This is a genomic window from Nocardia sp. NPDC004718, assembly GCF_053601535.1.
On record NZ_JBSGCA010000016.1, the window covers coordinates 55,902 to 151,266 of the forward strand.

Consider the following 95,365-nt stretch of genomic DNA (forward strand, 5'->3'; position numbering starts at 1 on the left):
CTCGGTCCGCAGCAGCGGCTCACCCACCGCGGTCTCGATCTCGCGGCGCGGGGCGACCACTTCCGCGACGGTCTCCGCGTCGGCGAGTTCCGGGATCACCTGGGTGACGTCGACCGTGCCCGCGGACTCGGCCTGTGGCTCGGCAGCGTAGCCCGCGGCCATGTCCTCGTTGTCGAACAGCGCGTCGCCCGCACCCGGCCCGGTCATCGGCCCGCTCCGATCGGCTCGACGGGGGCCGGTCTGCGCACGGCCTGGTACACCTGCCTGCCGTAGGTGAGCAGCTTCTGCCGCACCGGGAACAGACCCTGCGGACGCAGAATCATCATCACCACCAACGCGATGCCGAAGTACAGATATTTGAGGTCGCCCAGCGACTGCGCGCCGCCCTTGCGGAACAGCAGCACACTGCCGAGCAGCAGCAACGCCAGCACGCCGGTCACCACCATCGCGGTGATCACGCCGCGCCGCGGCCACACGCTCAGCCGGCCCGACCACAGCCGCCACGCGACGATCAGCGCGACGAACACCGCCACATCGATCGCCAGCAGGACGTACCCGGTCGACTCGTTGCTCACCAGGTTCACCGACTGCAACCGGGCGGGCAGATAGGCGATGACGAACGCGCCGAAGATCACCCCGAGCTTGTTGCCCTGCCCGCCGATGACCACCGCGCACAGGAACAGCATCGAGTTGATGATGTTGAACCCGGTGGGATTGATGAACTGCACCTGTCCGGCGTAGATCGCGCCGGACATGCCGCCCACCGCGGCGCCGATCATGAACGCCCACAGCTTGAACTTGAACGTCGGCACGCCCATGATCTCGGCCGCGTCCTCGTCCTCGCGGATGGCGACCCAAGCGCGGCCGACGCGGCTGCGCTCCAGGTTCCCCACCAGCAGCAGCACGATCACCACCAGCACCATGCCGAGCCAGTACCAATAGGTGCCGTAGCCGGCGCGGTCGAGCAGGTCGGCGCTGTCCGGATTGCCGCTGTTGCCGCCGGAGAACACGCCTTCCGGCCTGCTCGCGGACTCGCCGACGTGCGGATACGCGACACCCGACAGGCCGAGGCTGCCATTGGTGATCTCGGTGAGGTTCTCCGCGAGCAACCGGACGATCTCACCGAAGCCCAGCGTCACGATCGCCAGGTAGTCGCCGCGCAGGCGCAGCGTCGGCGAACCGAGGATCAGACCGGACACCGCGGTCACGGCGACCGCGATCGGCAGGCACGCCAGCCAGGCCCATTTCGGATCGAGCCAGCCGCCGTCGGTCTGGTTCCACGGGCTGTTGGGGCTGGTGAGCAGGCCTACGGTGTAGGCGCCGACCGCGTAGAAGCCGACGTAGCCGAGATCGAGCAGGCCCGCCTGCCCGACCACGACATTGAGGCCGATGGCCAGCAGCGCGTACATCGCGACCTGCGCCATCACCAGGCCGAAATTGTAGGAGGGGGTGTTCAGCAGCGGCGGCGGGAACAGCGGGAGCAAGGCGAGCAGGAGCAGGATCGGGACGCCGACGCCCCACTGCGCGGGCCTGCTCAAGCCGTCCCACCAGGTCCGGATCGCGTCCCCGAGGCCGCGGCGCGCGGGGTCCGGCGTGGACGCCGTCGTGGTCGTGTCGGTCATGCGCGCGCCCTTCCGAGACTCTCGCCGAGGATGCCCGTCGGGCGAACCATCAGCACCAGAACGAGCACCACGAACGCGACCACGTCACGCCACTCGGTACCGAACAGCATCTGGCCGTACTGCTCCACCACGCCGAGCACCAGACCGCCCAGCAGCGCGCCGCGCAGGTTGCCGATGCCGCCGAGCACCGCGGCGCTGAACGCCTTGATACCGAGGATGAATCCGCCGGAGTAGATGATCCCGTTCGGGATCTTCAGCGTGTACAGCATCGCCGCCGCGCCCGCGAGCACACCGCCGATGAGGAAGGTCAGCATGATGACCCGCTCCCGCGAAACGCCCATCAGTGTCGCGGTGTCGGGATCCTGCGCCACGGCGCGGATACCGCGCCCGAACTTGGTCCGGTTGATCAGGACTTCGGTGACGATCGCCAGCGCCACGGCCGCGATCACGATGAGCAGCATGATGTTGGTGACCTCCGCGCCGCCGAAACTGAACTGCACGGTGGGCTCGACGAGCCGGATGGCCTGCTGCGCGTTGGTGCCGCCGAGATCGGGGCGGATCTTCGGCAACACGAAGTGCACCAGTTCCTGGAGGACGAACGACATGCCGATCGCGGTGATCAAGAAGGCCAGCGGCTTGGCGCCGCGCTTGCGCAGCGGACGATAGGCCACCCGCTCCAATCCGACGGCCGCGCCGCCGGATACGAGCATGCCCACCACCATCGCCAAACCCAGGTACACGACCGTGAGCGCCACGCCCTGGGTGTAGGCGTCGGGGCCCGCCGTGAATCCGAAGATCATCAATCCGATCAACTGGCCGAACAACCCGAGCATGAAAATTTCCGAATGGGCGAAATTGATCAGCCGCAATACGCCGTACACCAAGGTGTAGCCCACGGCGACCAAGGCATAGATGGCGCCATAGGTCACGCCGTCGACGGTCAGCCGCCAGAAATTATCGATCAGCCCCTCGTAGTTGAAGTCGACCGAGCCGGCCGCGAGTTGTACCCCGGCGGCCAATGCCGTTTGTTTCATTTATTTCTGCCCTCATCCATTCGCCCACCGAACAACGGCACGTACGGGGATTCGTCCGAATCCCCGTACGTGCCGTGCGCCCGGGATCCGGGGCTACTTGACCTCGTACACCCAGATCAGCGCGTTCGACAGTTCACCGTTCGGGTTCCACTTGTACTGACGCGCGAGGCCGGCACCGTCGTACGTCCGCACATAGTCGAGCAGGTCCGGGCGGGTCACCTTCCCGCCGTCGATGCCCTTGGCCAGGATCGTGGTGAGGTCGTAGGCCTCGACCGAGTAGACGCCCGGCGCCTGACCGTTGAGCGCCTCGTAGTCCTTGGCGAACTTCTCCGGGGCGGGACCGCACGGGCACGACAGCTTCGCGCCCTTGGCCGCGCTGCCCGCCTGGGCGACGAACTGCGGGTCGTTGGTGCCGTCGGCGGAGACGAAGACCGCCTTCACGCCACCGGACTTCAACTGCTGGGCCAGCGGCGCGGCCTCGGAGTAGTAGCCGGAGTAGAAGATGGCGTCCGGATTCGCCGCCGCCACCTTGGTGACCGTCGCGGAGAAGTCCTTGTCGCCCTTCTTGATGCTGGCCGCGCACGCCGGGTCGGCAGCGGCGCCAAGGCCGTCGGTGATGGACTTCGCCAGGCCGGTGCCGTAGTCGGTGTTGTCCTGGATGACGCAGACCTTCTTGTAGCCGGCACTGTTGACCAGGTACTTCGCCACCGAGGGGCCCTGCACGTCGTCGTTGGCCAGACCGCGGAAGAAGGTCGTCCAGCCGTTCTCGGTCAGCGTCGCGTTGGTCGCCGACGACGTGACCGAGACCAGGCCCGCGTCGCTGAGGATCTTGCCGGTCGCCTTCGTCTCGCCGGAGAAGGCGGGACCGACCAGGCCGATGATCGAGCGGTCGTTGACGATCTGCGGGATCACCTGGGTGGCCTTCTGCGGATCGCCCTCGGTGTCGAACTGCTTGAGCTCGATCTTGCAGCCGGGGTTGGCCTTGTTGTGCTTGTCCAGGGCCAGCTTGACGCCGTTGACGATGTTGATGCCGAGCGCGGCGTCGGGGCCGGTCAGCGCACCCGCCATCGCGATGGCCGTGCCCGGCGCGCAGGTCGCCTTGCCGTCGCCCGCGGGATCGGCCGCCGTGGCCGCGTCGGCCTTCGGCACTTCCTTGCCCTGCTGGTCGACCTGCAGTACCGGCTGGATGGAGAGGCCGCCCGCCCCGTTGGTACCCGAGGAATCCGAACCGCTGCTGGTGGATTTGTCGCTACAACCCGTCAGCACCAGCGCGGCGGCGGCGCCGACGGCCAGAACAGCTCGCGTCGAGCGCCTGCGCCATGTCGAACTAAGCACGTTTCACCTCATCTAAGTTCTGTGCTCCCCCGGGTTCGCCGAGGAGGCCGACTCACATCAGCCCGGTCAGAACATAGCGTCGGTACGTTAGTTCCGCATCACATTCGGATCATGCGCGCGACATCGTTTCGAATTCTTGTTCACGACTACGTTTCGTTCGCGTAAATTTTCCCGCGAACTGCGCCGTCACTTCGGGGTCAGGTTCTCCAGCACTACCTCGGCGACCGCCTTCATCGTCGTGCGGCGGTCCATTGCGGTGCGCTGAATCCACTTGAACGCCTGCGGCTCCGAAAGGCCCTGCGTCTGCATCAGCACACCCTTGGCACGCTCCACCAGCTTGCGCGTCTCGAGTCGCTCGGCGAGATTCGCGACCTCGCTCTCCAGCGCGGTGATCTCGTGGAAGCGACTGGCGGCCAATTCGATGGCAGGCACCAGATCCGATTTCGTGAACGGCTTCACCAGGTAGGCCATCGCACCCGCGTCACGCGCCCGCTCCACCAGATCGCGCTGACTGAACGCGGTCAGGATGACCACCGGGGCAACGCGTTTCGACGCGATCTCCGCCGCCGCGTCGATCCCGTCACGGCGCGGCATCTTCACGTCCATGATGACCAGATCGGGCCGGTGCTCGACGGCGAGGTCCACCGCCTGCTGGCCGTCACCCGCCTCGCCGACCACCTGATAGCCCTCTTCGGTCAGCATCTCGACCAGATCCATGCGAATGAGCGCCTCGTCCTCGGCGACGACGACCCGCTTCGTCCCGGCGTCCTTCTTGGTGCCGGCGCCCCCAGCTGCTGTGCTCATAGGTAGACCCCTCTGGTTCCGATGCCCTGTACCCGACCCAACCAAAGGAAAGCCGCGCTCGCACGGCGCGAGCTCCGGCCATCCTTCGGGCTGTCGAGTGATGTAAAGAGTACCTTTCACTTCGGCATAGAACGCATATACCCTGCGCAAACCGCGCCTCCGCGCCGCTCGGGCCAACCCATTTCCGTCCACGCCACCCGACCCGCTATAGTTCCACCCGGTGCGCCGAGTTGGCGGAACTGGCAGACGCGACGGTCTCAAAAACCGTTGTCCGAAAGGACGTGTGGGTTCGAGTCCCACACTCGGCACCAAGGTGGAACGCAATTTCTGCGATCGCCGCTCCCTGATCCCGTCACGCGGCCCCCGCCGAGCGCAAGCGCGGTGCCACACCACGTGATGCCACGGCCACGCCTCCGCCTAGACGTCCGGCATCGCCGTCGGCCGTGGTTGCCGCGCTTCGGCGTCTTCGGCGGTTCTGATCACCCCGCGAAGGGTTTCCCTGGCCTGCGCCAGCTCGGTCGCGCGGTGATCGAGCCGAACCAGCTGGGTGCGCAGCTTGTCCAGTACCCCGGGGCAAGGACGCAGGGAGCCCTCGTCCAGAGCGCAGGGCAGCACTTGTCGAACCAAGCGCGTCGACAGGCCCGCGGCCAGTAAGGCCCGGATCTGCCGGACGGTCTGTTCCGCGGTGCGGTCGTAGTCGCGGTAGCCATTGGCCTGCCGCCGCGGTGTGAGCAAGCCGGCATGTTCGTAGTAGCGCAGCTGACGTTCGCTGGCGCCGGTGCGTTCGGCCAGTTCTCCGATCAACATCAGCGACTTCACTCCCGATCTCTTGACCTTGCACTGCGTCAACCTTCAACACTGCACCCGCGGCCCTATTCCTCGAACTCCACGGGAGGCACCCCTTGATCATCGACGCGCACAGCCATGTTCACGACCCGGTGCGGACTCATATCGAACTCATGGACGAAGCCGGAGTGGACCGGGCGGTGCTGTTCGCCACACGTCCGCATCCGGAACGGGCGACCGATCTCGTGTCGCTCCGAAACGAGATGAGCGTTTTGACCGCCGCCCTCGACGGGCGCGGGAAAGACGCCGACAGCTACCGCCTGGCGTGGCAGGAACTCGACGCGGCGCTCGCGGCATATCCCGATCGCTTCATCGGCTTCGGCACGGTGCGGCTCGATCTGCCCGCGTCGGAGATCGCCGAGTACGTGTATCGCGAGGTGGTCGGCCGAGGGCTGCGCGGCATCGGCGAACTGACACCACAGCCCGACAACGCGGCGCGGATCGAACCGGTTCTGCGAGCCGCCGCCGACCACGGGGGTCTGCCGGTGGTGGTCCATGGATTCGCCCCGACCACGGCCCGGGACTTGAGAACTCTGGCGGACCTCGCACGTCGGCATTCGACCGTTCCGCTGATCATCAGCCAGATGGGCGGGCTCAACTGGCTGGCGGCCATCGAATTGGTCCGCGAAATTCCGAACATGTACCTGGAACTGTCCACCGCCAACGTCATATTCGCTGTTCGGCTCGCGATCGACGAGATTCCCGACCGCACTCTGTTCGGCTCGGACGCCCCCTACGGCGACCCCTTCCTGGCCCGCGCTACGGTGGAACGCGTCACCGCTTCGGGCGAAGTGCGGGAACGCGTCCTCGGCGGAACCCTCGCCGGACTACTGGAACTCTGACACCGACCGGTCACTGCGATGGCTACCGCCGACACCCGCCGAAGCCGTGATCGATACGCCCTGGCCACTGTCGCAGCCAACCGTGTACCAGCAGATGGCAACGGGTACTCGACGGCCGGGGCGCTGTCGCGGAAGGCGAGCATGCGTCCTCATCGAACCGATCCGAGTGTCGAATCGTTGTCCCGTATGGCGGCATTCGACATCCGGGGCCAGCGGAGGTATGCAATGCGAGTGAACAGGACCACCGTGGATCTGTCGGAGTATCCGGATCTGGTGGTCATCTATATCGGCATGCGGGTGCGGCGGCCTCGGGGGATGCTGCGGCTGCTCGGGCTGGGGCCGAAACTCTATCGCTCGCACAAGGATCGTCCGGACGGGTTGCTGCTGCACGAAGATCTCGTGTGGGCGCTGTTCCCGCCGCACTGGGGCGCGCGGCAGTACTGGCGCGATCTCGACAGCCTCGAAGCCTGGACGCGGACGGCACCACACCGGGACTGGTGGCAGAAGTTCCTGCGCGACTCCGGCGGCACCGGCTTCTGGCACGAGGCCTACTTCGCCCGCGGCGGCATCGACGCCATGTACGACGACATGGACCCAGCGAGCGGACTCGCGCGCTTCGCACCCGTCGTCGCCTCTCGCGGTCACCGGTTCTCCACCCGCGGACGTGTTCAGGGCAGACCCGCCGATGTCGAGCCCGTGGTGAGCGAAAACGTTTACTACGGCGGCGAATCCGAGTAGTCTGCGCGCGCTGTCATATCACGAAGCAATCACAATGCAGCGTTCGAATGCGTGCGCGCCGGGGTACAGCCATGAGGAGAATCGAACAGCACCACTCGTCGCAGTGACCTACGTCGCAGGCCAGAGGCCGGAAGCGGCGTACTTCGTGTACGGCGCGCTACGAGCAGATGAATTTGTTGTTCCCACATGTGGGACTAACGACTCATGCCCTTCTGATAGCCTCTGCGCCGTTTATCGTTATCGGTATGCACGTCTTGTTCGTCTGCAACGGCAACGTTTGCCGTTCGGTGATCGCCGAGCGGCTCACGCGCGCCCTCGCGGTCGAACACGATCTTCCCTACCTCACCGCCGAAAGCGCGGGAACCCGTGCGCTGGTGGGATTTCCCGTCGAGCCACTGGCCGCGCAGACCATCACCGGGCTCGGCGCCGACGCGAGCAACTTCCGGGCACGTCGCCTGAAGCCGGAGCTGGTCGACAAGGCCGACCTGGTGCTCACGATGACCGAGCAGATCCGCGACCAGGTGGTCGACCTGGCCTTCGGCGCCGGAGCGCGCACCTTCACGCTGCCGGAGGCCCATCGCATCGCGCACGTCACCGGCGCGCGCACGGTCGCCGAATTGCACCGGGCGCGCAACGATCTGTCGCTGGTCGGCCGGGAGAACATCGCCGACCCGATCGGGCTGTCCCCGCAGGCGTTCTGCGAGGTCGGCGACCGCATCGCCGAGGCGCTGGTGCCGCTGCTGCTGGCGCTCGCCCCGCACGAGCAGCCGCGCTGGCCGCACGACGAGCGCCGTGGACTGGTGATCCGCCCCGGCGGCGCACCGGCGCCGCTGGCGACATTCCTCGCCGCCCAACGCACCCGGTGACCACCGGCGAAAACCGTACACGACAGCGCACGGAGCCGTCGCGTATCGAACCTGTTATCAACGGGCTGTGTTCATTTCCGCGTCGGACGCACTAAACTCCCGCCGGACAACACTCTCCGCCGTTGCTGGTTCGACACAGGACAGGAATCAGACATGCCGAAACGCATTTCGGATGTTTCGCTCCATGTTTATGTGACACCGGAAACTCTCGAACGCGTCGTCGACACCGTGCGCGAAGTGGTCGACGACCACCTCACCGACCGGGACGTGTTCGCCTGGCGCTTCACCCTGCCGGTCGACGCGGACGACCCGGCCCACGCGGCCCTCGAGAGCCGCTGCCCCACGGACCCGCCCGGCGACCGCTCGGACCGTCGCGGCACCTACGAGATCGCGCTCAGTCTGGTCGGCGCACCCGACCAGTTGACCGACGATCACATGGCCACACTGGAACGCCAGCTGCTACAGCGCATCTCAGGGCTGGCGCGAACCGAGCCGGGAGCGGATATCCCGGTCTCGATCCGCGCGTCGCAACGCACCGACGTCGATCTCGACATCGATCGCGATCTCGAACTGCTGTAACCCCGGATCTCAGCGCCGCGCGGGGAAGTGGCGGATGAGTCCCTCTTGCACCGTGGTGGCCAGCAGATCGCCGCTGCGGGAGTAGAAGCGGCCGGTCGCCAGGCCACGGGAGCCCGCGGCCACCGGCGATTCGGTGCAGTACAGCGCCCACTCGTCGAAACGGAACGGGCGGTGGAACCAGATCGAATGGTTGACCGTGGCCGCGACGATGCGGTCCAGGCCCCATGACAGCCCATGGGTGGTGATGATCGAGTCCAGCACCGTGGTGTCGGACGAGTAACCCAGCGTCGCCACATGGATCAGCGGATCGTCGGGCAGCCTGCCGTCCGCGCGCATCCACACCCGGTTGTGGTTGAGCCGCTCCCCCGTGCCCTTCAGGATCCACGCCGGATCGTTGGTGTAGCGCATGTCGATCGGATGCGGCGCCTTGACGAACATCTCCAGCTTGTCCTCCAAGCCTTCGAAGCTCTCCTCGACCCGCGGCAGCGTCTCCGGGTCCGGCACCTCCGGCTGGGCGTGCGCGTGCTCGAGTCCCGTGCCCCAGTCCTGGAACGCGGCGAGCATGACGAACAGCTCCTGGCCGTCCTGGCTGGCGGTGACCGTGCGGTTGGCGAACGCCCGGCCGTCGCGATGACGGTCCACCCGGTACTCGATCGGCTTCTTCACATCGCCGCCGCGCACGAAATGCGCGTTGACCGCATGCACCGGCCGGTCGCCGACCGTGCGGCCCACAGCGATGATCGCCTGCGAGACGAGCTGACCGCCGAAGGTACGGCTCCACACCTTCTCCGGGTGCTGGCCGACGAACACGTCCTCGTCCATCTGCTCGAGATCGAGCAGGGCAAGCAGCACATCCAGGTCGGAACGCTGCGTGCCGTCCGCGACGTCGACGGGGCTACTCAGGGAAGCACTCACTAATGGTCCTCCTCACCGATTCGGTGAACGTGGATCAGGTTGGTGGAACCGACGGTACCGGGCGGCGACCCGGCCACGATGACCACCAGGTCACCCTTCTGGTATCGCTCCATCGACAGAAGTGCTACATCCACCTGGTGGATCATCGCGTCGGTGCTGCTCACGGTCGGCACGATGAAGGTCTCGGTGCCCCAGGTCAGCGCCAGCTGGCTGCGGACCTCCGGCAGCGGCGTGAACGCCAGCAGCGGCAGCGGGGTGTGCAGGCGGGCCAGGCGGCGCACCGTGTCGCCCGACTGGGTGAACGCGACCAGCGCCTTGGCGTTGAGCCGCTCGCCGATGTCGCGGGCGGCGTAGGAGATCACGCCGCGCTTGGTGCGAGGCACGTGGGTCAGCGGCGGCACCCGGGTCGACTCGGTCTCCACCGCGTGCACGATGCGCGCCATCGTGCGCACCGTCTCGATCGGGTACTTGCCCACCGAGGTCTCACCCGACAGCATCACCGCGTCGGCGCCGTCGAGCACCGCGTTCGCCACGTCGGAGGCCTCGGCACGGGTGGGGCGGGAGTTCTCGATCATCGATTCCAGCATCTGCGTGGCGACGATGACCGGCTTGGCGTTCTCGCGGGCCATCTGGATGGCGCGCTTCTGCACGATCGGCACCTGCTCCAGCGGCAGCTCTACACCGAGGTCGCCGCGCGCGACCATGACCGCGTCGAAGGCCAGGACGACGGCCTCCAGGTTGTCGATCGCCTCCGGCTTCTCCAGCTTGCCGATCACCGGCACCCGGCGGCCCACCCGGTCCATCACGTCGTGCACGAGCTCGACATCGGACGGGGACCGCACGAACGACAGCGCGATGAAGTCCACGCCGAGCTTCAGCGCGAACTCCAGGTCCTCGATGTCCTTCTCCGAGAGCGCGGGGACCGACACGTCCATGCCCGGCAGTGACACGCCCTTGTTGTTGGAGACCGGCCCACCCTCCGTGACCCGGCAGACCACGTCGTTGCCATCGACGCGGGTGACGATGAGGCCGACCTTGCCGTCGTCGACCAGCAGGCGATCACCGGGCTTGGCGTCCTGCGCGAGTTCCTTGTAGGTGGTGGACACGCGGTCGTGGGTCCCGTCGACGTCGTCGACGGTGATGCGGACCTCTTCACCCGTCGCCCAGACGGTCCTGCCTTCCAGGAAGCGGCCGAGGCGGATCTTGGGCCCCTGCAGGTCGGCGAGAATGCCGACCGCGCGGCCGAGGTGGTCGGAGGCCTGACGCACCTTCTTGTAGTTCTCGGCATGGTCGGCGTGCTCGCCATGGCTGAAGTTCAGCCGAGCCACGTCCATGCCGCTCTCGACGAGTTCGCGGATACGGTCCTCGGTGGCAGTGGCCGGTCCGAGCGTGCACACAATCTTCGTCCGTCGCATCACGGGTAGAGCCTAGTCCCGCTCGGTGGGCAGGTCCCGCCGTGGCCATGGTGAATCCTTGGTGAAAAAAATGAACGACAGCTCCATAGCAGGTACAAACGGATATTCAGCGAGCGACATGACGGGCCAACCTCGTTTCCAGCCGGGTCTGCCCGAACCCGAGGATCAGGCAGATCACCCAGTAGTACAGCGCCGCGACCCCGTAGAGCGCGAAGAAGTCGAAAGTGGGGGCGGCGGCGAGCTGGGCGACGCGCAGCAGCTCGGTCACCAGGATGGTGGAGGCCAGCGAGGTGTCCTTCACCAAGGAGATCAAGGTGTTCGACAGCGGCGGCACGGCGATGCGCGCGGCCTGCGGCAGGATGATCAGCCGCAGCATCATCGGGTACGACATGCCGAGCGCCTGCGCCGCCTCCCACTGTCCCGTGGCGACGCTGAGGATGGCGGCTCGCACCACCTCGGCCGCGTATCCGCCGACGTTGAGGCTGAACGCGATCACCGCGGCGGGGAAGGGGTCGATCACGATGTCGAACTGCGGCAGAGCGTAGAACACGATGAACAGCTGCACCAGCAGCGGTGTCCCGCGAATGATCGAGATGTAGAAACGGGCCGCCGCCGACAGCGGCCGCACCGGCGACATCCTGGCCAGCGCGACGAACAACGCGAGCGCCAGGCCGATGGCGAAGCTGACGGCGGTGAGCGGAAGGGTCTCGGTGACGGTGGCCTGCAGCATCGGCCACAGGTTGTGCCAGATGAGGTCCCGGGTGGCGGCGTCCATGAACGATGTCGGCTACTGGCTGACGTCTGTCCCGAAATACTTCTCGGAGATCTTCGCCAAGGTGCCGTCGGCGCGCAGCTGGTTCAGCGCGTTGTCCACGTCGGTGATCAGCGCCTCGCCCTTGCGCGCGGCGAACGCCTGCTTGCTCACCGATCCGGTCCGGCCCGCGATCTTCACGCTGGTGTCGCCGGTCTTCTTGGTGTATTCGGCGACGGCGAGGTTGTCGTTGACGGTGGCGTCCACGCGGCCGTTCTTCAGCAGCTGGATGGCCTGTACGAAGCCCTCTACGGCCTCGACCTTCGCACCCGCGTCGGTGGCGACCTTGCTCCAGTTGCTGGTGGCCGACTGCGCGCAGGTCTTCCCGTTGAGATCGGCGAGGCCGGTGACGGCATTGTTGTCGGCGCGGGTGACGATCACGCCCGCCGATGTGGTGTAGGGCGCCGACAGCGCGTACTTGACCGCGCGCTCGTCGTTCACGGTCACCTGGTTGGCCACCAGATCGAAGCGCTTGGATTCCAGGCCCGCGAAGATGGCGTCCCACGGGGTCTGCACGAACTCGACTTTCTTGCCGAGTTTGTCGCCGACCGCCCTGATCACCTCCACGTCATAACCGGTGAGTTTGCCGTCGGAGCCTTGGAAGCTGAAGGGAGCGTAGGTGCCCTCGGTGCCGACCTTCAGAACGTTCGGGTCGCTGTCACCGCACCCGCTCAGTCCGGTGGCGGCGACGATGGCGAGCATGGCGGCGGCGAACAGCTTGCGACGCACGGAAATCCTCTCTTCGGTGCGTGGAACTCCACACACGGCACGCGAGTCCGGTCATGCTACGCCCGGACCCGTGCGCGCGACAGTATCGCGATCACCACGCTCGGAAAGGTTGTGCTCATTGATTTCGCCCGAACGACCGGGAAGCGGGTATCCCCGCCTCCCGGCATAGTCGATACCGCGGCGGTCAGTCGCGCAGCGGACGGCCCTGCGAATCGGGAACCTTGCCGACCAAGATCATGACGCCGTCGATGAGACCCCAGATGCCGCCGAGACCACAAGTCAGGATCGTGACCACCAGCTGGGCGATGCCCAAGCCGTTGTATCCGAGATAGAAACGGCCGACGCCGAAACTGCCGAGGAAGATCTGCAGCAGGCCCGCGACCAGTTTCTGCTTGTCCGACAGCGGAACACCGAACGGGTCGCGGCCCCAGGGCGCCTCCGGGTCGTTCGGGTTGTAACCCTGCGGGCCCATCGGGTACGGCGCCTGCGGGTAGCCGCCCGGCTGCTGGCCGTAGCCGCCGACGGGCTGGCCGTACTGCGCCTGCTGGTTGTAGGGGTCCGACGGCGGATTGTACTGCGGCTGGCTCTGCTCCTCCAGCGGCTTGGTCAGGTCAGGGCCGGTGCCCGGCGGGCCGTACTGCGGGCCCCCGGCGCCCGGATTCTGCTGGTAAGGGTCGGTCACTCATGTCCTCCTCATTAGTGCGGGCACCCTCTTGTCGGCCCCCGGCCTCACTGGATCGCCGAACCGCGGCTCGTCACGATCACGAGTCATTGTCACCGGGAACGACCGGGTTGTCGCCCCGGAGCGTTCGGCGCTACCAGTGGTTATCGCGGCGGATCGCACGATCGTTGCCGCGGAGGAGAGTCGATGGCAGCCCGCGACGGATCGGGCCGTCGCGGCGACCGGCGGCGATCAGCCCTTGTCCGACGCGGCCGTGCCGGAATTCGTTTTCTCCGAACCGCTTTCGGAGCCCTCGCGATGCCCGTCCAGCTCGGCAGCGGACGTCCCGGTCTCGGCCGCGTCGGCGGCGGACCCGGCCTTCTCGAATTCGCCGGTACCCGAGGACTTCTCGGTCGGCGCCGCTGCGGCGGCACGCAGCGCGCGGATCTGCCACGGCCACGGCCGGGGGGTCGCGCCGGGTTGCAGCTGCTCGGGCGTCTCGCGCCCCTTGGTGGCGAACACGAAGTAGGCGATCGCGGCCAGGAACACGAGGGCGGAGGTGAACGAGTTGATCCGGATGCCCGCGATCTTCGTCGCCTCGTCGGCGCGCATCAGTTCGACGAAGAACCGTCCGAAGCAGTAGCCGGCGACGTACAGGGCGAACAGCCGTCCGTGACCGATCCGGAAACGTCGGTCCACGTACACCAGCAGCACGACGACCAGCAGGTTCCACAGCAGCTCGTACAGGAAGGTGGGGTGCACGATCTTTTCGACCACGCCGGTGGAGGCGCCGTTCATCATGTCGAGCTGACCGTCGTCGCCCACCCGCCGGTAGATCTCCAGGCCCCACGGCACGTCGGTCTCGCGCCCGTAGAGCTCTTGGTTGAAGTAGTTGCCGAGCCTGCCGATGGCCTGCGCCAGCAGGATCGGCGGCGCGACCGCGTCACCCAGAGCGGGCAACGGGATCTTGTATACCCGGCAGCCGATCCACGCTCCGATACCGCCCAGCAGCACCGCACCCCAGATGCCGAGCCCGCCTTGGTAGATCTTCAGCGCGTCGACCGGGTGCCCGCCCGCACCGAAGTATTTCTGCCAGTCGGTGGCCACGTGGTAGAGCCTGCCGCCGACCAGGCCGAACGGCACCGCGAACATCGCGACGTCCAGGATCGCGCCGGGCTGGCCGCCGCGAGCGCGCCAGCGCCGTTCGCCCCACCAGATCGCGACGATGATGCCGAGAATGATGCACAGGGCATACGCCCGCAGCGGGAACGGACCGAGCTGCCAGACGCCGCGCGCGGGGCTGGGGATGTAGGCCAGCACGGCGCCGCTGACGCCGCCGTCGGCCAGGACACTGTCTGCGAGGACTCGTAACGTCACGGGGCCACCGTAGCGGAGATGCTCGACCGGCCCGCCACCACCGCACCGCCCTCGCCGCGTCGGGGTTCGCCCAAGACGCCCAGAGCGCCCGTGCCGAGCCCGATCGGCCGATCCCGGATCATGGCGATTCGGCCGCTCGCGGGTCGAAGTCCGGAGCCCGTCGAACGGGCTGCGGAACCGTGCGCCGCGCTGGACTCCGACCGGTTGCTAGGACGCGACGGTCGCCGACCGCACGCCTTCGGCCAATTCCGCGGTGAGTGCTCGCACCGCGTCCAGACCTCGGCCCGCCGCGCTCACCAGCGCCGAACCGACGATGACGCCGTCGGAGTAGGACGCGATCTCGGCGGCCTGCACGCCCGAGCGGACGCCGAGGCCGACGCCGATCGGGATGTCGGAGTGGGCCCGGATCCGCGCGCACAGTGCGGGCGCGGCCGAGGACACCACGTCCCGCGCGCCGGTCACGCCCATGGTCGAGGCCGCGTAGACGAAGCCGCGACTGGCCTCGAGCGTCTTCACCAGGCGTTCCTCGGTGGACGACGGCGCGACCAGGAAGATGCGGTCCAAGTTGTGCGTGGACGAGGCGATGAACCAGTCGTCGGCCTCTTCCGGAATCAGGTTCGGGGTGATGATGCCCGCCCCGCCCGCGGCGGCCAGATCCCGCGCGAAGCGATCCACGCCGTACTGGAGCACGGGATTCCAGTAGCTCATCACGACGGCCTTGCCTCCGGCTCCGGTGATCGCCTCGACCACCGAGAACACGTCGCGCACCCGCACTCCGCCGCGCAGCGCCTGTTCGGCGGCGGCCTGGATGGTCGGGCCGTCCATCACGGGATCGGAGTAGGCGACGCCGACCTCGACGATGTCGCATCCGGCTTCGACCATCGCGCGCACGACCTCGATCGAACCGGCCAGGTCGGGGTAGCCCGCGGGCAGGTAGCCGATCAGTGCCGCGCGACCCTCGGCTCGGCAGGCGGCGAAGGTGTTCGCCAAGCGGGACTGCTGGCTCACCGGCCCTCCTCCTTCGGCTCGTCGAACAGCCCGAACCACCGCGCTGCCGTGTCCATGTCCTTGTCGCCCCGGCCGGAGAGGTTCACCAGGATGATCGCGCCCTCGCCGAGTTCCTTGCCCAGTTCCAGGGCGCCTGCCACCGCGTGCGCCGACTCGATCGCGGGGATGATGCCCTCCTTGCGACTGAGCAGCAGCAGGGCGTCCATCGCCTCGGTGTCGGTGATCGGCCGGTATTCGGCGCGGCCGACGTCCTTGAGGTAGGCGTGCTCGGGTCCGACGCCCGGATAGTCCAGGCCCGCCGAGATCGAATGCGACTCGATGGTCTGGCCGTCCTCGTCCTGCAGCAGGTACGAGTAGGCGCCCTGGAACGCTCCCGGCGTCCCGCCGGTGAACGTGGCCGCGTGCCTGCCGGTGTCGACGCCGTCACCGGCCGCTTCGTAACCGATCAGCCGGACGTCGGGGTCGTCGAGGAACGCGTGGAAGATGCCGATGGCGTTGGATCCGCCGCCGACGCAGGCGACGACCGCGTCGGGCAACCGGCCGGTGGTGGCTTGCACCTGGGCGCGGGCCTCCAGGCCGATGATGCGCTGGAAATCGCGCACCAGCATCGGGAACGGGTGCGGGCCCGCGGCCGTGCCGAAGCAGTAGTAGGTGTCGTCGGCGTTGGTCACCCAGTCGCGCAGCGCCTCGTTGATGGCGTCCTTGAGCGTCTGCGAACCGGAGGTCACCGAGATCACCTCGGCGCCGAGCAGGCGCATCCTGGCCACATTGAGCGCCTGGCGCGCGGTGTCGACCGCGCCCATGTAGACGACGCAGTCCAGACCGAGCAGCGCGCAGGTGGTCGCCGTGGCGACGCCGTGCTGGCCCGCGCCGGTCTCCGCGATCACCCTGGTCTTGCCCATCCGCTTGGCGAGCAGCGCCTGGCCGAGCACATTGTTGATCTTGTGCGAGCCGGTGTGGTTGAGGTCTTCGCGCTTGAGCAGGATGCGGGCGCCGCCCGCGTGCTCGGACAGCCGCTTGCACTCGAACACCGGCGACGGGCGGCCGGTGTAGTCGCGCTGCAGCCGATCGAGTTCGTTGAGGAAGGAGTCGTCGAGCCGGGACTTCTCGTACTCGGCGGTGACCTCCTCGATGACGGCCATCAGCGCTTCCGGCACGTGCCTGCCGCCGTAGACGCCGAAGTGGCCGCCCACGTCGGGCTCGTGGCCGCTGCGCTGGGCGACGCCGTCGCTGGCTTGAGGTACCGCCGCCACGCCGGTCACCGACCCCGCCGTGCCGGCTTCGGGCAGGACGGGTGGGTGCCCGCGGTCACCAGCTCGGAGACCGCCGCGCGGGGGTCGCCACTGGTCACCAGCCCCTCGCCGACGAGCACGGCGTCCGCGCCCGCACCGGCGTAGGCCAGCAGATCGGCGGTGCCGCGGATGCCGGACTCGGCGATCCGGATGACCTCGGTGGGCAATCCGGGCGCGATCCGCGCGAACACGTCGCGGTCGACCTCGAGCGTCTTGAGGTTGCGGGCGTTGACGCCGATCACCGACGCGCCCGCCTCCAGCGCGCGGTCGGCCTCCTCCTCGGTGTGCACCTCGACCAGCGCGGTCATGCCCAGCGACTCGGTGCGGTCGATCAGGGAGGACAGCACGTCCTGTTCCAGCGCCGCGACGATCAGCAGGATGACGTCCGCGCCGTGCGCGCGCGCCTCGTGGATCTGGTACGGGCCGACGACGAAGTCCTTGCGCAGGATCGGGATGCTCACCGTGGCGCGGACCGCGTCCAGGTCGTCCAGCGACCCGTTGAAGCGGCGGCCCTCGGTGAGCACGCTGATGATCCGCGCGCCACCGTCCTCGTAGGCCTTGGCCAGACTCGCCGGGTCCGGGATGTCCGCCAGCTCGCCCTTGGACGGACTTGCTCGCTTGACCTCGGCGATCACGCCGATGCCGTCCTCGAGCAGCGCCGCGCGGGCGTCCAGCGGCGCGGGGGCCGCCGCGGCGGCCGCCTTGACCGCCTGGAAGTCCAGCAGGGCTTCCCGAGCGGCCACATCCGCGCGGACCCCGTCGAGAATCGAGTCGAGTACCGTCATCTGGCTCGAATCCTTTCTGGGGAGACGGACTTGCTACCTGAGAATCCCCCCAGGCGCTGTCTCACCGATGCTGTCAAAGAATAAATGGACCTACCGGGCGCGTTCGCGCCGGGGCTGGGGTTGAACCATGCGGAAGGGCTCCGCGCAAGGTGGCACCCGCCACACCTGCCGCGCGGAGACAGCTCAGCGGCCACGTCGGCCCGCCTCGCCCGGGTCGGAATCTTCTGGGGACGCCTGGCCGGCCTGCGGTTCGTCGGTCGGGTCGGTGCCCGCGTCCAGCGCGTCCCACAGCACGCGCTCGGACAGCTGAGGTGCCGACCGGTCGTCCGGGGACTGCGCGCGCCGCTGCGTGACCTCCGCCGTGGCGGCGGCGCGCCGGAAGACCGGGTTGTCGTACTTGCCGGACAGCCGCGCCGTCTCGGCGGGCATGCGGGCCAGCAGCGCGCCCGCGCCGAACGCGGCGACCGCGCCGAGCAGCGCGAGCACGGCGGGGAACGCCGAGGTGGTCGCCGTCTCGACCTGCGCGCGCGCCGGGAGCTCCGCGAGCTTCGCGGCCCGCTCGGCGGTCTTGCCGGAATCGGTCAGCAGCGCGAACGCGGGCACCGCGGCCACCGCGGCGACCAACGCAATCAGCACGCCGACCACGCGACGCAACCAGCCCTTGGTGGCCAGCACGGCCGCGATCGAGGCGAGCAGGACCAGCGCCAGCGGGGTCAGCGCGCCGAACCACACCCCGCCGTTCAGATGATCGGTGCGGGGCTGGGTGAGACCGTCCGACGAGGTGACCGTCACCCAGGTCATCCGGGACGACGCCCACAGCGCGGCGGCGGCGAGGGCGAGCAACGCCACTGGAGCGACGGGGTAGTTGCGGCGCGAATGGCCTTCCGCGCTCGCCGGTCCGGCCGGGCCGTCGGCCGCTGGAACGGCTTGTGGCCCCGCGGTGTCCGGGGTCGGTTCTCGCGCTCGGTCGGGTTCGTCTCCGGAATGGGCAGCCGTCATCGCGTGCCGCCGTCCGCCGCACCGGGTTCCGTACCGTAGGCCCGCACCGTTCCGGCCGCCGCGATCGCCTTGAGCACCGCCATCGCCTTGTTGCGGGACTCCACGTCCTCGTACTCGGGGTCGGAGTCCGCGACGATGCCTGCGCCCGCCTGCACGTAGGCCGTGCCGTCCTTCAGCAGCGCGGTGCGGATGGCGATGGCCGTGTCGGCGTCACCGGCGAAGTCCAGGTACCCGACGACGCCGCCGTAGACGCCACGCCGGGTCGGCTCGAGTTCCTCGATCAACTCCATCGCGCGCACCTTGGGAGCGCCGGACAGGGTGCCCGCCGGGAAGCACGCCCGCACCGCGTCCAGCGCGATCCGTCCGGGCGCCAACCGGCCGGACACCGTCGACACGAGGTGCATGACATGGCTGTAGCGCTCGATGTGGCGGTACTCGGTGACCCGCACGGTGCCCGGCTCGCACACCCGGCCCAGGTCGTTGCGGCCGAGGTCGACGAGCATGAGGTGCTCGGCGTTCTCCTTCTCGTCGGCGAGCAGGCCCTTCTCCAGCAGCAGGTCCTCCTCCTCGGTGACGCCGCGCCAGCGGGTGCCCGCGATCGGATGTGTCGTCGCCACACGGTCTTTCACGGTCACCAGTGATTCCGGGCTGGAGCCGACGATGGAGAACGCGGTGCCGCCCGCGCCGTCCGGGATGTGCAGCAGGTACATGTAGGGGCTCGGATTCGACGCGCGCAGCATCCGGTACAGATCGATCGGCGCACCGTCGTAATCCATCTCGAAACGCTGGGACAGCACCACCTGGAACGCTTCGCCCGCCTCGATCTCCTTGACCAGGCGGCGCACGCCCGCGCCGAACTCCTCGGTGGTGCGCCTGCGCCGGTATCGCGGCTCGGGCCGGTCGAACACCGACACGGTGGAGTCGGCGGGCGCGCCGAGCGCGGCGGTCATCCGGTCCAGCCGGGCCACCGCGTCATCGTAGGCCTCGTCGACGCGCTCGGCGGTGCCGTTCCAGTTCACCGCGTTGGCGATCAGTGTGATCGCGCCCTCGTGGTGGTCGAACGCGGCCAGGTCGGTGGCGAGCAGCAGCACCATCTCCGGCAGTCGCAAATCGTCCAGCGCCAGGGCGGGCAGCCGCTCGATCCGGCGCACCGCGTCGTAGCCGAGGTAGCCGACCATGCCGCCGGTCAGCGGCGGCAGCCCGGGCAGCCGCTCGGTGCGCAGCAGCTCCAGCGTCTCGCGCAGCGCGACCAGCGGATCGCCGCCGGAGGGCGCGTCGGCCGGGACGTTGCCCAGCCAGGCCGCCTCGCCGTCCACGACGGTCAGCGCCGAGGGGCTGCCCGCGCCGATGAACGACCAGCGCGACCACGACCGGCCGTTCTCCGCGGACTCGAACAGGAAGGTGCCCGCCCGGTCGGCCGCGAGTTTGCGGTAGGCCGACAGCGGAGTCTCCGAGTCCGCCAGGACCTTTCGGGTGACCGGGACCACCCGGTGCTCCGCGGCCAGCTGATGGAACTGCTCGCGGGTCGTGGTGGTGGGAGTGGACGCGCCTGCCATGTACTCATCATCCCAGGCCGGACCGGCCGGCGATTGAGCGGTGCCGCCGACGCGGCGACCCGGCGCGACAAACCCGACAAATCAGGTCGACCGTCCGGTTCCCACGCGGTCGCCGAAGGTGTGGCCAGGCTCACTACACTCGCGGCGTTCCACGTCGCATGCGGTATCCATCTCGAGAGGAGACAACTGATGTACCCCTCGCAATCGGTAGCGCCCGAGGGTTCTCGGCACATCCCGAACCACAGCGTCCCGCGCCTGCACGCCCCGCGCACCGGGGGCACGAGTCATCCGGCCTACCAGCAAAGCGCCCCGGCCAACGCGCTCGCGTCCTTCGTCACCTACGTCAAAGCACTGGAGTCCCTCGACAAGAACCGCTTCCCCGACGAATACGCCGTCCACAGCGACCGCATCAAAGAGCTGAGGCCGTTCCTGCGGGCCCACGGCATCCTCGATGTGATGGCGATCAAGAACCCTGAGGTGGCGGCGCTCATCGGCGCGTAGCCGCCCTTCCCCTCGGCTCGTGCCCGATGACCGGCGCCGCGATCGGATCGCGGACAGCGCACGGCGGGCACGAGCACCAGGTCCGGCGCGCACGAAATACCCGATTCGACCGACCGCGCGGTAGTGTTCCCGGGTATGCAGCAAGGACAGCTCGCCCCTGATTTCGAGCTTCCCGATCAATCCGGCACTACCCGCTCGCTCGACGCGCTGCTGGCGGACGGCCCTCTGGTCCTCTTCTTCTATCCCGCGGCGAACACGCCCGTCTGCACGGCCGAGGCTTGTCACTTCCGCGACCTCTCCGCCGAATTCGCCGCACTCGGCGCCACCTGTGTCGGCATCAGCACCGACAACGTGGACACCCAGGCCGGGTTCGCCGAGAAACAACGCCTCGGCTACCCGTTGCTCTCCGACGCCGACGGCGCCGTCGCCGCGAAGTTCGGCGTCAAGCGCGGGCTGCTGGGCAAACTCGCACCGGTGAAGCGGCAAACGTTCGTCATCGACACCGACCGCACCATCCGCAAGATCATCACCGGCGAGCTGCGCGCCGCCGTCCACGCCGACGAAGCACTGAACTACCTGCGCAACCGGTAGACGAGCGCTGTCGGGCAGTCCGTATCAGCCCTTCGCACGGCCACAGCGAACGCGGAGGTACGCACAGATGGCGCCGTCGGACGTAGTCCGTCCTCAATCCGCGCACGGCCGCAGCGAAGGCGGAGGTACGCACAGAGCGCACGGCCGGAGCGAACGCGGAGGTACGCACAGAGCGCACGGCCGCAGCGAACGCGGAGGTACGCATTATCCGCGCGCCGTGGCCGCTTCCCGATGACGGCGCGGCCTAGGCTGGACGCATGACTTCGACCGACGTGCAGCCGGGCGAGCGCAAACCCGCGGCAGCCGTCTGGCGCACGCGGATCATCGTCGGCGCGGCGATTCTCGCGGTGCTGGTCGTCTCCTATTTCGTCCTGTCCGCGTTCGTCCCGCGCTGGTGGGCGCAGCGGGTCGGCTCGATGGTGCACGGAAGCTTCACCAAGGGCATCGGCTGGGGGCTGTTCTACGGTGGATTCTGCACCGTCGTCACGCTTTTCCTGCTGCTGTTCGCCGTGCTGGTGTGGCGGCGTAAGGCGGGCAGGTTCCTGGCCGGAGCGGCCGCGGTGGTCGCGATCCTGTGCGCCATCCCCAACCTGATGACGCTGACCATCGTGCTGGGCAACAGCAGTGCCGCCCACGCAGGTCAGCGGATCTTGGATGTCGACGCGCCCGCCTTCCGTGGCGCCGCGCTCACCGGCGCCGTCATCGCGACGCTGTTGTTCCTCGTCGCCGTGGCGCTGTTGCTGCTGCGCAGGTGGCGGCGCACCCACCCGGCGAAACCGGAGGCCGAGGACACGCAGCCGCGCCACGTGTGAGTGAACTCACGTCATGCGGCATCTTTATGCCGGTCGAGCGAAGTCGTGGCAAACTCAATGTCGCGGGTGACTGTGCACAAGATTTTCGACAATCACTAGGACAACGAACAAAACCACGTCACTTGGCTTGAAAGAAGGCACACAGTGACGAAGTGGCTCGACCCGGTCGAACAACGCGCGTGGCGTGCGATCGTGGCGCTGATGACGCGGCTGCCAGGAGCTCTGGACACCCAGCTGCAGCGCGAGTCCGGCGTGACGCATTTCGAGTACTGGGTATTGACGCTGTTGTCGGAGGAACCGGGCCATCGCCTGCAGATGAGTGAGCTTGCCCACAAGGCAAATGCATCGCTATCGCGGTTGTCGCATGTGGTGTCCAAATTGGAGCGCATGGGCTGGGCGCAGCGTTCGGCGACGGCGGGGCGGCGCGGCGTGCACGCCGTACTCACCGACGACGGGTACCTGAAGGTCGTCGAGGCCGCACCCGGATATCTGGAAGCCGTGCGGCACTTGGTCTTCGACGGCTTGGACGAGGCGCAGAAGGCGCAGGTCGCCGAACTCGGCGAACTGCTGGCCGAGCGGCTGGCCGACGCACTCGACCGGCTCGGCGAACTCGCGCCCGCGAGCCGGGACGACCAGCAACCGAACGGCAGCTGAACGTACCTCCGCCTCCGCTGCGGCCATGCGCGGGCTGAAGACGAACAACGTCGGACAGCGCCCGTTCAGCGCATCCCCGGTTCAGGATCGCGCGGCCAGGAGCACGTCCGAATCGAAGCAGGTGTGCGTGCCGGTGTGGCAGGCCGCTCCTTCTTGGTCGACAATCAACAGTATCGTGTCGCCGTCGCAGTCGAGTCGTACTTCGTGCACGTACTGGGTGTGGCCGGACGTCTCCCCCTTGACCCAGTACTGCCGACGGGAACGCGAATAGTACGTGGCCTTACGGGTTTCCAGCGTGCGCGCCAGCGCTTCGTCGTCCATCCACGCGACCATCAGCACGTCACCGGTGGCGCGTTCCTGCGCGACGGCCGAGACCAATCCGGCGTCGTTGCGCTTGAGACGGGCGGCGATGGCGGGGTCGAGACTCATAGCACCGTTATAACAGGGGCGCCCGCGACCGAGCGCGCCCGGAGTGCACGATCAGCCCACCCGGGAGCGCTGGAGTTCGCCGAGCACCGCCCAGGTGCGCCGCTGGTACTCCGGGGTGGTCAGATCGGTCTGCGAGAACACGACCTCCGTCGCGCCCGCCGCGAAGTACTCCGCGACGCGGGCCGCGATCAGGTCCTCGTCGCCGATCACCACCAGTTCCGCCGCCCGCGAGGCACCGGACAGCTGGATCACCCGCGCATAGGAGGGGATGTCGTCGTAGAACGTCGTCTGGGCCGCGGCGGCCGCACGGGCGGCATCGATGTCGGCGGTGATCACGCCGGGCACCAGGACGGTGATCCGGGGTGCGGGCCGCCCGGCCCGCTCGGCCGCGGCGGTGAGCGGTGCGACGATGTGCTCGGCCAGCGCCTTGGGGCCGACCAGGAAGGGCAGGGTGCCGTCGGCCAGCTCACCCGTGACGCGCAGGGCCTGCGGGCCCATGGCGGCCACCAGGATCGGCACCTGCGGGCGTGCGCCGGCCACCGCGGCGGGCAGCGGCGTGGCGGCGGTGAGCGTTTCGCCGTGGAAATCCACCGTGCCGGTGTGCAACACGGTGCGCAGCGCGGTGAGGAACTCGCGCAGCCGGGTGATCGGCCGGTCGAAGGATCCGCCGAAGACCGGGTCGGCGAGGAATTTCGCGCCCAGGCCGAGCCCGAGGGTGAACCGGCCGCCGGTGGCCGCCTGCGCGGTCTGCGCCTGGCTGGAGATCAGCAGCGGATGACGCGCCGTGATCGGCACCGCGGACGTGCCGACCGTGAGTCCCGGCACGGCGCGACCGACGATCCCGGCCAGCGCGATGGCGTCGTAGCTGAGCGTCTGGCCGAACCACACGGACGACACTCCGGCGGCGAGCGCCGACTCACCCAGCGACACCGCCGTGTCCACGGCGTTGCCGGGGGCGTCGAGGGCGAACGGCGACAGCGCGATTCCGATGGTCATGCCCGATGCAACCGCGCCGCTTCGACCTGCCTTCCTGGTCGGCGAATTTCCGCCAGTCGCTACCGGATGACGATTTTCTCCGCCCGCATCGAATCCTTGACCTGGCCGATGGTCAGATCGCCGAAGTGGAACACGCTGGCGGCGAGCACCGCGTCGGCGCCCGCGTGCACCGCCGGGGCGAAGTGCTCGACCGCGCCCGCGCCGCCGCTGGCGATCACCGGGACGGTGACCGCCGCCCGCACGGCACGGATCATCGACAGGTCGAAACCGGCCTTGGTGCCATCGGCGTCCATCGAATTGAGCAGGATCTCGCCGACACCGAGTTCGGCGCCGCGCACGGCCCATTCGACGGCGTCGATGCCGGTGCCGCGTTTGCCGCCGTGAGTGGTCACCTCCCACCCGGAGGGGGTGTCGGGTTGCCCCTGCGGCACGGTGCGCGCGTCCACCGAAAGCACGATGCACTGGGAGCCGAATCGCTCGGACATCTCGCGCAGCACTTCCGGCCGCGCGATCGCGGCGGTGTTCACCGAGACCTTGTCCGCGCCCGCGCGCAGCAGGCGGTCCACGTCCTCGACCGTGCGCACCCCGCCGCCCACGGTGAGCGGGATGAAGATCTGCTCGGCGGTGCGGGTCACCACGTCGATCATGGTGCCGCGGTCGCCGGTGGAGGCGGTCACGTCGAGGAAGGTCAGCTCGTCGGCGCCCTGCGCGTCGTAGAGCGCGGCCAGTTCGACGGGATCACCCGCGTCGCGCAGGTTCTCGAAGTTGACGCCCTTCACCACGCGTCCCGCGTCGACGTCCAGACACGGGATCACCCGTACGGCCAACGTCATTGCCTCACCCTTTCTCCGCGGCCGCCGGATCGGCGACCGTGCAGATCATGTCGAGCAGTTCTTCGTGCACGCCGGGCGCGGCCGCGAGCACGGAGCCGGAGGCGATGGTCCACGGCTCGCCCACCAGGTCGGTGACCACTCCGCCCGCCGCGCGCACCAGCGCGACGCCCGCCGCGTTGTCCCAGGGATGGTGCCCGAACACGATCGCGCCGCCGAGCACGCCCGAGGCGGTGAACGCCAGATCGATGCCGGTCGAGCCGTGCATGCGCACCCGGGAGGACAGCCTGCTCAGCGGTCCGAGCAGGTCGAAGCGGAACTGGCCGGGGATGCGGCCGTGCGAGTCGACGTTGAACGCGCCGAAACCGATCATCGCCTCGGCCAGTTTGCCGCGCGGCAGCGGTGGCAGCGGCCGCCCGTCCAGCAGCACTGGGCCTCCGGACATGGCGGCGTAGCGGCGGTCGAGCAGCGGTAGCCAGGTCAGACCGAGCACCGGCTCGCCGTCGCGAACCAGCGCGAGCAACATGCCGGAGAGCGGATGCCCGGACGAGTAGTTGAAGGTGCCGTCGATCGGGTCGAGCACCCATGCGGTGCCCGAGGTGAGTTGCGGTCCCCCGAACTCCTCACCGTGCACCTCGATGCCGGTGCGCCTGCGCAGTTCGGCGGAGACGGTGCGTTCCAGTTCCAGGTCCAGCTCGGTGGCGAAGTCGTTGCGGCCCTTGGCGACCGCGCTCGGCGCGCCGATGCCCTCGATGAACCGCGTGCGCACCGAGTCCAGGACCTCGCTCGCCTCCGCGAGCAGTGCCGACAGCTCCTGGGTCATCTCACCGCGGCCAGCGCCTCGGGCAGCGTGAACCGGCCCGCGTAGAGCGCCTTGCCGACGATCGACCCCTCGACGCCTTCCGGCACCAGTTCGGCGATCGCGACCAGGTCCGCGATAGTGGAGACGCCGCCGGAGGCGATCACCGGGGCGTCGGTGGCCGCGCAGACCTCGCGCAGCAGGTCCAGGTTCGGGCCGGTGAGCGTGCCGTCCTTGGTCACGTCGGTCACCACGTAGCGCGAGCAGCCGTCGCGTTCCAGCCGCTCGAGCACCTCCCACAGGTCGCCGCCGTCGCTCACCCAGCCGCGTCCGCGCAGCCGGTGCTCGCCGTCGACGATGCGCACGTCCAGGCCGATGGCGATGCGCTCGCCGTGGCGGGCTATGGCCTTCGCGCACCAGACCGGGTCCTCCAACGCGGCGGTACCGAGATTGACCCGGGCGCAACCGGTGCTCAGGGCCGCTTCCAGGCTCTCGTCGTCGCGGATGCCTCCGGACAGTTCGACCTTGACGTCGAGCTCGCCGACGACGCCCGCGAGCAGTTCCCGGTTCGAGCCGCGCCCGAAGGCCGCGTCCAGGTCGACCAGGTGCACCCATTCCGCGCCGGCTTCCTGCCAGGCCAGCGCCGCCTCACGAGGCGAGCCGTAGCTGGTTTCGCTTCCGGCTTCTCCTTGCACGAGGCGCACGGCCTCTCCGTTGGCGACATCGACGGCGGGTAGCAGCACAAGACTCACGAGAGCAGCCTAGTGGTTACCCGGCCGCGTCCGAGTGCAGGGCCTGGGCGGATGGGAGCTCGATCACGGATTCGGGCCGATCGACGTGAGCCACTGGCCGCCGGTGTGCGACCGGTCGACCGTATCGCTCCAGACGCGACTCGATCGACCAGCCTGGCGGGTGCGCCGCGAACCTTCACCTGCGCGATGTCCACGCGGCCATTCCCCCAAAATTTGTTGGCTGCGCCCACAATCTGTTAAGTTGGTGGAGCCAATGTTGGAATCACCAACGTTATCGGAAAGGTGCGTTCGATGCGCAAAGTCCGGCTCGCCCTCCCCCTGCTGACCCTCCCGCTGGCCGCACTCACCGCCGCCTGCGCCTCGGCCACCGCGACACCGACGGCGGAGGTGCGCGAACTGCTGGACCGCGGGCAGATCACCGCCTTGGTCGACCGGCTCGGTCGCGCTCTGGACGAGGGACGATTCGACGACCTGCGGACGATCTACACCCCCGACGCGACCGCGAAGACCCCCGGCGGCACGGCCGAGGGCCGCGACGCGCTGATCGCCCAGGCGAGCCGCAATCACGGCGAAAATCTGCGCATCCAGCACGTCATCGGCAATGTGCTGATCGACATGCGCGGCGACACGGCGGACGTCCGGGCCAACCTGATCGCCACCTTCGCGCTCGCCGCCTCCGACGGGACACCTCCGCAGCCGGTCTACACCCTCGGCGAGGTCTACCGCTTCGACGCGATCCGCACCGGCGAAGGCTGGCGCTTGTCCCGGGTGGAGACCAACCCGATCTGGTCCACCGGCACGCGCCCGTGAGCACCGCTCGGCTCCGGCGCCACGCCGAGCGGGCGCATGACGCCCGACGACGGTGCTCGGGCGCCGCTCGCTCGGCGAGTTCCAGCGAAGCCGGGATGTCGTGATCCGTCACGAGATCGCCGCGATCCGGGGCGGCGCGGGCGGTATCGTCTCCGCTCGGCGATCACCCCCGGTCGCCGCTTCCATTTCGCACCGAGGAAGTGCATGTCACGATCCAAACTCGCTGCCGCCCTGTCTCTTTCGGCAGTCGCCTGCTCCGCGGCCTTCGTCGCCGCACCCGCCGCCACCGCCGCCCCGCCCGAGGAGGCGCGGCTGGCGGGATGCGAATTCGGTTTCGCCGCGGCGACCTACGACTACGCGCGGTTCGGCGACCACGCGCGGCGGATGCTCGACCTCAGCACCGGGGAATTCCGGACCGAGTTCGAGAACTTCCGCGCCAACATCCAGTCGAGCGCGGAGGCCGCGCACCTTCGCGCCGAGGCCAACTCGGCCGATTGCCGCATCGTCTCCGGTGACGACAACCGGGCCGAGGTGGACGTCGACGTGGTGCGGACGGTGACCAGCGACGAGACCGACGGTCTCCCGCAGACCAGCCGCATGTCGATGACCGTGACGGTGGACCGGGTCGACGGGCGCTGGCTGGTCAGCAAGGTCAGGAAGCACTGACCGGGCGGCCGGTCTCGCGCGCTCCGTGCGCGGGACCGGCCTACAGCGCGTTCACCCAGTTGCGCAACAGGTGTGCACCCGCGTCACCGGACTTCTCCGGGTGGAACTGGGTCGCCGACAGCGCACCGTTCTCCACCGCCGCCAGGAACGGCACTCCGTGCTCGGCCCAGGTCAGCTTGGGTGCGGCGAAGTGCTCGCTGGGCGGCAGATCCCAGGTCTGGGCGGCGTAGGAGTGCACGAAGTAGAACCGGGTGTCGGCGTCGAGACCCGCGAACAGCACGCTGTCGGACGGCGCGGAGACGGTGTTCCACCCCATGTGCGGCAGCACCGGCGCGGACAGCCGTTCGACCGTGCCGGGCCATTCGGCGCACCCGTCGGTCTCCTCGCCGAACTCGACGCCCCGCTCGAACAGGATCTGCATGCCGACGCAGATGCCCAGCACCGGCCGGCCGCCGGCCAGCCGCTGACCGATCAGGCGCTCGCCCCGCACCCCGCGCAGTCCCGCCATGCACGCGGCGAACGCTCCGACGCCGGGCACGACCAGACCGTCGGCGGCCAGCACCGCTTCGGGGTCGGCGGTCACCTCCACCCGCGCGCCCGCCCTCGCCAGCGCCCGTTCGGCGGAGTGCAGGTTTCCGGAGCCGTAGTCGAGCAGGGCCACGGACTTGCTCACAGGGTTCCCTTCGTCGACGGAATCCCGCTCACCCGGGGATCGAGTTCGACCGCGGTGCGCAGCGCACGCGCCACCGCCTTGAACTCGGCCTCGGTGACGTGGTGCTGGTCGCGGCCGTAGAGCACCCGCACATGCAGCGCGATGCGCGCGTTCAGCGCTATCGACTCGAAGACGTGGCGGTTGAGCACCGTGGAGTACGGCGCGCCGGGCCCGGAACCGGGAATCACCGTGTGCAGCAGGTGATCCGGCTCCCCGGTGTGCACGCAGTAGGGGCGGCCGGACACGTCGACCGCGGCGTGCGCCAGCGTCTCGTCCATCGGGATGTAGGCGTCGCCGAACCGGCGGATGCCCGCCTTGTCGCCCAGCGCCTTGCCCAGTGCCTGACCGAACACGATCGCGGTGTCCTCGACCGTGTGATGCGCCTCGATCTCGATGTCGCCCTCCGCGCGCACGGTCAGGTCGAAGCTCGCGTGCGCGCCGAGCGCGGTCAGCATGTGGTCGTAGAAGGGGACGCCGGTGGCGATCTCGGTCTTGCCGGTGCCGTCGAGATCCAGCTCGACCACGATGCTGGATTCCTTGGTGACCCGCTCCACCCGGGCGGTCCTACTCATGCTCACGTCCAATCGAATTGTCGCCTAGGGATATCGGGCGCTGGTTCATCGCGGTGCCAGGTCGGTGCCCGCCAGCAGTCCGCTCACCCGCAACAGTTCGTCGTTCTCGGCGGCGAGGCCGATCGTGGTGCGCAGGTAGCCGGGCAGGCCGACGTCACGGATGAGCACGCCGTGATCGAGGTAGCGCTGCCAACTGCGCGCCGCGTCGGTGAAGCGGCCGAACAGTAGGAAGTTGGCGTCGCTGGGGATCACGTCGTAACCGAGTTCCCGCAGCGCCGCCGCCACCCGGTCGCGCTGCGCGGCCAGTTCGGCGACGCTGCCGAGGGTCTCCTCGGCATGCCGCAGGGCGGCGCGCGCGGCGGCCTGGGTGACCACCGACAGGTGGTAGGGCAGCCGCACCAACAGCATCGCGTCGATCACCGCGGGTGCGGCGACCAGATAGCCCAGACGCCCACCGGCGAACGCGAAGGCCTTGCTCATCGTCCTGGTCACCACGAGCTTCGCGGGGAAACGGTCGATCAGCCCGATGGCGCTCGGCTGCGCGGAGAATTCGCCGTAAGCCTCGTCGACCACCACGATGCCGGGAGCGGCCGCGAGAATGCGCGCGAGGTCGTCCTGCGGAATGCTGTGCCCGGTGGGATTGTTCGGGCTGGTCACGAACACCACATCCGGCCTGCGCTCGGCGATGGCGGCCAGCGCGTGCTCGATGTCGAGGGAGAAGTCGGCGTTGCGCTTGGCCTCGATCCACTCGGTGTCGATGCCCTCGGAGATGATCGGGTGCATCGAGTACGAGGGCACGAAACCCAGTGCGCTGCGGCCCGGCCCGCCGAAGGCCTGCAGCAGCTGCTGCAGGATCTCGTTGGAGCCGTTGGCCGCCCAGACGTTGCCCGTCTGCACCGCGACACCGGTCTGCGCGCTCAGATACCGCGCCAGGTCGGTGCGCAACGCGACGGCGTCGCGGTCCGGGTAGCGGTGCAGGTCCGCGGCGGCCGCCCGGATCGATTCGGCGACATCGTCGATCAGCGCCCGGCTCGGCGGATGCGGATTCTCGTTCGTGTTCAACTGCACGGGTACCGTCAATTGCGGTGCGCCGTAGGGCTTCTTACCACGCAGGTTCTCCCGCAGCGGCAGATCTTCCAGGGTCAGGTCCGCGCCGGGCGCGCTCACCGCGCGCGTCACGACAGGGCCTCGAAACGCGCCTGCACGGCCTGGCCGTGCGCGGGCAGGTCCTCGGCGTTCGCCAGCGCCACCACGTGGCCCGCGACATCCTTCAGCGCCGCTTCGGTGTACTCCACGACGTGGATGCCGCGCAGGAAGGTCTGCACGCTCAGGCCGGAGGAGTGCCGCGCGCAGCCCGCGGTGGGCAGCACGTGGTTGGAGCCCGCGCAGTAGTCACCGAGGCTGACCGGCGCGTACGCGCCGACGAACACCGCGCCCGCGCTGCGCACCCTGGCCGCGACCGCGGGCGCGTCGGCGGTCTGGATCTCCAGGTGCTCGGCGGCGTAGGCGTTCACCACGCGCAGGCCCTGCTCGATGTCGTCGACCAGGACGGTGCCGGATTGCCTGCCGCGCAGCGCCTCGGTCACCCGGTGGGCGTGCTTGACCACGGCCAGCTGCGTGGTGAGCGCGGCGTCCACCGCGTCGGCGAGCTGCTCGCTGTCGGTGACCAGCACGCTCGCGGCGAGGACATCGTGCTCGGCCTGGCTGATCAGGTCGGCGGCGACGTGCGCCGGATCGGCGGTCGCGTCGGCGAGGATGGCGATCTCGGTGGGCCCCGCCTCGGCGTCGATGCCGACCAGGCCGCGGCACAGGCGTTTGGCCGCAGTGACGTAGATGTTGCCCGGCCCGGTGATCAGATCGACCGGTTCCAGCTGCGCGCCGTCGGTGTCGACACCGCCGTAGGACAGCAGCGCGACGCCCTGGGCGCCGCCGACCGCCCACACCTCGTCGACGCCGAGCAGCTGCGCCGCGGCCAGGATGGTGGGGTGCGGCAGCCCGCCGAACTGCGCCTGCGGCGGCGAGGCCACCACCAGCGAGCCGACGCCCGCGGTCTGCGCGGGCACCACGTTCATCACGACGCTGGACGGGTAGACGGCGTTCCCGCCCGGCACGTACAGGCCGACCCGCTCGACGGGCACCCAGCGCTCGGTGACGGTGCCGCCCGGCACCACCTCGGTGGTCTTGTCGGCGCGCCGCTGATCGGCGTGCACCTTGCGCGCCCTGGCGATGGATTCCTCCAGTGCGGCGCGGACCGCCGGATCCAGCCGCTCCAGCGCGGCTTCCAGCTCGGCCGCGGGCACCCGCACCGTCGCCGGGATGACCCCGTCGAAGCGCTCGCTGAACTCCAGCGCCGCCGACACACCGTGATCACGGATCGCCTCGACCACCGGACGCACCTGATGCAGCACCGAGTCCACGTCGACTCCCCCGCGCGGCAGCGCGGCGCGCAGCTCGGCGACGGAGGGAGTACGACCGCGCAGATCGACGCGGGCGAGCTCGATGCGGGTTGTCATGTGGTGTCGGTCCTTGTCTCCAGCTGATTCCGCAACAGGAAAGTTGCCGTTACCAGCCTAATGGGCCGACGCCAGCCGTTATCCGCGTGGTCCGGGCGGCGGGGCCGCAGTGGACCCATGTGCGCAGGTCCGGGCAGCGGGGGCGTTCCCGCGGTGCGCCGAGGTCCGGCACAGCACTCGATCTGTCGCGGGGTACGCCAGGTTCGGATCCGGACGCTCGCGTCAGCGGGTGTCGCTGTCGATGAGCACGGACCCGTTTCCGGGATTGATCAACCGGAGCGTCACCGACTTGTTCTGGCTCCCGTAGGACACGCTGGCCACATTGACGTCCACCGAACCGTCCGCGTTGGCGCCCGAACCGCCACCGGTGTCGACGGTGTTGAACGTCGACACCCGATTCTGCGTCCAATAGTCCTCGAATGCTTGCTGGCTGCCGTATACCTGCTGGGCAGCGGGGGTCAGCTGTTTCCAAGCAGCGGAGAAGCTCAAGTACGTCAGATTGTTGTAGAAATTCACCACCAGATCGATGGACTGCCGCGAGTCGGCCTTGCCGACGCTCTTCGTCTCCCCCACCGAGGCGGCGGCCGACGTGGTGTTCGCGCCTGGGCGCGTCGACGCGACCGCGGAAGACGTGCTCCCCTGGGCCGCGCTGGTGCCCGAACCCGACGAACTCATCATGTTCACCACGATGGCCCCGACGACGGCGACCGCGCCGATCAGTGCGCCGATCAAGATCGCGCGGCGTTTACCGCCCGAGCCCTGCCGGGGCTGCGGCCGCGGCTGGGCCATGGTGCGGGGGTGCGCCGCGGTGTCCGGGTGGGCGGCCGGCGGCGGGGAGACCGGACGGGGGCGCGGCTGGCGCTCGGTCGGCGTGTAAGGCGTCGACGCCATTGCCGAAGGCCGCAGCTCGCGGGTCGCCGATTCCGACTGGCCCGCCCTCGGCCGGGCGAATGCCTCGCTGGCGGGCACGAACCCGGCGGCCACCGGGGCCGGACCCGCGTCGGCGAACGCGGCGAGGTGCTCGCGCGCCGCCCGCATGCTCGGACGCTCGCGCGGCTCTGGACTGAGCAGGTCGAGCAGGAAGTCCGTGGCGGGACCGGCGTTGCGCGGTTCGCTCAGCTGACCGTTCGCGGCCGCGTAGAGCACCGCGAGCGGATTGGAGCCCGCACCGTAGGGCGGTTCGCCCTCGAGCGCGTGGAACAGCGTGGCGCCCAGCGCGAACACATCGGAGGCGGGACTCGGATCGGAGCCACGGGCGACCTCGGGCGCGAGGTAGGCGGCGGTGCCGCAGATCAGCCCGGTCTCGGTGAGCGTGACGTCACCGGTGGCGCGGGAGATGCCGAAGTCGGTGATCTTCACCGTGCCGTGATCATCGAGCAGGATGTTGCCCGGTTTCACGTCACGGTGCACGATGCCCGCCTGATGCGCGGCGATCAGCGCCGAGGCGACCTGCTCGCCGATCCGCGCGACCTGGGTCAGCGGCAAGGTGCCCTGAGCGGCGATCACCGCGGCGAGGCTCTTGGACTTCAAGTACTCCATCACCAGGCAGGGGTCGCCCTCGTGCTCGGTGATGTCGAACACGACGATCGCGTTCGGATGCTGGAAACGAGCGGCGTTGCGGGCCTCCCGGATCGCGCGCTGGCGCACCACGTCGCGTTCGGCCTCGGGCAGGCTCGGCTGGATGTGGATCTGCTTGACGGCCACGGAGCGCTGGAGGCGTTCGTCGACGGCACGCCAGACCACGCCCGTGCCGCCGCTACCAATCCGCTCGACCAGGCGGTAATGCTCCGCGATCAACTGACCGGTATCGATGGCGCCTACTCCGAACCTTCTCGAAATCGTGACATCCCGCATATTGATTACTCACGCGGTCCGGGGATGAGTGTAGCGGGCGTAGGAATGCTCGCACGCGTCAGCCGGGCCTTCACACTGCCTCGAATCGCCCGAAAGGGACTAACCACGAGCGCGCAGCATCCTGCCCGCCGCGTCCACCGCGGGAGCCGAACTGCCCGCGTCGCTGATGAACACGGAAAAGGCCAGGTCGCCGTCGATGCCGACGAACCAGCCGTGGGCGTGGGCGTCATCGATGTACTCCGCGGTGCCCGTTTTGCCGAGCAGGCCGGGAATGTCGCGCAATTGGGTCGCGGTGCCACCGGTGATGGTCTCACGCATCATGGCTTTCAGCTGGTCGTCGACCTGCGGCGGCAGCGCGTCCGAGGTGCGGTCCGGTGTGCCCGGCTTGCCCGCGACCACGGTGGGCGCGGGCACCGAGCCGCGGGCAATGGACGCGGCGACCAGAGCCATGCCGAACGGCGACGCTGTCACCTGCCCTTGACCGATCGCCGACTCCACACGTAACGCGGAGGTATCGGCCGCGGGCACCTTTCCCGTGACCGTGGTCAGGCCCGGTGTGACGTAATCGATGCCGAGCCCGAGTTGTGTTGCCGCTTTCGTCAGCGCGTCGGCGGGCAATCGCACGGCGAGGGCGCCCATCGTGGTGTTGCAAGAGCGGGCGAACGCGGTGTGCAGCGGAACCGCGCCGAGATCGAAATTGTTGTCGTTGGGGATGCGGCGGCCTTCGATATTCGCGGTGCCGGGGCAGGGCAGCACGGTGTCGGGTGTGACCGTTCCCGCCTGCAACGCGGCGGAGACGGTGACCGTCTTGAACGTCGAACCCGGCGGGTAGAGCCCGGTCAGCGCGATCGGGCCCTGCGCGTCGGCCGGGGCGTTCTGCGCGATCGCGACGACCTCGCCGGTCGACGGACGCAGGGCGACGATCGCCGCGGGCTGTGTGATCGGGGCGAGCGCCGCCTCGGCAGCGCGCTGCAAGCCGAGATCGAGCGTGGTCGCGATGTCGGTGGTAGGCGTGGGATCCGTGCCCGCGACCCGCTCGGTGCCCTGCGGCGTCTGGGCGCGCACGGCCCACCCGGCGTGCGCATCGGCGGACTGCTGCCACAACTCGGCCAGTCCGGACAGGGTCGGGGCGGCCAATGCCTTGTCGGTCGTCAGCAGGCGGGTCTGCGGGGCGAGGGTGACACCGGGCAGCGCGGCCAGGCGGTCTCGGATCGGGGCGAGGTCGGAATCGCGCAAGGTGATCGCGGTGATCGGCTTTCCTTGCGCCGCCGCCAGTTCGGTTTGCACCGACCCGGCGGTGAGGCCGGGCGCGAGAGGGCCGAGCAGATCCGCGACCGCGGGGAGGTCGGCGCCGGGGCCGACGTCGACCAGCGTGACGACCTGTTCGGTCATCAGCTCGCCGCCTGCGGAATCGAGGATGCGGGCCGGTTGCGGATAGATCCTGCCGTAACTCAACGGCCCCGCCGCGAGCCCGGGGGCGACCGTGGCGGGATCCCACTTCACCCGCCATCCGTTCCCGTCGTCGTGCGCGGTGCCGTTGGTGGTGTAGGTCCACTCCGACTTGCCGTCCGCGCCCAGCTTCCAGGTGGCGGCCAGGGCGAAGCGGTTGTCGTCGACCGAGCGGACGTCGAAACGCACGTCCTTGCCCAGGCCGTCGTACAGCGCGCCGAGGGTGTCGGCGGCCACGGCCGGATTGTCGGTGAGCGCGGCCGCGGCGGCGATATCGTCACGGTTCAACGCCTCGGCGAACTGCCCTGCCACGGTATCGGGCTGGTCCGGCCCGGACGAGCAGGCGGCGACCACGAGCAGCGGTGCGGCGAACAGGACAAGGGCTTTCCGGTTGGTACGCACCCCGACGACCATAATGGGCGCAGCCGGACATCGTCCGCCGACAGCCCGCGCACAGCCGCGACAAGGCGGGGTACGCCTGACCGACACAGCCGGACATCACCCGTCAACGCCCCCCGCAGGGCACAGAGAAGGCGAAAGTACGCCCAATCGGCACAGCCGTGCATCACCCGCCGACAACCCGCGCACGGCCATAGCGAAGGCGGAGGTACGCATAGAGCGCATGGCCGGAGCGAACGCGGAGGTACGCACAAAGCGCACGGCCGAAGCGAACGCGGAGGTACGCACAAAGCGCACGGCCGAAGCGAACGCGGAGGTACGCACAAAGCGCACGGCCGAAGCGAAGGCGGAGGTACGCCTAGGGGGCCGCGCAGAGGCGGGCGGATCGCGGGATCAGTCGCGTATCCACGGAGTATCCGCGAGTGCGGCGGCATCGGCCTCGGTGAGGTCGATGTCGAACACCTCGGCGAGAACCTTGGGCAGCTCGGTCGGCTCCAGTTCCCTTGTGTTGCCGGTGCCGTCGGGGTACTCGGTGACGAGCGTGGTGCCGTCCAGCACCTGGTGGACCTCCGGGTGGAAACGCTGCACGAACGGCCGGGTGGTGAACGGGGAACGCGGCGAGGTCGACACGAAATGGTTGCCGACGGCGTAGTCGATGCCGTACTGCGGATTCAAGGTGAAACTGTACCGGTCGATCCACCCGTCCCGGCCGAATTGGTGCAGTACCCACAGGTCGGAATCCAGCTCCCCGCGCCTGCTCTCCAGCCGGAACTGCCATTCGCCGCCGGTGAATTCGCCCGCGGACAATTCGAACGGCACCAGCGGTCCGGCGCCGAAGCCGACGTCGCACAGCCGGACGCGGTCGTCGTCGGCGGTGGTCACGCGCAGCAAGGCATGGGTGGCCGGCCGCAGCGCCGTGCCCGCGCCCATGCTCACGCGCCCGCTGAGGCCGGTGACCCCGAACCCGAGCCGTTCCAGCGCGGCCGCGAACAGTCCGACGTTCTCGTAGCAGTAACCGCCGCGGCGGCGCCGCACGAGTTTGTCCTGCAAGGTCGCCAGATCCAGGGGGATCGACCGGCCCAGGATGATCTCCAGGTTCTCGAACGGGATCGCGGTGGTGTGCGTCCGCACCAGCTCGTGCAGCGTCCGGACGGTGGGGGCGCGCTCGCCGTCGAACCCGATTCGGGCCAGGTAGGCGTCCAGATCGAGATCCGCTCCGTTCCAGTGGTAAGCCGGGTCGGCGGGTTTGCTCATCGCGTCCTCACTTCGTCGTCGGTTCTTCCCGGTCAACTGCGCGCAACGGCGATCGTGTTCCCTCACGCCGCGCACTTCGCGCCCGGCGGGGCGGCCGGTGCGGTGACGACGTCGTGCGCGACGTCCACGAGGTAGTCGCGATCCGGGCCGTCGACCGGCTCCGCGCCGAGCAGCAGGCGCTCGACGACGCAACCGCCCTCGAAGAAAGCCGGCCCGACGCTGTGGTCGCCGGGAACCACCCGCCCGTGCAGATCGCGCCCGGTCACGACGGTGTACATCGAGGTGGGTCTGCCCGCGGCGAGCAGCCCCGCGCGCATCTCGACGCTGGTGGCATACGGCACCACGTCGTCGGCGCTGCCGTGGACGAGAAACGCTCGCCGCACGTCCATCCGGGCCGCCAGCAGCGCGGGCGAGCGTTCGGCGTAGGCGAGCGGGCAGGCGGCGGGCGGGCAACCACCCGCGTCGCGCTCGATCTGCGCGGGCAGCGCCGGATCCACGGACGCGGCGCCCGACCACATCGTGAAATCGTCGGCGGGACCGTAATTGTCGACCCAGTAGTCGAACATCCCGCGCGGGCCGTGCGCCACCGCGAGACCGCTGGTGATGCCGCCCTGGCTCCAGCCCCACAGCACCGTGCGGGTGATCGAGCGATGGGTATCCCTGTACCACGTGGTCGCGGCGACGATGTCGCGCCACCCCGCCCACAGATTCCATTCTCCGGTGCGCCACACGCTGCGCGCCGAGCGCAGATCCATCGACAGGATCGGCGTCGCGGTGCGCCGGGCGATCGACTCGAGGTAGCCCGCGAAATCGGCCGACGACCCATCGTGCCCGTGCACCGCGACCACGAGCGCCTGCGCGGTCGCGTCGCCCTCGGCGCACCGATAGGGCTCGTATACCCGGCCGGTCGCCTCCTCCCCGTCCACGGTCAGCGAAACAGGGCGCACCGCCACATCTCCGGCGCAGTCCCCATCCGCCGAAACTCGTGGCGCCACAAGAACTGTCGTCAGGAGCACACCGGCCACCGCGCAGCACGTTACGAGAGATGCCCATCGCATCCCCGGATGATGTCACGCCGTCAGCGCGGCATCGCGGCGCAGGCGCGCCACGACGAGCAGTCCGCCCGCGGCGGCCGCGAGGCCGACCACCACACCGAACGCGATCACACCTGCGCTCAATCCATAAGCGTCGCCGAGAAACCCGGCGGCCAGCGGCAGTACCGCGGCGGGGAGATACCCCCCGACGTTCTGCGCGGCGTTGGCCTCGGCCAGCCGCTCGCCCGGCACGCTCGCGCTGATCGCCGTCAGTCCGCCGAACTGGCCGAGCCCCTGACCGGCGCCGGCGAGCACGGCCGCCGTCACGAACAGCGGAAGCGAGGTCGCGACCAGTGAGAGCACCAGCGCGGCCATGCTCGTCACGGTCGCGATCGTGCCGCCGAGCAGGATGACGCCCACACCGAACCGCCTGGCCGCGAACTGGACTCCGGTCGCGGCCAGGAACATCGCGAACGCCACCGCACCGGCGAGCACCCGGTCGGCGACACCGAGCAGATGCGCCAGCACCGACGGCCCCAGCGACAGCACGAACGACGTCGCGGTGATGCCCGGTCCGAACACCGCGATCCCCAGCAGCACCGCGGTGCGACCTTCCCTTACGACCGACGGGATCCGGATCCACGGTCCGCGCCCGCCGGAACCTGCGGGCAGAGGAAACCGGGCCACCACTGCGAACGCCGTAGTGAGCACGGCGATCTCGACCAGGAAGACCGTGACCGTCGGGCCGGGTAGCGCTTCGGACAGAATGCCTGCCAGCAATGGCCCGCTCCCGGCTCCGAGCACCATCGCCGTGGACGCGGCCAGCGCGGCGACCCGTTTGCGGGCGGACCCGCCCACATCGGTTACCGCCGCCATTCCCGCCGACACCGTCGCGCCGACCGCCAGGCCGGTCAGCAGTCGCGCCAGGGCCAGCAGCGGGACCGACTGCGCGACCGCGAACAACACACAGGCCACCATCGCCGCCGCCACCGCGGGCAGCAGCACCGGTTTGCGGCCCACCCGGTCCGACACCACGCCCGCGACCAGCAGCGCACCCAGCAATCCGGCGATGTAGCAGGCGAACACCGCGGTCAGCGTCCCGGCGGAGAAGCCGATCGCCCGCTGCCACACCACATACAGCGGGGTCGGCGCGTTCGACAACACGAACACCGCGAACACCGGCCACGCCGCCGCCCACACCGAACGTCCGCCCGTACGTGGCGCTTCCGTGCGTGGCACCGTCACCGTCGATCCCATCACCACTCCTTGGTTCGAATTTTCTCGTACTGGTACGACAGTAGTCGAACTTAACACCTAGTACGATAGAACTCGTACAAGTCGTCCGAAATCCGAGGAGAACGCGATGCCAGCGGCCGCCGACACCGCCGATGCCACCTCCGTGCTGCCCGAGCCGGACCGCGCCGACCTGCGACTGGATCACGTCCTGGCCGCGTTGAGCGACCCGCTGCGCCTGACCATGGTCCGCCGGTTGCTACTGGACTCCCCCGACACCGACCGGTCGTGCTCCTGGTTCGGCATCGATCGCCCCAAATCCACGTTGACGCACCACTTCCGGGTCCTGCGCGAGGCGGGCGTCACCCGACAGCGGCGCTACGGACTGGAACGCCGCAGCCAGGTCCGCGTCGACGATCTCGAGGCGCGCTTTCCCGGCTTGCTCGACCTGGTCCGCGCCTGGGAGCCCGCCGACTGATCCAGAACTTCGGGGGCAGGACCCGGCGTCCGAGCCCTGTTACGGTCCCGGTATTCATTCCGAGTCCGGATGGCAACGGCATCCTGATCGGCGGCGCGGCGGGCGCGTGCGGCCCGGCGGCGACCACGGGCGTCCGCGACCCCTGCCGGACGCTGCGCCTGGCTCCGGAGCGCTTCGGCCTCTGCCCCGACGGCGCGAACGCTACGATTCGCCTATGCGTTCGATTGATGTCGCCGAGCGGCGCGCCCGGCTGGCGGTGCGACACCGGCTGGCCACCCCGGAGCGGGCCGGACAGGTCGCGGAGATCGCCCGCTCGCTGGTCGCCCTGCACGCGACCGATCCGGCGACTGTCTTCCTCTCCGTCGCGGCCCGCGCCGAGGGGCTGGCGCCCGCGGATGTCGAACAGGCGCTGTACGACGACCGTTCGCTGCTGCGGATGCTGGCCATGCGCCGCACCATGTTCGTCGTGCCGGTGGAGCTGGTCGCGATCCTCCAGGGTTCGTGCGCGGACGCGCTGGCGCACAAACAGCGGCGCACCTACGGCAAGTACCTGGAACAGGCGGGCATCGGGGACGGCGATGTGCGGCGCTGGTGGGCCGAAGTCGAGACCGAGACGCACAAGGCGCTGCTCGATCGCGGCGCGGCGACCGGCGCGCAGCTGAGCAAGGACGTCCCCCGCTTGCGCACCCAGGTGAACACCGCGCCGGACAAGCCGTACTCGAAGCCGACGAACATCACCACCTGGGTACTGGTGACGCTCGGCTGCGAAGGCCGCATCGTGCGCGGACGGCCGAACGGCAGCTGGACCAGCAGCCAATACACTTGGGCGCCGATCGAATCGTGGCTGCCGGACCCCGTCCCCGTGATTCCCGCCGCCGAAGCCCGCGCCGAGCTGGTCCGCCACTGGTTGCGCGCGTTCGGTCCCGCGCCGGTGTCCGACATCAAGTGGTGGACCGGGTGGACGCTGGGCGAGGTGCGCGCGGCGCTCGGCGCGCTCGAGCTGGTCGAGGTCGACCTCGACGGCGTGACGGGCGTAGTACTGGCCGACGACGTGGAGCCGGTCGCCGCCCCCGAGCCATGGGCGGCATTGCTTCCCGCGCTCGATCCGACGCCCATGGGCTGGCAGGCTCGAGAATGGTTCCTCGGCCCCCACGCACCGAACCTGTTCGATCGCAACGGGAACATCGGGCCCACCGTCTGGTGGGACGGGCGCATCGTGGGCGGCTGGGCGCAGCGCGGTGACGGTGAGATCGTCTACCGCCTGCTCGAAGACGTGGGGACCGACGCCGAGGCGATGATCGCCGCGCAGGCGCAGCGAGTCGCCGAATGGTACGGCGACGTGCGCGCCATTCCCCGTTTCCGGACGCCGCTGGAACGCGAACTCACCGCCTGACCGAGCGCACCGGCTCCCGCCGGGCAGCTCGGGCGACATGGAGATTCGCGCATTCGCCGGGTCCGAACGATCCGCGCCGCGCGCCTTGTTCGTTCGAGCAGGTACCTACATGTCCAGCCCGAGGTCGAGGACGCGGACCGAATGGGTGAGGGCGCCGACGGCGAGGTAGTCGACGCCGGTGCGGGCGTAGTCGGCGGCGACGTCCAGGCTCAGGCCGCCGGAGGACTCCAGTTTCGTCCGCGGGGACGCGGCGTTGCGGCGCTGCACGGCTGCCTGGGTCTGCCAGAGCGGGAAATTGTCCAGCAGTACCAGTTCCACGTTCTCGGCGAGCACGGCGTCGAGCTGTTCGAGGCTGTCGACCTCGACCTCGCAGTCGATGTCCGGGGCGGCGGCGCGGACCGCGCGCAGCGCCTCGACCACCGACCCCGCGGCGACCACGTGGTTGTCCTTGATCAGAGCGGCGTCGCCGAGACCCATCCGGTGGTTGACGCCGCCGCCGACCCGCACGGCGTACTTCTGCAGCGCGCGCAGGCCGGGCAGCGTCTTGCGGCTGTCCCGGATGCGGCAGCGGGTGCCCGCGACGGCGTCCACCCAGGCGGCCGTCGCCGTCGCGATGCCGGACAGATGGCACACCAGGTTGAGCATGGTGCGCTCCGCGGTGAGCAGCCCACGGGTGGGCGCGATCAAGGTCAGCACGGACTGTCCGGGCGACACCCGGGTGCCGTCGGCGACGCGGTCGGTGATCTCGTAGGCGTCCGCGCCGATCACCTCGTCGAGCACCAGCAGCCCGGCGTCCAGCCCGGCCACGGTTCCCGGTTCCCGCGACACCACCGATGCCTTGATCACCGCGTCCGCGGGCACGGTGGCCGTCGTCGTAACGTCCGGGCCGTAGTGCAGGTCCTCGTCCAGCGCGGCGCGGATGACGCGCAGCACCTCGTCGCGATCCAGGGCGTCGTCCAGAGCCATCGAAGCGTTCCTCTCTCACCGAGCGGGTTCTCGCGGTCCACCGGATGCCCCGCTCGGTGCGTATGGTCAGGGAATGGGGGCGTACTCGGGGACGCCGTCGCCGTTGAGCCGGATCGGGAGGCTGTGGCGGAGTTCGGGCAGGGCGTCCGGGTGATCGGATCGGGTGTGACAGCCGCGGCTCTCGGTGCGGGCGAGCGCGGCCAGCAGCAGCGCGCGAGCCGCGAGAGTGAGTGCGGCGTCCTCGATTCCGGCGATCGGGTGGGTGGCGGCGGCGAGCGGGTCGCGGTTGGTGGCCACGTCGTCGAGTCGCTTGAGCGCTTCCGCGAGACCGGCGCGGTCGCGGACCACCGAGGCGTGCGTGGTCATCAGGTGCTGCACTACGTCGCGGTCGACGTATTCGGCTACGCGCGTGGGTATCTCGCTCACCCGGGCCCGCTCACCGAGCCGCTCGGCGGCGGCGGCTCCGGCGCGCTCGCCGACCACCAGCCCCTCCAGCAGACTGTTGGACGCCAACCGGTTCGCCCCGTGCAGTCCGGTGCGCGCGACCTCTCCGGCCGCGTACAGGCCGGGCACTCCGGTACGGCCGTGAGTGTCGGTGACGACTCCCCCGCACTGGTAATGCGCGGCAGGCGCGACCGGGATGAGGTCGGTGCGCGGATCGATACCCACCGCGAGGCACGAGGCGGTGATCGTCGGAAACCGCTGCGGGAAACCGTCGATCGAGCGGGCGTCGAGATAGACGTGCTCGGTGCCCAGCGCCCGCATGCGCGCGGCGATGGCGCGGGAGACGACATCGCGAGGAGCGAGATCGCCCCGTGGATGCACCCCCGCGGTCACCGCGTTGCCTTCGGTGTCGACCAATGTCGCACCTTCGCCGCGCACCGCTTCGCTGATCAGCGGCCTGCGCCCGATACCGCCGGGGGTGTACAGCACCGTCGGGTGGAACTGCACGAATTCGAGGTCGGCGACGGCGGCACCGGCCCACAGCCCGAGCGCGATGCCGTCGGCGGTGGCGCCCGGCGGATTGGTGCTCAGCGCGTACAACTGGCCGAGTCCGCCGGTGGCCAGCAACACAGCGGGCGCGTGCACGACACCGAAACCTCGCTCCGACAGCGCGACCACGCCCCGCACACCGTTCGGCCCCGTGACGATCTCGCCGACGGCCGCGCCGAACAGCACCGGCAAGCCGGCTTCGTTCAGCGCCCGCTGCACCTCGGCGCCGGTGGCGTCGCCCCCGGCGTGGATGATCCGGCGGGTGCTGTGCCCGCCCTCGCGGGTCCGCGAGATCTGGCCGTCACGGCCGAGGTCGAACACCGCGCCCAGGTCGGTCAGCGCGGCCACCGCGTCCTGCCCGCCCTCGACGATGGAGCGCACGGCGTCCACGTCGCACAGGCCGACGCCCGCCTCCACCGTGTCGTGCACGTGTGATTCGACCGAGTCACCGTGCGGCGCCACGACGGCGATGCCGCCCTGGGCGTACTGGGTGGACGTATCCGTCGGCCCGCCCTTGCTGAGCGTGAGCACCCGCAGCCCGCGCAGTGACGCGGTGCGCGCCGCGGTCAGTCCCGCGACGCCACCGCCGATCACGACCAGATCGGCCTCGGCCTCCCAGTCGATGGAAACCCGGGTTGTCATCGCCCCGCGCCTCTCTGTCTTCCGATCCGCGGACGTTCTGCGGCGCGGGCGCTGTGGTCAGCGCGTTGCGCCGGAGAGCGACCCGCCGCCGCGAGGGCAGCGGTCGGACTCATTCACCGCCGCCGGGATTGCCGATCGCGATCATCCGCTGCACCGAGTTGCGGCCCAGTGCGGCGGTTTCCGGATCGACGTGGACCTCGTCACGGCCCTCGACCAGGCAGCGCAGCAGGGCCGCCGGAGTGATCATCTTCATGTACTTGCACGACGCCCGGTCGTTCACGGCCTGGAAGTCGATGCCGGGGGCGGCCTTTCGCAGCTGGTGCAGCATGCCGACCTCGGTGGCCACGAGCACCTGATTCGACTTCGCCGCCTTGGCCGCGTCGATCATGCCTCCGGTGGACAGGATGTGCACCCGATCGGCCGGGAACGCGCCCTCGCCCGCGAGGTACAGCGCCGAGGTGGCGCACCCGCATTCGGGGTGCACGAACAGTTCCGCGTCCGGGTGGGTACGCGCCTGCTCGGTGAGCTCGTCGCCGTTGATGCCCGCGTGCACGTGGCACTCGCCCGCCCAGATGTGCATGTTCGTGCGGCCGGTGACCCGCTTGACGTGCGCGCCGAGGAACTGGTCCGGCAGGAACAGCACCTCGCGGTCCGGGTCGATCGAGGCGACCACGTCCACCGCGTTGGAGGAGGTGCAGCAGATGTCGGTGAGCGCCTTGACCTCGGCCGTGGTGTTCACGTAGGACACGACCACCGCGTTCGGGTGCTCGGCCTTCCAGGCACGCAGTTCGTCGGCGCCGATCGAATCCGCGAGCGAACATCCCGCACGCTGATCGGGAATGAGCACGGTCTTCGCCGGGCTCAGGATCTTGGCGGTCTCGGCCATGAAGTGCACGCCGCAGAACACGATGGTGTCCTCGGGCGCCTCGGCCGCGATCCGCGACAGCGCCAGCGAGTCGCCGACGTGGTCGGCCACGTCCTGGATCTCCGGCAGCTGATAGTTGTGCGCCAGGATCGTCGCGTTGCGCTCCCTGGCCAGACGCTTGACTTCCTGCGCCCACTCCGGCGTCGCCTCGACACCCGCGAACCCGGAGGGTCCGTCGAACACCTGCCCCATCAGCGGGGGCGCCAGTTTCGCACCCGTCGTCGCCATGGATGGCTCCCTTCCTCGTGCGGTCGGCTACACCGCCGATTCGCACCAAACCAGGTTTTCGACTTATAATCGAAAACGTGGCCCATAGTAGCACCATCCACGAATCGCTCACCGCGGTGTTCCAGGTTCGCCGCTTCCCCCGGGACATCGCCGCAGGTCACGCCGCCGCCGACCGGGCAGAAGGCATGCTGCTACGGTGCCCGCCCGACCAGCGGACCGAACTCGCGGTGTTGTTGTGGGAACGCGCACTCGACCCGCAGAAGGGCACCTGGTCGCTCCCCGGCGGACGGCTCGGCGACGACGAGGACCTCGACGCCTCCGCGCGCCGCCAGCTCGCCGAGAAGGTCGACGTGCGCGAGCTGAGCCATCTGGAACAGCTCTCCGTGTTCAGCGCCCCCGACCGAGTGCCGAGCCCACGCCGCATCGCCTCGGCCTACCTCGGGCTGGTCCCGCTGACCGCCGACCCGCAGCTGCCCCCGGACACCGCCTGGCACCCGGTCTCGGCACTGCCGGACATGTCCTTCGACCACCGCACGGTGGTCGACCACGCACGCACCCGGCTGGCGGCGAAATTGTCCTACACCAACATCGCCTTCGCCCTGGCGCCGGACCGGTTCACCATGTCGACACTGCGCGAAATCTATTGCGCCGCACTCGGTTACGACGTGGACACGACGAACCTTCAGCGAGTTCTCTCCCGCCGCAAGGTGATCACCCCCACCGGAGCCACCGCCGCCCCCGGCCGCGCGGGCGGCCGCCCTGCCGCGGTGTACCGCTTCACCGACTCCGGCTTGCGCGTGACAGACGAATTCGCGGCGCTGCGCCCACCCGGCCCTTCATGATTCCCGACGGACCGGGACGCTAACGCTAATCGGCCACGGCTTTGCGATGCTTGTCCCGGCGACGATACTGCCGCTTACTCGGTATGGGACGCGCGGCGTTGCTGCGCCGCAGAGCATCTCGCCGCCGCCACGCCGCCAGATCGGCCCGTTCGCTCTCCGCAGGAGACGCCTCGGCTTCCATCCGACCTACGGTTTCCACTGCCCGGCCCTCCTTCCGACGAGATCCCCTTCCGGCAGCCCACCGTATCCCCGCCCACCCGTCCATCTCCACCCGTTTTCGATCCAGTGGCCCCTCCGTCGTGTGCCGTTGATCATGAAGGCGCGTCGAGGAAGGCGAGGATGGTGGTGAGGCCGGGGCGATAGCCGGAGGTGGTGTCGACCTCGAGCGAGGGCACGTCGAGGGAAACGCGTTCGAAGGCGGTGGGCGCCGGGGCGGGGTGTTCGTGATCGGAGTGGGCGCGGCGGAGCGGATCGGATCGGTGGCGCGAGTGGATTCGCCGCGCCGCGAGAACCGGATCGGTCACGCAGTGCACGACGCGCAGTTGAGCGAGGGCTCGCAGCGGTGTGAGGCCGGGACGCCACAGCCGGTCCTGGAAGGCGGCTTCGGCCACCACCGTAACCCCGGCCCGCAGCAACAGCTCCAGCGTTTGGAAGAACACCGGCAGCGTGCGGAGGTTCAGCTCGTTCGAGCGGTCCGGGGAGTAGTTCTCCGTCGCGTGGACCATGCCCTCTTTGACTTCGTCCCGGCAGATGGCGGGACAGCCGATCGCGCGGGCGAGAGTGTGCGCGAGCGTTGTCTTGCCCGACCCAGGCGGGCCACTGACGACGACGAGGGCGGGGAGCCTGGGCGGTTCGTCGCTCATGTCGGCACCGTAACTCATGCGCCGTTGCGGCGGCCGGAACTCGTCCGCGCCGAGCACGCACCGGGCCCCGAGTTCTCCCCGAGACCGCAGGCGGGACGGTCAGGCGGTCTTCATGTGCGGACCGGGCGGCGGAGCCTCGGTCCGCTGTGTTAGGCGCGACGCGGCCCAGAAGGCCAACTCCACCAGCCAGAACAGCAGGAGGAACATCGTCACCACGGTCGCGGGAACGGCGAGGAAGAACACGGAAGGGACCGCGACGACGACGAACCGGGCGACGTCGCCCGCGCTCGCGCCGCGTAACCGGTGAGCGGCGCGCACGGCCGCCCACATCATCCAGCGGCGCGGCAGCGAGACCCCGAGTTCGTGCAGGCTACGGCGGAAGACGCCGTCGGCGTCGGCCACGCTCACCGCGTTCGAGCTGAGCAGGTAGTCGTGCAGGATCGCGGCTCGGGTGTAGACGCCGTAACGCGGAATCAGCCAGACCAGCGCCCGCGGCACCGAGGCGAAATCGGTACGGAAACCGGCGGGAACCACGAATTCCTCCGTTGCGCCGCGATAGACCAGTGGTTCGGTCACCCGCCAGAACTTGGCGTCGAGCTCTTCGACGACCGGACCGCCACCCACGAAGGCCACGTCGCATTCCTTCCCAGCACGCTACGAATTCCCGACCCCGAAGTGGTTCGGGAAGCCTTCCCCGTCGCGGCGACGTGCCGGACGACGCGTCAGCGGCGCTGGCGATACTCGGGCAGCGAATATCCCTCTGGGGCAGGCTGGTAGCCACCATAGGGCAGCTCTGCGCTGCTCGCAGCGTCGCCATAGGGCATGAAGGCGCCCTGGCCGTCGTAGGAGGCTTCCTCCTCCTTCCGGGCGGCGCGGCGGCCACTGCCGAGGTCCTCCGAGGTACTCAGCGCGGCGAGGAACAGCATGACGAACGACGCGATCAGCGGCTGCACGATCAGCGCGAGGTCGCTGCCCAGTTCGATCGGCAAGGTGACGATCTGGCCCACCGGCGGGTCGTGCGGGCGCGGATGCGACCACTCGGCGACCTGCTCCCCCACACCGGCCATCACCACCGCGCCCACGCCGGAACCGATCAGCAGGCCCAGCTGCAACAGTGGCCCGCGCGCCGAGCGCCAGCGCCACACAGCCAGTGCGCAGAGCAACCCGAGCACCGCCCCCGCGAGGATGAACAACGCCAGCGCGTCGAACTGATGCGCGCTCTCCCCGGTCAGCCCGACACCGCGACCCGGCTCGACCACGAGCAGCCGCTCGGTCGGCGCGAGCAGGCCCCAGCCGACACCGGCGAGCGCGCTCACCACCACCACGGCGACGGCGACCACAGCCACCGCCCGCACCTCACCCCGCAACGGAGACGCCACTAGCGGCGTTCCAGTTCGGCCGAGTCCACAACGCCGTGCCGGGAGCACTTGGCCCACCAGCCGTCCGGGCTCACCTGCACGATCATGCGGCGTCCGCACTGTTCGCAGAAGCGCGGCGGCTCCAGGCCCAGCGCGGCGGCGGCCGGGATCGCGTCGTCGAGGCCCGGCACGATTCGCTTGCCGGTGAACGGGTTGTAGCGCTCGTCCATGTCCATGACAGTACTCATGCTCGCTTGCCTCTTCGTCGCAACCGAGCCGGGTCAGAGCGTTTCGTTGAGCGCCTTGATCGGCATCTTCAGCTCGCCGAGCAGGTCCAGGTCCTGTTCGGCCGGGCGGCCGAGGGTGGTCAGGTAGTTGCCGACGATCACGGCGTTGATGCCGCCCAGGATGCCCTGCTTGGCGCCGAGATCACCGAGGGTGATCTCCCGGCCGCCCGCGAAGCGCAGCATGGTGCGCGGCAGCGCGAGCCGGAACGCGGCCACGGCGCGCAGCGCGTCGGACGCGGGCAGCACCTCCAGGTCGCCGAAGGGCGTGCCAGGACGCGGGTTGAGGAAGTTCAGCGGCACCTCGTCGGGCTCGAGTTCGGCCAGGTTCGCGGCGAACTCGGCACGCTGCTCCAGCGTCTCGCCCATGCCGAGGATGCCGCCGCAGCAGACCTCCATGCCCGCTTCGCGGACCATGCGCAGGGTGTCCCAGCGCTCCTCCCAGGTGTGCGTGGTCACCACGTTCGGGAAGTAGGACCGCGAGGTCTCCAGGTTGTGGTTGTAGCGGTGCACACCCATGGCGGCCAGCTGGTCTACCTGCTCCTGGGTGAGCATGCCCAGCGAGCAGGCGACCTGGATGTCCACCTCGTTGCGGATCGCCTCGACACCGGCGGCCACCTGGGCCATCAGGCGCTCGTCGGGACCGCGCACGGCCGCCACGATGCAGAACTCGGTGGCGCCGGTCTTCGCGGTCTGCTTGGCGGCTTCCACCAGGCTGGGAATGTCCAGCCACGCGGCGCGCACCGGCGACTGGAACAGGCCCGACTGCGAGCAGAAGTGGCAGTCCTCCGGGCAGCCGCCGGTCTTCAGGCTGATGATGCCCTCGACCTCGACCTCGGGGCCGCACCACTTCATGCGCACCTCGTGCGCCAGGGCGAGCAACTCCTCCAGCCGGTCGTCACCGAGCCGTAGCACCTCCAGGGTCTGCTCCTGGTTCAGTCCCACTCCGCGCTCGAGCACCTGCTCGCGGGCGATCGACAAGATCTGCGACGTCCCGACCTCCGTCGGTCCTGGCGCTGCGGTGTCTACAGGTGCCTGGGTCACTGCACGAATCCCTTCGTCCGGCCGAGGTGGCCGTGCAACTTGAACGGTGTTCAGGCTAGGGTAGCGGTAGGAGTGAGTCAAAGCACGACGGGAAGGGCATCGAGTGCAGCTGCACCGGGCGGACGTGGTCGACGGCGCCATCGCGATTCTGGACCGATACGGCCTGGCCGACCTCACCATGCGCAGGTTGGCCGGCTCGCTCCAGGTGCAGCCGGGCGCGTTGTATTGGCACTTTCCGAACAAGCAGGCGCTGCTCGGCGCGGTCGCGGACAAGATCCTCGCGCCCATGGAGGACCCGATCGAAGCCGAGGAATGGTCCGGTCAGATCACCGAGCTGGCGCACCGGCTGCGCGACTGCCTGCTGGCCTATCGCGACGGCGCCGAATTGGTGTCGGCGACCTACGCGTCCCGGCTCACCACGAGCAAAGGGCGAGAACGGCTGGTGAGTGCCGCCATCCGCGCGGGCATGCCGCGCCAGGAGGCCGAACTCGCGGCGTTCACGCTGCTCTACTACGTCCTCGGCGAGACCGTGGACGAGCAGTCCAGGATGCAGATGGACTCGGCGGGCGCCCTGCCCGAGGGCGCGTCGCCGTTGGAGGAGACCACCGACCCCACCGCCCGTTTCGACTTCGGCCTGCAATTGTTCGTCGCGGGTGTGCGGCACTTGCTCGGCACCCGTGTCCGCTGACGCCGGGCGCGTCCACCCGATAACGGTTCCGCAGTAGGTGTGGCGGCCGTTTCCGAAGCAGTCGACAGCCACTGCCCCTCGCGGGGGCGCGCCGAGCGTCAGCGCAGGTGCGTGTTCAGAAATCCCAGCGCATCCGGAAGCGATGCCAGGAACGCGCCGCTGTGGTCCTTGCCGGGGTACTGCTGGACCGTCACTCGTATTCCGGGGTTCAGCTCTTGCAGTTCTTTCCCGTAGTTCTCGGTGTCGGTGGGAGGCACATCGATGTCCGCGGTGCCGTAGCCGATCATGACATCGCTGGTGAACCGATCTTGCGGAAATCCCGTCAAAGCGGCGATGTCCTCGGCGAAGGTGGGCGTCGGCCGGTCGGGGTCGGCGACGAGCGCCGACGGTCGGCGGCCGTCGGCGCGCTCGACCAGATGCGAAAGACATTCGTGGGCGGCTCTTTCCACGAAGTCCTTGCCGAAATCGGACAGGTACGGGGTGACGCTGCCCGGATGCAGTTCCTCCAGCGAAGCCAGGTAGTACGCCGCGTAGGCGATCTGGTTCTTGGAGCCGGTCGAGTCCAGCCGGAACATCTCCGGCAGGCTCTTGCTCGGGTCGGTGCGCAGCCCGGTGGCCACCACTCCGCTCAACCCCGTAGCGGAACCGCCTCGCTCGGCATACAAACTGGCCGCGCTCATCGCCGCGTGCGCTCCCTCGGACTGACCGACCACGACCCATCTGCGTGACAGCGGAATCGGAGTCGTGCGCATCGCCGCGACCGCGTCGATTATCGACATCCCCTCGACGTTCGTGTTGTAGTAGCTGAACTGCCCGCGGGTGCCGAGGCCCTGATAGTCGGGAGCCAGAACCGCGTACCCGTTCTCGAGTATCTGGTCGAAATAGGTGACGTTCCGCTCGGACTGCGGGCGGCGCGACGGCGCGCAGGCATCGCCGATGCCCGCGGTTCCGTGTGCCCACACCACCAGCGGCCATCCTCCCTGCGGCGGCAGGCCAGGGGGCAGATAGAGCGCACCGGATGCCTGCGCTGGTGCGCCGTGCTGATCGGTCGTGGTGTAACTGATCCCGAACGACACCGCGGCTTTGGGGAAAGTCCACGCGGGATCGAGTAGCTCGACCCCGCTCAATTGCCCGGTCGCCGGGCTTTCCGCTGTCGCAGGGGCCACCCCGAGCGTGACCGCGACGCACATGCTTATCGAGGCGGCGACCAGACCGGATCGCCGAAGGAACGATAGGGACATGCCGCATCACCATACCGACGCGCGCCGATGACCAGGCCCTAGCGACACGTGCCACCAGTGGAAATTCTCGAATCCCGCGCCACGGCGGGGCGGCCGAGCGCCTACCCGGTCTCGGCCGACCGCCGCCCCGGCGCCTCGACCACGCCCGGAAACCAGCGATGCATCGTGTAGGCGCCCGCCGCGGCGGTGAGCGCGAGCGCGATGGCCGCTCCGCCGAGCACGGTCACGGCGCTGATCGCGCCGACCGCCACCGGCCCGGCGAACATGCCGATGTCGTGGGTGAGCCGCCAGGCGCCGAGGAACTCCGCCCGCTGCCCATCGGGCGCGACATCCGCACCGACCGTCATGATCAGCCCGTTGCTCATGCCGTTGGCCAGCCCGAGCAGCACCGCGGCGCAACCGAGACCGAGCACCGAGGAAGTGCACGGCAGCACACCGAAACCGGCGGCGAACAGGACCATGGACGGCACGCCGGTCGCCCGCCTGCCGTAGCGATCCAGCCACACGCCCGCCGGATACGACAACAGCACGTCCACCGCGCCCGCCAGGCCGAACACCAAACTGGTGGTCGACGCGCTCACTCCGATGTGCGCGGCCCACAACGGCAGCAGCGCCAGCCGAGCCGCACGCGCGGCCCCGACCAGCAGCGCGGCCAGGCCGAGCGTGCCGAGGGTCCTGCGGTGCTCGACCACGATCGCCGTCAGCGCCTGCCCCGCGCCCGCCTCGCCCGATCCCTCCGGCGATCGGATCGCCGCCATGGCCGCGCCGGACACCACCGTGGTCACCAACTGCAACCACAACGCGCCGTTGGGACCGAGCGAATGCACCACGGCCGCACCGAGGAACGGTCCGCAGAAGAACCCGAGCCGCATCGAACCGGCCAGCGTCGACATCGCGCGGCCGAGGTCGTTCGGGGGCACCACGGCCACCAGATAGGACTGGCGAGCCAGGCCCCACACCGCGCCCGCCGCTCCGTTGAGCAGCATGCCCAGCGCGAGGACGCCGACATTCGGCGCGATGATCGCCGCGAGCACGCCGATCGCACCGAGCACCGAGCCCACCGCCAGCGCACCGCGTTCCCCGATGGTGGCGACGACCCGCCCCGCGGGCAGGTCGGTGAGCACCATGCCCAACCCGGACAGCGCGACGATGATCCCCGCCAGCCCGGCCGACGCGCCCAAGTCCAGCGCGCGCAGCGCGTACATCGGCGCCGCCGCGCCGGACCCGATGCCGTACACCACCATAGGCACGAACACCGTCCAGGTCAGCGACCGCAACCGCACCGCGCCGACGATGTCGCCCGATACGACGGACCGCTCGCTCATCGCATCGCCGATCGATGCCGCGCGGCCGCGCTCCGCCCGATCACATCCAGCCCGAAGCCGCTGCCCGAGGCGAACCGCACAACCTGCGTGGTGGAAGCAACCCGCGACTCGACAGCACGAGACTCGGAACCGGCCGACCACCAGCGCCCGGAGCACACCTGGCGCGCATTGCCCTGGAACCCGACTCGCTTGTTCTGGTCGACCAGCACAGCGTGTGGATCGACGACGCGCACGCTAGCGTGGGCGACCGACTTCGAATGCCCGACCCGTGAGCGGGGCACCGCGTCGGCCGACCCCGCACCGAACGCGCGGGGCCGACCCACCGATGCCGTCCTGTGGCGGACAGCCCCGCGCCCAGGCGGACAGTCGCTTTCGTCGGCGCCGCTCACCGGGCCAGCGCGGGCTGCGGGGCGAAACGGCTGTCGGGGCGGGGCAGGCCGAAGTGGTCGCGCAGGGTGGTGCCGGTGTACTCGGTGCGGAACAGGCCGCGTTCCTGCAGGATCGGCACGACCGTCTCGGCGAAGATCTCCAGTCCGCCCGGGTAGTACGGCGGCATGACGTTGAACCCGTCGGCCGCGCCGTTGCGGAACCATTCCTCGATGGTGTCGGCGACCTGCTCGGGGGTTCCGGCGAACACCCGGTGGCCGCGCGCACCGGCGAGGCGGTGCAGCAGGCCGCGCACGGTCGGCCGTTCGCGCTGCACGATGCCCGCCACGACCTGCAAGCGGCTCTTCCCGTTGTCGGTCACCTCGCCCGCCGCGTCGAACAAATCGACCGGGATCGGCTCGTCCAGCCGCAGGTGCCGCAGGCTGATCCCGACGATGCCCTCCAACTGGGCCAGGCCGTATTCCGGCACGGTGAGCTCGTTGAACTCCTGCTCCAATTTCTTGGCCGCCGCCTCGGTGTCGGCGATGAACGGGCTGATCCCCGGCAGGATCTTGATGTGCTCGGGGTCACGGCCGAAGCCACGGGCCCGCTCCTTGATGTCGGCGTAGAACGCCTGGGCGTCGCTGAGCCGCTGATGCGCGGTGAAGATCGCCTCGGCGTACTTGCCCGCGAACGCCCGCCCGTCGTTCGACGCGCCCGCCTGCACCAGCACCGGGTGGCCCTGCGGCGTGCGCGGCGCGTTGAACGGTCCACGCACCCGCAGGTATTCGCCCGCGAAGTCGATCTGGTGGATTTTCTCCGGGTCGGCGTACACGCCGGATGCCTGGTCCAGGACGATGGCGTCGTCCTCCCAGCTGTCCCACAGCGCCACCACGGCGTCGACGAATTCCCGCGCACGGGCGTACCGTTCGGCGTGGTCGGGATGCTTGTCCAGACCGAAGTTCGCCGCGGCGAGATCGGTACCGGTGGTGACGATGTTCCAGCCCGCCCGGCCGCGGGAGATGTGGTCCAGCGTGGAGAACAGCCTGGCCAGGTTGTAGGGCTCGTAGTACGTGGTCGACGCGGTGGCGATGAGGCCGAGATTCGTCGTCGCGGTGGCGATCGCGGTGAGCAGGGTGATCGGTTCCAGGCCGGAGGTCGCGTTGTGCTTCACGTTGTCGCGCAGTGCGGGTCCGTCGGCGAAGAACACCGCGTCCAGTTTCGCCGCTTCGGCGGTGCGTCCGATCTCCTGGTAGTAGGCGACGTCGTAGATCCGTTCGGGGCTGCTCCACGGATGCCGCCAGGCCGCCTCGTGGTGGCCGGAGGGGTAGATGAAGGCGTTGAGGCTGAGTTGGCGCGGTGCGGTCATGAGGCTTTCTTCTCGTCGGTGGGCGTGTCGACGACGTCGACGCCCAGGCTGGCCAGCAGCAGGGAGCGGTGCCGCAGGAAGGCGGGATCGCCGTGGCGGCGGGGGCGTTCCAGGTCGATGCGCTGGTCCACCGCGATGCGCCCGTCGTCGAGCACCAGGACACGGTCGGCCAGCAGCACCGCCTCGTCCACATCGTGGGTGACCAGCAGCACGGCGGGCCGGTGCTTGGCGCACAGGTCCTGCAGCAGTGCGTGCATCTTGATCCGGGTCAGCGCGTCCAGCGCGCCGAACGGTTCGTCCGCCAGCAGCAGCTCGGGTTCGCGCACCAGCGAACGCGCCAGGGCGACACGCTGTTGCTCACCACCGGAAAGCTCCTTGGGCCATGCCTTCTCCCGGCCCGCGAGCCCGACCTCGGCCAGCGCCGCGCGGCCGCGACCGGCGGCGTCCGTACCGCCGAGACCGAGGGTCACGTTGTCGAGCACCCGCACCCAGGGCAGCAACCGGGAGTCCTGGAACACCACCGAACGCTCGGTGGGCACGCTCAATTCACCGGAACCGGGCACGTCGTAGTCCAATTCGGCGAGCGCTCGTAGCAGCGTGCTCTTGCCCGAACCGCTGCGGCCGAGCAGCGCGACGAACTCGCCGCGCGCGATGTCGATGTCGAGATCGCGCAGCACCACCCGGTCGCCGAAGCCACGGCGCAGCCGCCGGGCGCGGACGACGTTCAGTCCCCGAGTGTCTGCCGCCATGACAGCGCCTTCCTTTCCACCGCGCGCACCAAGAGGTCGCCGAACAGGCCGAGCAGGCCGTAGATCACCAGGCCGACCACGATGATGTCGATCTGGCCGTAGGTGCGGGCCTGGGTCATCAGGTAACCGATGCCGCTGGTGGCGTTGACCTGTTCCACCACGACCAGCGCCAGCCAGGAGATGGTGACGGCCAGCCGCAGGCCGGTGAAGAAGCCGGGCAGCGATCCCGGCAGCGCGATCCGGCGGACGAATCCCCAGCGCGACAGGCCGACGGTCTGGGCGAGTTCCACATACCTGGCGTCGACGCTGCGCAGGTGCGCGTGCGTATTCAGGTAGATCGGGATCGCCACGCTGGTGGTGATCACCACCAGCTTCATTTCCTCGCCGATGCCGAACCACACGATGAACAGCGGGATCAGCGCGAGCGTGGGAATGGCGCGTTTGATCTGGATCGGCCCGTCCACCAAGGCTTCACCGACGCGGCTCAGCCCGGCCAGCAGCGCCAGCACCAGGCCGATCGCGACACCGAGCCCGAGCCCGATCACGGCGCGCCGCACCGAGGTCAGCAGATTGCTCTGTAAGCGGCCGTCGGCGAGCAGGTCACCGGCGGTCTCGGCGACCGTCCACGGCGCGGGCAGGGTCTCCGGATCCAAAGCGCCGGTGGCCGAACCGGCCACCCAGGCGGCGATCAGCAACGCCGGCCCCACCGCGATGCCGAACGGGATGGGGCGGCCCGGGCCGAGGCGCGGCCGGGCCGGTTTGCGTTTCGCCAGTATCGGTTCCGCCGTGGAGCGGCCGAGGCCGAAGCGGCGCAGCACCGCGGCGTCGAGGGTCGCCATCAGCGTGCCTTCGGTTCGAACGACGCGCCGCTCTCGGTGACCGCTTGCGTGATCGCGGCGTCGAAGCGCAGGTCGAAGCCGTCGGACGCCCGCACCTTCTTGGGCAGTTCGCCCGCCTTGGCGATGGCGTCGATGGTGGCCTGCTGCCGGTCGACCAGCTGCTGGTCCAGATGCGGGAAGACGTAGGCGCCCAGCGAGTCCACGATGCGCTTGGCGTCGTCGGCGCTCACCTTCTGGTTGTCCACGTAGTAGCGGCGCGCCCAGTCCTCCGGGTGGGTGTTGGCCCACTGGTAGGCGCGGACGAACGCGCCGACCAGCGCCCGGGTGGCGGCCGCCTTCGCCGGGTCCCGCACGACGGCGCGGCGGGCGTACAGATAGGCGAGACCGCCGTAGAGGCCCGTGGTCTCGGAGTCGGGGACCAGCGAGGTGCCCGGCGTGCGCAGGAACCGGGTGACGTTCGGCTCGATCAGCGGCGCGACGTCGACCTGGCCGGTGCGCACGGCATCGAGGAACTCGGCCAGTTGCAGCCGGACCAGCTGCACGTCGGAGGTGGTGAGCCCGGCCTTGTCGATGGCGCGCAGTACCGCGGCCTGTTGTGCCGTGCCCTCCGCGTAGGCGATCTTCTTGCCCTTCAGATCCGCGAGCTTCGTCACGGACTTGCCCGGCGCCACCGCGAGTTTCAATGCGGTGGTGCTGGTCTGGTAGGACGCGATGATCGGGACGTCCTGCCCAGCCACCAAGGCGTGGATCGGCGGGACGTCGCCGACCTGGGCGACATCGGCGGCGCCCGCCCGGAACGCCTCCAGGATGGCGGGACCGCCGACGAAGTTGGCGAACTCCACCTTGAACGGAAGCTTGTCGAGCTCGCCGGAGATGCGCAGCACCGATTGCAGGCGCTCGGACTGGTCGGCGACCACGAGGGTGGTGCCAGCGGGAACCTCGGTCGGCAGTGGTCCGTCGGCGGTGGGACCGACCGGCTTGTCGTCCTTCGCGCAGCCGGTGAGTCCGAGGGTCGCAACGGTCGCCACGGCGAGCAATGCGGCGGTCGCGCGGCCACGGAGGCCGGACCGGAACGTACTTGGTCGGAACATAAGGCGAATTAGAACAAGACGAAACCGGCGCGAAAACGGTTTGTCTCAGCCTGGTTCGAACCCTCAGCGGGGCGGCGCGGCCACCGTCGTCGACCGGACCTGCTGCTGGTAGCGCTGCACGAACGGCAGAATCTGCTGCTCGATCACCGTGTTGTATTCCCGGGGCCGCTGCATCGGATTCGCGTGCCCGGTGTTTCGCGCCAGCACCACCAGCAGCGTGCCGTCCACCCCGCCGGACCGCTCGATCAGCACCCGGTGGGAGTACTCGACGTCGACCACGCGGTCGGCGCTCGCGTCGCGCGGCCGGATGAAGACGATGGCGGGCCGTGGCTTGTCGGCCACGGGCTGGGCGAGGGCGCGCAGGTCGTCCGTCGCGCCACCGGCCACGATGGCGGTGAACTGGGACTCGATCAGACCGTTGCTCGCCGCGTCGCGGGAGACGATCTTCTCCCGCATCACTTCCGCCAGCACCTGGCCCAGTTGGCCGAACCGGATGCCGGGCAGCCCGTCGCCCCGGTAGACGAAACGGTCCCGGCGAGCGTAGGTCTCCACGACCAGCCGGAGCATGCGGCTTTCCCGCGCACCGGGCAGCCAGCCCATCCACCGCAGCATGTCCTCACCGCGCCCGCGACTCTCCGGACGGACCGCGTCCAGGTCGACCGGCGTGCAGTCCAGGATCACCCCGACCAGTCTGCGGTCGCTGTCACGGTGGATGTGCTCGGCGACCTCCAGTGCGATCACGCCGCCCATGCTGTGGCCGACGAGCACGACGTTGCGCAGGCCCGACAGTTCGGCGGCGCGCACGACGAGGTCGGCGATCACCTTGGTGTCGATACCTTGATTGTCGTAGCGGATCGCCCACACCATGCCCATCCTGCGCAGAGCGGGCAGCGCGGCGGCGGTGTCACTGGCGTCGAGCCCGCCGAGCCCGACCAGATCCACCACGACGGTGTCCCAGTTCTGCGGGTCCACCGGCGGGGCGACGGGCAGGATGGCGGGCTCGGTGCGCGCCAGTCGCGCCTGTTCCGGCGCGACGTCGTACGTCCAGTACTGTGCGAACACCACGAGTCCGGCCAGCAGCAGTGCGGCCACCCGAAGCAGCGTCACCCTGGTGCGGCGCAACGTCTTCCACCCGTGCCCCAGGCTCGTGTCCCGCAGCCGAGCTCGGCGTCGCGCGTCGTCCCAGTCGGAGACGGTGGACGGGTGCCTCTCGTCCATCGGCGACATCCATCCCACTGTAGGCACGGGTGCGGGCGGTCGCCATGAGCCCGCTATCGTTCAGCGTGCCGCCGCGGCCGTGGCCGAGAGTTTGCCCAGCGAACTACACCAGCCGATTTCGTCGTCCTCAGGCGCGTTTCCGCTCGAAATTCCGTGACATACCGGCTAGTAGCCGATAGTTCGCCCGCCGATCACCGCCAGTCGTCGGTCTCGAATTCGATGATCTGCGCCACGTAGCACTTTCGCGTCGCGGAAACGCCATCGATCAGCGGAAAGGCGACCAGGCGGGCTCGAACCACCCCGGGGCGGCGGCGGTGAATCGCGCACGCTCCCAGCCGCCCGCGCCTTGCGGCACCGAGCCAACCAGGTCGACGCCGGTGACGCGGGGCAGGTCGGTGCGATTGCATTCGGCGGCGAGATCCGGTTCGGCGGGCCAGGAGCCGATCACCAGGCCCTGGCACCGCACACCCGCCGATTGCAATGCGCGGGTGGTCAGTTCGCTGTGGTTGAGCGTCCCCAGCCCGGCCGCGGTGACCAGCAGGACGGGCGCGCCGAGTTTTTGGGCGAGGTCGAGCAGGGTGAAATCGCCTAGGCGCACCAGCAATCCGCCCGCGCCTTCGACCAGGACGAGGTCGGCGTCCGTCAGAGAGTCGACGGCGGCGGCGGTTTCGGCGAGCGTCAGCTCCGGCAGCCCGGCTCGGCGGGCGGCGGTGTCGGGCGCGAGCGGGTCCGGGTAGCGGGCGAGTTCGAGCGTGCGGGTGACGCCGGACAACCGCTGGATCTCCGCGAGGTCGCCGGGTTCGCCGACCTCGACACCGGTCTGGCCCGGCTTGCACACCGCCACCGAACGGCCGTTCGCCATCGCCGCAGCGGCGACGGCCGCGGTGACGACGGTCTTGCCGACATCGGTGGATGTTCCGGTGATCAGCAGGACGGTCATGCCGGCACCGCCTCTCGCGCCTGCGCCAGCACCTCGCCGAGCACGGTCGCGATGGAGTCGAGTTCGGCCGGTGTGAGATTCGCCCGCGCGGTCAAGCGCAGTCGCGACGTGCCTTCCGGAACCGTCGGCGGACGGAAGCAGCCCACGTCCAGCCCGCGCGCCCGGCACGCCCGCGCGGCGTCGACGGCGACTTGCGCCGGACCGAGTACGACCGGCACCACCGCCGAAGGCGGCGCGGGCACACCGGCGATCCGGCCGATGTCCGCGGCGCGGGCCAGCACCCGCTCGGCCAGCTCCGGCTGCGCGCGCAGCACCCGCAACGCGGCCCGCGCGGCGCCGACGGCGGCGGGCGCGAGACCGGTGTCGAAGATGAACGTGCGCGCGGCGTCGATCAGGTGGGCGCGTACCCGGCCACTGCTCAGCACCACACCGCCCTGCGCGGCAAGGGATTTCGACAGCGTCGCGGTGATCACCAGATCCGGCGCCCCCGCCAGGCCCGACTCGTGCGCCAACCCGCGCCCGCCCGCCCCGCGCACACCGATGCCGTGTGCCTCGTCCACCACGAGCACCGCCCCGTTTGCCCTGGTCACCCGGTGCAGTTCGGTCAACGGCGCGAGATCGCCGTCGGCGCTGAACACCGAATCCGTGAGCACGAGCGCACGTTCCTCGACGCGCTCCGACAGCAGCCGGTCCACGGCCGCGACGTCGCGATGCGGCGCGATCTCCACCCGGGCGCGGGAGAGCCTGCACGCGTCCACCAGCGAGGCGTGGCTGCCCGCGTCGGAGATCACCAGCGAACCGCGCCCGGCCAGCGCGGTCACCGCGCCGAGGTTGGCCGCGTATCCGGAGGCGAATACGAGTCCCGCTTCGGCGCCGACGAATTCGGCCAACTCGGTCTCCAGCAGTTCGTGCTCGGTGGTGGTGCCGGTGACCAGCCGCGATCCGGTCGACCCCGCACCCCAGCGGCGCACCGCCTCGATCGCGCCTTCGATCACCTCGGGGTGGCGCACCAGGCCGAGATAGTCGTTGGATGCGAGATCGATCGACGGCGCCTGCGGGCCGCGCGGGCGCAGCTCACGGCGCAGTCCCGCGGCCACGCGCGAGGAAGCGCGTTCGTCCAACCAGCTCAACGGATCGGTAGTCACAGCTCCGCAGCATACTTGAACACCGTTCAGGGCACTCGCCCACAGGTCCGCTGGTACCGTTGAGCCCATCGTTGGTGGTGTCACCGGCCCGCGGTGACAAGCTGCACCGGGAGGTACACGGCCGGATGCCGCGGTGGGCGATAGTCGTCGAGGAAACAACGGGCTCGGGCGATCACAAGCGCTGGTCACCCCGAATCCTGACGGAAGTGGTCGGCACGCGCGCACAGGCGCTGGCGAAACTGGCCGGCGTGCTGCCCACCTACACCCCGGAGCATCCCAAGCTGCGCGGTCGCCGCGTCGTGCTCCGCGACGGTGACACCTATCTACTGATGGTGCGCGGCTGGTCGGACGACTACCACTGCATCTTCCGGGTGTGGGAGATGCTGTCCGACAGCGATCGTCCCGAGCTCGCCGACGGCCGCCATAGTTCGTCCGATCGGCTCACGGACCAGTGAACCAGTTCGGCGTATCCAGCCGGAACACCTCGCCGGGCGTCAGCGAGCGCAGATCGCGCTCCAGTTCGGCCAGCCGATCCGCGCCGAGCAGTTCCGCCCAGCGATCGTGGATCCGGTCGAACGTTCGCGCCGATCGGGCCAGCACGTCCTCGGCGCGTTCGGTGAGCGTGTAGACCTTGCGCCGCGCGTCGGACGGATCGTGCCCGCGGCGAAGGTAGCCCAGCCGCTCCAACGCCTCGATGTGCTTGCCCGCGGCCTGTTTCGACACGCCGAGCGCGCGCCCGAGGTCGGCGGCCGTGCAACCGTGCGGCCCGCCCGCGCGGCCGATCGCCTGGAAGACGAAGCCGTGCATCGGCCGCAACTCGGCGTGACCGTGCCCGGCCAGATCCGCGTGCACCTCGTCGATCACGATCCGGAAGCCGAGCAGCATGCGCAGCGGCAACTCGTAACCACCCGCGTCACTTGACATGATGGACAACCTCGTTGACTATATGGACAACCGTGTTGTCTATTCTAGAGGTGGTAACCAGATGACCGTCATCCGGCACTCCGACACCCGCCGCACCGAAACCCCTGGCGGCGTCATGACCACGCTCGCCTCCCCCACCCAGGGCGGCTCCGGACTCGCGTTGTGGCGGGTCGAGGTGCCCGCCGACACCGCGGGACCGCTGCACTTCATCGACGCCGAGCAGATCTGGACCGTCCTCGCCGGACGGCTCGACGTCGCGCTCGACGGCACGGAACTCACCGTGGCCGAGGGGGATACGGTGATCCTCCCGCCGAACGCGCTGCGACAGGTACGCACCGGCGACGGCTTCACCGCCATCGTCACCGCGCCCGCGGGAGCGCGCGCAGGCACACCGGACGGCGACGGCACCATCGTCCCGCCCTGGATCGCCTGACCGGTCACCGACCGATCTGCGCGGCGACCGCGGCGCGCATCCCGGCGGTGATCGTGGCGATGTCGCCGGACGTGCTGATGAACGGCGGCATTGTGTAGACGAGGTTGCGGAACGGACGCAGCCACACGCCGGCCGCCACCGCAGCGTCGGTCGCGGCGCGCATGTCGACCGGGTGGTCCAGCTCGATCACACCGATCGCACCGAGCACACGCGCCTCGACCACGCCCGGCAGCTCGCGCACCGGGGCCAGGCCCGCAGCCAGCTCCGCTTCGATCCGGGTCACCTCGCCGCGCCAGTCGCGTGAGCGCAGCAATTCGATCGACGCCACGGCGACCGCGCAGGCCAGCGGGTTGCCCATGAACGTGGGGCCGTGCATGAGCCCGCCGTGCGCCGCACTGATCGTCTCGGCGATCCGCGTGGTGCACAGCGCGGCGGCCAGGGTGAGGTAACCGCCGGTCAGCGCCTTGCCCACGCACATCACATCCGGGCTCACCCCGGCCAGGTCGGCCGCGAAAAGCGTTCCGGTGCGGCCGAATCCGGTCGCGATCTCGTCGAAGACGAGCAGTACCCCGTGCTCGTCGCACAACCGGCGCAGGTCGGCGAGATAGCCGGGGTGATGCCAGCGCATCCCGCCCGCCCCTTGGACGATCGGCTCCACGATGACCGCCGCGAGTTCGCCCGCGTGCGCGGCGATCATGCGCTCCAGTTCCGCCGCGTATTCCGGGTGGTACTCACTCGGCGGCACCGGCGCGAACAGCTGATTCGCCAGGATGTCGGTCCACAGCGAGTGCATGCCGCCCTCGGGATCGCACACGCTCATCGGCGTGAAGGTGTCGCCGTGGTAGCCGCCGCGCCAGGTGAGCAGCCGCCGCTTCTCCGGCTTGCCCAGCGAACGCCAGTACTGCAGGCACATCTTCACGGCGACCTCGACCGACACCGAGCCCGAGTCGCACAGGAACACCTTGTCCAGCCCGGCCGGTGTCGATTCGACCAGCAACTCGGCCAGCCGGGCCGCCGGCTCGTGGGTGAGCCCGCCGAACATCACATGACTCATCCGCCGCGACTGGTCGACCAGCGCGGCGTCGAGCACCGGGTGCTGGTAACCGTGGATGGCGGCCCACCAGGAACTCATGCCGTCGACCAACTCGCGTCCGTCGGCCAGGGTCAGCCTGGTCCCCGCGGCGGCGGCCACCACCAGCGGTTCGGTCGTCGCGGGGAAGCCGCCGTAGGGATGCCAGACGTGCTCGGCGTCGAGGGCGGTGATCTGGTCGGGGGTCAGTGCCACAGGAATCCTCGCGTCACGGCCCGGGTCTCCCCCGGGCGGCTTGAACACCGTTCAAGTTAGCAGCCGAGCAGGCCGGGCCCGCAAGGGTGGGCCGAGTTCGGCCGTTTCCGTACCCGGTGGCGGCGCGGCGGAATATTCTTTGACAAAGTCAAAGATTGGAGCCGCCGTGACCGCTGCCGCCCCCGCCGACATCGCCGCCGTCCGCGAGTTCAACCGCCACTACACGCGCGTGATCGGCGTGCTGCGCGAGGGACTGCACGACAGCCGCTACTCCCTCACCGAGGCCCGGGTCCTGTTCGAGCTGGCCGCCTCCGACGCCACCGAAGTGGTCGCGCTCCGGCACGCCTTGGACCTCGACGCGGGCTACCTCAGCCGCATTCTGGCCCGGTTCGAACAGTCCGGCCTGGTGCGGCGCAACCGCTCCGGCAGCGACGGCCGCCGCCAAGAGGTCCGGCTGACCGACCGGGGCAGGGAGATCTTCGCGACGCTCGATCGGCGCTCCATTGACGAAGTGGGCGCGCTGCTCGACGCGCAGCCGCAAGCGACCCGTGCGCGCCTGATCACGGCGATGCGAACCATCCAGCAGATTTTGGACCGGCCCGCCGACGCACCTGCTTTCTCGCTGCGACGCCCGGGCTCCGGCGATTACGGCTGGGTGATCCAGCGTCATGCGGAGCTCTACGCGAACGAATACGGTTGGGACGCGACCTACGAGGAACTGATCGTGCGCATCGTGGCCGACTACCTGACTTTCCGCGACGAGCAGCGCGAGCGCGCCTGGATCGCGGAATCCGACGGCCGCCCGGTGGGCAGCGTCTTCTGCGTTCGCGAGGACGACACCACCGCGCGCCTGCGGTTGCTCCTGGTCGAGCCGACCGCCCGCGGTCTCGGCGTCGGCTCGGCGCTGGTGGACGAATGCCTGCGCTTCGCCACGGCGGCGGGCTACCGGGAGATCGTGCTGTGGACCAACGACGTGCTCACCGCCGCGCGGCGCGTCTACCAGCGCGCGGGATTCGAACTCGTCGACCAGCAGCCGCACCACAGCTGGGGTCACGATCTCATCGGCCAGACCTGGCGGCGGTCGCTCACGCCCGCGAAGTGAGCCGCGCGCCCGCTCACGAGCCGCCAGGTCGCGGGCGCCTCCGCTACGTCGAGCACCACACGGCCCGTCGCTGTCGGTGACCCGCATCGACGGCCCGCGAGCCGCAGCGCCTCGGATGCGTCCGGCGCGGGCTCGCGTCATCGCGACCGCCTCTACCGATGAGCTCGCGACCACCGCCCCCTGCTCGGGGCAAGGCCGACGCGGCGGTGGGTCCGTTCGCCCGCGCTGTGCCGCGAGACTGCGCGGCGTTGCCACAGCGGGCCGCGCTCGGTGCTCGCACCATTCCCCGATGGCGCGAAAAATGCCTCCGACCTCGTTCGATCCGCTCACCCACAACCACCCGCACCGCTGGACGCCCGGCTGACGCTACTGTCGTTGCCATGGCTCAGCCCGACGCAGCGCCCGGTGACGCGGCACCTCTGGGTGTCTGGCCCGGCACCGCCTATCCCCTCGGGGCCACCTACGACGGCGCAGGCACCAATTTCTCGTTGTTCTCCGAGGTTGCCGACGCGGTCGAACTCTGCCTGATCGACGCCGACGGAGCCGAGAACCGGATCGCGCTCGACGAGGTGGACGGGTACGTCTGGCATGCCTACCTGCCCGGAATCGACCCTGGTCAGCGCTATGGATTCCGCGTGCACGGCCCATACGACCCCGACCGCGGGTTGCGCTGCGACCCGAGCAAGTTGCTGCTCGATCCGTACGGCAAGGCTTTCGACGGCGACTTCGACGATCACCCCTCGCTCTACACCCACGGGCTCGACTCGCTCGGCCACACCATGACCGGCGTGGTGATCAACCCGTACTTCGACTGGGGCGCCGACCGGCCGCCCAACCGGCCGTACCACGAGACGGTGATCTACGAGGCGCACGTCAAGGGCATGACGATGACGCATCCCGAGGTGCCGGAGGAATTGCGCGGCACCTATTCCGGCATCGCGCACCCGGCGGTCGTCGACCACCTGAAGGGGTTGGGGGTCACCGCGATCGAACTGATGCCGGTGCACCAGTTCCTGCAGGACCGCGTGCTGCTGGATCAGGGATTGCGAAACTACTGGGGCTACAACAGCTTCGGCTACCTCGCGCCGCACAGCGAGTACGCGACGATGGATCGCGCCGGGTCGGCGGTCACCGAGTTCAAGGCGATGGTGCGCGCGCTGCACGCCGAGGGCATCGAGGTGATCCTCGACGTCGTCTACAACCACACCGCCGAGGGCAACCACCACGGCCCCACGATCGGCTTCCGCGGCATCGACAATGCCGCCTACTACCGCTTGGTCGACGACGATCCGTCGCACTACATGGATTACACGGGCACCGGAAACAGTCTCAACGTGCGCCACCCGCACACCTTGCAGCTGATCATGGACTCCCTGCGCTACTGGATCCTGGAGATGCACGTCGACGGCTTCCGCTTCGATCTGGCCGCGACGCTGGCGCGGGAACTGCACGACGTGGACCGGCTGTCGACGTTCTTCGACCTGGTGCAGCAGGATCCGGTGGTGAGCCAGGTCAAACTCATCGCCGAGCCGTGGGACGTCGGCGAGGGCGGCTACCAGGTGGGCAATTTCCCCGGCCTGTGGACGGAGTGGAACGGCAAGTACCGCGACACCGTGCGGGACTACTGGCGCGGCGAACCGGCGACGCTGGGCGAGTTCGCCTCTCGGCTCACCGGTTCCTCCGACCTGTACGAGGCCACCGGCCGCAGGCCGAGCGCGAGCATCAACTTCGTCACCGCGCACGACGGGTTCACGCTGCGGGATCTGGTGTCCTACAACGAGAAACACAACGAGGCCAACGGCGAGGACAACCGCGACGGCGAGAGCTGGAACCGCTCCTGGAACTGCGGTGTCGAAGGCCCGACCGACGACCAGGACATCCTCGCCCTGCGCGACCGGCAGAGCCGCAACCTGCTGGCCACGCTCATGCTCAGCCAGGGTGTGCCGATGCTGGCGCACGGTGACGAGATGGGCCGCACCCAGCACGGCAACAACAACGTCTACTGCCAGGACTCGCCGCTGTCCTGGATGGACTGGTCACTGCGGGAGAAGAACGCCGATCTGCTGGAGTTCACCCGCGCGGTGGTCGCGTTGCGCACCCGGCACCCCGTCTTCCGGCGCCGCCGCTTCTTCGCGGGCGGCCCGGTCCGTTCGGCGGACAACGCCCGCGACATCGCCTGGCTCACCCCGTCCGGCGAGGAGATGACCGAGGCGGACTGGGACAGCGGATTCGGCAAGTCGCTGGCGGTCTACCTCAACGGCGAGGCGATCCCGGAGCCGGGCCCGCGGGGCGAGCGGATCACCGACGACTCGTTCCTGTTGTGTTTCAACGCTCACGACGCGGCTATCGACTTCGTGCTACCGAGCACCGTCGACGGCGCGGAATGGTCGGTGGCGCTGGATTGCTCGACCCCGACCGGCCTGACCGACGCCGGGTACCCCGGCGGCGCGGCCGTCACCGTCGAAGCTCGCTGTCTCCTCGTCCTCCGCCAGGCCGCCTGACCCGAATGCCGATGAACGCACCCGATCTCACCGAGACGCACGTGACCGACCCGGTGTCCCTCCGACGCAGGCCCGCTCGCCAGACGACGATTCGCAGCGCCTACCGGCTACAGCTACGACCGGACGCACTGACCTTCGCCGAGGCCCGCGCCATCGCGGAATACCTTCAGCAGCTGGGCATCTCGCACCTGTACCTGTCGCCGATCATGACCGCGGCACACGGCTCGACGCACGGTTACGACGTCACCGACCCGACCGCGGTCTCCGCCGCCCTCGGCGGGCCGACCGGGCTCAAGGCACTCGCCGACGAGGTGCGCAGCCGCGGCATGGGACTGATCGTCGACCTGGTGCCCAATCACGTCGGCGTCGCCGATCCGCGACAGAACGCCTGGTGGTGGGACGTGCTGCGGAACGGCAAGGAGTCGCGGTTCGCGCCGTATTTCGACATCGACTGGAGCCCCGGCAACGGCGCGGGCGGCAGGCTGGCGCTGCCGGTGTTGCAGAGCGAGAACGACCCGGCCGCCTTGACCGTGGACCGCACCGGCGCCGAGCCGATGCTCGCGCTGCACGATCTGCGTTTCCCGATCGCTCCCGGCACCGACGGCGACAACGCCCTGCGCATCCACGACAAACAGCACTACCGGTTGGTGAGCTGGAAGGCCGGGCTGTGCACCTATCGGCGTTTCTTCGCGGTGAGCAGCCTGGCCGCGATCCGTCAGGAGAATCCGGAGGTCTTCGAGCTCACCCACCGCGAGCTCGCCGCGTGGTGCGAGCACGACCTGATCGACGGCGTGCGGGTCGACCATCCGGACGGTCTGGCCGATCCCGCCGGTTACCTCACCCGGCTGCGCAGGGTGATCGGCCCGCACCGGCTGTTGCTGGTGGAGAAGATCCTGGCCAACCGCGAACCGCTGGACGCGACGCTGCCCATCGACGGCACCACCGGCTACGAGGCGCTGGCCGACTTCGGCGGCGTGCTGATCGATCCGCGCGGGGAGCACGCGCTCACCGAACTCTCGCGCCGGGTGGCCGGGCACGGCAGTGACCGGGCTTGGATCGGCGAGACCGAGCACCGGATCAAGCGCGCGGTCGCGGAAACCATTCTGACGCCGGAGGTCCGGCGGCTGGTGGCCGCGATCAAACAGGACGCGAACGCCGAGAGTTTCGACACCATGGCGCTGACCAACGCCACCATCGAGGTGCTGGCGTTCATGCCGGTCTACCGAGCCGACTACGCGCCGCTGTCCGGGATGACGGGCGCGGTGATCGCCGAGGTGGAGAAGCGCAACAGCGAACTCACCGCGCCGCTGGCGGTCCTGGTCGCGGCGCTGGCCGCCGACGGGGCGGCGGCGATGCGCTTCAGCCAGGTCTGCGGCGCGGTGACCGCGAAGGCGGTCGAGGACACCATGTTCTATCAGGCCGCCCGGCTGGTCTCGTTGCAGGAGGTCGGCGGCAACCCGGCGCGCTTCGGCCACTCGCTCAACGAGTTCCACCTGTCCAACAGCCAGCGCGCGCAACGCTGGCCCGCCACTCTGACGACGCTGTCCACGCACGACACCAAGCGCGGCGAGGACGTGCGCGCCCGCATCGGCGTGCTGTCCCAGGCCGCGGAGACCTGGGCGCGCAACGTCGACTCCTGGCTGGAGACCGCCCCCGCGCCGGACGGTGCGACGGCGTTGTTCCTGCTGCAGAACATGTTCGGGGTGTGGCCCGCGGACGGGCGACCGGCCGCATCGGTGCCCGGCCTGCGTGAGCGTGTGCACGCGTTCGCCGAGAAGGCGATGCGGGAGGCGAACAGCAAGACCTCCTGGGAGGAGCCGGACGCCGAGTTCGAGGCCGCGGTGCACGCGTGGCTGGACGCGGTGATCGATGGCCCGGTGGGTTCCGAACTCGGCGATCTGGTGCACGAACTGGCCCCGCACGCCTGGTCGGACGCCTTGTCGCAGAAGCTCTTACAGCTGTGCGGGCCGGGCATCCCGGACGTCTACCAGGGTTGCGAGCTGTGGGAGGACTCCCTCGTCGACCCGGACAACCGCAGGCCGGTGGACTTCGCCGCCCGTGCGGGCATGCTGCAATCGCTCACCGGCACGCCCGCGCTGGACACCACCGGCGCGGCGAAGATGTGGATCGTCGCCTACGCGCTGTGGTTGCGCCGCGAACGTCCCGAGTGCTTCGTCGGCGGCACGTACCGGCCGCTGTTCGCCACCGGCGACCACGCGTCCAAGGTGGTGTCCTATGCCCGCGGCCGCGCGGGCGAGGCCCCCGAGGTCATCGTCGCCGCCACCCGACACAGCGTGAGCCTGGCCGAGACCGGCTGGAACGACACGTTCATCGACCTACCCGCGGGCAGCTGGACCGACCGGCTGACCGGCCACACCTTCCAAGGCCGGGCGAGGCTGGAGAAGATGTTCGCCAGGCTGCCGGTCGCGCTGCTGGTGCGCTGACGGCACGACCGCGCCCGCGTGCTCGAGTTTCTTGGAGAACACCCCGCGGATCTGCTCGAAAGCCGCCTCTGGGATCACACCGCCCAGTTCTTCGCGCCAGCGCCGCAGATTCGCGGGATGGTAGTCCAGCGCGTCCTGAGCGCTCGCGGACAACCGCACGCCCTGATCGGTGGGCATGGACATCCGGCGCCAGGAATCCCAGTGGAACCGGCGACTGCGCGGGTTGCGCAGCGTCCGCACCACGTTCAGGACGCGGTAGCCGATGCTCAGGGAATCGTGCAGCCGCATGTGGTCGCCGTTGGTGTGGTCGCAGCGCTTCGACAGCGCCGCCAGCCGGTCCCGGTCGAAGGCCAGCCCGACCGACTCCGCCTCGCGGACCATCCACTGCAGCGTGATGTCGGACAGGCCGCATTCGGTGTAGCCGCCACCGATGTCGCTGTGCACGCCGGGGAACCACACCTGCTTGACCCGCTCGAAGCCGCGCCGGTACTTCACCGTCGGTTCGACCGGCACCTCCCACACGGCCGGTTCGAAGTTGCGCCGCCGCTCGTCGATGGCCAGCGCCTGGCGGGCGCAGTGCACGTGCCGGGAGAGTTTGACGTCGTGGAAGCGGTGCCGCAGGGAGGTGATGCCGGGGACGCCGAGCGCGCCGACGGTGTCGAACACGCCGAGGAAATCGATCTTCGCCCTGTGGCAATACTTCCGGCGGAATTCCTGCCACTGCTCGGGCTCGGCCGGATCGGGGTTGTCCCGCGTCGGCGCGGGCGGTCGCTGCCGATAGATGTTCAGGGCGTCGGGGTACTTGCCTTCGATCATCGCTTCGGGGGTCATGATCCCGATACGGTTGATCAGGCCGGCCAGGCTGCGGGCGGTGAAGGCACCGCGACTGAAGCCGAAGATGTAGATCTCGTCGCCCTTCTCCCAGTTCAGGGCCAGATGCCAGTAGGCGGACGACAGGTTCGCCTCGAGTCCGAGTCCGAAGGCACCGCCCATCAGGCGATCGCTGAGGAATCCGCGGGCACCCGGGCCGGAGACATAGGTGACCCACTGCTGGATCGTCTCCCCCGCCGGTCCGGGCGCATCGAACCGGATCGTCTGCGCGATCTTGACTATGTTCGAAACCGTGCCGCTCGACTCGGCCTTCCACGTGCCGTCGCAACACACAACCAGACGTTTCATGCGCTGATCCTCCCGCCGGCATCCCACCGAAACCCGCGTATTCGACTACTCGAATTCATCGCGTGGGACAGGGAAGCGTTAATGCGGGGCGCGCTACGACGTGCCGTCGGGCCCTTCGCCGAGACCCGCGACCGCCATGCCGATCAGCCACCGCGCCGCGCCGAGCGCTGCTGCGACGAGTACCGCGAGTTGCAGCGATCCGGTGATCATGGCCAGGACGAGGCAGCTCACCAAGCCGACGACCAGTGCATCGAGCTTGTATACCGGCCACGCGCTACCCGCGATGTCGATCGTGGTGCCGCGCGCCGAGGAGTGAACGACCGCCATCTCCTCAGGGTAGTCGCAACAATGAGTTCGGGCCAGCGAACTTTTTGTCGCCGGGAACACAAGTAGTCGCCGCGGTGTTGCCGCTGACATGCCACTGACAGGTGAATACGAACCGAGTACGTCCGACTGGGCCCGCGAGCAGGCCGAGAAGTACGAGAAGTCCGGCGGCACCGAGGGCGCGACCTTGCAAGGTGTGCCGATCATCCTGCTCACCACCAAAGGGGCCAAGACCGGCAAGCTGCGCAAGACCCCGCTGATGCGGGTGGAACACGACGGCGAGTACGCCGTGGTCGCCTCGCTGGGCGGCTCGCCGAAGCATCCCGTCTGGTACCACAACATCAAGGCCGAACCGCACGTCGAACTGCGCGACGGTACGGTCAACAAGGACTACACCGCCCGCGAGGTCTTCGGCGACGAGAAGGCGCGGTGGTGGGAGCGGGCGGTCCAGGTGTGGCCGGATTACGCGAACTACCAGACCAAGACCGATCGTCAGATCCCCGTCTTCGTCCTCACCCCGCAGTAGCTTCTCCGCAGGTAGTCAGCGTGTCACCGCCACCCGCCGCAGCTCGCCGGCGCGGCGGGTGGCAGCATATTCGGGGTGTCCGATCCGCTTGATGTCCTCGACGCACTGACCGCTTCTCGTCCCGCGCTCACCGCGGACGAGATCGATGCTGCCGCCAAGCGAATTGCCGACGTCATTGATCCGACCCCGCTGCAGCGCAGCGAGCGGCTGTCCAAGCTGACCGGGGCGAACGTCTATCTGAAGCGCGAAGACCTCAGCGCGGTCCGCTCCTACAAGCTGCGCGGCGCCTACAACCTCGTCGTCCAGCTGACCGAGCGGGAACGCGCCGCCGGCGTGGTCGCGGCCAGCGCGGGCAACCACGCGCAGGGCGTCGCGTTCGCCTGCCAGGCGATGGGGATCAAGGGCCGCATCTACGTGCCGACCACGACGCCGAAGCAGAAGCGTGACCGCATCCGGGTGCACGGCGGGGAGTTCGTCGAGCTCATCGCGGTCGGCGAGACCTACGACGCCGCCGCAGCGGCCGCCGCCGCCGACGTGGAGCGCACCGGCGCGACCATGGTGCCGCCGTTCGACGACACCCGCACCGCGGCCGGTCAGGGCACCATCGCCGCGGAGATCCTGGAACAGCTCCCCGCCACCCCTGACCTGGTGATCGTGCCGGTGGGCGGCGGCGGCTGCCTGGCGGGCATCGGCACCTACCTGCGCGCCCGATCCCCGCGCACCGCCATCCTCGGCGTGGAGCCCGCCGGCGCGGCCTCGATGACCGCGGCTCTGGTGGCGGGCGGTCCGGTCACGCTGCCGGAGATCGATCCGTTCGTGGACGGCGCCGCGGTGCGCCGGGTGGGCGCCGTGCCGTACGCGGCGGTGTCCGGATTCGGCGGCCGCGTGGTCTCGCACGCCTCGCTGCCGCTGCTGACCACCACCGAATCCCCCAGGGGCGCGGGCACTTTCCAGATGATGCAGGTCGACGAAGGCGCGATCTGCACGACCATGCTCGACCTGTACCAGAGCGAGGGCATCATCGCCGAGCCCGCGGGCGCGCTCACCACGACGGCGCTGGCGGAGATCACCGTGGAGCCGGGCTCCACGGTGGTGTGCCTGGTGTCCGGCGGCAACAACGACGTGTCCCGCTACGGCGAGATCATCGAGCGCTCGCTCGTGCACAGGGGGCTCAAGCACTACTTCCTGGTGGACTTCCCGCAGGAACCCGGCGCGCTGCGCCGCTTCCTCAACGAGGTGCTCGGCCCGGAAGACGACATCACACTGTTCGAGTATGTCAAGCGCAACAACCGGGAGACGGGCGCGGCGCTGGTCGGCATCGAACTGGGCGCGCCGGACGGGCTTGCACCGCTGCTGGAACGGATGCATCACTCCCCGATCCAGTGCGAGCGCCTCGAGCCCGATTCACCGGCCTACCGCTACCTGACCTGAGCCCGACTCCGGCGGTCAGGCGGCCTCAGCGTCTGACCGACCGGTATCCGACGTGTCACACCGCTTGGACCGCAGCCTTGGGCCTCCACGCAGACCGGATCCGACGTGTCAGGCGGCCTTGGGCGTCTGCGCAGCCGGGATCCGGCGGCGGGACGAACGCAGGCAGTTCAGCATGAGCGGCAGCAACCAGAACGCCGCCGACTGGTCGTAGCTGAGCTGCGCGACGGAGAGCCGGTTGTGCACGAAGCCGACCGACAGGCCCAGCCGGGGTTCGGCCCAGCCGAACGAGCCGCCGAGGCCGATGTGCCCGAACCCGGCGTGGGCGCCCGGCATCGGCAGCGAGTGGTAACCCAGACGCCACATCATCGGCAGGTAGAACAGCGCGCGATCGGGCTGGTAGGTCTCGACGCGGCGCAGCGCCTTCATGGTGCGGCGGCCGAGGTACCTGTGGTCGGCCACGGTGCCGTCGCCCGCGAGCGCGCCGTACATCGTGGCGAGTGCGGGCGCGGTGGCCACACCGTTGCCCGCACCGAGTTCGGTGTCCAGGATCGGCGGGCTGACGCCCTCGAGGATGGCTTCCAGACCGGGCAGGAACAGGCAGCGGGTGGCGGCCCCCAACGCGCCGGGAATCCGGTGGCTACGGCCGAGAACCGCGGCGCCGAGCGGCTTTCCGAGCGCACTCAGCTGGGTGCCCGCCAGCGGGGCGTAGGTGATCGGCGCACCGGCGGGCGGCCTGCCCAGGTGGAGACCTTCGATGCCGAGCGGCTCGGCGACCTCGGTGCGGATCAGCTCGGCCAAGCCGGTGCCGGTGATCGCGCGCGTCAAGCCGCCGACCAGCCAGCCGAATGTGAGCGCGTGGTAGGTGGGCACACCGAGCAGACGGTCGGGCTTGGCCGCGGCCAGGCGCTGTTCCATGAGTTCGTGGTCCAGCACGTCGGCCAGGCCGCCGGTGGCGATCGGGGCCAGCGCGGACAGTCCCGCCCGGTGGGTGAGCAGATGACGAATGGTGATCTTGTGCTTGCCGTTGACGCCGAACTCCGGCCAGTACTCAGCGACCGGAGCGGAGTAATCGAGCAACCCGCGGTCGGCGAGACGGTGCACGACGGTGGCCGCGATCCCCTTGGTGGCCGAGAAGATGATCGTGCCGGTGTCCCTGGTCCACGGAACGTCACCGCCGGAGCCGACCCAGATGTCCACCAGCGGCTCTCCGTGCCGGTGCAGCGTGAACGCCGCCCCCGCGCCCCGGCGATTGCCGAACGCCCGTGCGAAAGCGCGCACGAACGGTGCGAATTCGGCGGCAGCGCTGCCACCCATCCCCGGGGGAAGAACCGCAAAGTCCCCGGAAGCGACGTTGCTCATCTCTCCACGGTAATGGCATGGGACGATTCCGGCAAAGTACCTGTCTCGGACAGTTGTACGCCCGTTACCGGGCGAGTGCCCGAAAGGCCGCCGCGAGCTGGGGTTCCACGCGCTCAGCGCGGGCCGGGCGGCGCCGTCTCCAGCAGGGTGAACGAGTGGCCGGGAACGGTTGTGGCGGAACGGCCGATCGTCGGGGATTCCCAGGACAGCAGCGGAAGCCCCGCGATCGGCACCGCGACCTGGTCCTCGCCGAGGTTGCACACCAGGGCCAGCGTGCCCCGGCGCACGACGATCCACCGCGCGGACTCGTCGTAGTCCACCGAAACATGGGTCAGCCAGGGATCGCTGAGCTCCGCACGATCGCGGCGCAGGGCGAGCAGGGCGCGATAGCACGACAGCAGCCGGGCGTGGCCCGGCTCGTCGGCTTCCGTCCAATCGAGTTTGGAGCGCAGGAACGTTTTCACATCCTGCGGGTCGGGCACCTCGCCCTCGGGCCAGCCGTGCCGGGCGAACTCCTTCTTGCGCCCGGATGCGGTGGCGGCGGCGACATCCGGGTCGGTGTGCGAGGTGAAGAACTGGAACGGTGTGCGGGCGCCCCACTCCTCCCCCATGAACAGCATCGGCGTGAACGGTCCGCACAGCACCAGGGCGGCCTTGATCGCGAGCTGGCCGTCGGTGAGATAGGCGCTCGGGCGCTCGCCCAGCGCCCGGTTGCCGATCTGGTCGTGATCGCAGGTGTAGGCCAGCAGCGCGCTGCCCGGGATCAGGCTGCGATCGATCGGCCGCCCGTGCGTGCGACCACGGAAACTGGAATACGTTGCGGCATGGAAGAAGCCGTGCTTCAGCGTGTGGGCCAGGCAGCGCAAGGAACCGAAGTCGGCGTAATAGCCCTGCCGCTCACCGGAGACCGCGGTGTGCACGGCGTGGTGCAGGTCGTCGTTCCACTGCGCGGTCAGGCCGTAGCCGCCCGCCGCCCGCGGGGTGATCAGCTTAGGATCGTTGAGATCGCTCTCCGCGATGAGCGTCAGCGGCCTGCGCACGTGGGTGGCCAGGCGCTCGGTCGCGACGGCGAGTTCGGCCAGCAGGTGGGTGGCGGTGCGGTCGACCAGGGCGTGCACCGCGTCCAAGCGCAGCGCGTCGATGTGGAAATCGCGCAGCCAGCGCACCGCGTTGTCGATGACGTACCCGCGCACGTGATCGGACTGCGGGCCGTCGAGATTGAGGCTCTGCCCCCAGGTGTTGCGGCCCTCGGTCAGGTAGGGCGCGAAGCGCGGCAGGTAGTTCCCGGACGGGCCGAGGTGGTTGTAGACGACGTCGAGGCAGACCGCGAGCCCGCGGGCATGACAGGCGTTCACGAACCGTTGCAGGCCGTCGGGCCCGCCGTAGCTCTCCTGCACCGCGTACCAGAGCACGCCGTCGTAGCCCCAGTTGTGCGGGCCGTCGAAGGCGTTCACCGGCATTACCTCGACCACGGTCACGCCCAGCCCGACCAGGTGGTCGAGCCGTTCGATCGCGGCGTCGAAGGTGCCTTCCGGGGTGAAGGTCCCGATGTGCAGTTCGTAGTAGACCGCCCCGGCCTGCGGCCGACCGGTCCACGCCGCATCGGTCCACCCCGCCGGATCGAGAGTGTGCAGCGCCGAGCGGGCGTGCACGCCGTCCGGCTGGCGCGGCGAGCGGGGATCGGGCAGCACGGTCGGATCGTCGTCGAGCAGGAAGCCGTACCTGGCGCCGTTCGGGGCGGGCACGTCGGCGCGCCACCACCCATCCGGCGACCGCGTCATCGAATGGACGACACCCTCCAGATCCAGTCGCACCGACTCCGGCCGCGGCGCCCACACCTCGAACACAGTCACCGCGCCAGCATCCCACGGGCACGCCCGGTCCGCCCGATACGGACACCGGCCTCAGGCGCGGCGGCGCGTGCGGTCCCGGCTCCCCGACCGGCTGGCCGGAGCCGCATCCCTCGGTCCCGTGCAGCCACTGGGGCCGGGTCGAGCAGAGGACCGCAAGGCGCGGAAAACTGCCGGGCTGGGGCCGTGCAGCCCTGGTCGCAATGGGCGATGCCTGTCAGAGTGAAGGCGTGGGTGCCTATGCCGAGCATGTGCTGCCGCGGATCGTCAACCGGTCCTGCGGATTGCGGGAATTGACTCCGCTGCGCGAGCGGGTGTGTGCCGGACTGCACGGACAGGTCGTGGAACTCGGCTTCGGTTCGGGACTGAACGTCCCGTTCTACCCGGCGAGGGTCGCGTCGGTGCGCGCGGTCGAGCCCGCCGATCTCGGCTGGCGGCTGGCGAGCGAACGCGTCGCCGCCGCCGCCGTGCCGGTCGAGCGGGCCGGGCTGGACGGGCAGGCGCTGCCCTTCCCGGACGACACCTTCGACTGCGCGCTGTCGACCTGGACGATGTGCACCATCCCCGACATCGCCGCCGCGCTCACCGAGGTGCGCCGGGTGCTCGTCCCCGGCGGGACCTTGCATTTCGTCGAGCATGGGCTTGCGCCCGACGAGAAGGTGCGGGCGTGGCAGAACCGGCTGAACCCGGTCCAGAAACGACTGTTCGGCGGCTGCCACCTCAACCGCGACATTCGCGGCCTGGTGACAGACGCCGGTTTCGAGATCCGCGACGCCGAGTCGTTCTACGGGGAGCACGCTCCCCGCTTCCTGGTCGCCCAGACGCTCGGTGTCGCGGTGTCGCCCTAAGGGATCAGACGATGCGCACCGACAAGGTGTAGGTCGCGTTGCCACGGCTCGGCGCTACCGAGATCGTGTAGTAACCGCTCTGCGGCAACGTGATCCGGCTCCCGGTCTCCTCGACGCACAGCACGCGCCCGTCCGGGGCGGTGGTGCTGAACCGCGCGTTGCCCTCGACCGAGGTGAGTTCGGTGCTCAGGGTCTGCCCCGCCCGCGCCTCGAGCACGTAGGTGTCGGCGTCGCCGCGCACGACCGCTCCGCCGACCGACGCGTGATCGCTTCCCGGCGCGAACTCGATCCGCTCGACCGCACCCGCGTTCGCGACGCCCGCGCCGACCGTCGCGACGGCGAACGCGGGCACGAACAGCGTGACGCCGAGTACGAGCAGGCGCAGGGTGCGCAGGATGGCTTGCATGGTGATCCTCGTTTCCTGGAGCGGACTTGGGCAGAACTGTGCCCGAGCCCGCCTATAGGACGCTTAACAGCCGCTTGGACACCCGCCCTTTCGCAGATCACGAGCCCCTGCCGACGATATTGGAACGATCTGTTCAAAACTGTGCTAGCGTGAACCCATGCCACGACCCAGATCCTTCGACGAAGACCGCGCGGTGGACGCGGCGATGCACGCCTTCTGGCGCGCCGGGTACGAGGCGACCTCCACCGAAGACCTGTGTGCCGCGACCGGCCTGGGTCGCAGCAGCATCTACAACACCTTCACCAGCAAACGAGACCTGTTCGGCCGCGCCCTGCGCCGCTACATGGCGACCAAGAACGCCGCGACGTTCGACCTGCTCGACAGCGAGACGGGGGTGCGCGACAAGATCCGCGCCCTGCTGTGGCAGATCGTCGATGCCCCGGAGGAGGACCCGCTCGGCTGCCTCGTGGTCAACTCGATGATCGAACTGGTCCCGGGCGACCCCGAACTGGCCGCTGTTCTCGCCACCGACTACCAGCGACGACTCGCCGTGCTGACGGACGCGTTCGAGACAGCCAGGCGCGCCGGTGAGATCGCGCCGGACAAACAACCGACCGCCTTGGCGCACTTCGTGATCGCCACGATCGGAGGAATGCGGGTGGCCGCACGCGGCGGCGCGGATCGCGAGACACTGGCCGCCATCGCGACCACCGCACTCGACGCCCTCTGAGACCTTTCGACGCGGCAGCTTTGCCGCGTCCATATTTTAGATAGATCAGTACAAAATAAGGAGGTACCGATGCCCGTGGCGATCTACGTCCTGGGTCTGTCGATCTTCGCCCAGGGCACCTCGGAGCTGATGCTCGCGGGCCTGCTCACCGAGATGGCCACGGACCTGGGCGTCTCCGTGCCGCGCGCGGGCCTGCTCATTTCGGGGTTCGCGCTGGGCATGCTGGTGGGCGCGCCCGTGCTGGCGGTGGCGACACTGCGCTGGTCTCGGCGCACCGCGCTGCTGGCCTTCCTCGCCGTGTTCGTCGGCACTCATGTCGTCGGGGCGCTCACCTCGGACTACTGGGTCTTGTTCGCGACGCGGGTGGTCGGCGCGTTCGTCTACGCCGGGTTCTGGGCGGTGGCCGCGACGACGGCGATCGGTCTCGTCCCGGCCACGGCGCGCGGCAAGGCGATGAGCATCGTCACGGGCGGACTCACCTTGGCCATCATCATCGGGCTTCCGGCGGGCACCGTGATCGGACAACAGCTCGGCTGGCGGGCGGCGTTCTGGGCGGTCGCGCTACTGTCGGCGGCGGCCGGAATCGGCGTGCTGGCGAAGATCCCCGGCGGACATTCCGACGCGCCGCTGAGCCTGAGCACGGAACTGCGCACGATGCTGCGTCCCGCGCTGCGGCTGTCCTACGCCACCACCGCGCTGGCCAGCGCCGCCCTCATGGTCACCTTCGCCTACCTCGGCGCTCTACTGTCCCGGACCGCCGGCATGGCGGACGGCTGGATTCCGGCGGTGCTCGGCATCTATGGAATCGGCGCGTTCCTCGGCATCGTCATCGGTGGGCGCACCGCCGACAATCACCCGCTGACCAGCCTGTATGTCGGCATCACCGGCGGCGTGCTCACCTCGGCGCTACTCGCCCTCACGATGGAGCACACCGTCCCCGTCGTACTGCTGTCGTTCCTGTTGGGCGCCTTCGGTTTCGGCATCAACCCGACCTTGAACAGCCGCGTCTTCACCCTCGCGGGCGACGCGCCCACCCTGGCTGGAGCCACCAACATCTCCTCGTTCAACGTCGGCATCACCGCAGGCCCCTGGCTCGGCGGCCTGGCCATCAGCGCGGGCCTCGGCTATCCGGCGGTCGCCTGGCTCGGCGTGGTTCTCGGCCTCGCCGCCCTCGCCGTCGTGGCATGCAGCCACGCTTTGCACCGCAAGGAGGTTTCACGCGCGTCGGTCGACGCACCTGCCGCGGCCCTGGCAGAGGCGAACTGAGAGCTCCTATGCCGAAGTCAGCGACCCTGGCCCGACGATCCGTCGATCGGGTGCGGGGCCGCTGCGGTTCGAGGCCGGAATCCAGTTCAAGCCGATCGGTCGAACTGCCCATCACGGACGCCAGAGACAAAGACATCTTACTGGCCCGGCGCGAAGATCAGCGCCGGGCCAGTCGGGTTCTTCGAATCGCGAACACCGACATGATTCGCCTCGAGCCACGCGACTTCGACGCATTCGTGTGCCGAAGTGCTACGCGATGACTTGAACCACCGTGCGTTAGTTGGGTCGATGGTCACTGTTCGTATCTCCTTGCCACTTGCCTGAGCAGATCTCTCGACGTCTTCTCGTCGAGCGCGGCGCGCTGAAGGGCCTACGTTTTGAATACAGGCGCAATCAGGTGATGCGATGCGTACCACCACCCCTTTGTAGCGGTTTGCTGCGCAAGAGTTTTCAGCTCCTCGATCTGCTCCGAGCTGAGCCCGTACAACTTGCCGAACGCCTCCACGTCGCGCAGCTTGACCTTGTCGTTCTGCCCCTTCTCGATTCTGCCGACCGAGGCCTTGCCCATCTCCATGAGCTGGGCGGCCCGCTCGAGCGTGAACCCGGCACCTTCGCGCGCCTCTCGCAGCGCCCGGCCGAGCTGCCGACGCGGCAATGTCGAACCAGGCTGATCATCCTTCCCCATCGCTCCCCTTTTCCTGCTCGGTCCGAAACGGCCCAGGTTCCGGTCCGTTTCGGACATCGGACTACACGTGGACCGGTCCGGGCTCTGCGCGAATGGCCGACTTCATCGGACCGTCCGCTTTAGCCACTCGAATGCTGTTCGCGTGCAGCAACATAGCCGCATGGCCCAGCAACATGGAAGCCTCTCCATCGCACATGTCCGAATCCTGCGTGTGCTGAGCCACGGAGGGATGCTCACCGCACATCAGATCAAGATGTCGGCCGGCCTCACCGAATGGAAGACCCGCCGAGCTCTGGCGAGTCTGGTCCGTCACGAACTCATCGTGGCCGGCCCCCGAAACAATCGCTACGAAATCACCCAGCGCGGCCGAAACACTCGACCACTTCAAGATCAACGGCACACGGTGTAGAGGTCTACTCGCGAAATGCCGCAGCCATGTGCCACTCGCGACAGCAGTCAGGAAGGAGACTAAAGGTTTGCGTGAAATGAGGGGAAGCGGCTTGGTCGTTGCGCCGCCGAGTATTTGCGGCTCGGCCGATGTCGAGTTGGCGCACCGGCTTATGCGGCGTCACCGTGCGTGCCGGGTCGATCGGTGCGCGTGGAAGTGGGTCGCCTACTACACGTTGGTGCGGCACGGCCGCATCGTTCCGCAGGAGCTGAGCCCGCGCGAACGCGCATATCGGCGCGGTGTCGCCTTCCCGGCCGAGCCCGCCGACCACGCGCCGTTCGGTGACGGCGGGCCGGAACTTCGGACATTCCAGCGGGTTCTCGATGGACTGAACAAACTCGCCGAGGACCTGCGTGCCGGCGACGGCTGCCAGCGGTGAGCGGGCGTGGGGATATGGGCCGCGATGTCGAGTATCGCGGCGGTCTTCGCCGGATGCGGCGCGGCGCTGCTCGGCGTCGGGTGCTTGTGGCCGACCGACCAGCAGCACCGTGTCTCGGCCGAACGCAAGCCCATCCCTACGCGGGGCCACCCACGCCCGATCCCGTGGCCGGAAGCGTGGACATGTACTACACCCACCCAGCCGCTGACCATCACCACAGCACACCGCGCCATGCAGTTGCACCGCGATCACGACTGCGCCCGCAAGCGCGCCGCGTTCGCCGCACTGGTCGCCGCCGGGCGCATCACGCCGGATTCCACACGACAACATCGCCCATGGAGCAACCCCTCATGAATCGAACCGAAGCGATCGCACCGGACCCGAACTCCGAACGTCTCCGCGACCTCATCACCCGTGCCACGCGAGCGGGCTACTGCTTGATGCGCGATCCAGTGCCACCGCACGATTGGAAGCTGCTGGACGCGGAGAACGGTGACGTCGTCATCTCCACCGCGAACGCGGAGCACATCGAGCAGTGGCTCGATTCCTGACCGAAACGGCCACACCCGACCCGGACCCGAACGGTTCCGCGACCTCACCACCCGTGCCACGCGAGCGGGCGATTGCCTGCCTGCGCGGTCCGGTGTCATCACACGAGTGGAAGTTGCTGGACGGCGGAGACGGTGACGTGGTCATATCCGCCGCAAGTCTCGACAGATCGAGCAGTGGCTCGATTCCTGACCGCGCATGCCCCCGCCACATCGCCCGGGCTGAGCAGGGCCTCGAAGTCGCCATCGACGCAGCGGCCGGTGAGCGCAGAACCTTGCCGGTGCGGTCTTCCAGCGCCGAGGCTGCCTGTGGCATTCGAGCTGCCTGCCTCGGAGATGTCCTGGGCGGGCTTGCGCGGGGCACGATGGCGACGGCCAGGGATCGATCAAGGGCTTCGAGCGCCGGTCAGTCGATCGGGCGTCAGCGCCGGGTGGCAGCACAGGAGCAGGACCGCGCGCAGCGTCAGCGCGAGACGGCGGCGACCGGATCGCTAACGCTTCGGATCGGGCAGGTCGGCTGGGCCCAGCGCCTTGCGTAGCGCCCCGGCCAGAGCTTCGAGTTCGTCCGGGCCGAGGCCGCTGAACCGGCGTTCGATCCCGGCCAGGTAGTGCGGAGCGGCCTCCCGCAGCCGCTGCCGACCGGCCTCGGTGATGCTCACGAACGCTGAACGCCCGTCATCCGGATTGGCCTCCCGGCGCACCAAGCCATGTGACTCCAGCTCGCCGACCAGGCGACTCACCCGCGTCCGGCTCAGCACCACCCGTTCGCCGAGATCGCTCACCCGCAGCTGTCGCGGTCCGTCGAGTTCCAGAAGTACGTCGTACCAGGTCAAGGGCAGCGCGGTGGCGCGACGCAGTTCCGTGTCCAGCTCCGGCACCAGCTTGGCGTGCACCTGAAGCAGCGCGGACCACGCGCGGACGGCCGGGTGGGAACGGTTCGCGGAATTCGGCACGAACCGAAGCATAACCAGTTGCGTGCACACGCACACATGTAATAGCGTGCGCACGCACATAAATTTCCGCCCGAAGGAGCACTGCCATGACCGAACTGATCACGCGCCAGGAACTCGCCGAGCAGATCGAGGCGGGTTCGGTGACCGTCATCGACGCGCTCGGCGCCGAGTACTACGCCGAAGGACATCTTCCCGGCGCGCTCAACCTGGTCGAAGCCGACGTGGAAACCAAAGCCCCGCAACTACTTCCGGCAAAGGACGCCGCGATCGTCACCTACTGCTCGAATGCCGCCTGCGCCAACAGCCAGCACGTGGCCACCAAGCTGGAGGCTCTCGGCTACACCAACGTCCGGAAGTACCGTGAAGGCATCCAGGATGGACCGACGCCGGACTTCCGGTCGAGAGCTGAACGCATCCGGGGGTGTCCGGCGGACGGATCCTTTCCGGCCGCCGGGCACATGACTTACCAGTCGCGCCCCATCATCCCGCGGGCGGCGACATCGACGATCGGAGTATCGAATCCGCCGGTGGTCTCGTGCGGAGATCCCGATCGCGCCATCACACCCGCCGGAGGAATCCACGCGCATGACGGAATCGGAGACGCGGCAGCTCGCGCTCCGATTCCGTTGCCGCACATCCGCTCCGGGTCTTCCGGTGGTCGGACCGCACCGACGGCACGGGTGGAACGCGGGCCTGACCGAGCGTAGAGCCGGACCGCACTGCCGAGGGCTGGACAATGGACGGGGGGCCGGTTCCATTGCCGCCGGTTCATGTGGTGATCCGCTCGGATGCGGATTCCCCGCACCGGAGGCGTCGGGATCGAACTCCGTTACCTGGGCCTGGCGCGCCAACTGGTGAAAACCGTTCCACCGGCAGAGCAGAGAGAACAACCATGACCGACCGCGTTCGTCCCTACCGGATCGATATTACCGAGGCTGATCTGCGTGACCTACGCGAACGACTCCGTCGCACCCGGTGGCCGGAGCGTGAGCCGGTCGCGGACTGGTCCCAAGGTGTGCCGCTGTCGTATCTGCGAGAGCTGTGCCGGTACTGGGCCGACGAATACGACTGGTCGGCCACCGAAGCGCGGCTGAACCGAATTCCGCAGATCGTCACCGAGATCGACAGCGTGCCGATACACGCGCTCCACGTCCGTTCTCCGTATCCGGAAGCCGTCCCGCTCGTCCTCACTCACGGCTGGCCCGGCTCGTTCCTGGAGTTCGAGCAAGTCCTCGGCCCGCTCACCGATCCGGCAGCGTACGGCGGCCATCCGGCCGACGCGTTCCACGTCGTCGCGCCGTCCCTGCCGGGATACGGCTTCAGCGGTCGTCCCACCGAGCCGGGCTGGGGCATCCACCGCATCGCACGCGCCTGGGCCGAGTTGACGACCCGGCTCGGCTACGAGAAATTCATAGCCGCAGGCAGCGACTGGGGCAGCAGCATCTCCACCAGCATCGCGTTGCAGCAACCGCACAGGTTGCTCGGATTGCACCTCATCCCACCGCTGGCCGCACCCGAGCGCACCGAAGCGCACCTCACCGAGGCCGAACGGCGGGCCCTCAGCGATCTCGAGGAACGCACCCGCACCGGATCCGCCTACTCGGCGGTCCACGCCACGCGCCCGCAAACTCTGGGTTATGGGTTACTGGACTCACCGGCCGCGCTGTGCGCGTGGATCATGGAAAAGGTCTGGACCTGGAGCGACCACGAAGATGACCTCGACACCGTCTTGGACCGCGACCGGGTATTGGACAACGTGATGCTCTACTGGGTGACCGCGACCGGCGCTTCCTCCACTCGCCTCTACTGGGAGAGCATCACCGAAGTCACCGAATGGTTCACCACCGCGGTCGGCGACCAGATCACAGTGCCGACAGCCGGCAGCGTGTTCCCCGCCGAGGTGCCCCGCCCGGCACAGCGCTGGGCAGCCGAGCGCTTCACCAACATCGTGCACTGGGGACAGCCCGCGCGCGGTGGTCATTTCGCCGCGTGGGAACAACCAGAACTGTTCGTCGCCGAGGCCCGCGCCGCTCGACGAGCTTGCCTTGCCGCTCAACGGTGATCGCTCAGAGCGGGAGCGGTGACCATTCGCACTGACGGGTGCCGTTCCGTCTCCGCGCCGCGGCGAAGCGCACGTGAGGCCGGCACGCGGCCGATCGGCGATCTAGGCGGCTGATGGAGGCGGGGCTGGATCCGGCGGGGTCCGTGGTGTCGGCGCATCGGCGGATGCGCCGACACTGTTGCTTCCGGATTGCGGCGACACCGTGGCTGTCGGGTCGATCGCACCGGCCCCACGCCGCCCGACGACGGCGCAAGCGGCCGGGCCGGCATCGCCGCGGGTCACACAACCGCCGGACAGCCCGACCGCCGACCCGAACCAGACTGTGCGGAATTCGCCGATCAGCCGGCCAGGCAGCCGGGGCCGAGCAACGCCTTCAGATCGCCCATCAGCGCTGACGACGGCGAGACGCGCAGCCGTTCGTCGAGTTTCAGCAGCGTGGTCTTGTCCCGGGCGCCGACGTGCCGGATATGGACATCCGACGTGCCGGGGTGCCTGGACAAGACGCGCTTGAGTTCGCCGATCTTGTCCGGTGTGCACATGCGGGTGGTGACGGTGACCGCGAGCGGCTTGGCCACGCCGACGGCGGAGAGGTCCGGCACGGCGAGATCGTTGGCGATCAACGAGATTCGGTCGTCGCGGACCGAGACACGCGCCTTGACCAGCACCACGGCGTCTTCGACGACGTCCATCCCGTACACCGAGTACGACTGCGGGAAGAACAGCACCTCGATGCCACCGGTGAGGTCTTCCAGCTGCGCCGAAGCCCAGGCCAGACCGTTCTTGTTGATGCGCCGGTTCACCGACGCCAGGATGCCGCCGACGGTCACCTGGGTGCCGTCCTTGATGTCGCCTTCCAGGATGGCGGGAATCTGCGTGTCGGCCTGCGCGGCGAGCACGTGCTCGACGCCGTTGAGCGGATGCCCGGATACGTACAGCCCGAGCATCTCCCGCTCCAGCGCGAGCCGGTGCTTGGACTCCCACTCGTCCTCGGGCACCTTCACGTTGAACACCGAGGTCACCGACTCGTCCGCGTCCAAGCCGCCGAACAGGTCGAATTGACCCATCGCCTCGGCCTTCTTGGTGGCCATGACGGCATCGATGGCATCCGAGTGGATCAGCATCAGACCCTTGCGCGGATGCCCGAGGGAGTCGAAACCGCCCGCCTTGATCAGCGATTCGGTGACCTTCTTGCTCGCGGCGATCGCGTCGATCTTGTTCAGGTAGTCGGAGAAGTCGGTGAACTTCGACTTCTCCTTGCGCGCCTGGATGATCGAGGCGACGACGTTCGCGCCGACGTTGCGCACCGCGCCGAGACCGAAGCGGATGTCCTTGCCGACCGAGGCGAAGTTCTGCTCGGACTCGTTGACGTCCGGCGGAAGCACGGTGATGCCGAGACGGCGGCAGTCGGACAGGTAGACCGCGGCCTTGTCCTTGTCGTCACCGACGGAGGTGAGCAGGCCCGCCATGTACTCGGCCGGATAGTTGGCCTTGAGGTAGGCGGTCCAGAACGAGACGAGGCCGTAGCCCGCGGCGTGCGACTTGTTGAACGCGTAGCCTGCGAACGGAAGGATGGTGTCCCACAGCGCCTTCACCGCGGCCTCGGAGAAGCCGTTCGCGGTCATGCCCTCGTGGAAGCCCTTGTATTCGGCCTCGAGCACCTCGAGCTTCTTCTTACCCATGGCCTTGCGCAGCGCGTCGGCCTTGCCCATCGAGTAGGAGGCGACCTTCTGCGCGATGAACATGATCTGCTCTTGGTAGACGATCAGGCCGTAGGTCTCGGCGAGGATGTCCTTGAGCGGCTCCTCCAGCTCGGGATGGATCGGCTTGATCGGCTGCCGCCCGTTCTTGCGGTCGGCGTAGTCGTTGTGCGCGTTCATGCCCATCGGGCCGGGCCGGTACAGCGCGAGCACGGCGACGATGTCGTTGAAGCCGGTGGGCTGCATGCGGCGCAGCAGGTCGCGCATGGGGCCGCCGTCGAGCTGGAAGACGCCGAGCGTGTCACCGCGCGAGAGCAATTCGTAGGTCGCGGGATCGTCCAGCGGCAGGTTGTCCATGTCCAGGTCGATGCCGCGGTTGGCCTTGATGTTGTCCAGCGCGTCACCGATGACGGTGAGGTTGCGCAGGCCGAGGAAGTCCATCTTCAGCAGGCCGATGGCCTCGCAGGACGGGTAGTCCCAGCCGGTGATGATCGCCCCGTCCTGGGGCCGCTTCCACACCGGGATCGCGTCCATCAACGGCTCGGAGGACATGATCACCGCGCAGGCGTGCACACCGGCGTTGCGGATCAGGCCCTCCAGACCGCGCGCGGTCTCGTAGATCTTGGCCACATCCGGGTTGCTGCCGATGAGCTCGCGGACCTCGGCTGCCTCTTTGTACCGCTCGTGATCGGGATCCATGATGCCCGACAACGGGATGTCCTTGGCCATGATCGGCGGCGGCAGCGCCTTGGAGATCTGGTCGGCGATGGCGAAACCGGGCTGGCCGAACTGGACGCGCGCCGAGTCCTTGATCGCGGCCTTGGTCTTGATGGTGCCGAAGGTGATCACCTGGGCGACCCGGTCGGTGCCCCACTTCTCGGTGGCGTAGCGGACCATCTCACCACGGCGGCGATCGTCGAAGTCGATATCGATATCGGGCGCGGACGGGCGCTCCGGGTTGAGGAACCGCTCGAACAGCAGGCCGTGCGGCAGCGGGTCGATATTGGTGATGCCGAGCGCGTAGGCCACCAGCGAACCGGCCGCCGAACCACGGCCGGGACCGACCCGGATGCCGACCTCCCGCGCGTGCTTGACGAGGTCGCCGACGACGAGGAAGTAGGCGGGGAAGCCCTTCTGCTTGATGACGTCGAGTTCGAAGTAGGCGCGGGTGTAGTACTCCTCGGGCACACCGCCGGGGAACCGGCGCGCCAGGCCTCGGTCGACCTCTTTGCGCAGCCAGGAATCCTGGTCCTCGCCCTCGGGCACCGGGAAGACCGGCATGCGGTCCTTGAAGGCCCATACGTCGTCGTAGGACTGGACTCGCTCGCCGATCAGCACCGTGTTGTCGCACGCGCCGGGCACCTCGGCTTCCCAGAGCGCCCGCATCTCCTCGGCGGATTTCAGGTAGTAGCCGTCACCGTCGAATTTGAACCGGGTGGGGTCCGACAGCGTCTTGCCGGTCTGCACACACAGCAGCGCCTCGTGGTTGCTCGACTGGTCCTTGGTGACGTAGTGGCAGTCGTTCGTGGCCAGTGGCGGAATGCCCAGCTGCTTGCCGACATTCAGCAACCCCTCGCGCACCCGGCGCTCGATGGACAGGCCGTGGTCCATGACCTCGAGGAAGAAATTGTCCTTGCCGAAGATCTCCTGCCACTTCGCGGCGGCCTCCAGCGCCTCACGGTCGTGGCCGAGACGCAGGCGGGTCTGCACCTCGCCGGAGGGGCAGCCGGTCGTGGCGATGATGCCCTCGGCGTACTGGGCGATGATCTCCGCGTCCATGCGCGCCCACTTGCCGAGCTGCCCCTCGATGGAGGCCAGCGAGGAGAGCTTGAACAGGTTGCGCAGGCCGGTCGCGTTCTCGGCGACCATGGTCATGTGCGTGTAGGCGCCGGAGCCGGAGACGTCGTCGCCCTTCTGGCTCGGATCGCCCCACTGCACGCGCTTGGTGTCGAACCGCGAGGCGGGCGCGATGTAGGCCTCGATGCCGATGATCGGCTTGATGTCGTGCTTCTTGGCCGAGTTGTAGAACTCCGAGGCGCCGTACATGTTGCCGTGGTCGGTCATCCCGACCGCGTTCATCCCCAGCCGTTTCGCCTCCGTGAACAGTGGCGAGATCTTCGCCGCCCCGTCGAGCATGGAGTACTCGGTGTGGTTGTGCAGATGGACGAACGATCCGGACGAGGCGGCCAAGACGGTCCTTCCTCCCAAGGTCTCGACGGGGGTTGGCTGGACCGATTCTAGGCGGGCGCACCGACTGGTTCGGAACGGCTCGCGGGCGCTCCTGGGGCACCCGGCGTGTCGGTGGGGAAGATCACCGGCGCGTCCTGGCGACTCGCCGACTGAGCGGCCGATTTCCGCGAGTGTCGCTCTCGTACCGCCCACGGCCGCCACCATGCCGCACACGATCCGGAACGAAACTCCCGGCAAGCCGCACTGCGCCCGCGGCGCCCCCCCGTTGCCGGATTCGGCCCGTTCGCGCAGGCGCTGTCCGGATCGGACGCGCACCCGCGTCCGCACCACATGGCCGCCACCTGCCGCACGCGATCGGAGCACCGCGATAATCGGCCCATGAAGTCCTCGCGCCGCTGCCCGCCATGACCACCGCGCTGGCCGTCGTGGCCGTGGCCGCGTTGCTGGCCGGTGCGTTGCTGATCTGGTCGCGCACCCGCCGAGTGGTGACCACCCCCGCCGAGCGGGCGGTGCATTCGGCGCTGCACACCGCGTCGCTGGCGGCGGTTCCGCTGCGGCGCGGGCTGACCGAGGAGTCCGCGCGGGAAGCCGCGCCCCATCTGCGCGCGCTCACCGGCGCCGAGGCGCTCGCGCTGGCCGATGCCGACGGCACGGTGCTCGCCTGGGACGGGCCGCACGCCGAACTGGCCGAGTACTTCGGCGAAGCCGCCGAACGCGCCGTCGCGGGCCAACGTCCGGTACTCGTCGCCGGACCCGGCCGCGGCGAACACGCCGGGCGCACGCTGATCGCGCAACCGTTGCTGATCGAATCCAACGGCGTGGCCGGTGTGCTGGGCGTCGTGAACACCGGGCTACCGGGGCCGGGGCGGCTGGGTGCGGTCGCCGAAGTGGCGCGGTACGCCTGCGGGCAGCTCGAATTGGCCGAACTGGACGCGTCGCGGGCCCGGCTGGACCGGGCCGAGGTGCGCGCGCTGCGGGCGCAGATCAGCCCGCACTTCATCTACAACGCGCTGAACACCATCGCCTCGTTCGTCCGCACCGATCCGGCGCGGGCCCGCGAGCTGATCCTCGAGTTCGCCGACTTCACCCGCTACTCCTTCCGCGCCGCGGGCGAGTTCACGGTGCTGTCGGACGAGCTGCGCAACATCGAGCGCTACCTCGCGTTGGAACGCGCCCGCTTCGGCGACGCCCTCCAGGTCCGGCTGCGGATCGCGCCCGAGGTGCTCGGCGTGGTCCTCCCCTTCCTCGCGCTCCAGCCGCTGGTGGAGAACGCGGTGCGGCACGGACTGGCGGGCGCCGCCCACGGCGGCACCGTCAGCATCGTCGCCACCGACGCGGGCACCGACTGTGTGATCAGCGTCGAGGACGACGGCGTCGGCATGGACCCGGACCTCTTACGCTCCGGCGCGCTGGACGCCGTCGACACCGGGACCGGCCCCGCGGGCTCCGGAGAGGCCGCGCACGTCGGCCTGGCCAACGTCGACGACCGATTGCGCGCGGCCTTCGGCGACGACTACGGCCTCGTGGTCGAAACCGCACCTGGCGCGGGCACAAAGGTCAGCTTGCGCGTCCCGAAATTCCGGGCGGGCATCCGGCCGTGAGACCGGCGCGACGCCGGGGAACGCGGCCTGTGCACGCACGCATACCCGAGCATCGGACCGGCACACGCAACACCCGGACGCGGGCGCCAGACCAACCCTGGCCACGTCGGGGAGCACGGACTCATGCCCACAAGGCATCCGGTCGTGAGACCGACGCATGCGACGCTCGTGAGCAGGCCGCCTCACGTCGACACCCGGTCGGCCGCCCGGAACGGGCCCCTTACGATGGAGCGACTGTGACCCGCGTTACCGGCAAGTCGGCGGGCGCGCTGCGCGTGCTCGCCGTGGACGACGAGAAACCCGCTCTGGACGAGCTGGTGTATCTGCTGCGCGCGCGGGCCGAGATCGGGGATATCCACGCTGTAGGCGACGCCACCAGTGCGTTGCGGGTGCTGCGCGCGCACCCGGTGGACGCGGTCTTCCTGGACATCAACATGCCCGGCCTGGACGGGATGGAGTTGGCGGGCATTCTGTCGGAGTTCGCCACTCCGCCCGCCGTGGTCTTCGTGACCGCCCACGACGACCGGGCGATCGCCGCATTCGACCTGGGTGCGGTCGACTACCTGCTCAAGCCGCTGCGCGAAGCGCGCCTCGCCGAGGCGGTGCGGCGGATCGCGGCGGCCCGCAGCGCGCCGCACCGGCCCGCCGCCGACGAGCGCGCCGATCCGAGCGAAGTCATCCCGGTGGAACTGGGCGGAGTGACCACGCTGGTACCGAGGTCGAGCGTGAGTTGGGTGGAAGCCGACGGGGACTACGCGCGGCTGCACACGAGCGCTGGATCGCATCTGGTGCGGATCCCGTTGTCGGCGTTGGAAACACGCTGGCACGACGCGGGATTCCTGCGGGTGCACCGCTCGTATCTGGTGGCGTTGCGGCTGGTCACCGGGCTGCGCACGACAGGTTCCGGCACGGTGGTGTGCCTGCGGGCCGAGGGCGAGGCGCAAGCGGTCGAACTGCCGGTGAGCCGACGACAGGTGCGCGAGCTGAAACAGCGACTCGTCCGACCCCGGCAACACTGGGGCAATCAGTGACCGCACCGCAGCGTCCGGTGCGCGAGCGCGTGGTGTTGTCCGAGCGACGCGGCGCGCGCCGGGTCCGCACGAGGGTGGAGGTCGCCGAGCAGACCGAGTTCGGCGAGGCGCTCATCGGCGGCCTCATCCGCGCGCAACTCGGGCTCGCGCTGCGCGTGGGCCTGGTGACGATCGCGCTGCTGTGCGCGCTGCCCGTGCTTTTCCGCACCGGTTCGATCGGATCGATCACGGTGCTCGGCATCCGGCTGCCCTGGCTGCTGCTCGGCGGCGCCGTGTACCCGCTGCTGTTCCTGATCGGCCGGACCTATGTGCGCCTGGCCGAACGCAACGAACAGGATTTCCTCGAATTGGCCGAGGACTGACGGTGCGACCGGCCCGAATGCCTGCCGCGGCGCGGACCACGGTATCGATGCGCTCCGGCCCGACGGGCTTCGTTCGGCGCTCGGCGTATCGGTGCACCCGGTCCGAGAAAACGCGCGCCGCGTTCGAGATCGGGATACGGCGGGATCGACCCGTGCGCCACCATGGGACCAGCTCGGCCCGTGTGGACGCGGCGCGTGATCATGGGTGTCCTCCGAGCGGCGCATCCGTCGCGGGTGCCCGGCTGTCGATGGTGCATCCGGCGGCCGCGGCGATCTTCTTCGAGTGTGGGCGCTTCCCGCACGCCGGTGACACGAGACTCGGCGCGCAGGTGACCGTTTCGCTCGCCCGCCGGCCAAGGGGTCGCGAAGACCGGGTATCGCGCGAATCCGGCCGACCCACCCGGAGGTACTCCTCTGGTGCGTCGACCACGCCCGCAACCCGGGCCTCGGGGCGCACTGAACCGCTCCGCTCACGCGGCCGAGGTGTCGCGGCGACCGGATACCGCGCCGACCCACGCGGAGGTATCTCATGACTTCTGGCACGGCGCCCGCGCTGACGGTCGCGGCGCTGATCCTCGCGGCCCTCGCGACCGTCGCGATCGGCGCGTACGGCGTGCGGCTCGCGCGCACCACCTCCGATTTCCTCGTCGCCTCGCGCAGCGTGGGGCCGCGCTGGAACGCGGCCGCGATCTCCGGCGAATACCTGTCGGCCGCCTCGTTTCTCGGGGTCGCCGGGTTGATCGCGAAATACGGCGCGGACGCGCTGTGGTACCCGGTCGGCTTCACCGCCGGATACCTGGCGCTGCTGCTGTTCGTCGCCGCCCCGCTGCGCCGCTCCGGCGCGTACACGGTGCCCGACTTCGCCGAATTCCGTTTGGGCTCGGTGCGTTTACGCAGACTCGCCGCCACCGTCGTCGTGCTCATCTGCGCGGTGTATCTCATCCCGCAGTTCCAAGGGGCGGGCCTGACGCTGCACATCTTGCTCGGGGTGCCGGACTGGGTGGGCGCGGTGGCGGTGGGCGCGATCGTGATCGCCAATGTGGTGGGTGGCGGGATGCGCTCGATCACCTTGGTCCAGGCGTTCCAGTACTGGTTGAAGCTGACCGCGGTGGCACTGCCCGCGCTGGTGCTGCTCGGGCACTTCCTCGCCGACCAGCGGGAGCTCGGCGCGCCCGCACCGCCGGTGGTGTCCGAACGCACGACCGTCGACGTGACCACCGACGTGGTGGTGCGGGTCGGCGCGCCGCAACAGGTTTCGATCACGGGAACCATCGACGAGCACGCCGTCGACGGCACGGTGCCGCTGACGCCCGGCACGCACGAACTGGCGGCGGGAACGCGATTGGTGCTCGAGGCCGGAGCGGCGGTGCCGGTGGTGGCCGGCGCCCCCGCCGACGGCGCGGGCTGGCTGACGCCGGGCGGCGGGCTCGGCGGGCCGCATCCCAGCTACCAGGTCTATTCGTTGATCCTGGCGACCTTCCTCGGCACCATGGGCCTTCCGCACGTGCTGGTGCGCTTCTACACCAACCCCGACGGGCGGGCCGCGCGCACGACCGCGCTCGCGGTGATCGGCCTGGTCGGCCTCTTCTATCTGTTCCCCGTCCTGCTGGGCGTTTTCGCCCGGCTGTACGTGCCGCAACTGCTGATCACCGGAACCTCCGATGCCGCGGTGGTACTGCTGCCCGGGTCGGTGGTCGCGGGGCTGCCTGGTCAGCTGCTCGCGGCGCTGGCCGCGGCGGGCGCGATCGCCGCGTTCCTGTCCACCTCGTCGGGGCTGCTGGTGAGCGTCGCGGGCGTGCTCAGCACTGACATGCTGCGTGGGCGCATCCGGGACTTCCGCACGGCCGCACTGGTCGCGGGCTCGGTACCGCTGGCGCTGTCGCTGACGGTGGTGTCGCTGGATCTGTCCCGCACCGTCGGCCTGGCCTTCGCCGTGGCCGCCTCCACGCTGTGCCCGCTGCTGGTCCTGGGCATCTGGTGGCGCGGGCTGACCGCGACGGGCGCGGCGGCCGGTCTGGTCGCGGGCGGGCTCGCGGCGGGCGCCGCGACCGCCGTCTCGGTCACCGGCGGCTTCTCCGACGACATGGCGGGCGGCTGGCCCGCCGCGTTGCTGAGCTATCCCGCGGCGATCAGCGTGCCGCTGGCGTTCGCCACCATGGTGCTGGTGAGTTCGTTCACCCGTGGGCTCGGCGCGAGGACGGTGAGCCGGATCTTCGTCCGGATGCACGCGCCGGAGCGCTTGGGCATGGGCGCGGACCGCGAGCGCAGCCTGCGTTCGGACTGAGCGGTGACGCGCCGACCGTTCGTCGCGCCGTACCGACCGCTCACCGCAGATTCGGACACCTTCACGGAGTGACCCACACCACAGCCTACTGGTGGTCCCTATCCCTGGCTTACCGTCCTCGAGAAGTAAGCCACATCACTTGGGTAGGACCAGCATGACCAGTACCGAACTCGACGACACCGCCGGGCGGCGAGCGCCGAGCGCAGCAGAATTCGCCGAAGTCCAGGCGAGCCCCCAATTCCAGGAACTGCGAACGCGATTGCGCCGCTTCGTATTTCCGATGACCGCCCTGTTCCTGCTCTGGTACCTCGGTTATGTCCTGCTCGGCGCCTACGCGCACGACTTCATGAGCCGCCCCGTCTTCGGCGAGATCAACGCCGGTTTGCTGCTCGGCCTCGGCCAATTCGTCTCCACCTTCGCCATCACCGCGCTGTACGTCCGGTTCGCCAACCGAGAACTGGATCCGCGCGCAGCGAAAATCCGCGGCTACCTCGAGGGAGACCGGGCATGAACACCGTGCACACCTACGCCGCGGCGGCGACGGTCGGCAACCCGGTCGCCAATATCGCCATCTTCGGCGTCTTCGTCGCGATCACGATGATCGTGGTGATCCGCGCCAGCCGGAACAACGCCACGGCCGCCGACTACTTCACCGGCGGGCGCGGCTTCTCCGGTCCGCAGAACGGCGTCGCCATCGCGGGCGACTACCTCTCGGCCGCCAGCTTCCTCGGTATCGCGGGCGCCATCGCGGTCTACGGCTACGACGGATTCCTCTACTCGATCGGATTCCTGGTCGCCTGGCTGGTCGCGTTGCTGCTGGTCGCCGAGATGCTCCGCAACACCGGCAAATTCACCATGGCCGATGTGCTGAGCTTCCGGCTGAAGGAAGGCCCGGTGCGCACCGCCGCGGCACTGTCCACGCTGACGGTGTCGCTGTTCTACCTGCTCGCGCAGATGGCGGGCGCGGGCGGGCTGGTCGCGCTGCTGCTGGATGTCACCGACAAGACCGGGCAGTCCATCGTGATCGCCGTCGTCGGCGTGCTGATGATCGTGTACGTCCTGGTCGGCGGCATGAAGGGCACCACATGGGTGCAGATCATCAAGGCCGTGCTGCTGATCGTGGGCGCGGCGCTGATGACCGTCATGGTGTTCGCCAAGTTCGGTTTCGACTTCTCCGAGATCCTCGGCTCCGCGCAGGAAGCGGTCTCGGGTTCGGCGAACAAGGCCGTCGCCGCGCGCGACGTGCTCGCACCCGGCGCGCAGTACGGCGGCAGCGAGACCTCGAAGCTCAACTTCCTCTCGCTCGGCCTGGCGTTGGTGCTCGGCACCGCGGGCCTGCCGCACGTGCTGATGCGCTTCTACACCGTGCCCACCGCCAAAGAGGCGCGGCGCTCGGTGGTCTGGGCGATCGGTCTGATCGGCGCGTTCTACCTGTTCACCCTGGTCCTGGGCTACGGCGCGGCGGCGATCGTCGGGCCGGATCGTATTCTCGCGGCCGCGGGCGGACAGAACTCGGCCGCGCCGCTGCTGGCCTTCGAACTCGGCGGCGTTGTGCTGCTCGGGGTGATCTCCGCGGTCGCCTTCGCCACCATCCTCGCGGTGGTGGCGGGCCTGACCATCACGGCGTCGGCGTCGTTCGCCCATGACATCTACGCGAATGTGCTCAAGCGCGGGAAAGCCGGTGAGCGCGAACAGGTCCGGGTCTCCCGAGTCACGGCGGTGGTGATCGGCATATTGGCCATCGCGCTGGGCATCCTGGCCAACGGCCAGAACGTCGCCTTCCTGGTGGCGCTGGCGTTCGCGGTCGCGGCGTCGGCGAACCTGCCGACCATCCTGTACTCGCTGTTCTGGCGGCGGTTCAACACCACCGGCGCGCTGTGGAGCATGTACGGCGGTCTGATCTCGACGATCGTGCTGATCGTGTTCTCCCCCGCGGTATCGGGCAGCAAGACCGCGATGCTGCCCGGTTCGGACTTCGACTGGTTCCCGCTGTCCAACCCGGGCATCGTTTCCATCCCGTTGGCGTTCCTGCTCGGCATCATCGGCACCTTCGTGGGAGGCAAGACCGAGGACCCGGCCAAGGCCGCGGAGATGGAAGTCCGCTCGCTCACCGGCGTCGGCGCCGAGAAGGCGGTGGTGCACTGAGCACTGCCCGGCATTCCTCGTCCCCTCTGTTCTTTCGTTAGGAGATCTCGCGTGACCAGCGCAACCACCGATGACCGCGACACCACCGCCTACCCGCCCGCCGCGGACTTCGCCGCCGAGGCGAACGCGAGCGAGGCGCTGTACGACCGGGCGCGGTCCGATCGGCTGGAGTTCTGGGCTGAACAGGCTCGCAGGCTGCACTGGGAGCAGCCGTGGACCCAGGTGCTGGACTGGAGCGAGGCTCCGGTGGCGAAATGGTTCGTCGGCGGCAAGCTCAACGTCGCCTACAACTGCGTGGACCGCCACGTCCT

At 69.3% G+C, this 95,365-nt stretch carries 94 protein-coding genes, 1 tRNA gene and 1 pseudogene (1 of these 96 running past the window's edge); 37 read left to right on the top strand and 59 right to left on the bottom strand.

Annotated features, from left to right (window positions below; all coding sequences use genetic code 11):
• The 5 genes and pseudogenes from ACWEH3_RS14740 to ACWEH3_RS14760 all read right to left on the bottom strand — a co-directional run.
• A pseudogene (locus ACWEH3_RS14740) lies at positions 1-207 on the bottom strand (ABC transporter ATP-binding protein) (its annotated part extends 750 nt beyond the left edge of the window); the annotation flags it as partial.
• The gene (locus ACWEH3_RS14745) at positions 204-1,622 is read right to left on the bottom strand and encodes a branched-chain amino acid ABC transporter permease (RefSeq protein WP_355078247.1); all 1,419 of its coding nucleotides are present in this window, start codon (positions 1,620-1,622) and stop codon (positions 204-206) included. The gene ACWEH3_RS14745 and the pseudogene ACWEH3_RS14740, both read right to left, overlap by 4 nt.
• Positions 1,619-2,656 (bottom strand): branched-chain amino acid ABC transporter permease, encoded by a 1,038-nt coding sequence (locus tag ACWEH3_RS14750; RefSeq protein ID WP_450016209.1) that lies wholly within the window; start codon positions 2,654-2,656, stop codon positions 1,619-1,621. The genes ACWEH3_RS14745 and ACWEH3_RS14750 overlap by 4 nt, the downstream gene beginning before the upstream one ends.
• Before the next feature lie 93 nt (positions 2,657-2,749).
• A complete protein-coding gene (locus tag ACWEH3_RS14755) occupies positions 2,750-3,991 on the bottom strand; it encodes a branched-chain amino acid ABC transporter substrate-binding protein (RefSeq protein ID WP_450016207.1) in 1,242 nt (413 codons plus the stop codon).
• A gap of 186 nt (positions 3,992-4,177) precedes the next feature.
• Positions 4,178-4,795: an ANTAR domain-containing response regulator gene (locus ACWEH3_RS14760; protein WP_450016205.1), complete on the bottom strand. Its 618-nt coding sequence runs from the start codon at positions 4,793-4,795 to the stop codon at positions 4,178-4,180.
• A 224-nt stretch (positions 4,796-5,019) separates the two neighbouring features.
• On the opposite strand from ACWEH3_RS14760, the gene ACWEH3_RS14765 reads away from it, so the two are divergent.
• Positions 5,020-5,106 (top strand) — tRNA-Leu (locus ACWEH3_RS14765).
• A gap of 106 nt (positions 5,107-5,212) precedes the next feature.
• Here the strand turns inward: ACWEH3_RS14765 and ACWEH3_RS14770 are convergent.
• A complete protein-coding gene (locus ACWEH3_RS14770) occupies positions 5,213-5,602 on the bottom strand; it encodes a MerR family transcriptional regulator (RefSeq protein ID WP_450016203.1) in 390 nt (129 codons plus the stop codon).
• Between the two features lie 95 nt (positions 5,603-5,697).
• Here ACWEH3_RS14770 and ACWEH3_RS14775 point away from each other — a divergent pair, with 95 nt between their 5' ends.
• From ACWEH3_RS14775 to ACWEH3_RS14790, 4 genes are all read left to right on the top strand, one after another.
• Entirely contained in the window at positions 5,698-6,483 is a 786-nt protein-coding gene (locus ACWEH3_RS14775; protein ID WP_450016201.1) for an amidohydrolase family protein, read from the top strand.
• Positions 6,484-6,708: 225 nt separating this feature from the next.
• On the top strand, positions 6,709-7,221 hold the full coding sequence (locus tag ACWEH3_RS14780) for a monooxygenase family protein (protein ID WP_450016199.1): 513 nt from the start codon (positions 6,709-6,711) through the stop codon (positions 7,219-7,221).
• Positions 7,222-7,466: 245 nt separating this feature from the next.
• Positions 7,467-8,087 carry an arsenate reductase/protein-tyrosine-phosphatase family protein gene (locus ACWEH3_RS14785; RefSeq protein ID WP_450016197.1) on the top strand — a complete coding sequence of 207 codons (621 nt, stop codon included), beginning with the start codon at positions 7,467-7,469 and terminating at the stop codon, positions 8,085-8,087.
• A gap of 192 nt (positions 8,088-8,279) precedes the next feature.
• Positions 8,280-8,666, top strand: coding sequence for a hypothetical protein (locus tag ACWEH3_RS14790; protein WP_450016195.1), 387 nt, complete (start codon positions 8,280-8,282; stop codon positions 8,664-8,666).
• A 9-nt stretch (positions 8,667-8,675) separates the two neighbouring features.
• Here the strand turns inward: ACWEH3_RS14790 and ACWEH3_RS14795 are convergent, their stop codons facing one another.
• The 11 genes from ACWEH3_RS14795 to ACWEH3_RS14845 all read right to left on the bottom strand — a co-directional run bounded on the left by ACWEH3_RS14795 (position 8,676) and on the right by ACWEH3_RS14845 (position 20,214).
• On the bottom strand, positions 8,676-9,488 hold the full coding sequence (locus tag ACWEH3_RS14795; RefSeq protein ID WP_450016292.1) for an acyl-CoA thioesterase: 813 nt from the start codon (positions 9,486-9,488) through the stop codon (positions 8,676-8,678).
• Positions 9,489-9,580: 92 nt separating this feature from the next.
• Complete coding sequence (gene pyk, locus ACWEH3_RS14800) at positions 9,581-10,999, bottom strand: pyruvate kinase (protein ID WP_450016193.1); 1,419 nt, start codon at positions 10,997-10,999, stop codon at positions 9,581-9,583.
• A gap of 103 nt (positions 11,000-11,102) precedes the next feature.
• Positions 11,103-11,771: an amino acid ABC transporter permease gene (locus tag ACWEH3_RS14805; protein ID WP_450016191.1), complete on the bottom strand. Its 669-nt coding sequence runs from the start codon at positions 11,769-11,771 to the stop codon at positions 11,103-11,105.
• 12 nt (positions 11,772-11,783) lie between these two features.
• The gene (locus ACWEH3_RS14810) at positions 11,784-12,536 is read right to left on the bottom strand and encodes an amino acid ABC transporter substrate-binding protein (RefSeq protein ID WP_450016189.1); all 753 of its coding nucleotides are present in this window, start codon (positions 12,534-12,536) and stop codon (positions 11,784-11,786) included.
• 184 nt (positions 12,537-12,720) lie between these two features.
• Positions 12,721-13,218: a TM2 domain-containing protein gene (locus ACWEH3_RS14815; protein ID WP_450016187.1), complete on the bottom strand. Its 498-nt coding sequence runs from the start codon at positions 13,216-13,218 to the stop codon at positions 12,721-12,723.
• Positions 13,219-13,449: 231 nt separating this feature from the next.
• Positions 13,450-14,574 (bottom strand): prolipoprotein diacylglyceryl transferase, encoded by a 1,125-nt coding sequence (lgt, locus tag ACWEH3_RS14820; protein ID WP_450016185.1) that lies wholly within the window; start codon positions 14,572-14,574, stop codon positions 13,450-13,452.
• A gap of 207 nt (positions 14,575-14,781) precedes the next feature.
• Positions 14,782-15,582, bottom strand: a complete 801-nt coding sequence (gene trpA / locus ACWEH3_RS14825) for a tryptophan synthase subunit alpha (RefSeq protein ID WP_450016183.1) — start codon at positions 15,580-15,582, stop codon at positions 14,782-14,784.
• A complete protein-coding gene (gene trpB / locus ACWEH3_RS14830; RefSeq protein WP_450016181.1) occupies positions 15,579-16,844 on the bottom strand; it encodes a tryptophan synthase subunit beta in 1,266 nt (421 codons plus the stop codon). The genes trpA and trpB overlap by 4 nt, the downstream gene beginning before the upstream one ends.
• Positions 16,841-17,659, bottom strand: a complete 819-nt coding sequence (gene trpC / locus ACWEH3_RS14835) for an indole-3-glycerol phosphate synthase TrpC (RefSeq protein WP_039797261.1) — start codon at positions 17,657-17,659, stop codon at positions 16,841-16,843. The genes trpB and trpC overlap by 4 nt, the downstream gene beginning before the upstream one ends.
• A gap of 183 nt (positions 17,660-17,842) precedes the next feature.
• The gene (locus ACWEH3_RS14840) at positions 17,843-18,658 is read right to left on the bottom strand and encodes a TIGR02234 family membrane protein (protein WP_450016179.1); all 816 of its coding nucleotides are present in this window, start codon (positions 18,656-18,658) and stop codon (positions 17,843-17,845) included.
• Positions 18,655-20,214 (bottom strand): anthranilate synthase component I, encoded by a 1,560-nt coding sequence (locus ACWEH3_RS14845; protein WP_450016177.1) that lies wholly within the window; start codon positions 20,212-20,214, stop codon positions 18,655-18,657. Before ACWEH3_RS14845 ends, ACWEH3_RS14840 begins: the two co-directional genes overlap by 4 nt.
• Positions 20,215-20,403: 189 nt before the next feature.
• Between ACWEH3_RS14845 and ACWEH3_RS14850 the strand changes: the two genes are divergently transcribed.
• The 4 genes from ACWEH3_RS14850 to ACWEH3_RS14865 all read left to right on the top strand — a co-directional run bounded on the left by ACWEH3_RS14850 (position 20,404) and on the right by ACWEH3_RS14865 (position 22,772).
• The gene (locus tag ACWEH3_RS14850; protein WP_379255605.1) at positions 20,404-20,715 is read left to right on the top strand and encodes a hypothetical protein; all 312 of its coding nucleotides are present in this window, start codon (positions 20,404-20,406) and stop codon (positions 20,713-20,715) included.
• 135 nt (positions 20,716-20,850) lie between these two features.
• Positions 20,851-21,306: a peroxiredoxin gene (locus tag ACWEH3_RS14855; RefSeq protein ID WP_450016175.1), complete on the top strand. Its 456-nt coding sequence runs from the start codon at positions 20,851-20,853 to the stop codon at positions 21,304-21,306.
• A 257-nt stretch (positions 21,307-21,563) separates the two neighbouring features.
• Positions 21,564-22,118, top strand: coding sequence for a permease (locus tag ACWEH3_RS14860; RefSeq protein WP_450016173.1), 555 nt, complete (start codon positions 21,564-21,566; stop codon positions 22,116-22,118).
• Between the two features lie 201 nt (positions 22,119-22,319).
• Positions 22,320-22,772, top strand: a complete 453-nt coding sequence (locus ACWEH3_RS14865) for a MarR family winged helix-turn-helix transcriptional regulator (protein ID WP_450016290.1) — start codon at positions 22,320-22,322, stop codon at positions 22,770-22,772.
• An 81-nt stretch (positions 22,773-22,853) separates the two neighbouring features.
• Here the strand turns inward: ACWEH3_RS14865 and hisI are convergent, their stop codons facing one another.
• The 5 genes from hisI to priA are packed head-to-tail and all read right to left on the bottom strand — an operon-like array spanning position 22,854 to position 26,578.
• Entirely contained in the window at positions 22,854-23,201 is a 348-nt protein-coding gene (gene hisI, locus ACWEH3_RS14870) for a phosphoribosyl-AMP cyclohydrolase (protein WP_195082714.1), read from the bottom strand.
• A 51-nt stretch (positions 23,202-23,252) separates the two neighbouring features.
• Positions 23,253-24,197: a TIGR03564 family F420-dependent LLM class oxidoreductase gene (locus ACWEH3_RS14875; RefSeq protein WP_452358331.1), complete on the bottom strand. Its 945-nt coding sequence runs from the start codon at positions 24,195-24,197 to the stop codon at positions 23,253-23,255.
• 59 nt (positions 24,198-24,256) lie between these two features.
• Positions 24,257-25,030, bottom strand: coding sequence for an imidazole glycerol phosphate synthase subunit HisF (gene hisF, locus ACWEH3_RS14880; protein WP_379255610.1), 774 nt, complete (start codon positions 25,028-25,030; stop codon positions 24,257-24,259).
• 4 nt (positions 25,031-25,034) lie between these two features.
• A complete protein-coding gene (locus ACWEH3_RS14885) occupies positions 25,035-25,850 on the bottom strand; it encodes an inositol monophosphatase family protein (protein WP_450016168.1) in 816 nt (271 codons plus the stop codon).
• Positions 25,847-26,578 (bottom strand): bifunctional 1-(5-phosphoribosyl)-5-((5-phosphoribosylamino)methylideneamino)imidazole-4-carboxamide isomerase/phosphoribosylanthranilate isomerase PriA, encoded by a 732-nt coding sequence (priA, locus tag ACWEH3_RS14890; protein WP_450016166.1) that lies wholly within the window; start codon positions 26,576-26,578, stop codon positions 25,847-25,849. The genes ACWEH3_RS14885 and priA overlap by 4 nt, the downstream gene beginning before the upstream one ends.
• Before the next feature lie 291 nt (positions 26,579-26,869).
• Between priA and ACWEH3_RS14895 the strand changes: the two genes are divergently transcribed.
• Both ACWEH3_RS14895 and ACWEH3_RS14900 read left to right on the top strand, forming a co-directional pair.
• Complete coding sequence (locus ACWEH3_RS14895) at positions 26,870-27,388, top strand: nuclear transport factor 2 family protein (protein WP_450016164.1); 519 nt, start codon at positions 26,870-26,872, stop codon at positions 27,386-27,388.
• 204 nt (positions 27,389-27,592) lie between these two features.
• Positions 27,593-28,054 (top strand): hypothetical protein, encoded by a 462-nt coding sequence (locus ACWEH3_RS14900; protein WP_450016162.1) that lies wholly within the window; start codon positions 27,593-27,595, stop codon positions 28,052-28,054.
• A gap of 40 nt (positions 28,055-28,094) precedes the next feature.
• On the opposite strand, the gene hisH is transcribed toward ACWEH3_RS14900, so the two are convergent.
• The 9 genes from hisH to ACWEH3_RS14945 all read right to left on the bottom strand — a co-directional run bounded on the left by hisH (position 28,095) and on the right by ACWEH3_RS14945 (position 39,098).
• Entirely contained in the window at positions 28,095-28,727 is a 633-nt protein-coding gene (gene hisH / locus ACWEH3_RS14905) for an imidazole glycerol phosphate synthase subunit HisH (RefSeq protein WP_450016160.1), read from the bottom strand.
• Positions 28,724-29,338 carry an imidazoleglycerol-phosphate dehydratase HisB gene (gene hisB, locus ACWEH3_RS14910; protein WP_039797249.1) on the bottom strand — a complete coding sequence of 205 codons (615 nt, stop codon included), beginning with the start codon at positions 29,336-29,338 and terminating at the stop codon, positions 28,724-28,726. The genes hisH and hisB overlap by 4 nt, the downstream gene beginning before the upstream one ends.
• 45 nt (positions 29,339-29,383) lie before the next feature.
• A complete protein-coding gene (locus ACWEH3_RS14915) occupies positions 29,384-30,517 on the bottom strand; it encodes a histidinol-phosphate transaminase (protein ID WP_450016157.1) in 1,134 nt (377 codons plus the stop codon).
• Complete coding sequence (hisD, locus tag ACWEH3_RS14920) at positions 30,514-31,851, bottom strand: histidinol dehydrogenase (protein ID WP_450016155.1); 1,338 nt, start codon at positions 31,849-31,851, stop codon at positions 30,514-30,516. The genes ACWEH3_RS14915 and hisD overlap by 4 nt, the downstream gene beginning before the upstream one ends.
• A gap of 222 nt (positions 31,852-32,073) precedes the next feature.
• Positions 32,074-33,705, bottom strand: a complete 1,632-nt coding sequence (locus tag ACWEH3_RS14925; RefSeq protein WP_450016153.1) for a protein kinase domain-containing protein — start codon at positions 33,703-33,705, stop codon at positions 32,074-32,076.
• Positions 33,706-33,804: 99 nt separating this feature from the next.
• A complete protein-coding gene (locus tag ACWEH3_RS14930) occupies positions 33,805-35,568 on the bottom strand; it encodes a penicillin-binding transpeptidase domain-containing protein (protein ID WP_450016151.1) in 1,764 nt (587 codons plus the stop codon).
• Between the two features lie 378 nt (positions 35,569-35,946).
• On the bottom strand, positions 35,947-36,807 hold the full coding sequence (locus ACWEH3_RS14935) for an arylamine N-acetyltransferase family protein (RefSeq protein WP_450016149.1): 861 nt from the start codon (positions 36,805-36,807) through the stop codon (positions 35,947-35,949).
• 62 nt (positions 36,808-36,869) lie between these two features.
• Positions 36,870-37,754, bottom strand: a complete 885-nt coding sequence (locus ACWEH3_RS14940; RefSeq protein WP_450016147.1) for an alpha/beta hydrolase family protein — start codon at positions 37,752-37,754, stop codon at positions 36,870-36,872.
• A 123-nt stretch (positions 37,755-37,877) separates the two neighbouring features.
• Complete coding sequence (locus tag ACWEH3_RS14945; protein ID WP_450016145.1) at positions 37,878-39,098, bottom strand: MFS transporter; 1,221 nt, start codon at positions 39,096-39,098, stop codon at positions 37,878-37,880.
• 106 nt (positions 39,099-39,204) lie between these two features.
• On the opposite strand from ACWEH3_RS14945, the gene ACWEH3_RS14950 reads away from it, so the two are divergent.
• The gene (locus tag ACWEH3_RS14950; protein WP_397078002.1) at positions 39,205-39,552 is read left to right on the top strand and encodes an ArsR/SmtB family transcription factor; all 348 of its coding nucleotides are present in this window, start codon (positions 39,205-39,207) and stop codon (positions 39,550-39,552) included.
• Positions 39,553-39,766: 214 nt separating this feature from the next.
• A complete protein-coding gene (locus tag ACWEH3_RS14955) occupies positions 39,767-40,945 on the top strand; it encodes a winged helix DNA-binding domain-containing protein (protein ID WP_450016142.1) in 1,179 nt (392 codons plus the stop codon).
• Between the two features lie 105 nt (positions 40,946-41,050).
• Here the strand turns inward: ACWEH3_RS14955 and nadC are convergent, their stop codons facing one another.
• The 3 genes from nadC to nadA form a co-directional block, all read right to left on the bottom strand.
• Complete coding sequence (nadC, locus tag ACWEH3_RS14960; protein ID WP_450016140.1) at positions 41,051-41,911, bottom strand: carboxylating nicotinate-nucleotide diphosphorylase; 861 nt, start codon at positions 41,909-41,911, stop codon at positions 41,051-41,053.
• 66 nt (positions 41,912-41,977) lie between these two features.
• Entirely contained in the window at positions 41,978-43,546 is a 1,569-nt protein-coding gene (locus ACWEH3_RS14965) for an L-aspartate oxidase (protein ID WP_450016138.1), read from the bottom strand.
• Between the two features lie 109 nt (positions 43,547-43,655).
• A complete protein-coding gene (gene nadA, locus ACWEH3_RS14970) occupies positions 43,656-44,699 on the bottom strand; it encodes a quinolinate synthase NadA (protein ID WP_450016136.1) in 1,044 nt (347 codons plus the stop codon).
• 77 nt (positions 44,700-44,776) lie between these two features.
• Here nadA and ACWEH3_RS14975 point away from each other — a divergent pair, with 77 nt between their 5' ends.
• On the top strand, positions 44,777-45,541 hold the full coding sequence (locus tag ACWEH3_RS14975; RefSeq protein ID WP_450016134.1) for an NUDIX hydrolase: 765 nt from the start codon (positions 44,777-44,779) through the stop codon (positions 45,539-45,541).
• A gap of 311 nt (positions 45,542-45,852) precedes the next feature.
• Here the strand turns inward: ACWEH3_RS14975 and ACWEH3_RS14980 are convergent, their stop codons facing one another.
• From ACWEH3_RS14980 to bioB, 5 genes are all read right to left on the bottom strand, one after another.
• Positions 45,853-46,404: an AAA family ATPase gene (locus ACWEH3_RS14980; RefSeq protein WP_450016132.1), complete on the bottom strand. Its 552-nt coding sequence runs from the start codon at positions 46,402-46,404 to the stop codon at positions 45,853-45,855.
• 99 nt (positions 46,405-46,503) lie between these two features.
• The gene (locus tag ACWEH3_RS14985; protein WP_450016130.1) at positions 46,504-47,037 is read right to left on the bottom strand and encodes a DUF1353 domain-containing protein; all 534 of its coding nucleotides are present in this window, start codon (positions 47,035-47,037) and stop codon (positions 46,504-46,506) included.
• Between the two features lie 89 nt (positions 47,038-47,126).
• Positions 47,127-47,750, bottom strand: coding sequence for a DUF2567 domain-containing protein (locus ACWEH3_RS14990; RefSeq protein ID WP_450016128.1), 624 nt, complete (start codon positions 47,748-47,750; stop codon positions 47,127-47,129).
• A gap of 32 nt (positions 47,751-47,782) precedes the next feature.
• Entirely contained in the window at positions 47,783-48,010 is a 228-nt protein-coding gene (gene bsaP / locus ACWEH3_RS14995) for a biotin synthase auxiliary protein BsaP (protein ID WP_355078290.1), read from the bottom strand.
• A 33-nt stretch (positions 48,011-48,043) separates the two neighbouring features.
• Positions 48,044-49,090 carry a biotin synthase BioB gene (bioB, locus tag ACWEH3_RS15000; RefSeq protein ID WP_450016126.1) on the bottom strand — a complete coding sequence of 349 codons (1,047 nt, stop codon included), beginning with the start codon at positions 49,088-49,090 and terminating at the stop codon, positions 48,044-48,046.
• A gap of 103 nt (positions 49,091-49,193) precedes the next feature.
• Between bioB and ACWEH3_RS15005 the strand changes: the two genes are divergently transcribed.
• Entirely contained in the window at positions 49,194-49,778 is a 585-nt protein-coding gene (locus tag ACWEH3_RS15005; RefSeq protein ID WP_379255643.1) for a TetR/AcrR family transcriptional regulator C-terminal domain-containing protein, read from the top strand.
• A gap of 98 nt (positions 49,779-49,876) precedes the next feature.
• Here the strand turns inward: ACWEH3_RS15005 and ACWEH3_RS15010 are convergent, their stop codons facing one another.
• The 9 genes from ACWEH3_RS15010 to ACWEH3_RS15050 all read right to left on the bottom strand — a co-directional run bounded on the left by ACWEH3_RS15010 (position 49,877) and on the right by ACWEH3_RS15050 (position 60,061).
• On the bottom strand, positions 49,877-51,019 hold the full coding sequence (locus tag ACWEH3_RS15010) for an alpha/beta hydrolase family protein (protein ID WP_450016123.1): 1,143 nt from the start codon (positions 51,017-51,019) through the stop codon (positions 49,877-49,879).
• Positions 51,020-51,120: 101 nt separating this feature from the next.
• On the bottom strand, positions 51,121-52,344 hold the full coding sequence (locus ACWEH3_RS15015) for an MFS transporter (protein WP_450016121.1): 1,224 nt from the start codon (positions 52,342-52,344) through the stop codon (positions 51,121-51,123).
• 385 nt (positions 52,345-52,729) lie between these two features.
• Positions 52,730-54,079, bottom strand: coding sequence for an LLM class flavin-dependent oxidoreductase (locus ACWEH3_RS15020; protein ID WP_450016119.1), 1,350 nt, complete (start codon positions 54,077-54,079; stop codon positions 52,730-52,732).
• A complete protein-coding gene (locus ACWEH3_RS15025) occupies positions 54,076-54,828 on the bottom strand; it encodes an ABC transporter ATP-binding protein (RefSeq protein ID WP_450016117.1) in 753 nt (250 codons plus the stop codon). Before ACWEH3_RS15025 ends, ACWEH3_RS15020 begins: the two co-directional genes overlap by 4 nt.
• Positions 54,804-55,667 carry an ABC transporter permease gene (locus ACWEH3_RS15030; RefSeq protein ID WP_450016115.1) on the bottom strand — a complete coding sequence of 288 codons (864 nt, stop codon included), beginning with the start codon at positions 55,665-55,667 and terminating at the stop codon, positions 54,804-54,806. The genes ACWEH3_RS15025 and ACWEH3_RS15030 overlap by 25 nt, the downstream gene beginning before the upstream one ends.
• The gene (locus ACWEH3_RS15035; protein ID WP_450016113.1) at positions 55,667-56,758 is read right to left on the bottom strand and encodes an ABC transporter substrate-binding protein; all 1,092 of its coding nucleotides are present in this window, start codon (positions 56,756-56,758) and stop codon (positions 55,667-55,669) included. Before ACWEH3_RS15035 ends, ACWEH3_RS15030 begins: the two co-directional genes overlap by 1 nt.
• Positions 56,759-56,821: 63 nt before the next feature.
• Positions 56,822-57,985 (bottom strand): alpha/beta fold hydrolase, encoded by a 1,164-nt coding sequence (locus tag ACWEH3_RS15040; RefSeq protein ID WP_450016111.1) that lies wholly within the window; start codon positions 57,983-57,985, stop codon positions 56,822-56,824.
• Positions 57,986-58,241: 256 nt separating this feature from the next.
• Positions 58,242-58,916, bottom strand: a complete 675-nt coding sequence (bioD, locus tag ACWEH3_RS15045) for a dethiobiotin synthase (RefSeq protein WP_450016109.1) — start codon at positions 58,914-58,916, stop codon at positions 58,242-58,244.
• A complete protein-coding gene (locus ACWEH3_RS15050) occupies positions 58,913-60,061 on the bottom strand; it encodes an 8-amino-7-oxononanoate synthase (RefSeq protein ID WP_450016107.1) in 1,149 nt (382 codons plus the stop codon). Before ACWEH3_RS15050 ends, bioD begins: the two co-directional genes overlap by 4 nt.
• A gap of 59 nt (positions 60,062-60,120) precedes the next feature.
• Between ACWEH3_RS15050 and ACWEH3_RS15055 the strand changes: the two genes are divergently transcribed.
• A complete protein-coding gene (locus tag ACWEH3_RS15055; RefSeq protein WP_450016105.1) occupies positions 60,121-60,516 on the top strand; it encodes a hypothetical protein in 396 nt (131 codons plus the stop codon).
• Here the strand turns inward: ACWEH3_RS15055 and ACWEH3_RS15060 are convergent.
• The gene (locus ACWEH3_RS15060; protein ID WP_450016103.1) at positions 60,503-60,985 is read right to left on the bottom strand and encodes a MarR family winged helix-turn-helix transcriptional regulator; all 483 of its coding nucleotides are present in this window, start codon (positions 60,983-60,985) and stop codon (positions 60,503-60,505) included. The genes ACWEH3_RS15055 and ACWEH3_RS15060 overlap by 14 nt on opposite strands.
• A 61-nt stretch (positions 60,986-61,046) precedes the next feature.
• On the opposite strand from ACWEH3_RS15060, the gene ACWEH3_RS15065 reads away from it, so the two are divergent.
• Complete coding sequence (locus tag ACWEH3_RS15065) at positions 61,047-61,418, top strand: cupin domain-containing protein (RefSeq protein ID WP_450016102.1); 372 nt, start codon at positions 61,047-61,049, stop codon at positions 61,416-61,418.
• 4 nt (positions 61,419-61,422) lie between these two features.
• On the opposite strand, the gene ACWEH3_RS15070 is transcribed toward ACWEH3_RS15065, so the two are convergent.
• Complete coding sequence (locus tag ACWEH3_RS15070; protein WP_450016100.1) at positions 61,423-62,703, bottom strand: adenosylmethionine--8-amino-7-oxononanoate transaminase; 1,281 nt, start codon at positions 62,701-62,703, stop codon at positions 61,423-61,425.
• 166 nt (positions 62,704-62,869) lie between these two features.
• Here ACWEH3_RS15070 and ACWEH3_RS15075 point away from each other — a divergent pair, with 166 nt between their 5' ends.
• The 3 genes from ACWEH3_RS15075 (at position 62,870) to treY (ending at position 68,750) form a co-directional block, all read left to right on the top strand.
• Positions 62,870-63,805 (top strand): bifunctional helix-turn-helix transcriptional regulator/GNAT family N-acetyltransferase, encoded by a 936-nt coding sequence (locus ACWEH3_RS15075; RefSeq protein WP_450016098.1) that lies wholly within the window; start codon positions 62,870-62,872, stop codon positions 63,803-63,805.
• Between the two features lie 380 nt (positions 63,806-64,185).
• Positions 64,186-66,306, top strand: coding sequence for a glycogen debranching protein GlgX (gene glgX / locus ACWEH3_RS15080; RefSeq protein WP_450016096.1), 2,121 nt, complete (start codon positions 64,186-64,188; stop codon positions 66,304-66,306).
• 11 nt (positions 66,307-66,317) lie between these two features.
• On the top strand, positions 66,318-68,750 hold the full coding sequence (gene treY, locus ACWEH3_RS15085; protein WP_450016094.1) for a malto-oligosyltrehalose synthase: 2,433 nt from the start codon (positions 66,318-66,320) through the stop codon (positions 68,748-68,750).
• Here the strand turns inward: treY and ACWEH3_RS15090 are convergent.
• Both ACWEH3_RS15090 and ACWEH3_RS15095 read right to left on the bottom strand, forming a co-directional pair.
• Positions 68,643-69,929 carry a DUF2235 domain-containing protein gene (locus tag ACWEH3_RS15090; RefSeq protein ID WP_450016092.1) on the bottom strand — a complete coding sequence of 429 codons (1,287 nt, stop codon included), beginning with the start codon at positions 69,927-69,929 and terminating at the stop codon, positions 68,643-68,645. The two genes, treY and ACWEH3_RS15090, sit on opposite strands and share 108 nt — an antisense overlap.
• A 93-nt stretch (positions 69,930-70,022) precedes the next feature.
• Positions 70,023-70,256 (bottom strand): hypothetical protein, encoded by a 234-nt coding sequence (locus ACWEH3_RS15095; protein WP_450016090.1) that lies wholly within the window; start codon positions 70,254-70,256, stop codon positions 70,023-70,025.
• 88 nt (positions 70,257-70,344) lie between these two features.
• On the opposite strand from ACWEH3_RS15095, the gene ACWEH3_RS15100 reads away from it, so the two are divergent.
• Positions 70,345-70,779 carry a nitroreductase family deazaflavin-dependent oxidoreductase gene (locus tag ACWEH3_RS15100; RefSeq protein WP_450016088.1) on the top strand — a complete coding sequence of 145 codons (435 nt, stop codon included), beginning with the start codon at positions 70,345-70,347 and terminating at the stop codon, positions 70,777-70,779.
• 75 nt (positions 70,780-70,854) lie between these two features.
• Positions 70,855-72,210, top strand: coding sequence for a threonine ammonia-lyase IlvA (gene ilvA / locus ACWEH3_RS15105; protein WP_450016086.1), 1,356 nt, complete (start codon positions 70,855-70,857; stop codon positions 72,208-72,210).
• A gap of 108 nt (positions 72,211-72,318) precedes the next feature.
• Here ilvA and ACWEH3_RS15110 read toward each other — a convergent pair whose 3' ends face one another.
• Together ACWEH3_RS15110 and treZ are read right to left on the bottom strand one after the other, a co-directional pair.
• Positions 72,319-73,569, bottom strand: a complete 1,251-nt coding sequence (locus tag ACWEH3_RS15110) for a serine hydrolase domain-containing protein (RefSeq protein WP_450016084.1) — start codon at positions 73,567-73,569, stop codon at positions 72,319-72,321.
• 113 nt (positions 73,570-73,682) lie between these two features.
• Positions 73,683-75,422 (bottom strand): malto-oligosyltrehalose trehalohydrolase, encoded by a 1,740-nt coding sequence (treZ, locus tag ACWEH3_RS15115; RefSeq protein ID WP_450016082.1) that lies wholly within the window; start codon positions 75,420-75,422, stop codon positions 73,683-73,685.
• 227 nt (positions 75,423-75,649) lie between these two features.
• Between treZ and ACWEH3_RS15120 the strand changes: the two genes are divergently transcribed.
• The gene (locus ACWEH3_RS15120) at positions 75,650-76,267 is read left to right on the top strand and encodes a class I SAM-dependent methyltransferase (protein ID WP_450016080.1); all 618 of its coding nucleotides are present in this window, start codon (positions 75,650-75,652) and stop codon (positions 76,265-76,267) included.
• Between the two features lie 4 nt (positions 76,268-76,271).
• Here ACWEH3_RS15120 and ACWEH3_RS15125 read toward each other — a convergent pair whose 3' ends face one another.
• Positions 76,272-76,673 carry a hypothetical protein gene (locus ACWEH3_RS15125; protein ID WP_450016078.1) on the bottom strand — a complete coding sequence of 134 codons (402 nt, stop codon included), beginning with the start codon at positions 76,671-76,673 and terminating at the stop codon, positions 76,272-76,274.
• 157 nt (positions 76,674-76,830) lie between these two features.
• On the opposite strand from ACWEH3_RS15125, the gene ACWEH3_RS15130 reads away from it, so the two are divergent.
• The gene (locus tag ACWEH3_RS15130; RefSeq protein WP_450016076.1) at positions 76,831-77,403 is read left to right on the top strand and encodes a TetR/AcrR family transcriptional regulator; all 573 of its coding nucleotides are present in this window, start codon (positions 76,831-76,833) and stop codon (positions 77,401-77,403) included.
• 69 nt (positions 77,404-77,472) lie between these two features.
• Positions 77,473-78,669, top strand: coding sequence for a Cmx/CmrA family chloramphenicol efflux MFS transporter (locus ACWEH3_RS15135; protein WP_450016074.1), 1,197 nt, complete (start codon positions 77,473-77,475; stop codon positions 78,667-78,669).
• A gap of 137 nt (positions 78,670-78,806) precedes the next feature.
• On the opposite strand, the gene ACWEH3_RS15140 is transcribed toward ACWEH3_RS15135, so the two are convergent.
• Together ACWEH3_RS15140 and ACWEH3_RS15145 are read right to left on the bottom strand one after the other, a co-directional pair.
• Positions 78,807-79,088, bottom strand: coding sequence for a DUF397 domain-containing protein (locus tag ACWEH3_RS15140; protein WP_452358332.1), 282 nt, complete (start codon positions 79,086-79,088; stop codon positions 78,807-78,809).
• The gene (locus tag ACWEH3_RS15145; RefSeq protein WP_450016070.1) at positions 79,040-79,354 is read right to left on the bottom strand and encodes a helix-turn-helix domain-containing protein; all 315 of its coding nucleotides are present in this window, start codon (positions 79,352-79,354) and stop codon (positions 79,040-79,042) included. The genes ACWEH3_RS15140 and ACWEH3_RS15145 overlap by 49 nt, the downstream gene beginning before the upstream one ends.
• A 485-nt stretch (positions 79,355-79,839) precedes the next feature.
• On the opposite strand from ACWEH3_RS15145, the gene ACWEH3_RS15150 reads away from it, so the two are divergent.
• The 3 genes from ACWEH3_RS15150 to ACWEH3_RS15160 are packed head-to-tail and all read left to right on the top strand — an operon-like array spanning position 79,840 to position 80,732.
• Positions 79,840-80,181 carry a hypothetical protein gene (locus ACWEH3_RS15150; protein WP_452358333.1) on the top strand — a complete coding sequence of 114 codons (342 nt, stop codon included), beginning with the start codon at positions 79,840-79,842 and terminating at the stop codon, positions 80,179-80,181.
• A 24-nt stretch (positions 80,182-80,205) separates the two neighbouring features.
• Positions 80,206-80,535, top strand: a complete 330-nt coding sequence (locus tag ACWEH3_RS15155) for a hypothetical protein (protein WP_450016066.1) — start codon at positions 80,206-80,208, stop codon at positions 80,533-80,535.
• Positions 80,532-80,732 (top strand): hypothetical protein, encoded by a 201-nt coding sequence (locus ACWEH3_RS15160; RefSeq protein WP_450016064.1) that lies wholly within the window; start codon positions 80,532-80,534, stop codon positions 80,730-80,732. Before ACWEH3_RS15155 ends, ACWEH3_RS15160 begins: the two co-directional genes overlap by 4 nt.
• A 488-nt stretch (positions 80,733-81,220) precedes the next feature.
• Here the strand turns inward: ACWEH3_RS15160 and ACWEH3_RS15165 are convergent, their stop codons facing one another.
• Positions 81,221-81,682, bottom strand: coding sequence for a MarR family winged helix-turn-helix transcriptional regulator (locus ACWEH3_RS15165; RefSeq protein ID WP_450016062.1), 462 nt, complete (start codon positions 81,680-81,682; stop codon positions 81,221-81,223).
• An 86-nt stretch (positions 81,683-81,768) separates the two neighbouring features.
• Between ACWEH3_RS15165 and ACWEH3_RS15170 the strand changes: the two genes are divergently transcribed.
• Both ACWEH3_RS15170 and ACWEH3_RS15175 read left to right on the top strand, forming a co-directional pair.
• The gene (locus ACWEH3_RS15170) at positions 81,769-82,389 is read left to right on the top strand and encodes a rhodanese-like domain-containing protein (RefSeq protein ID WP_450016060.1); all 621 of its coding nucleotides are present in this window, start codon (positions 81,769-81,771) and stop codon (positions 82,387-82,389) included.
• Between the two features lie 185 nt (positions 82,390-82,574).
• Positions 82,575-83,744, top strand: coding sequence for an epoxide hydrolase family protein (locus ACWEH3_RS15175; protein ID WP_450016058.1), 1,170 nt, complete (start codon positions 82,575-82,577; stop codon positions 83,742-83,744).
• Positions 83,745-84,082: 338 nt separating this feature from the next.
• Here ACWEH3_RS15175 and dnaE read toward each other — a convergent pair whose 3' ends face one another.
• On the bottom strand, positions 84,083-87,631 hold the full coding sequence (dnaE, locus tag ACWEH3_RS15180; RefSeq protein ID WP_450026042.1) for a DNA polymerase III subunit alpha: 3,549 nt from the start codon (positions 87,629-87,631) through the stop codon (positions 84,083-84,085).
• Positions 87,632-88,035: 404 nt separating this feature from the next.
• On the opposite strand from dnaE, the gene ACWEH3_RS15185 reads away from it, so the two are divergent.
• From ACWEH3_RS15185 to ACWEH3_RS15215, 7 genes are all read left to right on the top strand, one after another.
• Complete coding sequence (locus tag ACWEH3_RS15185; RefSeq protein WP_450026044.1) at positions 88,036-89,232, top strand: sensor histidine kinase; 1,197 nt, start codon at positions 88,036-88,038, stop codon at positions 89,230-89,232.
• Positions 89,233-89,468: 236 nt separating this feature from the next.
• The gene (locus ACWEH3_RS15190) at positions 89,469-90,263 is read left to right on the top strand and encodes a LytR/AlgR family response regulator transcription factor (protein WP_450026046.1); all 795 of its coding nucleotides are present in this window, start codon (positions 89,469-89,471) and stop codon (positions 90,261-90,263) included.
• The gene (locus ACWEH3_RS15195; protein ID WP_450026048.1) at positions 90,260-90,625 is read left to right on the top strand and encodes a hypothetical protein; all 366 of its coding nucleotides are present in this window, start codon (positions 90,260-90,262) and stop codon (positions 90,623-90,625) included. Before ACWEH3_RS15190 ends, ACWEH3_RS15195 begins: the two co-directional genes overlap by 4 nt.
• A 529-nt stretch (positions 90,626-91,154) precedes the next feature.
• Positions 91,155-92,909 (top strand): sodium/solute symporter, encoded by a 1,755-nt coding sequence (locus ACWEH3_RS15200; protein WP_450026050.1) that lies wholly within the window; start codon positions 91,155-91,157, stop codon positions 92,907-92,909.
• A gap of 154 nt (positions 92,910-93,063) precedes the next feature.
• Positions 93,064-93,420: a DUF485 domain-containing protein gene (locus tag ACWEH3_RS15205; protein WP_355078337.1), complete on the top strand. Its 357-nt coding sequence runs from the start codon at positions 93,064-93,066 to the stop codon at positions 93,418-93,420.
• Entirely contained in the window at positions 93,417-95,054 is a 1,638-nt protein-coding gene (locus ACWEH3_RS15210) for a solute symporter family protein (protein ID WP_450026052.1), read from the top strand. The genes ACWEH3_RS15205 and ACWEH3_RS15210 overlap by 4 nt, the downstream gene beginning before the upstream one ends.
• A gap of 51 nt (positions 95,055-95,105) precedes the next feature.
• A partial coding sequence (locus tag ACWEH3_RS15215; protein WP_452358334.1) for an acetyl-coenzyme A synthetase N-terminal domain-containing protein occupies positions 95,106-95,365 on the top strand: 260 nt, incomplete at its 3' end.

What these genes read in the sequence shown, in the direction of transcription:
- ACWEH3_RS14745 (WP_355078247.1), bottom strand. Translation starts at nt 1,622, where the DNA reads ATGACCGACACGACCACGACGGCGTCCACGCCGGACCCCGCGCGCCGC.
- ACWEH3_RS14750 (WP_450016209.1), bottom strand. Translation starts at nt 2,656, where the DNA reads ATGAAACAAACGGCATTGGCCGCCGGGGTACAACTCGCGGCCGGCTCG.
- ACWEH3_RS14760 (WP_450016205.1), bottom strand. Translation starts at nt 4,795, where the DNA reads ATGAGCACAGCAGCTGGGGGCGCCGGCACCAAGAAGGACGCCGGGACG.
- ACWEH3_RS14770 (WP_450016203.1), bottom strand. Translation starts at nt 5,602, where the DNA reads ATGTTGATCGGAGAACTGGCCGAACGCACCGGCGCCAGCGAACGTCAG.
- ACWEH3_RS14780 (WP_450016199.1), top strand. Translation starts at nt 6,709, where the DNA reads ATGCGAGTGAACAGGACCACCGTGGATCTGTCGGAGTATCCGGATCTG.
- ACWEH3_RS14785 (WP_450016197.1), top strand. Translation starts at nt 7,467, where the DNA reads ATGCACGTCTTGTTCGTCTGCAACGGCAACGTTTGCCGTTCGGTGATC.
- ACWEH3_RS14795 (WP_450016292.1), bottom strand. Translation starts at nt 9,488, where the DNA reads ATGGACGAGGACGTGTTCGTCGGCCAGCACCCGGAGAAGGTGTGGAGC.
- ACWEH3_RS14805 (WP_450016191.1), bottom strand. Translation starts at nt 11,771, where the DNA reads ATGGACGCCGCCACCCGGGACCTCATCTGGCACAACCTGTGGCCGATG.
- trpC (WP_039797261.1), bottom strand. Translation starts at nt 17,659, where the DNA reads ATGACGGTACTCGACTCGATTCTCGACGGGGTCCGCGCGGATGTGGCC.
- ACWEH3_RS14840 (WP_450016179.1), bottom strand. Translation starts at nt 18,658, where the DNA reads ATGACGGCTGCCCATTCCGGAGACGAACCCGACCGAGCGCGAGAACCG.
- ACWEH3_RS14845 (WP_450016177.1), bottom strand. Translation starts at nt 20,214, where the DNA reads ATGGCAGGCGCGTCCACTCCCACCACCACGACCCGCGAGCAGTTCCAT.
- ACWEH3_RS14850 (WP_379255605.1), top strand. Translation starts at nt 20,404, where the DNA reads ATGTACCCCTCGCAATCGGTAGCGCCCGAGGGTTCTCGGCACATCCCG.
- ACWEH3_RS14855 (WP_450016175.1), top strand. Translation starts at nt 20,851, where the DNA reads ATGCAGCAAGGACAGCTCGCCCCTGATTTCGAGCTTCCCGATCAATCC.
- ACWEH3_RS14860 (WP_450016173.1), top strand. Translation starts at nt 21,564, where the DNA reads ATGACTTCGACCGACGTGCAGCCGGGCGAGCGCAAACCCGCGGCAGCC.
- ACWEH3_RS14865 (WP_450016290.1), top strand. Translation starts at nt 22,320, where the DNA reads ATGACGCGGCTGCCAGGAGCTCTGGACACCCAGCTGCAGCGCGAGTCC.
- hisI (WP_195082714.1), bottom strand. Translation starts at nt 23,201, where the DNA reads ATGAGTCTCGACCCCGCCATCGCCGCCCGTCTCAAGCGCAACGACGCC.
- ACWEH3_RS14875 (WP_452358331.1), bottom strand. Translation starts at nt 24,197, where the DNA reads ATGACCATCGGAATCGCGCTGTCGCCGTTCGCCCTCGACGCCCCCGGC.
- hisF (WP_379255610.1), bottom strand. Translation starts at nt 25,030, where the DNA reads ATGACGTTGGCCGTACGGGTGATCCCGTGTCTGGACGTCGACGCGGGA.
- ACWEH3_RS14885 (WP_450016168.1), bottom strand. Translation starts at nt 25,850, where the DNA reads ATGACCCAGGAGCTGTCGGCACTGCTCGCGGAGGCGAGCGAGGTCCTG.
- ACWEH3_RS14895 (WP_450016164.1), top strand. Translation starts at nt 26,870, where the DNA reads ATGCGCAAAGTCCGGCTCGCCCTCCCCCTGCTGACCCTCCCGCTGGCC.
- ACWEH3_RS14900 (WP_450016162.1), top strand. Translation starts at nt 27,593, where the DNA reads ATGTCACGATCCAAACTCGCTGCCGCCCTGTCTCTTTCGGCAGTCGCC.
- hisB (WP_039797249.1), bottom strand. Translation starts at nt 29,338, where the DNA reads ATGAGTAGGACCGCCCGGGTGGAGCGGGTCACCAAGGAATCCAGCATC.
- hisD (WP_450016155.1), bottom strand. Translation starts at nt 31,851, where the DNA reads ATGACAACCCGCATCGAGCTCGCCCGCGTCGATCTGCGCGGTCGTACT.
- ACWEH3_RS14925 (WP_450016153.1), bottom strand. Translation starts at nt 33,705, where the DNA reads ATGCGGGATGTCACGATTTCGAGAAGGTTCGGAGTAGGCGCCATCGAT.
- ACWEH3_RS14930 (WP_450016151.1), bottom strand. Translation starts at nt 35,568, where the DNA reads ATGGTCGTCGGGGTGCGTACCAACCGGAAAGCCCTTGTCCTGTTCGCC.
- ACWEH3_RS14935 (WP_450016149.1), bottom strand. Translation starts at nt 36,807, where the DNA reads ATGAGCAAACCCGCCGACCCGGCTTACCACTGGAACGGAGCGGATCTC.
- ACWEH3_RS14945 (WP_450016145.1), bottom strand. Translation starts at nt 39,098, where the DNA reads ATGGGATCGACGGTGACGGTGCCACGCACGGAAGCGCCACGTACGGGC.
- ACWEH3_RS14950 (WP_397078002.1), top strand. Translation starts at nt 39,205, where the DNA reads ATGCCAGCGGCCGCCGACACCGCCGATGCCACCTCCGTGCTGCCCGAG.
- ACWEH3_RS14955 (WP_450016142.1), top strand. Translation starts at nt 39,767, where the DNA reads ATGCGTTCGATTGATGTCGCCGAGCGGCGCGCCCGGCTGGCGGTGCGA.
- nadC (WP_450016140.1), bottom strand. Translation starts at nt 41,911, where the DNA reads ATGGCTCTGGACGACGCCCTGGATCGCGACGAGGTGCTGCGCGTCATC.
- ACWEH3_RS14965 (WP_450016138.1), bottom strand. Translation starts at nt 43,546, where the DNA reads ATGACAACCCGGGTTTCCATCGACTGGGAGGCCGAGGCCGATCTGGTC.
- nadA (WP_450016136.1), bottom strand. Translation starts at nt 44,699, where the DNA reads ATGGCGACGACGGGTGCGAAACTGGCGCCCCCGCTGATGGGGCAGGTG.
- ACWEH3_RS14980 (WP_450016132.1), bottom strand. Translation starts at nt 46,404, where the DNA reads ATGAGCGACGAACCGCCCAGGCTCCCCGCCCTCGTCGTCGTCAGTGGC.
- bsaP (WP_355078290.1), bottom strand. Translation starts at nt 48,010, where the DNA reads ATGAGTACTGTCATGGACATGGACGAGCGCTACAACCCGTTCACCGGC.
- ACWEH3_RS15010 (WP_450016123.1), bottom strand. Translation starts at nt 51,019, where the DNA reads ATGTCCCTATCGTTCCTTCGGCGATCCGGTCTGGTCGCCGCCTCGATA.
- ACWEH3_RS15015 (WP_450016121.1), bottom strand. Translation starts at nt 52,344, where the DNA reads ATGAGCGAGCGGTCCGTCGTATCGGGCGACATCGTCGGCGCGGTGCGG.
- ACWEH3_RS15020 (WP_450016119.1), bottom strand. Translation starts at nt 54,079, where the DNA reads ATGACCGCACCGCGCCAACTCAGCCTCAACGCCTTCATCTACCCCTCC.
- ACWEH3_RS15025 (WP_450016117.1), bottom strand. Translation starts at nt 54,828, where the DNA reads ATGGCGGCAGACACTCGGGGACTGAACGTCGTCCGCGCCCGGCGGCTG.
- ACWEH3_RS15030 (WP_450016115.1), bottom strand. Translation starts at nt 55,667, where the DNA reads ATGGCGACCCTCGACGCCGCGGTGCTGCGCCGCTTCGGCCTCGGCCGC.
- ACWEH3_RS15035 (WP_450016113.1), bottom strand. Translation starts at nt 56,758, where the DNA reads ATGTTCCGACCAAGTACGTTCCGGTCCGGCCTCCGTGGCCGCGCGACC.
- ACWEH3_RS15040 (WP_450016111.1), bottom strand. Translation starts at nt 57,985, where the DNA reads ATGTCGCCGATGGACGAGAGGCACCCGTCCACCGTCTCCGACTGGGAC.
- bioD (WP_450016109.1), bottom strand. Translation starts at nt 58,916, where the DNA reads ATGACCGTCCTGCTGATCACCGGAACATCCACCGATGTCGGCAAGACC.
- ACWEH3_RS15060 (WP_450016103.1), bottom strand. Translation starts at nt 60,985, where the DNA reads ATGTCAAGTGACGCGGGTGGTTACGAGTTGCCGCTGCGCATGCTGCTC.
- ACWEH3_RS15065 (WP_450016102.1), top strand. Translation starts at nt 61,047, where the DNA reads ATGACCGTCATCCGGCACTCCGACACCCGCCGCACCGAAACCCCTGGC.
- glgX (WP_450016096.1), top strand. Translation starts at nt 64,186, where the DNA reads ATGGCTCAGCCCGACGCAGCGCCCGGTGACGCGGCACCTCTGGGTGTC.
- treY (WP_450016094.1), top strand. Translation starts at nt 66,318, where the DNA reads ATGAACGCACCCGATCTCACCGAGACGCACGTGACCGACCCGGTGTCC.
- ACWEH3_RS15090 (WP_450016092.1), bottom strand. Translation starts at nt 69,929, where the DNA reads ATGAAACGTCTGGTTGTGTGTTGCGACGGCACGTGGAAGGCCGAGTCG.
- ACWEH3_RS15095 (WP_450016090.1), bottom strand. Translation starts at nt 70,256, where the DNA reads ATGGCGGTCGTTCACTCCTCGGCGCGCGGCACCACGATCGACATCGCG.
- ACWEH3_RS15100 (WP_450016088.1), top strand. Translation starts at nt 70,345, where the DNA reads ATGCCACTGACAGGTGAATACGAACCGAGTACGTCCGACTGGGCCCGC.
- ACWEH3_RS15110 (WP_450016084.1), bottom strand. Translation starts at nt 73,569, where the DNA reads ATGAGCAACGTCGCTTCCGGGGACTTTGCGGTTCTTCCCCCGGGGATG.
- ACWEH3_RS15125 (WP_450016078.1), bottom strand. Translation starts at nt 76,673, where the DNA reads ATGCAAGCCATCCTGCGCACCCTGCGCCTGCTCGTACTCGGCGTCACG.
- ACWEH3_RS15130 (WP_450016076.1), top strand. Translation starts at nt 76,831, where the DNA reads ATGCCACGACCCAGATCCTTCGACGAAGACCGCGCGGTGGACGCGGCG.
- ACWEH3_RS15135 (WP_450016074.1), top strand. Translation starts at nt 77,473, where the DNA reads ATGCCCGTGGCGATCTACGTCCTGGGTCTGTCGATCTTCGCCCAGGGC.
- ACWEH3_RS15145 (WP_450016070.1), bottom strand. Translation starts at nt 79,354, where the DNA reads ATGGGGAAGGATGATCAGCCTGGTTCGACATTGCCGCGTCGGCAGCTC.
- ACWEH3_RS15150 (WP_452358333.1), top strand. Translation starts at nt 79,840, where the DNA reads ATGAGGGGAAGCGGCTTGGTCGTTGCGCCGCCGAGTATTTGCGGCTCG.
- ACWEH3_RS15155 (WP_450016066.1), top strand. Translation starts at nt 80,206, where the DNA reads ATGTCGAGTATCGCGGCGGTCTTCGCCGGATGCGGCGCGGCGCTGCTC.
- ACWEH3_RS15160 (WP_450016064.1), top strand. Translation starts at nt 80,532, where the DNA reads ATGAATCGAACCGAAGCGATCGCACCGGACCCGAACTCCGAACGTCTC.
- ACWEH3_RS15170 (WP_450016060.1), top strand. Translation starts at nt 81,769, where the DNA reads ATGACCGAACTGATCACGCGCCAGGAACTCGCCGAGCAGATCGAGGCG.
- ACWEH3_RS15175 (WP_450016058.1), top strand. Translation starts at nt 82,575, where the DNA reads ATGACCGACCGCGTTCGTCCCTACCGGATCGATATTACCGAGGCTGAT.
- ACWEH3_RS15185 (WP_450026044.1), top strand. Translation starts at nt 88,036, where the DNA reads ATGACCACCGCGCTGGCCGTCGTGGCCGTGGCCGCGTTGCTGGCCGGT.
- ACWEH3_RS15200 (WP_450026050.1), top strand. Translation starts at nt 91,155, where the DNA reads ATGACTTCTGGCACGGCGCCCGCGCTGACGGTCGCGGCGCTGATCCTC.
- ACWEH3_RS15205 (WP_355078337.1), top strand. Translation starts at nt 93,064, where the DNA reads ATGACCAGTACCGAACTCGACGACACCGCCGGGCGGCGAGCGCCGAGC.
- ACWEH3_RS15210 (WP_450026052.1), top strand. Translation starts at nt 93,417, where the DNA reads ATGAACACCGTGCACACCTACGCCGCGGCGGCGACGGTCGGCAACCCG.